Source organism: Streptomyces sp. NBC_00576, from assembly GCF_036345175.1.
Lineage (GTDB): Bacteria > Actinomycetota > Actinomycetes > Streptomycetales > Streptomycetaceae > Streptomyces.
The window spans coordinates 7,353,755-7,469,097 of record NZ_CP107780.1 but is presented as its reverse complement, the minus strand read 5'-3'; the positions used below and the strand labels follow the sequence as shown (position 1 = coordinate 7,469,097).

The 115,343-nt window shown below is 70.0% G+C and carries 86 protein-coding genes, 3 tRNA genes and 1 pseudogene (2 of these 90 running past the window's edge); 42 read left to right on the top strand and 48 right to left on the bottom strand.

Annotated features, from left to right (window positions below):
* Positions 1-1,025: the 5' portion of a hypothetical protein gene (locus OG734_RS32550; RefSeq protein WP_330291005.1), read on the bottom strand. 190 nt of this gene lie to the left of the window's left edge; 1,025 of the gene's 1,215 nt are visible here — the first part of the coding sequence; its start codon is at positions 1,023-1,025; the stop codon falls past the left edge of the window.
* Between the two features lie 178 nt (positions 1,026-1,203).
* On the opposite strand from OG734_RS32550, the gene OG734_RS32545 reads away from it, so the two are divergent.
* Together OG734_RS32545 and OG734_RS32540 are read left to right on the top strand one after the other, a co-directional pair.
* Positions 1,204-2,595, top strand: a complete 1,392-nt coding sequence (locus tag OG734_RS32545; RefSeq protein WP_330291004.1) for a serine hydrolase domain-containing protein — start codon at positions 1,204-1,206, stop codon at positions 2,593-2,595.
* Between the two features lie 63 nt (positions 2,596-2,658).
* Positions 2,659-3,435 (top strand): methyltransferase domain-containing protein, encoded by a 777-nt coding sequence (locus OG734_RS32540; RefSeq protein WP_330291003.1) that lies wholly within the window; start codon positions 2,659-2,661, stop codon positions 3,433-3,435.
* On the opposite strand, the gene OG734_RS32535 is transcribed toward OG734_RS32540, so the two are convergent.
* On the bottom strand, positions 3,390-4,544 hold the full coding sequence (locus OG734_RS32535) for a glycosyltransferase (protein WP_330291002.1): 1,155 nt from the start codon (positions 4,542-4,544) through the stop codon (positions 3,390-3,392). The two genes, OG734_RS32540 and OG734_RS32535, sit on opposite strands and share 46 nt — an antisense overlap.
* Before the next feature lie 210 nt (positions 4,545-4,754).
* Between OG734_RS32535 and OG734_RS32530 the strand changes: the two genes are divergently transcribed.
* Positions 4,755-5,684 carry a hypothetical protein gene (locus OG734_RS32530; protein WP_330291001.1) on the top strand — a complete coding sequence of 310 codons (930 nt, stop codon included), beginning with the start codon at positions 4,755-4,757 and terminating at the stop codon, positions 5,682-5,684.
* 65 nt (positions 5,685-5,749) lie between these two features.
* Here OG734_RS32530 and OG734_RS32525 read toward each other — a convergent pair whose 3' ends face one another.
* From OG734_RS32525 to OG734_RS32475, 11 genes are all read right to left on the bottom strand, one after another.
* Positions 5,750-7,699, bottom strand: a complete 1,950-nt coding sequence (locus tag OG734_RS32525) for a TIGR03960 family B12-binding radical SAM protein (protein ID WP_330291000.1) — start codon at positions 7,697-7,699, stop codon at positions 5,750-5,752.
* A 98-nt stretch (positions 7,700-7,797) separates the two neighbouring features.
* Positions 7,798-9,300: a CYTH and CHAD domain-containing protein gene (locus OG734_RS32520; protein WP_330290999.1), complete on the bottom strand. Its 1,503-nt coding sequence runs from the start codon at positions 9,298-9,300 to the stop codon at positions 7,798-7,800.
* 110 nt (positions 9,301-9,410) lie between these two features.
* Entirely contained in the window at positions 9,411-10,610 is a 1,200-nt protein-coding gene (gene rodA / locus OG734_RS32515) for a rod shape-determining protein RodA (RefSeq protein ID WP_330290998.1), read from the bottom strand.
* A complete protein-coding gene (gene mrdA, locus OG734_RS32510) occupies positions 10,607-12,865 on the bottom strand; it encodes a penicillin-binding protein 2 (protein WP_330290997.1) in 2,259 nt (752 codons plus the stop codon). The genes rodA and mrdA overlap by 4 nt, the downstream gene beginning before the upstream one ends.
* Before the next feature lie 131 nt (positions 12,866-12,996).
* Positions 12,997-13,668 carry a rod shape-determining protein MreD gene (gene mreD, locus OG734_RS32505; protein WP_330290996.1) on the bottom strand — a complete coding sequence of 224 codons (672 nt, stop codon included), beginning with the start codon at positions 13,666-13,668 and terminating at the stop codon, positions 12,997-12,999.
* 15 nt (positions 13,669-13,683) lie between these two features.
* On the bottom strand, positions 13,684-14,628 hold the full coding sequence (mreC, locus tag OG734_RS32500) for a rod shape-determining protein MreC (RefSeq protein ID WP_330290995.1): 945 nt from the start codon (positions 14,626-14,628) through the stop codon (positions 13,684-13,686).
* A 148-nt stretch (positions 14,629-14,776) separates the two neighbouring features.
* Positions 14,777-15,796, bottom strand: a complete 1,020-nt coding sequence (locus tag OG734_RS32495) for a rod shape-determining protein (RefSeq protein ID WP_327694884.1) — start codon at positions 15,794-15,796, stop codon at positions 14,777-14,779.
* A gap of 315 nt (positions 15,797-16,111) precedes the next feature.
* A complete protein-coding gene (gene ndk, locus OG734_RS32490) occupies positions 16,112-16,525 on the bottom strand; it encodes a nucleoside-diphosphate kinase (RefSeq protein ID WP_330290994.1) in 414 nt (137 codons plus the stop codon).
* A 67-nt stretch (positions 16,526-16,592) separates the two neighbouring features.
* Positions 16,593-16,949 carry a DUF4233 domain-containing protein gene (locus tag OG734_RS32485; protein ID WP_330290993.1) on the bottom strand — a complete coding sequence of 119 codons (357 nt, stop codon included), beginning with the start codon at positions 16,947-16,949 and terminating at the stop codon, positions 16,593-16,595.
* A gap of 6 nt (positions 16,950-16,955) precedes the next feature.
* The gene (gene folC, locus OG734_RS32480) at positions 16,956-18,440 is read right to left on the bottom strand and encodes a bifunctional tetrahydrofolate synthase/dihydrofolate synthase (protein WP_330290992.1); all 1,485 of its coding nucleotides are present in this window, start codon (positions 18,438-18,440) and stop codon (positions 16,956-16,958) included.
* A gap of 173 nt (positions 18,441-18,613) precedes the next feature.
* Positions 18,614-21,238 (bottom strand): valine--tRNA ligase, encoded by a 2,625-nt coding sequence (locus OG734_RS32475; RefSeq protein WP_330290991.1) that lies wholly within the window; start codon positions 21,236-21,238, stop codon positions 18,614-18,616.
* Positions 21,239-21,374: 136 nt separating this feature from the next.
* On the opposite strand from OG734_RS32475, the gene OG734_RS32470 reads away from it, so the two are divergent.
* Positions 21,375-22,358 (top strand): hypothetical protein, encoded by a 984-nt coding sequence (locus OG734_RS32470; RefSeq protein WP_330290990.1) that lies wholly within the window; start codon positions 21,375-21,377, stop codon positions 22,356-22,358.
* A 73-nt stretch (positions 22,359-22,431) separates the two neighbouring features.
* On the opposite strand, the gene clpX is transcribed toward OG734_RS32470, so the two are convergent.
* From clpX to OG734_RS32445, 5 genes are all read right to left on the bottom strand, one after another.
* Positions 22,432-23,718, bottom strand: coding sequence for an ATP-dependent Clp protease ATP-binding subunit ClpX (gene clpX, locus OG734_RS32465; RefSeq protein WP_330290989.1), 1,287 nt, complete (start codon positions 23,716-23,718; stop codon positions 22,432-22,434).
* Between the two features lie 183 nt (positions 23,719-23,901).
* The gene (locus OG734_RS32460) at positions 23,902-24,600 is read right to left on the bottom strand and encodes an ATP-dependent Clp protease proteolytic subunit (RefSeq protein ID WP_330290988.1); all 699 of its coding nucleotides are present in this window, start codon (positions 24,598-24,600) and stop codon (positions 23,902-23,904) included.
* A 50-nt stretch (positions 24,601-24,650) separates the two neighbouring features.
* Positions 24,651-25,268: an ATP-dependent Clp protease proteolytic subunit gene (locus OG734_RS32455; RefSeq protein ID WP_330293871.1), complete on the bottom strand. Its 618-nt coding sequence runs from the start codon at positions 25,266-25,268 to the stop codon at positions 24,651-24,653.
* A 433-nt stretch (positions 25,269-25,701) separates the two neighbouring features.
* Positions 25,702-27,096, bottom strand: coding sequence for a trigger factor (tig, locus tag OG734_RS32450; protein WP_330290987.1), 1,395 nt, complete (start codon positions 27,094-27,096; stop codon positions 25,702-25,704).
* A gap of 201 nt (positions 27,097-27,297) precedes the next feature.
* Positions 27,298-27,371 (bottom strand) — tRNA-Pro (locus tag OG734_RS32445).
* Between the two features lie 197 nt (positions 27,372-27,568).
* Between OG734_RS32445 and OG734_RS32440 the strand changes: the two genes are divergently transcribed.
* A tRNA-Gly gene (locus OG734_RS32440) sits at positions 27,569-27,639 on the top strand.
* Between the two features lie 97 nt (positions 27,640-27,736).
* On the opposite strand, the gene OG734_RS32435 is transcribed toward OG734_RS32440, so the two are convergent.
* From OG734_RS32435 to OG734_RS32425, 3 genes are all read right to left on the bottom strand, one after another.
* Positions 27,737-27,931 carry a hypothetical protein gene (locus OG734_RS32435; protein WP_006383514.1) on the bottom strand — a complete coding sequence of 65 codons (195 nt, stop codon included), beginning with the start codon at positions 27,929-27,931 and terminating at the stop codon, positions 27,737-27,739.
* A 196-nt stretch (positions 27,932-28,127) separates the two neighbouring features.
* A complete protein-coding gene (locus tag OG734_RS32430) occupies positions 28,128-28,628 on the bottom strand; it encodes an HD domain-containing protein (RefSeq protein WP_330290986.1) in 501 nt (166 codons plus the stop codon).
* 249 nt (positions 28,629-28,877) lie between these two features.
* Positions 28,878-30,056, bottom strand: coding sequence for a PP2C family protein-serine/threonine phosphatase (locus OG734_RS32425; protein ID WP_330290985.1), 1,179 nt, complete (start codon positions 30,054-30,056; stop codon positions 28,878-28,880).
* 162 nt (positions 30,057-30,218) lie between these two features.
* Here OG734_RS32425 and OG734_RS32420 point away from each other — a divergent pair, with 162 nt between their 5' ends.
* On the top strand, positions 30,219-31,469 hold the full coding sequence (locus OG734_RS32420; RefSeq protein WP_330290984.1) for a GNAT family N-acetyltransferase: 1,251 nt from the start codon (positions 30,219-30,221) through the stop codon (positions 31,467-31,469).
* Between the two features lie 19 nt (positions 31,470-31,488).
* Here OG734_RS32420 and OG734_RS32415 read toward each other — a convergent pair whose 3' ends face one another.
* Positions 31,489-32,298 carry an Fpg/Nei family DNA glycosylase gene (locus OG734_RS32415; RefSeq protein WP_330290983.1) on the bottom strand — a complete coding sequence of 270 codons (810 nt, stop codon included), beginning with the start codon at positions 32,296-32,298 and terminating at the stop codon, positions 31,489-31,491.
* A gap of 196 nt (positions 32,299-32,494) precedes the next feature.
* Entirely contained in the window at positions 32,495-32,980 is a 486-nt protein-coding gene (locus OG734_RS32410; protein ID WP_330290982.1) for a ribose-5-phosphate isomerase, read from the bottom strand.
* A gap of 212 nt (positions 32,981-33,192) precedes the next feature.
* On the opposite strand from OG734_RS32410, the gene OG734_RS32405 reads away from it, so the two are divergent.
* Complete coding sequence (locus tag OG734_RS32405) at positions 33,193-34,647, top strand: amino acid permease (RefSeq protein WP_330290981.1); 1,455 nt, start codon at positions 33,193-33,195, stop codon at positions 34,645-34,647.
* A 47-nt stretch (positions 34,648-34,694) separates the two neighbouring features.
* Here the strand turns inward: OG734_RS32405 and OG734_RS32400 are convergent, their stop codons facing one another.
* On the bottom strand, positions 34,695-36,635 hold the full coding sequence (locus tag OG734_RS32400) for a protein kinase domain-containing protein (protein WP_443065113.1): 1,941 nt from the start codon (positions 36,633-36,635) through the stop codon (positions 34,695-34,697).
* A 230-nt stretch (positions 36,636-36,865) separates the two neighbouring features.
* Between OG734_RS32400 and OG734_RS32395 the strand changes: the two genes are divergently transcribed.
* Complete coding sequence (locus OG734_RS32395) at positions 36,866-37,591, top strand: hypothetical protein (protein ID WP_330290980.1); 726 nt, start codon at positions 36,866-36,868, stop codon at positions 37,589-37,591.
* 85 nt (positions 37,592-37,676) lie between these two features.
* Here OG734_RS32395 and OG734_RS32390 read toward each other — a convergent pair whose 3' ends face one another.
* Positions 37,677-38,252, bottom strand: a complete 576-nt coding sequence (locus tag OG734_RS32390) for a biotin transporter BioY (protein ID WP_330290979.1) — start codon at positions 38,250-38,252, stop codon at positions 37,677-37,679.
* A gap of 553 nt (positions 38,253-38,805) precedes the next feature.
* On the opposite strand from OG734_RS32390, the gene OG734_RS32385 reads away from it, so the two are divergent.
* The 7 genes from OG734_RS32385 (at position 38,806) to OG734_RS32355 (ending at position 46,195) form a co-directional block, all read left to right on the top strand.
* Entirely contained in the window at positions 38,806-40,092 is a 1,287-nt protein-coding gene (locus OG734_RS32385; protein WP_330290978.1) for an ROK family transcriptional regulator, read from the top strand.
* A gap of 287 nt (positions 40,093-40,379) precedes the next feature.
* On the top strand, positions 40,380-41,447 hold the full coding sequence (locus OG734_RS32380; protein ID WP_330290977.1) for an ABC transporter substrate-binding protein: 1,068 nt from the start codon (positions 40,380-40,382) through the stop codon (positions 41,445-41,447).
* A complete protein-coding gene (locus tag OG734_RS32375) occupies positions 41,444-42,319 on the top strand; it encodes an ABC transporter permease (protein ID WP_443064958.1) in 876 nt (291 codons plus the stop codon). Before OG734_RS32380 ends, OG734_RS32375 begins: the two co-directional genes overlap by 4 nt.
* On the top strand, positions 42,295-43,011 hold the full coding sequence (locus OG734_RS32370) for an ABC transporter ATP-binding protein (RefSeq protein ID WP_330290976.1): 717 nt from the start codon (positions 42,295-42,297) through the stop codon (positions 43,009-43,011). Before OG734_RS32375 ends, OG734_RS32370 begins: the two co-directional genes overlap by 25 nt.
* A 308-nt stretch (positions 43,012-43,319) precedes the next feature.
* Entirely contained in the window at positions 43,320-44,678 is a 1,359-nt protein-coding gene (locus OG734_RS32365; protein WP_330290975.1) for an LLM class flavin-dependent oxidoreductase, read from the top strand.
* Positions 44,679-44,700: 22 nt separating this feature from the next.
* Positions 44,701-45,597, top strand: coding sequence for a TauD/TfdA dioxygenase family protein (locus OG734_RS32360; RefSeq protein WP_330290974.1), 897 nt, complete (start codon positions 44,701-44,703; stop codon positions 45,595-45,597).
* Between the two features lie 349 nt (positions 45,598-45,946).
* The gene (locus OG734_RS32355) at positions 45,947-46,195 is read left to right on the top strand and encodes a hypothetical protein (protein ID WP_330290973.1); all 249 of its coding nucleotides are present in this window, start codon (positions 45,947-45,949) and stop codon (positions 46,193-46,195) included.
* Between the two features lie 27 nt (positions 46,196-46,222).
* On the opposite strand, the gene OG734_RS32350 is transcribed toward OG734_RS32355, so the two are convergent.
* On the bottom strand, positions 46,223-46,879 hold the full coding sequence (locus OG734_RS32350; RefSeq protein ID WP_330290972.1) for a DsbA family protein: 657 nt from the start codon (positions 46,877-46,879) through the stop codon (positions 46,223-46,225).
* Between the two features lie 137 nt (positions 46,880-47,016).
* Between OG734_RS32350 and pepN (OG734_RS32345) the strand changes: the two genes are divergently transcribed.
* The 3 genes from pepN (OG734_RS32345) (at position 47,017) to OG734_RS32335 (ending at position 51,925) form a co-directional block, all read left to right on the top strand.
* Positions 47,017-49,614 (top strand): aminopeptidase N, encoded by a 2,598-nt coding sequence (gene pepN, locus OG734_RS32345; RefSeq protein WP_330290971.1) that lies wholly within the window; start codon positions 47,017-47,019, stop codon positions 49,612-49,614.
* A gap of 142 nt (positions 49,615-49,756) precedes the next feature.
* A complete protein-coding gene (locus tag OG734_RS32340) occupies positions 49,757-50,731 on the top strand; it encodes a hypothetical protein (protein ID WP_330290970.1) in 975 nt (324 codons plus the stop codon).
* Positions 50,732-50,854: 123 nt separating this feature from the next.
* Complete coding sequence (locus OG734_RS32335) at positions 50,855-51,925, top strand: hypothetical protein (protein WP_330290969.1); 1,071 nt, start codon at positions 50,855-50,857, stop codon at positions 51,923-51,925.
* Between the two features lie 106 nt (positions 51,926-52,031).
* Here the strand turns inward: OG734_RS32335 and OG734_RS32330 are convergent, their stop codons facing one another.
* Positions 52,032-53,213 carry a serine hydrolase domain-containing protein gene (locus tag OG734_RS32330; RefSeq protein ID WP_330290968.1) on the bottom strand — a complete coding sequence of 394 codons (1,182 nt, stop codon included), beginning with the start codon at positions 53,211-53,213 and terminating at the stop codon, positions 52,032-52,034.
* 204 nt (positions 53,214-53,417) lie between these two features.
* Between OG734_RS32330 and OG734_RS32325 the strand changes: the two are divergent.
* A pseudogene (locus OG734_RS32325) lies at positions 53,418-53,522 on the top strand (DUF397 domain-containing protein); the annotation flags it as partial.
* 99 nt (positions 53,523-53,621) lie between these two features.
* Here the strand turns inward: OG734_RS32325 and OG734_RS32320 are convergent.
* Both OG734_RS32320 and OG734_RS32315 read right to left on the bottom strand, forming a co-directional pair.
* Complete coding sequence (locus OG734_RS32320) at positions 53,622-55,391, bottom strand: TIGR03767 family metallophosphoesterase (RefSeq protein ID WP_330290967.1); 1,770 nt, start codon at positions 55,389-55,391, stop codon at positions 53,622-53,624.
* Between the two features lie 231 nt (positions 55,392-55,622).
* Positions 55,623-56,081 carry an NUDIX hydrolase gene (locus OG734_RS32315; protein WP_330290966.1) on the bottom strand — a complete coding sequence of 153 codons (459 nt, stop codon included), beginning with the start codon at positions 56,079-56,081 and terminating at the stop codon, positions 55,623-55,625.
* A 286-nt stretch (positions 56,082-56,367) separates the two neighbouring features.
* Between OG734_RS32315 and OG734_RS32310 the strand changes: the two genes are divergently transcribed.
* Complete coding sequence (locus tag OG734_RS32310) at positions 56,368-59,676, top strand: S8 family serine peptidase (protein WP_330290965.1); 3,309 nt, start codon at positions 56,368-56,370, stop codon at positions 59,674-59,676.
* A gap of 72 nt (positions 59,677-59,748) precedes the next feature.
* On the opposite strand, the gene OG734_RS32305 is transcribed toward OG734_RS32310, so the two are convergent.
* A complete protein-coding gene (locus OG734_RS32305; protein WP_330290964.1) occupies positions 59,749-60,546 on the bottom strand; it encodes a hypothetical protein in 798 nt (265 codons plus the stop codon).
* A gap of 1 nt (position 60,547) precedes the next feature.
* Positions 60,548-61,084, bottom strand: coding sequence for a sigma-70 family RNA polymerase sigma factor (locus OG734_RS32300; RefSeq protein WP_330290963.1), 537 nt, complete (start codon positions 61,082-61,084; stop codon positions 60,548-60,550).
* A 343-nt stretch (positions 61,085-61,427) separates the two neighbouring features.
* Here OG734_RS32300 and OG734_RS32295 point away from each other — a divergent pair, with 343 nt between their 5' ends.
* Entirely contained in the window at positions 61,428-62,447 is a 1,020-nt protein-coding gene (locus tag OG734_RS32295; RefSeq protein ID WP_330290962.1) for an aspartate-semialdehyde dehydrogenase, read from the top strand.
* Between the two features lie 95 nt (positions 62,448-62,542).
* On the opposite strand, the gene OG734_RS32290 is transcribed toward OG734_RS32295, so the two are convergent.
* Positions 62,543-62,647, bottom strand: a complete 105-nt coding sequence (locus OG734_RS32290; RefSeq protein WP_330293868.1) for a hypothetical protein — start codon at positions 62,645-62,647, stop codon at positions 62,543-62,545.
* 334 nt (positions 62,648-62,981) lie between these two features.
* Between OG734_RS32290 and pepN (OG734_RS32280) the strand changes: the two genes are divergently transcribed.
* The gene (gene pepN / locus OG734_RS32280; RefSeq protein ID WP_330290960.1) at positions 62,982-65,564 is read left to right on the top strand and encodes an aminopeptidase N; all 2,583 of its coding nucleotides are present in this window, start codon (positions 62,982-62,984) and stop codon (positions 65,562-65,564) included.
* 363 nt (positions 65,565-65,927) lie between these two features.
* Here pepN (OG734_RS32280) and OG734_RS32275 read toward each other — a convergent pair whose 3' ends face one another.
* Positions 65,928-66,866 (bottom strand): EamA family transporter, encoded by a 939-nt coding sequence (locus tag OG734_RS32275; RefSeq protein WP_330290959.1) that lies wholly within the window; start codon positions 66,864-66,866, stop codon positions 65,928-65,930.
* A 146-nt stretch (positions 66,867-67,012) separates the two neighbouring features.
* Here OG734_RS32275 and OG734_RS32270 point away from each other — a divergent pair, with 146 nt between their 5' ends.
* Positions 67,013-67,522 (top strand): MarR family winged helix-turn-helix transcriptional regulator, encoded by a 510-nt coding sequence (locus tag OG734_RS32270; protein WP_330290958.1) that lies wholly within the window; start codon positions 67,013-67,015, stop codon positions 67,520-67,522.
* Positions 67,523-67,590: 68 nt separating this feature from the next.
* Here OG734_RS32270 and OG734_RS32265 read toward each other — a convergent pair whose 3' ends face one another.
* From OG734_RS32265 to OG734_RS32255, 3 genes are all read right to left on the bottom strand, one after another.
* A complete protein-coding gene (locus OG734_RS32265; RefSeq protein ID WP_330290957.1) occupies positions 67,591-67,851 on the bottom strand; it encodes a hypothetical protein in 261 nt (86 codons plus the stop codon).
* Positions 67,852-67,927: 76 nt separating this feature from the next.
* Positions 67,928-70,096 carry a 4-alpha-glucanotransferase gene (malQ, locus tag OG734_RS32260; RefSeq protein ID WP_330290956.1) on the bottom strand — a complete coding sequence of 723 codons (2,169 nt, stop codon included), beginning with the start codon at positions 70,094-70,096 and terminating at the stop codon, positions 67,928-67,930.
* Positions 70,097-70,393 (bottom strand): hypothetical protein, encoded by a 297-nt coding sequence (locus OG734_RS32255; RefSeq protein WP_443065112.1) that lies wholly within the window; start codon positions 70,391-70,393, stop codon positions 70,097-70,099.
* Positions 70,394-70,556: 163 nt separating this feature from the next.
* On the opposite strand from OG734_RS32255, the gene OG734_RS32250 reads away from it, so the two are divergent.
* Genes OG734_RS32250 through OG734_RS32240 form a run of 3 tightly spaced genes read left to right on the top strand, consistent with a single transcriptional unit; the run spans position 70,557 to position 73,191 of the window.
* Complete coding sequence (locus OG734_RS32250; RefSeq protein ID WP_330290955.1) at positions 70,557-71,090, top strand: PadR family transcriptional regulator; 534 nt, start codon at positions 70,557-70,559, stop codon at positions 71,088-71,090.
* On the top strand, positions 71,087-71,818 hold the full coding sequence (locus OG734_RS32245; RefSeq protein ID WP_330290954.1) for an ABC transporter ATP-binding protein: 732 nt from the start codon (positions 71,087-71,089) through the stop codon (positions 71,816-71,818). Before OG734_RS32250 ends, OG734_RS32245 begins: the two co-directional genes overlap by 4 nt.
* The gene (locus OG734_RS32240; RefSeq protein WP_330290953.1) at positions 71,815-73,191 is read left to right on the top strand and encodes an ABC transporter permease; all 1,377 of its coding nucleotides are present in this window, start codon (positions 71,815-71,817) and stop codon (positions 73,189-73,191) included. Before OG734_RS32245 ends, OG734_RS32240 begins: the two co-directional genes overlap by 4 nt.
* Positions 73,192-73,333: 142 nt before the next feature.
* Here the strand turns inward: OG734_RS32240 and OG734_RS32235 are convergent, their stop codons facing one another.
* Complete coding sequence (locus OG734_RS32235) at positions 73,334-73,870, bottom strand: HNH endonuclease (RefSeq protein ID WP_189148973.1); 537 nt, start codon at positions 73,868-73,870, stop codon at positions 73,334-73,336.
* Positions 73,871-74,205: 335 nt separating this feature from the next.
* Here OG734_RS32235 and OG734_RS32230 point away from each other — a divergent pair, with 335 nt between their 5' ends.
* The 14 genes from OG734_RS32230 (at position 74,206) to OG734_RS32165 (ending at position 93,231) form a co-directional block, all read left to right on the top strand.
* On the top strand, positions 74,206-75,300 hold the full coding sequence (locus OG734_RS32230) for a mechanosensitive ion channel family protein (protein ID WP_330290952.1): 1,095 nt from the start codon (positions 74,206-74,208) through the stop codon (positions 75,298-75,300).
* Between the two features lie 212 nt (positions 75,301-75,512).
* Positions 75,513-76,724, top strand: a complete 1,212-nt coding sequence (locus OG734_RS32225; RefSeq protein WP_330290951.1) for an ROK family transcriptional regulator — start codon at positions 75,513-75,515, stop codon at positions 76,722-76,724.
* Between the two features lie 71 nt (positions 76,725-76,795).
* Complete coding sequence (locus tag OG734_RS32220) at positions 76,796-78,133, top strand: ABC transporter substrate-binding protein (RefSeq protein WP_330290950.1); 1,338 nt, start codon at positions 76,796-76,798, stop codon at positions 78,131-78,133.
* Positions 78,134-78,135: 2 nt separating this feature from the next.
* Positions 78,136-79,080 (top strand): carbohydrate ABC transporter permease, encoded by a 945-nt coding sequence (locus tag OG734_RS32215; protein ID WP_330290949.1) that lies wholly within the window; start codon positions 78,136-78,138, stop codon positions 79,078-79,080.
* A 13-nt stretch (positions 79,081-79,093) separates the two neighbouring features.
* A complete protein-coding gene (locus OG734_RS32210) occupies positions 79,094-79,993 on the top strand; it encodes a carbohydrate ABC transporter permease (RefSeq protein WP_330293866.1) in 900 nt (299 codons plus the stop codon).
* 7 nt (positions 79,994-80,000) lie between these two features.
* A complete protein-coding gene (locus OG734_RS32205) occupies positions 80,001-81,266 on the top strand; it encodes a 6-phospho-beta-glucosidase (protein ID WP_330290948.1) in 1,266 nt (421 codons plus the stop codon).
* Entirely contained in the window at positions 81,257-82,228 is a 972-nt protein-coding gene (locus OG734_RS32200; protein ID WP_330290947.1) for an N-acetylglucosamine kinase, read from the top strand. Before OG734_RS32205 ends, OG734_RS32200 begins: the two co-directional genes overlap by 10 nt.
* Before the next feature lie 216 nt (positions 82,229-82,444).
* The gene (locus tag OG734_RS32195) at positions 82,445-83,935 is read left to right on the top strand and encodes a CHASE3 domain-containing protein (RefSeq protein ID WP_330290946.1); all 1,491 of its coding nucleotides are present in this window, start codon (positions 82,445-82,447) and stop codon (positions 83,933-83,935) included.
* A gap of 97 nt (positions 83,936-84,032) precedes the next feature.
* On the top strand, positions 84,033-85,112 hold the full coding sequence (locus tag OG734_RS32190) for a glutamate ABC transporter substrate-binding protein (RefSeq protein WP_330290945.1): 1,080 nt from the start codon (positions 84,033-84,035) through the stop codon (positions 85,110-85,112).
* Between the two features lie 63 nt (positions 85,113-85,175).
* Positions 85,176-86,501: a hypothetical protein gene (locus OG734_RS32185; protein ID WP_330290944.1), complete on the top strand. Its 1,326-nt coding sequence runs from the start codon at positions 85,176-85,178 to the stop codon at positions 86,499-86,501.
* The gene (locus tag OG734_RS32180; RefSeq protein ID WP_330290943.1) at positions 86,501-88,993 is read left to right on the top strand and encodes a serine/threonine-protein kinase; all 2,493 of its coding nucleotides are present in this window, start codon (positions 86,501-86,503) and stop codon (positions 88,991-88,993) included. Before OG734_RS32185 ends, OG734_RS32180 begins: the two co-directional genes overlap by 1 nt.
* Positions 88,994-90,394: a PP2C family serine/threonine-protein phosphatase gene (locus OG734_RS32175; protein WP_443064956.1), complete on the top strand. Its 1,401-nt coding sequence runs from the start codon at positions 88,994-88,996 to the stop codon at positions 90,392-90,394.
* Between the two features lie 102 nt (positions 90,395-90,496).
* Positions 90,497-91,843, top strand: a complete 1,347-nt coding sequence (locus tag OG734_RS32170; RefSeq protein ID WP_330290941.1) for a vWA domain-containing protein — start codon at positions 90,497-90,499, stop codon at positions 91,841-91,843.
* Between the two features lie 41 nt (positions 91,844-91,884).
* On the top strand, positions 91,885-93,231 hold the full coding sequence (locus tag OG734_RS32165) for an FHA domain-containing protein (RefSeq protein WP_330290940.1): 1,347 nt from the start codon (positions 91,885-91,887) through the stop codon (positions 93,229-93,231).
* 9 nt (positions 93,232-93,240) lie between these two features.
* Here OG734_RS32165 and OG734_RS32160 read toward each other — a convergent pair whose 3' ends face one another.
* Positions 93,241-94,245, bottom strand: coding sequence for a methyltransferase domain-containing protein (locus OG734_RS32160; protein ID WP_330290939.1), 1,005 nt, complete (start codon positions 94,243-94,245; stop codon positions 93,241-93,243).
* Positions 94,246-94,394: 149 nt separating this feature from the next.
* Here OG734_RS32160 and OG734_RS32155 point away from each other — a divergent pair, with 149 nt between their 5' ends.
* Positions 94,395-94,799, top strand: coding sequence for a globin (locus OG734_RS32155; protein WP_330290938.1), 405 nt, complete (start codon positions 94,395-94,397; stop codon positions 94,797-94,799).
* A gap of 8 nt (positions 94,800-94,807) precedes the next feature.
* Here OG734_RS32155 and OG734_RS32150 read toward each other — a convergent pair whose 3' ends face one another.
* From OG734_RS32150 to OG734_RS32120, 7 genes are all read right to left on the bottom strand, one after another.
* On the bottom strand, positions 94,808-95,500 hold the full coding sequence (locus OG734_RS32150) for a hypothetical protein (RefSeq protein WP_330290937.1): 693 nt from the start codon (positions 95,498-95,500) through the stop codon (positions 94,808-94,810).
* A complete protein-coding gene (locus OG734_RS32145; protein WP_330290936.1) occupies positions 95,497-95,943 on the bottom strand; it encodes an acyl-CoA thioesterase in 447 nt (148 codons plus the stop codon). Before OG734_RS32145 ends, OG734_RS32150 begins: the two co-directional genes overlap by 4 nt.
* Before the next feature lie 2 nt (positions 95,944-95,945).
* The gene (gene ettA / locus OG734_RS32140) at positions 95,946-97,610 is read right to left on the bottom strand and encodes an energy-dependent translational throttle protein EttA (RefSeq protein WP_330290935.1); all 1,665 of its coding nucleotides are present in this window, start codon (positions 97,608-97,610) and stop codon (positions 95,946-95,948) included.
* Between the two features lie 191 nt (positions 97,611-97,801).
* Positions 97,802-99,223, bottom strand: coding sequence for a TQXA domain-containing protein (locus OG734_RS32135; RefSeq protein WP_330290934.1), 1,422 nt, complete (start codon positions 99,221-99,223; stop codon positions 97,802-97,804).
* 245 nt (positions 99,224-99,468) lie between these two features.
* On the bottom strand, positions 99,469-99,942 hold the full coding sequence (locus tag OG734_RS32130; protein WP_330290933.1) for a single-stranded DNA-binding protein: 474 nt from the start codon (positions 99,940-99,942) through the stop codon (positions 99,469-99,471).
* Between the two features lie 373 nt (positions 99,943-100,315).
* On the bottom strand, positions 100,316-102,448 hold the full coding sequence (locus tag OG734_RS32125; RefSeq protein ID WP_330290932.1) for a YfjP family GTPase: 2,133 nt from the start codon (positions 102,446-102,448) through the stop codon (positions 100,316-100,318).
* A gap of 5 nt (positions 102,449-102,453) precedes the next feature.
* Positions 102,454-104,073 (bottom strand): dynamin family protein, encoded by a 1,620-nt coding sequence (locus OG734_RS32120; protein ID WP_330290931.1) that lies wholly within the window; start codon positions 104,071-104,073, stop codon positions 102,454-102,456.
* A gap of 323 nt (positions 104,074-104,396) precedes the next feature.
* Between OG734_RS32120 and OG734_RS32115 the strand changes: the two genes are divergently transcribed.
* Positions 104,397-104,469, top strand: a tRNA-Arg gene (locus tag OG734_RS32115).
* Positions 104,470-104,671: 202 nt separating this feature from the next.
* Here OG734_RS32115 and OG734_RS32110 read toward each other — a convergent pair.
* The 3 genes in view from OG734_RS32110 to OG734_RS32100 are tightly spaced (at most 51 nt apart) and all read right to left on the bottom strand, a layout consistent with a single transcriptional unit that may run on beyond the window.
* Complete coding sequence (locus tag OG734_RS32110; RefSeq protein ID WP_330290930.1) at positions 104,672-105,646, bottom strand: hypothetical protein; 975 nt, start codon at positions 105,644-105,646, stop codon at positions 104,672-104,674.
* Between the two features lie 51 nt (positions 105,647-105,697).
* Positions 105,698-108,307 (bottom strand): right-handed parallel beta-helix repeat-containing protein, encoded by a 2,610-nt coding sequence (locus OG734_RS32105; RefSeq protein ID WP_330290929.1) that lies wholly within the window; start codon positions 108,305-108,307, stop codon positions 105,698-105,700.
* On the bottom strand, positions 108,304-115,343 hold the 3' portion of the coding sequence (locus OG734_RS32100; RefSeq protein WP_330290928.1) for a hypothetical protein. It continues 1,732 nt past the right edge of the window; the window shows 7,040 of its 8,772 coding nt (coding positions 1,733-8,772); its start codon lies off the right edge, out of view; its stop codon occupies positions 108,304-108,306. Before OG734_RS32100 ends, OG734_RS32105 begins: the two co-directional genes overlap by 4 nt.

The following is a 115,343-nucleotide window of genomic DNA, read 5'->3' as shown; positions in this document are numbered from 1 at the left end:
CCCACACTGCGCGCGGCCTCGGCGGCGGGCCGCAGAACGGCGTCCCGTACGACATGCCCGAGGGGCGTCAGCACGGCGCGGTACGCCCAGCGCACGGGCTCCACGAAGATCCACCGAAGGAGGGTCCCCAGGAACCGTCCGACAGCGAGCGAGATGTGCCCGGCGATGCGCCAGGCATGCCCGAGCGCGGCACCGACCTCGCGCCCGATGACGGCGAGGCCGCGCCCCAGGGGCGTCAGGACCCAGCGCCACAGCGCGAGCGCGGGCAGCACGAGAAGCAGACGCAGCACCCAGTAGAGAACGAACCCGATCCCGGTGATCACCCTGCTGACGAGCCACGCGACCCCCTGGACACACCAGGCGATCGCCCTCCCGACCGGCGTGAGGACCCACTCGTACAGCCACTGCGCGGGTACGACGACCAGGTACCGCACGAGCCACGCGGCAACGGCGTACACACCGAGCCCGACAGCGGCGATCCCTGCCCCGATCCCCCGGAACACCCACAGCACCCCGTGCCCCCCAGGCGTGAGCACGCGCGCGTAGATCCACCCGAGCCCGGCGCCGATCCCCCGGAACACCCACAGGACCCCGTGCCCCACAGGCGTCAGCACGCGCGCGTAGATCCACCCGAGCCCGGCGCCGATTGCCCGGAACACCCAGACGGTGCCCTGGCCGAGAGGCGTCAGCACATACCGGAAGAGCCACACCAGCGGTACGACGACGAGCACGTTCCCGAGCCAGCCGAGCGCCTTCCCCAGGGGCACGACGACGTACCGCCACAGCCCGACGAACGGCCAGACGAAGACGGCCCGCGCGACCCACGCCAGCACCCGCCCGAGGGGCCGCAGCACCGCGTCCGTAAGAAGGCGCCAGCCGACAACCAACCCGTCCCACACCATCCGCACCGGCACGACCAGCACGAGCACAACGATCCGCACAGGAATGCGAATCGCAACGACGAGACAACCTTCGGGCTGCCGCTCGGGCTGCCGTGCCTCGGCGGCCGGTTTCTCCAGATCCATACCGACAAGGACGCGCCAACCCCCTGTCCGGATGCGGTGTATCCGAAAAGTGACCAGGACGAGGGACATCGTCCGTAAACGTACGACTTTCCGGCGCCGCACCTCGGCCGCTCTCCGGGGCACCCTGGGAGGCACCGTGACGGCAGGGCCGCAGGCACCCTCCTGCCAGAATGCGTGCATGCCGAACGCGATGAACGGGCTGAACGGGCTGAACGGGCTGGCCGAGTACTGCACTTCGACCCTCGATGAGCACAACTGCCCATCGGTCTCCGTGGCCGTCGTCGAACACGGCGAAGTGATCCTGGCCGAGGCATACGGCCTCGCGGACGTCAGCGCGGCCCGCCCGGCCACCCCCGAAACGGCCTACGCCCTGGCCTCGATCACCAAACCCATGACGGCGACGGCCATCTGCGTCGCGGCCGACGAGGGCCTGCTCGACCTGGACGCCCCCGTACCGGTGCCCATGCCCGCATCGGCCCGGGGCGACCAGCGATGGCCGGCCCCGACCGTCCGCCAGCTCCTCCAGCACCGGGGCGGCTTCGGCGCCCACTACGACTTCCACTACGCCGGCCCCGGGAACGGCGAACGCGTCGACGCGACCCCGTACGCGTTCCTTCACCGCCCCCCGGGTACCGCCTTCGAGTACGCCAACCTCGGCTACCGAGCCCTGGGCCACCTGCTGGAAGCGGCGACCGGCCAAGGGCTCGCAGACTTCGTACGGGAGCGCGTGTTCGAGCCCCTGGGTCTCACCGCCCTCCACCTGGGCCCCGCCTACCCCGGCCCGGCACCCCGGGCGACGCGCTACACGACCGACGGCCGCGCCTATCCGCCGTACTGCGACACCAGCCACCCGGGCGCGACCCTGGGCTGGGCCCCCGCCGCCCAACTGGCGCTCTTCGCCCAGTCGTACGACCGTCTGCTGAAACCGGAGACGGTCACAACCGTCCGGGAGGCGAGCCCGGTCAACCCCAGCCTCGGATACGGGCTCGGCTGGTGCCTGTCGAGTGGCGCCGGTCCCCTGGTGCAGAGCCACGGCGGCGGGATGGGCGGAGTGGCGGCGATCGTCGTGACCGTGCCCGAGCAACACTTGTCGGTGTCGGTACTGACCAACAGCACCGACAAGACAGCTCGCGACAAGATCACCCAGCACATCGTGACCGCACTCGTCCCCGGCTTCTCCCCCGAGTCGATCAACCCTTTCGCAGTCGACCCCGTACGCCCCCTGCACCTCCCGGCAACCGACTGGCAAGGCACGATCAGCACCCCCGAGGGAGACATCCCGATGTCACTGACTCTCTCCCCACAGGACAACCGGGCTCTCCTGCAGCTGAACGGCGAGACCGCGGAAGCCCAGGCGAGCGCATCGCAAGCCTGGGCGCTCCAGGCGACCTTCCCCCTGCAGCTCCCCACCGCGGACGCCCGGATCAACAGCCCGGCCCTGTCACTCCACCTCCGCCGAGACGACGGCGGCCGCAACCTCAGCGGCGTGGCACGGGCCCACAGACCCGGTGACTCGGAGGGCCTGCTGGGCAACCTCCTTACGCACATCTGCCAACTACAGCCCCACTGAACCCACTTGGCGCCGCGCACACCTATGCGACTGCCGCCCTGGCACCCTGGCACCCTGGCACCCATGTCGAAGACTCTCGGTGCACCCAGGCCCGACCAGGCGTCCTACATGCTGCGCGCCGCGTCCGAGGAAGCCGGCCGGGCGTACAAGCAGCGGCTGCTCGACCTGCTGGACCTCCACCCGGGCCACACCGTCCTGGACGTGGGCTGTGGACCCGGCACCGATCTCCCGGCCCTCGCCGAACGCGTCGGCGCGGGCGGTCGGGTGATCGGGGTGGACCAGGATCCCGCGATGCTGGCGACGGCCCGCCGGCGCACCGCCGACGTGAGCACGGTGGAGATCCGGGAGGCGGACGCGCATGCCCTTCCCGTCGGCCCCGGAACAGTGGACCGGGCCAAGATCGACCGGGTTCTGATGCATGTGCGGTCCCCCGCGGACGTACTGACCCAACTGCACACCGCCACCCGCCCCGGCGCCCTCGTCGGTCTGGTGGAACCCGACTGGGACACCCTGGCGGTGGACGCGGAGGACCTGGAGACGAGCCGCGCGTTCACCCGCTACACCGCCGAGAAAGTAGTCCGCCATGCCACTGTCGGGCGCCGCCTCGGCCGCCTGGCGGTCACGGCGGGTTTCCGCGTCGAGACGACGATCGCCACCACCCCGGTCTTCACCGACTTCGAGCACGGCGACCACACCCTCGGCCTCGGCCGCAACATGCAACAGGCCATCGCCGAGGGCCATATCGACCGGGCGCGGGGCGAGGCCTGGTTCGCCGGCCTCGCCCACGGACCCTTCTACGCCTCGTTCACCCTCGTCACCGTGGTCTGCTCCCGCCCATGACTGCCACTGGACGGCCCGGCCACCGCGGCGACGGTCTGACCGACCGCGAACTCGCGGTTGAGCAGGGTCTGGCGGCGGATCGGCTCCGGCAGGTCCGGCAGGTTCAGCAGCGTGTCGCAGGCCTCGATCGAGGCCGCGTAGTCGCCCACCCAGTAGGCGGTGATGGAGAACTCGAAAAGCAGACCCCACTCGTACACCCAGGACTTCGTGAACAGCAGGTCGTCCGGTTCCGGGGCCTCGACGACCCTGCCGAGCAGGGCGTGCGCGGTGCGGTAGCGGCCCTTCAGGCGCAGGCGTGAGGCCAGCTCGTAGCACGCTTCGAGCCGCGCGGGGCGGGCGTCCCAGGCGCGGGAGAACGCGTCCATCGCGCCCGGCCAGTCGTCGGCCCGCTCCGCCCTGAGGAGGCCGGCCTCCAGCAGAGAGCAGTAGACCTCCTCCTGCCAGCCGCCCATCGTCGCCCGCCGCTCGTACAGGGCGATCGCCTCCTGGACATGGCCCAGGTCGCGTTCGGTGTTGGCGAGGTAGAAGACGGTGCGGGTATTGGTGGGATCGCGCTCGAGTTCGCCGCGCAGGAGCCGCGCGTCGCGCTCGAACTTGTCGCTGCGGCAGCCGCCGTCGGCGTGGTCCTCGATGACGAGCGCGTCCAGGTTCTTCTGGATGTCGGGCCCGGCCGATTGGTCCGTGCACGGGTACTCGTGGGTGACACCGACGTAGCGCCACGCCCGGTCGCCGCGCATGAGGTGCTTGAAGCGGTGCTGGGTGCCGGGGGTGTCGTACCGCAGCATGTAGGACGTCGCCGTCAGCCGGGGAAGCGGGGCGTCCTGGCGCATGACGTGGTCGGCGTCGAGGGTGAGGAGGTAGTCGGCCTTGCCACGGGCGAGCTGGATGTTGCTGGTCCGGTTGTGCCCGAAGTCGGTCCAGGGTTCCTCGTGGAGTTCGCCAGGGATGCCGTCGAGCGTTTTACGAATCAGGTCCTGCGTGCCGTCCGTGGAGCCGGTGTCGCAGATGACCCAGTAGTCGATGAGGTGCCGTACGGAGCGCAGGCACCGTTCGATCACCTGGGACTCGTTCTTGACGATCATGCAGAGGCAGAGAGTCTGCTTTTTCACGGCGCCAATGTGGCACGAGCCGGATGCGTCGCTGCTCGTACACGCGGAAGGCGTCGCACGGGCGTAACCCATCTGAATGCATCGATTAATCCCATACGTTGATAAATGTGCGACTTTCGGATCATATTGCGACTCTATGCATCACGCTCAGGTAAAGCTCCCGAGGCAAGTCAAGGCAAGTCAAGGCAAGTCGATGCAAGGAGCACACCGATGAGTCCTGAGTACAGGACGCGTTCACTTCTCGGGCCGCTGGCGCGGGACAGGTTCAAGAAGGCCGGAATGATGGCCTCGCTCGCACTTGTCCTGGCCGCGAGCGTGGTCAGTCCGGCGGCGGCCGCGGCGCGCAGCGTGGGCAACCACACTGCCGGAGCGAACCACTACAGCGGCGGCAAGGACAAGTGCAGGAAGCAGGGATCGAAGCACCGCGTAGCCGAATCGACCGCCCAGGGCGGTAGGGACAACTGCCAGGGCCCGACGGGTCCGACCGGCCCGACGGGCGCCACCGGAGCCACGGGTGCCACGGGCGCGACCGGCGCCACGGGTGCGACCGGCGCGACAGGCACCGGCGTGACGGGCGCCACCGGAGCCACAGGTGCGACCGGCGCGACGGGCCCCGGCGCCGGAGCCACCGGAGCCACTGGAGCCACGGGCGAGACAGGTCCCACCGGCCCGACGGGCCCCACCGGAGCCACCGGCACCGGAGCGACGGGTCCCACCGGCGCGACCGGAGCGTGCGCCGAGATCGACGGCTACCAGGACCAGCAGGTCTACGAGGTCCGTGCCGCGGTGAGCGGCACCAGCACGTTCGCGGGCATCCGTGACGTCCGCCCCAATCGCGACCACACCCTGCGGTGGACCGACCTCAGCAACAGAACCGGCTACCCGAACGGTGGCCAGGCGGGCTTCGCCTGCGGTGTCTCGATCAACGAACACAGCCAGGGCGAACAGGACCTGGCGGGCATCAAGATCGACATCCTGACCACCACGGGTCAGGTCTTCGAGATCATCTGCACCGAGAGCCACGCCGGCAGCAGCCTGGCCACCCTGACCTGCCCCAACCCCGCACTCCCGACCCTGGCCTGGCAGCCACTGAACTCCCCTGACGTTGGCAACGACAACAACCGCCGCTTCATGCGCTGACCGCGACACCGCCACGCGCACAGCACTGAGCCCCCTTCCACTCGGAAGGGGGCTCAGCAACGGACTCAGTGCGTGTGCCCGGTGACCGCCGGCTGCTTCACGGTCAGCGGCAGCAACTTCTTGCCCGTGGGACCGATCTGAATGCTCGTGTCGAGCTGCGGACACACCCCACAGTCAAAGCACGGCGTCCACCGGCAGTCCTCGACCTCTGTCTCGTCGAGGGAGTCCTGCCAGTCCTCCCACAGCCAGTCCTTGTCGAGGCCCGAGTCCAGGTGGTCCCACGGAAGGACCTCCTCGTACGTGCGTTCACGCGTCGTGTACCAGTCGACGTCGACCCCGAATGCGGGCAGCGTCTTCTCCGCGCAGGCCATCCAGCGGTCGTACGAGAAGTACTCGCGCCAGCCGTCGAAGCGGCCGCCGTCCTCGTACACCGCGCGGATCACCGCACCGATACGCCGGTCGCCGCGCGACAGCAGGCCCTCGACGATGCCGGGCTTGCCGTCGTGGTAGCGGAAGCCGATCGAGCGGCCGTACTTCTTGTCGCCGCGGATCTTGTCCCGGAGCTTCTCCAGGCGCGCGTCCGTCTCCGTCGCCGAGAGCTGCGGGGCCCACTGGAACGGGGTGTGCGGCTTGGGCACGAAGCCGCCGATCGAGACCGTGCAGCGGATGTCGTTCTGGCCGGAGACCCTGCGGCCCTCGGCGATCACGTTCATCGCCATGTCGGCGATCTGGAGGACGTCCTCGTCGGTCTCCGTCGGCAGACCGCACATGAAGTACAGCTTCACCTGGCGCCAGCCGTTGCCGTACGCCGTGGAGACGGTCCGGATGAGGTCCTCCTCGGACACCATCTTGTTGATGACCTTGCGCAGGCGCTCACTGCCGCCCTCGGGCGCGAACGTCAGACCGGACCTGCGCCCGTTCCTGGTCAGCTCGTTGGCGAGGTCCACGTTGAAGGCGTCCACACGGGTCGACGGGAGCGACAGCCCGATCTTGTCCTCCGTGTAGCGGTCCGCCAGCCCCTTCGCGATGTCGCCGATCTCCGAGTGGTCGGCCGACGACAGGGAGAGGAGGCCCACCTCCTCGAAGCCGGTCGCCTTCAGGCCCTTCTCCACCATCTCGCCGATGCCAGTGATCGACCGCTCTCGCACCGGGCGCGTGATCATGCCGGCCTGGCAGAAGCGGCAGCCGCGCGTGCAGCCGCGGAAGATCTCGACCGACATCCGCTCGTGGACGGTCTCCGCGAGCGGGACCAGGGGCTGCTTGGGGTAGGGCCACTCGTCCAGGTCCATGACCGTGTGCTTGCTGACCCGCCACGGGACACCGGACTTGTTCGGTACGACGCGAGCGATCCGGCCGTCCGCCAGGTACTCCACGTCGTAGAACGCCGGGACGTAGACGCCGCCGGTCTTCGCGAGGCGGAACAGGACCTCCTCGCGACCGCCCGGGCGGCCCTCCGCCTTCCAGGCGCGGATGATCTCCGTCATGTCGAGGACGGCCTGCTCGCCGTCGCCGATGATCGCGGCGTCGATGAACTCCGCGATCGGCTCCGGGTTGAAGGCTGCGTGGCCGCCGGCCAGCACGATCGGGTCGTCCAGGCCACGGTCCTTGGACTCCAGCGGGATGCCCGCCAGGTCCAGCGCCGTCAGCATGTTCGTGTAGCCCAGCTCGGTGGAGAAGGACAGCCCGAACACGTCGAAGGCTCGCACGGGCCGGTGACCGTCCACCGTGAACTGCGGGACGCCGTGCTCCCGCATCAGCGCCTCGAGGTCCGGCCAGACGCTGTACGTACGCTCGGCGAGGACGCCTTCGCGCTCGTTCAGTACCTCATAAAGGATCATGACGCCCTGGTTGGGCAGCCCGACCTCGTACGCGTCGGGGTACATGAGCGCCCAGCGGACGTCGCAGTCCTCCCAGGGCTTGACCGTGGAGTTGAGCTCGCCGCCCACGTACTGGATCGGCTTCTGCACATGAGGCAGCAGGGCTTCGAGCTGCGGGAAAACCGACTCGGCAGACATCGCGGCGTTACCTTCGTGAGCTGACGGGGGATGACCACCAAGCGTAACCCGCCCGGAGGACTCCCCCGCCCGCGGAGAAACCGGGGCTGAACCGGGTACTAAACCTCCATTGAACCCTGAATCGTCCCCCATTCCTCGGGCAGCGAGTCCTCCACCTCCGTGGCCCGCCGCTCCTCGCGCCCGTACAGCAGCCCGTACGTGAAGGTGTTCTCGCCCGCCGCGTGTGCCACGGCGGACAGCTCGCCCAGTGTGGTGCGGACCATGACGCTGTCCTGGTGGTCGCCGAGCAGGCTCTGGAGGGACTTCATCGACTTGGTCAGGGCCTTGGCCGGGCTGCCGAGGGCGGGGCCCGCCGCCTCGGCCGCGTAACGGGTGCGCTTGGCCTTCTTGCGCGCCTCGTGCAGCCCGAGGTCGCGGTCGGCGCCGGGCGGCTGCTCCATGGCCTCCTCGACCAGCGCGGACACCTTCGCGAAGTCCTTGCGTACGGCCTTGGCGAGCACCTTGGCCGGTTTCTTCGCCGCCGCCTTGAGCACCGGCGGGTCGGCGACCACGGCGTCCAGGGTGTCGAGGAGGGTCAGATAGCGCGGGGAGTCCAGCACACCGAGGAGTCTGCGGCGCGCTCCTCCGTACTCGGCCTTGGACCAGGCGCCCAGCCGGTCCCGGATCGGGCCGTGGAGGAGGGTGGGGGCCAGGTCGTCGAGAACCGTGCCCAGGCGTTCGGCCAGCACCTCGTGGTCGCGGCCGACGCCCAGCTCGGCGGCGAGCCACTTCAGGTCGGCGCCGATGGGGTCGGTGACCTTCCGGTCGAGGACCTTGGAGAAGGACTTGAACGTGCTGCGCAGTCGGCGCGTGGCGACCCTCATGTCATGCACGGACTCCTCGGCGTCCTGGCGCACGGCCGGGTCCAGGTCGACGATGGCGTCCCGCTGGGCGCGGATGTAGGCGAGGACGTGGTCGCCGGCGGTGACGGGCTCGGCGGGTTGGTCCTTCGGCCGCGGGTGTCCGCCCTTGGTCTCCGCCAGCGCCCGGGCCAGCTTCGACGCGGACTTCGAGGGCCGTACGCCCGCCTTGCGAAGGCGTTTCTCCACCTTGTCCAGGAAGGCCGGGTTCCCGCCGTCGGCGAGCTCCACCTCGATCTCGGTCCACTGGGCGGTGCCCTCGCCGCCGAACAGCCGCTCCGCCCGTACGGTGTCCACGCCGACCTCGGCGAGTTGGCGGCCGTCGGCGCCGACGAGGTCGCGAAGGTCCCGTGTGGAGCGCAGCCGCACCACCGGCACGAGCTGGCCCTCGCGGATCCGGGCGCGCACCAGGCTCGCCAGTTCGTCGGGGACGGTGTCGGAGAGCGGTACCTGGATCTCGTCCCGGACGCCCGGGCCGACCGGGAGTTTCAGGTGCCAGCCGGCGTCGGAGCCGCCGGTGCGGCGGCGCAGGGTGATCGAGGCCGCGGCCAGCCGCAGGTCCGAGGTGTCGTAGTAGGTCGCGTTCAGTTCGGCGGTGCCCTTGTCGAGGACGTCCGCGACTGCGGCGACACCGGTCAGGTCGGGCAGCCCACTGTCATCGGATTCGTACTTTCGCTCGATTTCCCGCTTTGTGTCCGCCATGAATCGAATCTAGTCACGATTCCGTTTCGATGGCAGTACCCAAAAGGTGTTTATTGGCCATCCGGGACACCTCCACCGTTTCCCCGGACTACACCCACTGGCCACCTCGGTCAGGCCGACATGGGCCGTTGCACCCTGATCGACTGCAACAGCCCCACCGCCACCCACACGGCGAACATCGACGATCCTCCGTACGACACGAAGGGCAGTGGCAGACCGGCGACCGGCATGATCCCCAGGGTCATCCCGATGTTCTCGAACGCCTGGAAGGCGAACCACGCGATGATCCCGGCGGCGACGATCGTGCCGTACAGCTCGGTCGTCTCGCGGGCGATACGGCAGGCGCGCCACAGCACCACACCCAGGAGCACGATGATCAGGCCGGCGCCGACGAAGCCGAGCTCCTCTCCCGCGACCGTGAACACGAAGTCGGTCTGTTGTTCGGGGACGAACTGGCCCGTGGTCTGCGAGCCGTGGAACAGGCCGGTGCCGGTGAGGCCGCCGGAACCGATCGCGATCCGCGCCTGGTTGGTGTTGTAACCGACCCCGGCCGGGTCCAGCTCGGGGTTGGCGAAGGCGGCGAAGCGGTTGATCTGGTACTCGTCCAGGATCCCGAGCTGCCAGATCAGCACCGCGCCGAGGGCGCCCGTACCGAGCAGGCCGAAGACCCAGCGGTTGGAGGCACCTGAGGCGAGCAGCACACCGAGCACGATGATGACCATGACCATGACCGACCCGAGGTCGGGCATCAGCATGACGATCATCATCGGTACGGCGGCCAGACCCAGCGCCTGGAGCACCGTGCGGTGGTCGGGGTAGGCCTTGTCGCCCGCGTCGACCCGCGCGGCCAGGAGCATGGCCATGCCCAGGATGATCGTGATCTTCACGAACTCCGAGGGCTGGAGGGAGAAGCCGCCGCCGAGCACGATCCACGCGTGGGCGCCGTTGACGGTCGCGCCGAGCGGGGTCAGCACCATGAGGATCAGGAAGACCGAGAGGCCGTACAGGACCGGGACCGCGGTGCGCAGGTTGCGGTGGCCGAGCCAGACCGTGCCGATCATCAGGCAGAACCCGATGCCGGTGTTCATGAGGTGCCGGATCAGGAAGTAGTACTGGTCGCCCTGGTTGATCTCGGTGCGGTTGCGGGTCGCCGAGTAGACCAGGATCGCGCCCATGAAGGACAGCGCGAGCGCGGACAGCAGTATCGGCCAGTCCAGCCTGCGGGCCAGCGAGTCGCGGGCCATCAGGCGGGACAGGGACGAGCGTTCGGGGCCGTAGCCGGAGACGGAGAAGGTGTTCGCGCCAGTCATGAGATCGTCCTCCGCCTACTCTGCGGCCTGCGCGTACTCCGCCTGCGCCTGCGACGGGCCCGGTTGGTGCCCGTCCGTTCGGACGCCACCGTGGCCGGCGGGAGCTGTCCGCCCGCGAGGGCGAGCGTCTCCTCGGTGGCCTCCTTCGGCGGCACGTACGGCTTGATCTTCGGGGCGTCGATCGAGCCGTCCGACTCGATCTTCGGCAGGCTCTTCTGCGGGGTGGGCAGCAGCGCCTTCCGGTTGTCGATCGTGCCGTCCTTGGAGACGCCGTACAGAGCCTCGTATATGTGGCGGACGGCCGGGCCGGAGGCTCCGGAACCCGTACCACCCTGGGAGATCGTCATGACGATCGTGTAGTCCTTGGTGTACGTCGCGAACCACGAGGTGGTCTGCCTGCCGTAGACCTCGGCCGTACCCGTCTTGGCGTGCATCTGGATCTTGTCCTGCGGCCAGCCGATGAACCGCCAGGCCGCCGAACCGCGGGTGACGACCCCTTCCAGGGCACCGTTTATGTCCTTCAGGGTCGCCTGGGTGATCGGCAGCTTGCCGTGCGACTTGGGCGCGATCGCCTGGACGCCCTTGCCGTCGGCGCTGATGACCGCCTTGCCGACGGTCGGGTCGTACAGGGTGCCACCGTTGGAGATCGCCGAGTAGATGGTCGCCATCTGTATCGGCGTGACGAGGATGTCGCCCTGTCCGATCGAGTAGTTGACGGAGTCACCGGCGCGCATCAGATTGCCTTCGAGGCAGTTCTCGTACGCGATCTGCTCGGCGTACGAGCCGCCCTTCTTGCCGTACTTGCACCAGGAGGCCTTGTTGGCCTTCCAGTAGTCCTGCTTCCACTTGCGGTCGGGGACGCGGCCGGTGACCTCGTTGGGCAGGTCGATGCCGGTCTCGGCGCCGAGGCCGAACTGGTGGGCGGTCTTGTAGAACCAGTTGCCGGCGCTCTTCTTCGGCTTCAGGCCGCCGTCCTTCGCCCACTGGTCGTGGGCGATGCGGTAGAAGACGGTGTCGCAGGAGACCTCGATGGCGCGGCCGAGACTGATCGGGCCGTACCCCTTGGACTCGTAGTTCTTGAAGACCTGGCCGCCGATCGAGTACGAGCTGGAGCAGTCGTAGTTCCCGTCGAAGGGGTAGCCCGCGTTGACGGCGGCCGAGGTGGAGATGACCTTGAAGATCGAGCCGGGGGCCGCCTGGCCCTGGATCGCCCGGTTGAGCAGCGGGTAGTTGGAGTTCTTGCCGGTCAGCTTGCCGTAGTCCTTGGCGGAGATGCCGCCCACCCAGGCGTTCGGGTCGTACGTCGGGTTGGACGCCATGGCGACGACCCGGCCCGTCTTGGCCTCCATGACGACGACCGCGCCCGCGTCGGCCTTGTAGTTCTCGCCGGTGTTGTCGTCGAAACCCTTGCGGGCTTCCTTCATCGCGAAGTTCAGCTCGTACTCGGCGACCCGCTGGACACGGGCGTCGATGCTGGTGACGAGGTTGGAGCCGGACTGGGCGGGGTCCGCCTCGGCGGTGCCGATGACGCGGCCGAGGTTGTCGACCTCGTAGCGGGTGACGCCGGCCTTGCCGCGCAGCTCCTTGTCGTACTCCCGCTCGAGACCGGACCGGCCGACCTGGTCGGAGCGCAGGTAGGGCGATTCGGTGTCCTTCGCCTTGGTGATCTCCTCGTCGGTGACCGGGGAGAGGTAGCCGAGGACCTGGGCGGTGTTGGACCCGCCGGGGCCCGCGTAGCGTCGCACGGCCTCGGGCTCGGCGGTGATGCCGGGGAAGTCCTCGGAGCGCTCGCGGATCTGGAGGGCCTGGCGAGGGGTGGCCTCGTCGGTGATGGGGATCGGCTGGTACGGCGACCCGTTCCAGCAGGGCTGCGGCGTCTTGGCGTCGCACAGCCGGACCTTGTCCTTGACGTCCTTGGCCTTCATGCCCAGGACCCCGGCGAGCTTGGTGAGGACGGCGTCACCGTCGTCCTTCATCTTCAGCAGCTCGGTCCGGGAGGCGGAGACGACCAGGCGGGTCTCGTTGTCCGCGATCGGCACCCCGCGCGCGTCGAGGATCGACCCGCGTACGGCGGGCTGCACGACCTGCTGCACATGGTTGCCGGACGCCTCCTTGGCGTAGGCGTCCCCCTCGCGGATCTGGAGGTACCACAGGCGGCCCCCGAGGGTGCCGAGGAGGGAGAGGACGAGGATCTGGATGACGACGAGACGGATCTGGACGCGTGGCGTCCGGCCGGTCTCGGGAATGTTGGTCACTGGTGCTGCCTCCGCCTCTCAGTGCGCGTGCAGGACACGTACGTACGAGGCATACGAGTACACGGTCGAGCTGTGAACATGGGCATGAGTGTCGGCATCGGCGTCGGCATCGGTGTTCGACCGGCGGGCGGTCACAGGCGCTTGACCCCCTTGATGCGGCCGGCGCGGGCGGCCTTCGAGCGGGCCGCCTTGACCTTCAGGCCGCCGCGCTGGCTGCCGATGCGCAGGCCGGTGCCGGAGGAGAGCCAGCCCGAGGAGATGTCGGACTTCTTGGCCGCGGAGTTGGTCTCCGCCAGCGGATCGTTCTCCGCTCTGCGGGCCAGGAACATGATGCCGGGGACCACGAAGGGCGCGAGCAGCAGGTCGTACAGCGCGGCCGTGAACAGCAGGCTGCTGAGGCCGACATGGCGGGCGGCGGTGTCGCCGACGAGGGCGCCGACACCGGCGTACAGCAGGGTCGTGCCGACGGCGGCGGCGACCACGACGGCCATCGGGCCGGTGGCCGACTTGAGCCGGCCGGTCTCGGGTTTCACCAGACCCGCCAGATAGCCGACGAAGCACAGCACGAGGGCGTAGCGGCCGGCCGCGTGGTCGGCGGGCGGGGCGAGGTCGGCGAGAAGTCCGGCGCCGAAACCGACGAGTGCGCCGCCGACATGGCCGTACACCAGGGCGAGGCCGAGGACGGTCAGCAGCAGCAGGTCGGGGACGGCGCCCGGGAGGTGGAGGCGGGCGAGGACGCTCACCTGGATCACCATGGCGACGACCACCAGGGTGGTGGAGAGGAGCATCCGGTTGAAACGCATGGGAGAGTTCAGCTCCTACTGCTCTTGCTGGTACTGGCCGTCGGCCGCCGACGCGGACGGTGTCACCGTCACGGTGACCGTGGGCGTGGGCGTCGGCCTCGGCTTGGCCGGGAGGACGGTGTCGCGCGGGTCGGTGCGCGGGGCCTCGACGACGACACCGACGATGTCGAGCTTGGTGAAGCCGACGAACGGCGTGACGTAGATCGTGCGCGTCAGGTCGCCGCCCGAAGGATCGACCCGGGACACGAAACCGACGGGTACGCCGGGCACGAACGGCTTGTCGGCCTGCGAGCCGAAGGTGACGAGCCGGTCGCCCTTTCTCACCTTGGCCTTGCCGTTGAGGAGCTGGACGCGCAGCGGCCGGTCGCCCTGCCCGGAGGCGAAGCCCAGTTCGTCGCTGCCCTCCATCCGCGTACCGACGGTGAAGTCCGGGTCGTTGGCGAGCAGCACGGTCGAGGTGCCTGGGCCGACGGTGGTGACGCGGCCGACGAGTCCGTCGCCGTTCAGGACGGTCATGTCGCGCTTGATGCCGTCGTTGGCGCCGACGTCGATGGTGACCGTCCAGGAGAAGCCCTGGGCTGCTCCTATGGCGATGACCTCGGCGCCCTTGATGCCGTACTGCCCGGCGCCGGCCGACTTGAGCATCTTGTCGAGCTGGCCCAGGCGGCTGCGATTGCGATCGCCGCTGCCGAGACGGGCCTTGAGCCCCGCGTTCTCCTTCTCCAGCGTGGCGAGTCGGTCGTGCCGGTCACCGGAGTCGCGTACGGCGGCGACGGCATCGCCGACCGGGTCGACCACGGTGGCCACCCCGTCCTCGACCGGGCCGAAGACGGCTGCCGCGGCCTGCCGGGCACCGTCGACCGGTGAGTCCTCCCCGCCTCGGATGTCCACCGTGATCAGCGCGAACGCGATGGCGATCAGCAGCACCAGGAGCAGCCGGCTCTCTCGTGTGTCCCTCACGTGCGGCGGCCGTGCCTTCCTCAATAGAGTTTTTTTGGGGCAACAGAGTTTTGGGGGCAACAGGGTTCTTTGGGGAGCTTATGCCTCTATACCAACGATCCGCCGTACGAGAGGAGATCATCTCGTACGGCGGAATCGAAGAGTTGCGTCATCTGCGCGGCTGGGCGTCCAGCACCTGCTGGAGCGCCTCGAACTCCTCCACGCACTTGCCGGAACCGAGCACCACGCTGTCCAGCGGGTCCTCGGCGATGTGGATGGGCATGCCGGTCTCACGGCGCAGCCGTTCGTCGAGCCCGCGGAGCAGGGCTCCGCCGCCGGTCAGAACGATTCCGCGGTCCATGATGTCGCCGGACAGCTCGGGCGGGCACTTGTCGAGGGTGGTCTTCACGGCGTCGACGATCGCGTTGACCGGTTCCTCGATCGCCTTGCGTACTTCGGCCGCGGAGATCACGACGGTCTTGGGCAGCCCGGAGACAAGGTCCCGGCCGCGGATTTCGGTGTGTTCGTCGTTGTCGAGGTCGTACGCCGAACCGATCGTGATCTTGATCTGTTCGGCAGTCCGCTCACCCAGCAGAAGGGAGTACTCCTTCTTGATGTGCTGGATGATCGAGCTGTCCAGTTCGTCACCCGCGACGCGGATGGACTGCGCGGTGACGATGCCGCCGAGGGAGATGACCGCGACCTCCGTGGTGCCGCCGCCGATGTCCACCACCATGTTGCCCGTGGCCTCGTGGACCGGCAGGCCGGAGCCGATGGCCGCGGCCATGGGCTCCTCGATGATGTGCACCTGGCGCGCGCCGGCCTGGGACGAGGCCTCGATGACGGCGCGGCGCTCGACGCCCGTGATGCCCGAGGGCACACAGACGACGACACGGGGACGGGCGAGGTACCGCCGCTTGTGAATCTTCAGAATGAAGTAGCGGAGCATCCGCTCGGTGATCTCGAAGTCGGCGATGACGCCGTCCCTGAGCGGGCGCACGGCAACGATGTTGCCGGGCGTCCGACCGATCATCTTCTTCGCTTCCGATCCGACCGCGAGAATGCCACCGGTGTTGGTGTTGATCGCGACGACGGACGGCTCGTTGAGTACGATCCCGCGACCCCTGACGTACACCAGCGTGTTGGCGGTCCCGAGGTCGACAGCCATGTCACGGCCGATGAACGACATTGAGTTCCCCATCAGGATTCGTCTGGCCTTCCCAAGTGAAGCGTGTGAGGGCTTTGGTTTGGGGCGGCGAAGTGGGTGCGGTGGCGTACAGGCTTGCCAGGCTTACATCGTAGTCGCGCCTGTACGAACACCACGCGAGGGTCTTCGCCATTGTCAGCATGCGATGTGCCGTCTCGCTTCTGGAGACGAGCGTTCGGGGGTAGGCGTTCCCCCGATCGGCGCGCATATGCCGCAGGACGGCCGGTTTTCGCCGACCGTCCCAGGTCAGCATCGGAGTGAGATGACGATCCCTCAGCCGACGGCTCGGACGACCATTCAGCCGCGGCCGGGGAAGAAGATCTTCAGCTCACGCTCGGCGGACTCCTCGGAGTCGGAGGCGTGGATGAGGTTCTCGCGCACGATCACACCGTAGTCACCGCGGATGGAACCGGGGGCGGCGGCGATGGGGTCGGTGGGCCCGGCGAGCGCGCGCACCCCCTCGATGACCCGCTCACCCTCGACGACGAGCGCGACGACCGGGCCGGAGGCCATGAACTCGACGAGCGGCTCGTAGAAGACCTTGCCCTTGTGCTCGCCGTAGTGCTGCTCCAGCGTGTCCTGGTCCAGCGTGCGCAGCTCCAGCGCGGTGATACGCCAGCCGGCCTTGCGCTCGATCCGGCCGATGATCTCGCCGGTCAGGCCGCGACGGACGGCGTCGGGCTTGAGCAGGACGAGGGTGCGCTGAGTCACGGGGGTGGCTCCATTCGGGTCACGTGTGTGCGGTTGTCAGAGGCTACAGGGCCGGTTCGAGCGGGCGTTACGCAGCGTCAGGGCTGGTCCCCTGGGCCTGCGCCGCGAAGCGGGCCTTCGCCTCGTCGATCTTCCGTCCGTAGTGCACGGACGCCCACCACAGCGCGGCGAACATCGCGCCCATGAAGAACATGGTCGGGACGATGAAGCCGGACGCGATGAGCGCGATCTGCAGCGCCCAGCCGAGCTGCACCCCGCCCGGCCGGGTGATCACACCGCAGAGCAGCACGCACAGCAGCATGGCGATGCCGCTGACCGTCCACACGGTCGACATGGACAGGTCGGGGTCTTTCATGGCGACGAGACCGGCGAAGCCGATCAGGAAGACCTCGCCGATCAGGGTCGAAGCACAGAGCGTACGCACGGAAGGTCAGCCCCTCCCCAGGAGCAGTCGGGCCTCGCCGACGGTGATGACGGAGCCGGTGACGAGCACACCGCCGCCCGAGAACTCCCCGTCCTCCTCGGCGAGGGTGATGGCGGCCTCCAGCGCGTCGTCGAGGCGCGGCTCGACCTGGACCCGGTCGTCGCCGAAGATCTCGACGGCGATGGCGGCCAACTCGTCGGCGTCCATCGCGCGATGGCTGGAATTCTGTGAGATCACGACCTCGGCGAAGATCGGCTCGAAGGCTTCGAGCACCCCTCGTACGTTCTTGTCCCCACTCGCCCCGACCACGCCGATGAGCCGGCTGAAGTCGAAGGCCTCGCCGACGGCCTCGGCGGTGGCCCGTGCGCCCGCCGGATTGTGCGCGGCGTCGAGCACGACGGTGGGAGAGCGCCGTACGACCTCCAGCCGCCCCGGGGAGGTCACCGCGGCGAACGCCTTGCGCACGGTGTCCACGTCGAGAGGCTCGGGCCGCTGGGTGCCGACGCCGAAGAACGCCTCGACGGCGGCGAGGGCGACGGCCGCGTTGTGGGCCTGGTAGCCGCCGTGCAGCGGCAGGAAGATCCCCTCGTACTCCCCGCCGAGCCCGCGCAGCGTCAGCATCTGCCCGCCGACGGCGACCTGCCGGCCGGTGACCCCGAACTCCAGCCCTTCCCTGGCCACCGTGGCATCCACCTCGACGGCCTTCTTCAGCAGCACCTGGGCCGCGTCGACCGGCTGCTGGGCGAGGATGACGGTCGCGTCCTGCTTGATGACGCCGCCCTTCTCGACGGCGATCTCACCGGGCGTCTCGCCGAGCCGGTCCGTGTGGTCGAGATCGATGGGCGTCACGACGGCCACATCGGCGTCGATCACGTTGGTGGCGTCCCAGGTGCCCCCCATCCCGACCTCGACGACGGCCACATCGACCGGAGCGTCGGCGAAGGCGGCGTACGCCATGCCGGTCAGCACCTCGAAGAAGGAGAGCCGGAACTCCTGCTGGGCGTCGACCATCTCGACGTACGCCTTGATGTCGTCGTACGTCTCGACGAACCGCTCGGCGGAGATCGGCGCGCCGTCGAGAGTGATCCGCTCGGTGACCGACTGGACGTGCGGGGAGGTGTACCGCCCGGTGCGCAGGTCGAAGGCGCCGAGGAGGGCCTCGATCATACGGGCGGTGGAGGTCTTGCCGTTGGTGCCGGTGATGTGGATCGAGGGGTACGCGCGCTGCGGCTCCCCCAGCACGTCCATCAGCGCGGCGATACGGCTGACGGACGGCTCCAGCTTGGTCTCGCCCCAGCGCGTGGCGAGATCCGCCTCGACCGCGCGCAGCGCCTTGTCGACCTCGGGGTCCTGGGGCCGAGTCGGCACGTCCGCGGTTGCGGCTCCGCCTTGGGTGCGCAGGGTGCGGCTGCCGGCCTCGATGACCGCGAGGTCGGGGTCACGGTCGGTCTCGGCGTCGATGATCTCGTCGAAGGGGTCGGTGTCGCTCACGGGGTCAGTCTACGGACGGCCACTGACAGGGTGCCTACGCAGTGGGGTGGATGAGCTTGAGGGGCGGGTGCGGGTGGGGTTGTGGCTGGTCGCGCAGTTCCCCGCGCCCCTAAAGGGCGCGACGGGCCCCCGGAACCTCATGGTTCCGGGGGCCCGTCGCGCCCTACGAACTCCTACGCCTGCGGCAGGCTCTCCAGCTGGGCCTGGATGCGGGTGATGTCCTCGTCCGCCTTGGTCAGGCGGCCTCGGATCTTGTCCACGACATTGTCCGGGGCCTTCGCCAGGAACGCCTCGTTGCCGAGCTTGGCCTCGGCCTGCTGCCGCTCCTTCTGCGCCGCCGCCAGGTCCTTCGCGAGGCGCTTGCGCTCCGCCGCGACGTCGATCGTGCCGGAGAGGTCGAGGGCGACCGTGGCGCCGGCGACCGGAAGGGTCGCGGTGGCGCTGAAGCCGTCCTCCTCGGGCTGGAGTCGGAGCAACTGGCGGATGGCCGCCTCGTGCGCGGCCAGCGCGGTGCCGTCGAGGGTGAGTCGGGCGGGAACCCTCTGGCCGTCCTGCAGGCCCTGCTCCTTACGGAAGCGGCGAACCTCGGTGACGACGGCCTGGACGGTGCCGATCTCGGCCTCGGCCGCCTCGTCGCGGAAGCCACTGTCCTTGGGCCACTCGGCGATGACGAGGGACTCACGGCCGGTCAGCGTCGTCCACAGCGTCTCGGTGACGAAGGGGACGACCGGGTGGAGCAGCCGCAGCATGACGTCGATGACCTCACCGAGGACGCGGCCGGAGACCTTGGCCTGCTCGCCGCCCGCGAAGAAGGTCGTCTTCGACAGCTCCACGTACCAGTCGAAGACCTCGTCCCACGCGAAGTGGTAGAGCGCATCGCTGAGCTTCGCGAACTGGAAGTCGTCGTAGTACGCGTCGACCTGAACGACCGTCTTGTTCAGGCGGGAGAGGATCCAGCGGTCGGTCGCGGTCAGCTGCTCCGCGGCCGGGAGCTCGCCCTCGATGGTGGCGCCGTTCATCAGCGCGAAGCGCGTGGCGTTCCAGATCTTGTTGGCGAACTTGCTGGACGCCTGGACCCAGTCCTCGCCGATCGGGACGTCGGTGCCGGGGTTGGCACCCTTGGCCAGGGTGAAGCGGACGGCGTCGGAGCCGTACTTGTCCATCCAGTCCAGCGGGTCGACGACGTTGCCGAAGGACTTCGACATCTTCTTGCCGCGCTCGTCGCGGACCAGGCCGGTCAGCGCGATGGTCTTGAACGGGGCCTCGCCGTCCATGGCGTACAGGCCGAACATCATCATCCGGGCGACCCAGAAGAAGATGATGTCGTGGCCGGTGAGAAGGACATCGGTCGAGTAGAACTTCTCGAGGTCCGGGGTCTGTTCCGGCCAGCCGAGGGTGGAGAACGGCCACAGGCCGGAGGAGAACCAGGTGTCGAGGACGTCGGTGTCCTGGGTCCAGCCCTCGCCGGTCGGTGTCTCGTCGTCGGGTCCGACACAGACGACCTCGCCGTCCGGGCCGTACCAGACCGGGATGCGGTGGCCCCACCACAACTGGCGCGAGATGCACCAGTCGTTGAGGTTGTCGACCCAGTCGAAGTAGCGCTTGGACATCTCCTCGGGGTGGATCGAGACCCGGCCGTCACGGACCGCGTCGCCGGCGGCCTTGGCCAGCGTCTCGACCTTGACCCACCACTGGAGGGACAGGCGCGGCTCGACGGTGGTGGAGCAGCGCGAGCAGTGCCCGACGGAGTGCGCGTACGGGCGCTTCTCGGCGACGATCCGGCCCTGTTCGCGCAGCGAACCGACGACGGCGGAACGGGCCTCGAAGCGGTCCAGGCCGAGGAAGGGACCGTGGACGGTGATGACACCGTGCTCGTCCATGATCGTCATGTTGGGCAGGTTGTGGCGCTGCCCGATGGCGAAGTCGTTCGGGTCGTGGGCCGGGGTGACCTTGACGGCACCGGTGCCGAACTCCGGGTCGACATGCGTGTCGGCGACGACCGGGATGGAACGGTCCGTCAGCGGCAGCTTGATCTGCTTGCCGACGAGGTGCTTGTAGCGCTCGTCGTCGGGGTGGACGGCGACGGCGGTGTCACCGAGCATCGTCTCGGCTCGGGTGGTGGCGACGACCAGGCTGTCCGCGCCCTCGCCGTACCTGATCGAAACGAGCTCGCCCGGGTCCTCCTGGTACTCCACCTCGATGTCCGAGATGGCCGTCAGACAGCGCGGACACCAGTTGATGATGCGCTCGGCGCGGTAGATGAGGCCGTCGTCGTAGAGGCGCTTGAAGATCGTCTGGACGGCCTTGGAGAGGCCTTCGTCCATGGTGAAGCGCTCACGGGACCAGTCGACGCCGTCGCCGAGGCGCCGCATCTGCCCCAGGATCCGGCCGCCGTACTCCTCCTTCCACTGCCAGACCCGCTCGACGAACTCCTCGCGCCCCAGGTCGTGCCGCGACTTGCCCTCCTCGGCAAGCTGCTGCTCGACCTTGTTCTGGGTGGCGATACCGGCGTGGTCCATGCCCGGGAGCCAGAGCGACTCGAAGCCCTGCATGCGCTTGCGGCGGGTCAGGGCGTCCATGAGCGTGTGCTGGAAGGCGTGGCCCAGGTGGAGGGAGCCGGTGACGTTCGGCGGCGGGATGACGATGGTGTACGGCGGCTTCTCGCTCTTCGCGTCGGCGGCGAAGTAACCCCGTTCCACCCAGCGCTCGTACAGCTTCCCCTCTACCTCGGCCGGCGCGTACTGGGTCGGCAGTTCGGTGATGGGCGCTGTTGGCTGCTGCTGAGCGTTCTCGGTCACCCGGTCAGTTTAGAGGCGTCACCGCCGTGTCCCGAAACACGTTTCTTTCGTAACGGTGGCGCACCCGCCGCAAGTCTCGCCCCTGGCCTGCGCGAGGATGTCAGGAACACATAAGCATCTGGAGGGGAACCCAGAGATGAGCCACAACCAGCCGGGCCCGTACGGCGAGCCGCCGCAGCAGCCCGGACCGTACGGTCAGCCGGCCCAGCCGGGTCCGTACGGTCAGCCGCCCCAGGCACCTCAGGGCCCTCCGACGGCTCCCCAGCCCGGCTACGGCTACCCCCAGCAGGCTCCTCCCGCACAACCCGGGTACGGCTATCCGCAGCAGGCTCCCCCGCAGCCGGGTTACGGCTATCCGCAGCAGCCCGACGCGTACGGCCAGCAGCCGCCCGCCTATGGTCAGCAGCCTCCCTACGGCCAGGCCCCGTACGGGGTTCCGCAGCCGCCGGAGCCGAGCGGGGGCAAGAAGAAGACGGCGATCGTCCTCGGGGCGGTGGCTGTCGTGGCCGCCATCGCCGTGAGTGCGTGGTTCGTGCTGGGCAGCGGCTCGGGCGGCAGTTCGGACATCGCCGACGACGGCGCGCACAAGCTGACCGCGCCGGCGACCGTGCTCGACGGCACGTACAAGAAGAGCGGCGGCTCCGACACCAGCGGGATGACCGCGTCCGAGATCAAGGACGCCGAGTCCTGGGGGGTGCAGAACCCCAAGGACGTCAGCGCCATGTACGCCTCGGGCGAGGGCCTCACCGTCAAGAACATGATCTTCTCCGGCGTGTACGGCTCCATCGACGACCCGGAGAAGGTCGTCGACGCCATGTTCGCCAAGATGAAGACCGAGTCGGCGAAGAGTTCGTCCGCCGACGACGGCAAACTCGTCGGCAGCCCGCAGGAGTTCACGCCGGCAGGCTTCGACAACGGCATCATGAAGTGCCAGGAGATCGAGACCACCCAGTCCGGCACGACGACGAAGATGCCGTTCTGCATCTGGGGCGACCACAGCACGCTCAGCTACGTCCTGACGTACGACCTCGCCGCCATGACCGCGGGCAAGTCCTCCACGATGGAGGAAGCGGCCGAACTCGCCGCCAAGTTCCGCCAGGACGTGCGCGTCAAGGCCTGACACACCTCAATTGCCGAGGGGCCCCGGTCTGTTGACCGGGGCCCCTCGGCAATTCTGTTGTCCTGCCCTGCCGTTACGCAGTCTTCTGCTCGCCCGGGCCGCGCCCGCGCGCGTCCCTCGGGATCAGGGTCGGGTTGACGTTCGACAGGACGACGTCCGCCGTGATGACGACTCGGGCCACGTCCTTGCGGGACGGGACCTCGTACATCACCGCCTGGAGGACTTCCTCCATGATGGCGCGCAGGCCGCGGGCGCCGGTCTGGCGCAGGATCGCCTGGTCGGCGATGGCCTCCAGGGCCTCGCGCTCGAAGTCCAGCTCCACGCCGTCGAGTTCGAAGAGGCGCTGGTACTGCTTGACGAGGGCGTTGCGCGGCTCCACCAGGATCTGGAGCAGGGCCTCGCGGTCGAGGTTGTGGACCGACGTGATGACCGGGAGGCGGCCGATGAACTCGGGGATCATGCCGAACTTCACCAGGTCCTCGGGCATGACGTCCTCGAACCGGTCCTTCGCCGCGAGCTCCTTCTTGGAGCGGATCGTGGCGCCGAAGCCGATGCCCTTGGCACCCGCGCGGGACTCGACGAGCTTCTCCAGGCCCGCGAAGGCGCCGCCCACGATGAACAGGACGTTCGTCGTGTCGATCTGGATGAACTCCTGGTGCGGGTGCTTGCGTCCGCCCTGCGGCGGGACGGAGGCCGTCGTGCCTTCGAGGATCTTCAGCAGGGCCTGCTGGACGCCCTCGCCGGACACGTCGCGCGTGATCGACGGGTTTTCACTCTTCCGCGCGACCTTGTCGATCTCGTCGATGTAGATGATTCCGGTTTCGGCCTTCTTGACGTCGTAGTCCGCCGCCTGGATCAGCTTCAACAGGATGTTCTCGACGTCCTCGCCGACATACCCCGCCTCCGTGAGCGCCGTCGCGTCTGCGATGGCGAACGGGACGTTCAGCATGCGCGCCAGGGTCTGCGCGAGGAGTGTCTTGCCGGAGCCCGTGGGGCCCAGCAGGAGGATGTTCGACTTCGCCAACTCGATGGCGTCCTCACGGTTTTGACCGGCACTGTTCTCACCGGCCTGGACCCGCTTGTAGTGGTTGTACACCGCGACGGACAGGGCCTTCTTGGCCGACTCCTGACCGACTACGTACCCCTCGAGGAACTCGTAGATCTCGCGAGGCTTGGGGAGTTCCTCCCACCTGACCTCACTCGTCTCCGCGAGTTCTTCCTCGATGATCTCGTTGCAGAGATCGATGCACTCGTCGCAGATGTACACACCGGGGCCTGCGATGAGCTTCTTGACCTGCTTCTGGCTCTTGCCACAGAACGAGCACTTGAGCAGATCGCCGCCGTCACCGATGCGTGCCACGGTGTGCTTCCCCTTCGCCTGGGAGACGCCTAGGTCCAGCGGCTCCTGGTGCTGCCTTATGTCCGACGGTACCTTGCCGGGCCCCCCGTTCGGGCCCCCCTTGGCGCGGTTCACTTTGACGTGCTCCGAGTCAAACCGTGCCAAGGGGCGGCAGACGCTACAGCTTCTGCGTCTACCAGTACGTCAGCGGACGCTGGCGTTGTTCATCTTCCGGGTGGAAATGATCTGGTCGATCAGGCCGTACGACAGCGCGTCCTCGGCCGTGAGGATCTTGTCGCGCTCGATGTCCTCGCGGATCTTCTCGATCGGCGTGGTGGAGTGCCTGGCCAGCATGTCCTCCAGCTGGGCACGCATCCGGAGGATCTCGTTGGCCGCGATCTCCAGGTCGGAGACCTGCCCGCGGCCGGTCTCGCTGTACGGCTGGTGGATCAGCACGCGCGCGTTGGGCAGCGCCATGCGCTTGCCCGGCGTACCGGCCGCCAGGAGGATCGCGGCGGCGGATGCCGCCTGGCCCATGCAGACCGTCTGGACGTCCGGCTTCACGAACTGCATCGTGTCGTAAATCGCAGTGAGCGCCGTGAAGGAGCCACCGGGGCTGTTGATGTAGACCGAGATGTCCCGGTCGGGGTCCATCGACTCCAGGCACAGGAGCTGCGCCATGACGTCGTTGGCGGAGGCGTCGTCGATCTGCACGCCGAGGAAGATCACGCGCTCCTCGAAGAGCTTCGCGTACGGGTCGTACTCACGCACGCCCTGCGAGGTGCGCTCGACGAAGCGCGGGATGACGTAGCGGGATTCGGCGCGGGGGCCGGTGTACTCCGCCTGGGCGGCCTGAGCCGCCCTCGTACGGTCGTAGAGGCCGCTACCGGGGAAGTCGTTCACGATGTCTCCTGAAAGGGGCTGAGGCAGGGGCTGGAGGGCGGTGAGGGCGCTTACGAGCCCGCACCCCCGGTGCCGCCGCCGCCCGGGATGCCTGCGGCCGTGGCGATGACGTCGTCGATGAGGCCGTACGCCTTGGCCTCCTCGGGGTCGAACCAGCGGTCGCGGTCCGAGTCCCGGGTGACCTGCTCGACGGTCTGGCCGGTGTGCTGCGAGGTGAGCTCGGCCATGCGCTTCTTGGTGTGCAGCAGCCGCTCGGCGTGGATCTTGATGTCCGACGCCGAACCGGCGAGGCCGGCGGAGGGCTGGTGGATCAGGATCTCGGCGTTCGGCAGCGCGAAGCGCTTGCCGGGCGTACCCGCGCTGAGCAGGAACTGACCCATGGAAGCGGCGAGGCCCATGGCGATGGTCATCACGTCGTTCTTGATGAACTGCATGGTGTCGTAGATCGCCATGCCGGCCGTGATCGAACCGCCCGGGCTGTTGATGTAGAGGTTGATGTCCTTGTCCGGGTCAGCGGCGGCAAGGAGCAGCAGCTGCGCGGTGATCTTGTTCGCGATGTCGTCGTCGACCGGCTGGCCGAGGAAGATGATCCGCTCGTTGAGCAGCCGGTTGTAGACCTGGTCGCCGAGGCCACCGCCGATGGAAGGCTCGCCGGCGGCGGAAGGCATCAGATTCGTCACGTCGTATCCACCTGCTCGTATTACGACGGCGCCGGGCCGTCTCACGTGTTCTGCCGGGGCGTGGGGCCGTCCGGCGGTTTCCGGGGACTCCCCTTGCCCTCGTTCATGGACCCTAACGCGCGGGTCCCTCCGGAGAATCCCGGGAAAGGAACTGTTCGCTGTGAGCGCATGCGCTCCGCTGGGTTGAGCAGGGTTTCCGGCGGGGGTCGGCTGTGTCGTGGCCGGGGTTCGGGTGGGCGTCGCGGGGCTGTGCCCCGGGCCCCTGCTGCTTCTCGCCGTAGCTCCGCCGGGAGTGGTCAGGTGCAGGCCGTGGGGGCTTGTCGCGCAGTTCCCCGCGCCCCTTCGGGGACGCGGACAGGCCCCCGGGGACCGAAGTCCCCGGGGGCCTGTCGTCGTGCGTGTTTCAGAGGTGCCGTGGTTTTCAGGCCTCGGGCTTCTCCTCGGAGGACTCGGCCTCGGCGGCCGGGGTCTCCTCGGAGGTGGCCTCCGTGGTCTCGTCCTCTTCCTCGTCGTCGAGGTCGATGATCTCGCCGTTGGTGTCCTTGACCGTGGCCGCCTCGACGACGACCGCGAGGGCCTTGCCGCGGGCGACCTCGCCGACCAGCATCGGGACCTGGTTGCCCTCGACGACCGCCTGGGCGAACTGGTCGGGGGACATGCCGGAGGAGGCCGCGCGCCGCATGAGGTGCTCGGTGAGCTCCTCCTGGTTGACGTTCAGCTTCTCCTTGTTGACCAGCTCGTCGAGGACGAACTGGGTCTTGATGCCCTTGACCGCGGCTTCCTTGGTCTCGGTGTCGAACTCCTCGGCCGTCTTGCCCTGGATCTCGAGGTACTTCTCGAGGTCGAGACCCATCTGGCCGAGCTGGTGGTGCTCCAGGTTGTGCTTACGGGTGTTGATCTCTTCCTCGAGAAGCTTCTCGGGGACGGGCACCTCGACGAGCTCCAGCAGCTTCTCCAGGACGCGCTCCTGGGCCTGCGTGGCCTGGTCGTACTGCTTCATGTTCTCGAGGCGCTTGCGGCTGTCCGCGCGCAGCTCCTCCAGGGTGTCGAACTCCGAGGCGAGCTGGGCGAACTCGTCGTCCAGGGCCGGGAGTTCACGGGCGGCGACCTGGGTGACCTTGACGGTGACCTCGGCCTCCTTGCCGGCCGCGGTGCCACCCTTGAGCTCGGAGGTGAAGGTGGCCTCGCCACCGGCCTCCACGCCCTTCACGGCGTCGTCGACGCCGTCCAGCAGCTCACCGGAGCCGATGGTGTAGGACACGCCGCTCGCGACGCCGTCCTCCAGCACCTCTCCGTCGACCTTGGCCTCCAGGTCCAGCGTCACGACGTCGCCGTCCTCGGCGGCACGCTCGACCGGGGAGGTGGCGGCGAAGCGCTCACGGAGCTGCTCCACCGACTTGTCGATGTCCTCCTCGGTGACCTCGATCGCGTCGACCTCGACCTCGATGCCGGAGTAGTCCGGGATCTCGATGGTCGGGCGGACGTCGACCTCGGCGGTGAAGTTCAGCGTTTCGCCGTCCTTCAGCTCCGTGATGTCGACCTCGGGCTGGCCCAGGACGTTGAGCTCGGCCTCGTTGACCGCGTCGGTGTAGAACTTCGGGAGCGCGTCGTTGACCGCTTCCTCCAGGACCGCACCGCGGCCGAACCGCTGGTCGATGACGCGCGCCGGGATCTTGCCCTTCCGGAAGCCCTTCACCGTGACCTGCTGGTTGATCTTCTTGTACGCCGCGTCGAGGCTGTCCTTGAGCTCCTCGAAGGGCACCTCAATGCTGAGCCGAACCCGGGTCGGGTTCAGGGTCTCCACGGCGCTCTTCACGGTTCGGTCTCCTTGGGGGCTGACTTCTCTGGGTTCTGCTGAGGGTTCTGCCGATTGCCCTCTGCCGGACACGGCGGAGCCTCAGCGGATTCGCGGCCCTTGAGGGACGTAACAACGCAGACACACGGGCGCGCAACTTGCATAGTAGCCGCAGGCGGTACGCGCCCCAAAAGGTGATCTCGCCGGTGGTCCGGCAGGTAGTCGGGGTGGCGGGATTTGAACCCACGGCCTTCCGCTCCCAAAGCGGACGCGCTACCAAGCTGCGCCACACCCCGTCTGGTGCGACACGTAGGGTACATGGCCGCAGGCAGTGAGGTTGCCGCATTTCAGGACTGAGGGTGGAGTGCGGGTGGAGCGGGGGCCCGCGAGGGGTGCTGCGCGGTCGCGTTCTGGAAACGAAGTGTGCGTCGAGGGGCCTCGAACCGCTACGATGCCTTCTGTGCCGCGGTCACCTGACCTGCGGCGCGCGTGTGCGGGCGTAGCTCAATGGTAGAGCACTAGTCTTCCAAACTAGCTACGCGGGTTCGATTCCCGTCGCCCGCTCTCTTCCGCCTCCGGCCCGGTTCTCTGAACCGGGCCGGTCGCTTTTTCAGCGGGTCTCGCTGCTCTCCCATGGTTCTCGACCGGTTCTCGACGGCGGTCAGAACTGGATCTCGTTGATCGTGTCGGCTATCGAGTTCAGGAAGCGTTGGATGTCGTCGGCCATGCCCGTCGAGGCGAGGAAGAAGCCGAAGAGTATGGCGACGACTGCCGGGCCCGCCTTGATCGTGCCTCCGCGAATCAGCACCACCAGGATGATTCCCAACATCAGCACCACTGACAACGAAATGGCCACACTGATCACACCCCTATGGTCGGTCCGCTCTACCGGCCCAGGGATGCGCCCTCGCACCCCCGCCAGATCCATCGTGCCACCAACGAGGCCGCCGTATGCGGCCGGTGACGCATCATCGGCCCCACCGGATCGATTTATCAGCACAGAGAAACCCAGGACACAGGAATATGTTCTTTAGCGGTAATTAGGATGATATTTATGCTTCTTGCAGCCCAAGAAGCGCGCGCATTCCGGCGTACTTCTCGGTCAGACGGGTGCGGGTCGGGGCATCCAGTGCCGCCAGGCGGGCCGGGTCCGCGTTGTGCGCCAGGTCCGCCACCTTGACCAGGAGCGCGCCCGGGGTCTCGAGGATGCGCCGGGCGTACGCCTCGGGGGCCTCCCCCGCGCGCTTGGTGACGGCCAGCACGATGTCCTTCGTACGAGGGGACAGTGCGGCCTCTTCCAGCCAACGCGCGGACAGCGCGCCGTCTTCCACGGCGTCGTGCAGCCAGGCCGCCGCGATCTGTTCCTCGTCACCTCCACGCGCGCGTACGCCCTTCGCGACGGCCTGGAGGTGCTCCACGTACGGGCGGCCGGCCTTGTCCGTCTGCGTCGCGTGGGCGGCCCGGGCCGTGGCTTCCACTTCGGCCAGAGTCAGGGGCGTCACGGGTGTTGGGGGCGTTGGGGACGTCGGGGGTACTGGTGGGGTTTTTGCCATCTGGTCAGTGTGGGGTTCGGGCGGCTCCGGTGAGTTTCCGGAATTATTTGGTAAAGTAAATATTGACGATTCCTTGACGTTATCTTGACCTAGAGGCAGGCCCCGGGTCGCGCTGAACGCGCTCGTCCTCGAACTCCCCCAGAGGGGGGACCCCCAGACGGGCTGGGGGGTGGGTGGGAAAAGCGGCCTGGGGCTTCGGCCTCGCCTGTCGAACGCCGGACGAGCTGAGTTGCCTGGGCCTGGGCTCCGTCAGATCGTTGCCTGGGCTGTGGGGCCCTCTCGGCAGATCAGGAGGAGGGCCCTGTCGTCGTTCACGTCCTTGGCTACCGCTTCGATGAGGTGCCAGGCCGCGCCGTGGAAGCCGCCGGCCACATAGCGGTCGGCCTCGCCGGTCAGGCGGTCGATGCCCTCGACGATGTCCCGTTCGGACGTCTCCACCAGGCCGTCCGTGAACAGCATCAGGACGTCGCCCGAGCGCAGCGATCCCTTCACGGGGTCGAACTGGGCTCCGTCGTACACGCCCAACAGCGGTCCCTCCGCTGCCTTTTCCTCCCAGCGGCCGGTGCCCGCACTGAGCTGGAGGCCCGGTGGGTGACCGGCCGAGAAGAGTTCGTAGTCGCCCGAGTCGAGGTCCAGGACGAGGTGGATCGAGGTCGCGAAGCCCTCGTCCCAGTCCTGGCGGAGGAGGTAGCCGTTCGCCGCCGGGAGGAAGGCGTGGGGCGGCAGTGAGCCCAGCAGGCCTCCGAAGGCGCCGGACAACAACAGGGCTCGGGAGCCTGCGTCCATGCCCTTGCCCGAGACGTCCGTCAGGACGACCTCCATCGTGCGGCCCCCGTTCGTACGGGCCGCCACCACGAAGTCGCCCGAGAACGACTGGCCGCCCGCCGGGCGCAGCGCCATCTCCCGGTGCCAGCCCTGCGGCAGCTGCGGCAACTTGCTCTGGACGCGGATGCGTTCGCGCAAGTCGAACAGCATCGTGCCGCCACGTCGCCAGGGGACGCCTACGCGGCTGCGGAACTGGGCGATCAGCAGGCCGAAGAAACCGCAGGCCGCCACGACGAGGACCACGCCCGGGGTGACCCGGCTCGGGCCCTCCGTGTACGGGCCCAGCTTCACCGACTCCACGATCAGCGCCGTCGCCGCCGCCGCGTACAGGCCCAGCAGGCTGGCCGGGCGCAGCAGGAGGCCGCCGGCGACGATCGGGAGGACGAGCAGGGCCGGTGAGCACCACACCGAGTTGGCGAGGGTCATGACCGCGATGATCGGGATCGTGAGGAGCAGACCGGCGAGCGCGATCCAGTCCGAACCGTCGCCCCGGAAGTAGTCCACGGCGGATCTGCGCAGGCCGGTGCGGACCCGGTGAGCCTGCTTCTTCAACCGGGCCGTGAACGTCTCGGCTTCAGCGCGCCGCTCTCGTCCTGCTGCCATTAGTTCGGGACCCTATCCATCGGACCAGCTGCTTGGCACGGGAGGTCCCACTTGTCCCCCGTCCGAGGTTCAACTTCACAGTGAAACCCACCGAGGCCCGATCCGAGGCCCCGAGGGGAAAATTCCCTCGCTCGTCCCGCATTGCCCTGGTACTCATGGTCCATGACGACCTCCAGGACCCCCGGCGCGACCGACCTGCGGGTGCTTCGCCCCGACGACTGGGATCAGTGGTACGCCAACCTGGTCCGTGCCTTCGGCGGAATGCCGGAGTCCGCCGAGGAACGGGAGTTGTGGAAATCACTCACGGAGTACGACCGTTTCGTGGGCGCCTGGGACGGTGACACGTGTGTGGGCAGTGCGGGCGCCTTCACTTTCCGGGTAACCGTACCGGGTGGTGCCTCCGTTCCGGCAGCGGGCGTCACGATGGTCGGTGTGGCCGGCACGCATCGTAGGCGCGGGGTGCTCACGTCGATGATGCGGCGGCAGTTGGACGACGTACGGAGCTGGGGCGAGCCGCTGGCCGTGCTCACGGCCTCCGAGCCCGCCATCTACGGGCGGTTCGGGTACGGGGCCGCCACCAACTCGCTGACCTTCGAGATCGACACGACGCGGGTACGGCTGGACGCGCCGGACGGGGCCGATGACGTACGGCTGCGGTATGCCGTACCGGCCGAAGCCCTTGACGTCTGCGAGGCGGTGTACGCGCGGCGGGTGCCCGAGCGGCCCGGGATGCTGGCGCGGATGCCCGGCTGGGATCGGGTCATGGTGCTCGATCCGGAGGGCGAGCGGGACGGGGCTTCGCCGTTGCAGTGCGTGGTCGCCGAGCGGGGCACGGAGGTTGTGGGGTTCGCCCGGTTCCGGGTCAAGCCCGACTGGGATGTCACCGGGTCCAACAGCGCGGTTGTCGTCGAGGATGTCGAGGGGCTCGATGCCGCCTCCCAGGGCGCGTTGTGGCGGTTCCTGTTCGGCATCGACCTGACGTCGAAGATCGTCGGGCGGGGGCGGCCGGTCGACGAGGCCTGGCATCACATGGTGTCCGACATCCGGCGGTGCGGGCTGCGCAGGCGGGACGCGCTGTACGTACGGCTGGTGGACGTGGGGGCCGCGTTGGAGGCGCGGACCTATCAGGCGCCTGTGGATGTCGTACTTGATGTCGAGGACGTGTTCTGTCCGTGGAACTCCGGGCGGTGGCGGCTGACCGGCGATGCCAAGGGGGCCGTGTGCCGGCGTACGGAGGATGCGGCTGATCTCGCGCTGTCCGTACGGGAGTTGGGGGCCGCCTATCTGGGGGGTGTGTCGTTGGCCGGGCTGGCGGCTGCTGGGCGGGTGCGTGAGGTTCGGCAGGGGGCGTTGGCCGAGGCCTCGGTGGCGTTCGGGTCGGTTGTGGTGCCCTGGCTGTCCCACGGGTTCTGATGCCCGGACCGGTGATCTGTCAGGTGCGTTGACAGGCGGGGCACCAGAAGAGGTTGCGGGCGGCGAGGTCGGCGGTGCGGATCTCGCCGCCACAGAGGTGGCAGGGCAGGTTTGCCCGGCGGTAGACGTAGACCTCGCCGCCGTGGTCGTCGACGCGCGGCGGGCGGCCCATCGCCTCCGGGGTGTGTTCCGGGCGGACGGTGTCGATGCGGTTGTTGCGTACGCCCTCGCGCATGAGGGCGACCAGATCGCTCCAGAGCGCGTCCCACTCGGCGGGGGTGATGTCCTTGCCGGGGCGGTACGGGTCGATGCCGTGCCGGAAGAGGACCTCGGCGCGGTAGACGTTGCCCACGCCCGCGATGACCTTCTGGTCCATGAGGAGGGCGGCGATCGTCGTACGACTGCGGCTGACGCGGGCGTAGGCCACTTGGTGCTCGGCGTCCGGGCGGAGGGGGTCCGGCCCCAGGCGGTCGTGTATCGCCTGCTTCTCGGTGTCCGTGATGAGGGCGCAGGTGGTGGGGCCCCGGAGGTCCACGTACGAGGTGCTGTTCGCGAGTCGGAGGCGGACCGTGTCCGTGGGTGGCGGGGCGGGAGCGTCGCCGAAGTTGACCTTGCCGAAGAGGCCGAGGTGGATATGGATCCAGTCGGCTTCACGGAAGCGGAGGAAGAGGTGTTTGCCGTGGGCGTCGGCGGTGGTGAGGGCGGCGCGGTCGAGTAGGGCGGCTGAGGCGGCGAACTTGCCCTGGGGGCTGGTTACGTGCGTGGGGCTGCCCGCGAAGTGGGCGGCGTAGTCCTGGGCGAGGCGGTGGATCGTGTGCCCTTCCGGCACGGTGCGGGGTCCTTTCGTGGTTTTTTGCCCACCCACCCGCCCGTCTCGGCCTGTTGAGGAGGCGCCCTCGTCCCGGGGGCTGTGCCCCCGGCCCCCCCTTCGGCCTGGACGGCCTCGTCCTCAAACGCCGGACGGGCTGGGGGTGCCGACCGGCGTGGCGAAGTCGAGGCGGGCGGGTGGGAAAGCCGGGTTGAGGCTAGCTCTGTGGGTGGTGCGCCGGGATTTCCGGGAGGTCGCCCGTCGTTTCGTACGCCGTCAGCATGTCGATGCGGCGGATGTGGCGGGGGTCCTCCGAGAACGGGGTCGCCAGGAAGGTCTCCACGAACTTCGTCGCCTCGTCCTGCGTGTGCATACGGGCGCCCACCGCGACGACGTTCGCGTTGTTGTGCTGGCGGCCCAGCGACGCGGTCTCCTCGCTCCAGGCCAGCGCCGCGCGCACGCCCTTCACCTTGTTCGCCGCGATCTGCTCGCCGTTGCCGGAGCCGCCGATCACGATGCCGAGGGCGTCCGGGTCGGCCGCCGTGCGCTCTGCGGCGCGGAGGCAGAAGGGCGGGTAGTCGTCGAGGGCGTCGTAGATGTGGGGGCCGCAGTCCACGGGGTCGTGGCCGGCCTCCTTGAGCCACTCGACGAGGTGGTTCTTGAGTTCGAAGCCCGCATGGTCCGAGCCGAGATACACGCGCATGGTCCGAGTGTGACATGTGTGTTTCGGGGCAGCAGCCTCGGGGGCTGATCGCGAAAAGCAGCAGCAACACTGAGAAACCTCAAGAAAACCTCAAGTAACGATCTGGATTCAAAGGTTCAAGAATCCCTTTGCCTCCGATTCACTGGACCGACTGTTTACGCCGTCCCCACCGGCGCGCTTACCCCGTTCACCCGGCGCAAAGGAATTCCCCCATGGCCTCGCAGCCGACCACCGGTCTTCAGGCCGGACTCAAAAACCGGCATCTCTCGATGATCGCCATCGGCGGTGTCATCGGGGCCGGGCTCTTCGTCGGGTCCAGCTCCGGTATCGCCACCGCAGGACCCGGCATCCTCCTGTCGTACGCACTCGTCGGCACGCTCGTGGTGCTGGTGATGCGGATGCTCGGCGAGATGTCGGTGGCCAATCCGACCACCGGATCCTTCTCCGCGCACGCCGACCGGGCGCTCGGGCGCTGGGCCGGGTTCTCCATCGGCTGGCTGTACTGGTTCTTCTGGGTCGTCGTGCTGGCCGTCGAGGCGACCGCGGGGGCCACCATCCTCGAAGGGTGGATTCCCGCCGTACCGCAGTGGGCCTGGGCGCTCATTGTGATGGTGGTGCTGACCGCCACCAACCTCATCTCCGTCGGCTCCTACGGCGAGTTCGAGTTCTGGTTCGCCGGAATCAAGGTCGTCGCCATCAGCGCCTTCGTCATCATCGGCGGGCTCGCCGTGTTCGGCGTACTGCCCGGTGTCGACAGCGACAAGGCCGGGCTGGGCAATCTGACCGACCACGGGGGCTTCCTGCCCAACGGGCCCGGCGCCATCCTCACCGGCGTACTGCTCGTCGTCTTCTCCTTCATGGGGAGCGAGATCGCCACGCTGGCCGCCGGTGAGTCCGAGGACCCGCAGCGGGCCGTCACCAAGTCCACCAACAGCATCATCTGGCGTGTCGGCGTCTTCTACCTCGGGTCGATCTTCGTCGTCGTCACCCTGCTGCCGTGGAACGATCCCTCGATCAAGAAGGACGGCTCGTACGTCGCCGCCCTCGACTCCCTCGGTATCGCGCACGCCGGCCAGATCATGAACTTCATCGTGCTGACCTCGGTGCTTTCCTGCCTCAACTCCGGGCTCTACACGGCCTCCCGCATGGCCTTCTCCCTCGGGCAGCGCCGTGACGCGCCCAAGGCCTTCGCTCGGACGACGTCCCGTGGTGTGCCGCTCACGGCGATCGTCGCCTCGGTCGTCTTCGGCTTCGTCGCGGTCTTCTTCAACTACAAGTTCCCCGACTCGGTCTTCCTCTTCCTCGTCAACTCCTCAGGTGCCGTCGCCCTGTTCGTCTGGCTGGTCATCTGCTTCTCCCAGCTGCGCATGCGGAAGATCATCGAGCGCGAGTCCCCGGAGAAGCTCGTCGTACGGATGTGGCTGTACCCCTATCTGACCTGGGCGACCGCCGCTCTCATCGTGTTCGTCCTCGGCTACATGCTCACCGACACCGAGCACGACGGGCGCGAGACCGTGCTGCTTTCACTGCTGGTCGCGGCCGTGGTGGTCGTCATCGCCGTCGTCCGGCAGAGGACCGGGCGCGGATCTGTGGTCATCAGCGGTAACCGGGGCACGGGCGCCGTCGATGACGGCGACGACGTGAATGACGTCGTCAAGGTCAGCTAGTTCGGCGGTAGCTGGTTCAGCGGTAGCGGTGGGTGGTTGGGAGTCGTTCACAGGACCGTGAACGACTCCCTCACCCGTTCATAGGTCCGCACCGCCCCGTCCTCGATCTCCTGGTGGTACCAGGTGCTGATCTGGTACGACTTCCCCTCCACGTCGAAGCCGAGCAGCCTGGCGTGCCAGTGGGTGCCGTCCAGGGTGAAGGTGTACTCCCAGACGACCGCCGGATGATCCTGGTACGTCGTCTCCGCCAGGGTGATCTTCGTGTAGTCCTGGCCCTGGCGGGCGTTGCGCTCCGACTCCTCCCAGGTCTCCAGCAACTCGCCGCGTGCCAGGGAGGACTTGGCCAGGAGTTCCTGTGTGCCGTCGGGTGATGTGTAGTGCACCTCGGCGCCCGTCTTCACGTCCCGGCGCCAGTCCTTGGGCGTCGCCCACGCGTATCCGCCCGCCTCCTCGTGCGCGCCGGGCGGCAGGCTGCGCGGCCGGAAGGTGCCCTCGACAGTGGGGTCGACGGTGGGTTCGGGGGCGGTCGGGGTGGCGGACTGTGGGATCGGGGGCTCGTACGACGTCGAGGTCGGGGTCGGGGTCTCGGGTGATGGTCCCGGAGTCGCGGTGTTCTTGTCGCCGGGTGATCCTGCCGTCGCTGCCAGGACGATCCCCACCACCGCCCCCACGGTGACCACACCGGCGGCCACCATGCCCATACGGCGGCGACCGCGGCGTGGGCCTCGACCTCCACGGGGGTCGGGCGGGGCCGCGGGGTCCGGTCGCAACGCCCGGTGCTGCAGGTGCTGTTGCTGTTCCGCCGGGCGCTTTTCCGTCACCGCCTGTGCCTGTACTTGTGCCTGTGCCTGCGTGTGTCCTCGGAGCAGGGAGATGCCGGCGCTACGGGAAGGGATCGCCGAGCCGACCTCGGACCGTATCTCGGAGGGGACTTCGGTGGAGGCGTTGGAGGCCTCGGGGGAGGGCGTTCCCAGGACCGGGGTGGCGGCCGTACGTGCGGCGGGTACCGCGTCCGTCGGCGACGGAGGCTCGGGCTCCTGCTGGTCCCTCTCCGGTTCCTCCGGTGGCTGTTCCCGCGGCTGTCGCGCGGCCCGTACGAGCGACGCGTCCAGGTATGCGGGCGTCGGTGTGTCCTCGTGCGCCGCTACGGAGGTCGGGGGCGCCGTCTCCGGCCGCCCGTTCCGTATCTCCGGCGCCTCGTGGGACTTGGGCTCCGGGTCCGGCTCTGGGTCCGGGTCCGGAAACGCCACCGGCCTCAGTGCCTGCTCCACGTCCTCCAGTGCGGGCCTGGCCGACGGTTCCTTCTCCAGGAGGGCGGCCAGGATGTCACGCAACGGGCCTGCGGTGGCCGGGAGTTCGGGGTCCTCGTACAGGACCGCGTGCAGAGTCGCCAGGGTCGTTTCGCGGGAGAACGGGGAGCGGCCTCCCAGCGCCGCGCAGAGGGTCGCGCCGAGTGACCACACGTCGGACGGCGGGCCCTGGTGCCGGCCCGAGACGCGCTCCGGGGCCATGTAGTCGGGGGAGCCCACAAGCATTCCGACCATCGTGAGGGCCTTCGCGTCCTGGATGGCGGCGATGCCGAAGTCGGTGAGGACGACCCGCCGATCGCGTCGTTCCACCAGGACGTTGCCCGGTTTGATGTCGCGGTGCAGTACGCCCCCCGCGTGCACCTGGCGCAGCGCGGAGACGAGGCCGAGGCCGAGGCGGGCGGTGTCGCCCGGGTCCAACGGGCCGTCCTCGACGAGGAGTTGTTCGAGGGAGCGGCCGGCGACCAACTCCATGACGATCCACAGGCGTTCGCCCTCGTCCACGACGTCGTACACGCGCACGACGTTCGGGTGGTCGATCCGGGCCGTCGCCCTGGCTTCGCGGAGTGTGCGTTCGCGGCGGGTTCGGGTGTCCTCAGCGTCGAGTCCGTCGATCCGCATTTCCTTGACGGCCACCGGCCGGTCGAGCATTTCGTCGACGGCCCGCCACACCCGCCCCATTCCCCCCTGACCGATACTTTCGACCAGCCGATATCGGCCCGTCACCACCAGACCTGGAACACCGCCGCCCATATTCCCCGGCAATCCCCTGCACCCCCTCAACGCACGCCCCACCAGAACCACAATGGTCACACTTCGTGCCGTACCAGCATAGTGGCGGGAAATCTTGTGGTACCTCTTCATGGACTGCGAATTCAGGCGCAGTCCAGGGGGATCCAAGGGGGACGAACATGAGTTCTGGTCGCACGACGGTCATCGCGGGATCGCTGCTCACGGCATCTTTCTCGGCCGTGATGATCCTTTCCTTCACCGCCAGCGCGGATGACCAGGGGCCTGGAAGCGGCAAGGGGGGAAAGGCCGTTGACGCGGCGCCGACAGGCGTCAAGTTGACCACACAGTTGCCCGAGAGCATCTCGGTCGACAACAGTTCGAAAGAAACAGCACTTACCGCCACGGTAAAGAACGAGGGAAACAAGGGAAGCGGCGACATCAGGCTTTTGGTCGTCGGATTCGACGGCCTGACGGTCAAGAACGTTCAGGGCTGCTCGGAGATTGCCGAAGGAGATCTGCCGGAGGGTTCGAACAGCGGTTTCAGTTGCGCTGTCGGCAATCTCGCGGCCGGTAAGTCGAAGTCGTACGACGTCGACGCGACGTTCGATCTGGGCAAGACCGGCAAGATCTGTCTGCCCGTCCAGACCGCCGACGGTTCGAAGACGTTCTGGCAGCAGGGCCCGGTCCCGTTCGGTACGAACAACCCGTCACCGAACGCCCCGGCCACCCCGTTGCTGCTCGGCACGGACAACAAGCCGGTGGCACCCGGCGGTGACGAGCTGCCGAGGACCGGCCCCGCGCGCGACCTGCTCCCGCTCGGCGCGGTCGGCGCGGCGCTGCTGTCCGCCGGGGCGGCGGGCATGTGGTGGTCGCAGCGGCGGCCCCGGCAGCAGGCGCAGGGCTGAGCCAGGAAGGAACGAACGCAGAAGATCCGGGATGCCGTGTGCGGCATCCCGGATCTCGTCAACAGCCGTACCATCCGTGCGGAGTTCAGCGGTTGAGGAACTTCCAGGCCGTCGGCAGTACGCCCATCGCCAGGGCCGCCTTCAGGGCGTCGCCGAGCAGGAACGGCGTGAGGCCGGCGGCGATCGCCGCGCTCGCGCTCATGTCGGCGGCCAGGGCGAGGTACGGGACGCCGATCGCGTAGATGATCGCCTCGCCGATCAGCATCGTGCCCGCCATGCGCAGCATCGAGCGGTCGGCGCCGCGCCGGGCCAGTGCGCCCACGGCGGCGGACGCGAGCAGCATGCCGAGGATGTAGCCGAAGGCCACCGACGTGCCCGAGCCGCCCTCCGCGAACCACGGCACACCCGCCAGACCGGCCAGGGCGTAGACGACGAGGGCGGCGAGGCCGCGGCCGGCGCCGAGCGCGGTGCCCACGAGGAGCGCGGCGAAGGTCTGCCCGGTCACCGGCACGGGCGAGCCGGGCACAGGGACGGCGATCTGGGCGGCGATCCCGACGAGCCCGGCACCGCCGAGCACGAGCGCGGTGTCCCGGACGCGGGAGGCGGGGAGCAGGTCGGCGAGGACCAGGCCGGGGCGGGCGGGGGCGACGGCGGTTGCCATGGGGACTCCGCGGGGATGTGGGCGGCAAGGGACATCGCGACGCTATCCCAGCGCCCTCGGGCCGATCACCGTCAGCGCTCGACAAAGGGGGCGACGGAGGGTTGGTGGGCTTCGGACAAACGGTGGGGGTTACACCCGGTTCGGCGTGATGCCGGTCACTGAGGTGAGGTGGTTTGGGCTACGGAGGTAGGGAGGGCGGGCTCTGTAGGGTTCCGCCAATCCGGCCATCGGTCGCACTTCGTCCCACACGTCGTCCCGCACCTCGTCCGAACACGGCTCTGTCCCCTGCCCGGACAGGTGCCGTCTCGCCCGTCGGTCGCCGTCTGTGCAGGGTCGGCCCGTTTTGCTAGCTTCGAGCGCATGGTCGCCCAGTCCCGGTACTTCTCGTCGCGTCGCTATGTCGACCTGCGACGCGTGGGCACGGCCACCTGTCGCCGCCCCGGGTGAGGCGGCTCCGGCGCGCCTCGCTCCACAGGACTCTCCGAGCTTTCCTGGCTCCCCGAGTCCTTACGAGACGGCGCAGTGTCGGACCCGTTCCCCGAGGATGATCGCCATGCCCCGTGCCGCGGCACCCACCCTTGTCTCTCCCTCCTCTCCCTCCTCTCCTTCCTCTCCCTCCCCTCCCATCTCTTCCGTCTCTCCCTCCCTCTCGTCCCGTACCTCCTCCGCTTCCCGCGTACCTCGCGCCGCCGATTCCGACCGGCGCAGGACGAGCGCGAGTGTCGTTCTGCGGTCCGTGCTGGAGCAGGGGCCGGTGGCGCGCAGCACCATCGCCCGGCTGACCGGGCTGTCACCGGCGTCGGTGACGGACTACTGCGCCCGGTTCACGGAACTCGGCCTGATCCGTGAGGAGTCCGTGCCCCGGCGGTCGAACGGGGTGGGGCGTCCGCATGTCCCCGTCGATCTGGACGCCTCGCGGTTCGTGGTCGCCGGGGTGCATGTGGCCGTGCCGTACACGACGGTCGCGCTGCTTGATCTGCGCGGCCGGGTGGTGGCCCGGCGCGAGTTGAAGCACGAGCGCACCGATCCGGGGTGGGTGCTGGCGCGGGCCGCGGAGGGGTTGCGGGCGCTGCTGGACGGCGTCCCCGGCTGCCGGGCCCTCGGTGTCGGTGTGGCCGTGGGCGGCTGGGTGGACCGGGAGTCCGGGACCGTCGTCGAGCACCCGATGCTGGGCTGGCGGGACGTGGCGGTGCGGGAGGTGCTCGGCGCCCGCACCGGGCTGCCGGTCCATGTGGACGGGCACGCGCGGGCGTTGGTCAACGCGGAGCGGTTGTTCGGGTCGGCGCGGGGCGGCGGGAGCGTGCTGCATCTGTTCGTCGGCAATGTGGTCGACGCGGCGTTCGCGACCAACGACGAGGTGCACCACGGGCCGCGCTCCCAGTCGGGCGCCATCGCCCATCTGCCGGTGCCGGGCGGGACGGAGGTGTGCGACTGCGGGCGTACGGGCTGCCTGCAGGCCGAGTTGAGCGAGCAGACGCTGTGCCGGCGGGCGCGGGAGGCGGGCGTCGTCGCGGGCACGAATCCCATGCAGGTGGTCGCGGCGGCGGCCGGGGGCGACCCCGATGCCGTAGAGCTGCTGGTGCAGCGGGCAGGTGCCGTGGGGCGGGCGGCGCGGCTGCTGCTCGACGTGCTGAATCCGGAGACGGTGGTCGTGACCGAGGTCGGGGTCATTCACCGCGAGGACTGCCTCGCCGCGTTGCGTGAAGAGGTCGGCGCCGAACGCTCGGCGTCTGTCGTGCCGACGAGCTTCCCGGATTCGGTACTCGCGGTGGCGGGCGGTTCGGTGGCACTCGACGTGCTGTACCGGGATCCGCTGGCCGCCTCACCTGAGGCTATTTAATTCAGAAACTCCGAATGTTGACAGGGACCACGCATGACCTGGAACATCGTGTTCATGAGCCCTTTCGTGAGCTGTCGCACCCTCTGTTGCTGACACGTCGCCACTGTTGCTGACACGTTGCCACGTGTGAAGCGCTCATTTCTTCTGAGCTTCCTGAGCTTTCTGCGCTCGTTGCTCTCTCGCTGCGCTTGCTGCTCTCTGAACTTCTGCGTGAATTCTCTTTCCGGGTTCTGTCGTGCCCCGAATTCCGCATGCGTTCCAGTCTTCTGAACTCACGGAGTCCTCCCATGCCTTCCTCTCCCGTGCCGGGTGTCGACCGACGGCTCTTCCTCACCTCCCTGCTCGGCGCCGCGGCCGGCGTCGCCGGGTTGAGCGGCTGCGCCAACAGCAGCGCCGCCGCCGACACCAAGGGCGCCTCGACCGCCCCGCTCGCCGACAGGATCCCGGCCGGTACGAGCCTGAAGATCTCCTCATATTCGGGCACCCAGCAACTCCAGTTCAAGCTCGGCAAGTTGGGCGATCCGCCTTTCAAGGTGTCGAGCTGGGAGAACATTTCCGCCGGCCCCGATGTCATCAACGCCTTCCGCGCGGGTTCCCTCGACCTCGCCAACAACGCGGGCATTCCGCCGATCCAGGCGCATTTCCAGGGCTTCGACGCGAAAATCGTCGCGATCAACGTCACCCGCAAACCGAACTATCTCTTCGCCACCAAGCCCGGCAGTGACATCCGGTCGGTCGCGGATTTCAAGGGCAAGAAGCTCGCCTTCTCGCAGGGGCAGGCCCAGGGCGTCGTACTCCTGCGGGCGTTGGAGAAGGCAGGACTCGCGTACGACGAGGTCAAGCTCGTCCCGCTGACGAGCAACCAGTTCTTCACCGCCCTGCAGTCGGGCCAGGTGGACATCGCGCCGCTGGCCATCAGCCAGGCGCCCGCGTATTTCCAGCAGTACGGCGCCAAGGGCGCCCGCAGCATCCCGACGGACGTGGTCGACCTGCTCAACCTGCTGTGGGCGCCGGTCTCCGTGCTGAACGACCCCGCGAAGGCCGCCGCGATCGCCGCGTACATCCCGTACTGGGCCAAGGGCCAGGTGTGGACGTACGAGAACCCCGACCTCTGGAACGAGGAGTTCTACGTGAAGACGCAGAACCTGACGCTCCCCCAGGCGCAGGCGATCACCAAGCTCGCCAACAAGCCGCTGTTCCCGCCGAGTTGGGCCGAGGCGATCAAGTGGGAGCAGGAGACCGCCGATCTGCTCGCGGAGGGTGGCTTCGTGAAGAAGTTCGACGTGGGCTCGCTCTTCGACCACCGCTTCGAAGGCATCGCGGCGAAGTCCGTGGCTGCGGAGTACCGGAGGTGACCGCCGTGACCACGAGCGCCTCCATCGCTGCCGGGGCCACCGTGTCCGTTGCGGCCGTCGCGGCTGCCGAGGAGACCGGCTCCCAGGTCCGCAGGCGCCGCCGGCTCTCCCCCGGCAAGCGGCTGCCCGCCGCTCCGCTCATCGGCCCGGCCCTCGTCATCGCCCTGTGGGCCACCGCCTCCGCCGCCGGACAGCTCGACCCGGCCGCGATCCCCGCGCCCTGGACCGTGCTCAGGACCGGCGGCCGTCTGTGGACCGACGGAACCCTGCCTGCCGACATCCTGACGTCGGTGCAGCGGGCCGCCTCCGGCTTCGCGATCGGGCTGGTCGGCGGTGTCCTCCTCGCCCTGGCCGCCGGGCTCAGCCGGGTCGGCGAGGCACTGATCGACGGGACGGTCCAGCTCAACCGGGCGATCCCGGCCCTCGGTCTGATCCCGCTGTTCATCCTCTGGCTGGGCATCGGCGAGACGTTCAAGATCGCGATCATCGCCATCGTCGTCTACATCCCGATCTACCTCAACACGCATGCCGCGCTGTCCGGCATCGACAGCCGCTTCGTCGAACTCGCCGAGGTGCAGGGCCTGTCGAGGTTCCAGTTCGTCCGGCAGATCGTCGTTCCCGGCGCGCTGCCCGGATTCTTCGTGGGGCTCCGGCTCGGCGTGACCGGCTCCTGGCTGGGGCTGGTCGTCCTGGAGCAGATCAACGCCACCAGCGGACTCGGCTACATGATGTTCCAGGCCCAGAACTACGGCCAGAGCGACGTCATCCTCGTCGGCCTGGTCATCTACGGCATCTTCGGTCTGGTGTCCGACAGTGCGGTCCGTCTCATCGAACGGAGGGTGCTGTCATGGCGACGCACACTGAGCAACTGACCCGGTCCGCCGTCCGACTTCGGGGCCTGACACGGTCGTTCGGCGGGCGCAAGGTCCTCGACGGTATCGACCTCGACATTCCGGCCGGGCAGTTCACGGCCCTGCTCGGGCACAGCGGTTCCGGCAAGAGCACGTTGCTGCGGGCCGTCGCGGGCCTCGACCACGAGGTCGAGGGCAGCGGTCAACTCACCGCCCCTGAACGGGTGTCGGTGGTCTTCCAGGACTCGCGGCTGCTGCCGTGGCGGCGCGTGCTGGACAACGTACTGCTGGGGACGGAAGGCAAGGAGGCTGCCGCGAAGGGCCGGGAGGCTCTCGCGGAGGTGGGCCTGAAGGGGCGTGAACGGGCCTGGCCCAGCGAGTTGTCCGGCGGCGAGGCGCAGCGGGCCGCGTTGGCACGGTCGTTGGTCCGGGAGCCCGAACTGCTCCTTGCCGATGAGCCGTTCGGGGCGTTGGACGCGCTCACGCGGATCAGGATGCACGGTCTGCTGCGGGAGCTGTGGGAGCGGCACCGGCCGTCCGTTCTCCTCGTCACGCATGACGTGGACGAGGCGGTCGCGCTGGCGGAGCGGGTGCTTGTGCTGGAGGAGGGGCGGATCGGGCTCGATCTGGCGATCGACCGTGAGGCGGCTGCGCGTGGCGAGTACAGAGGGTTGTTGCTCGCGGCTCTGGGCGTGACGTCGGACGTCCGGTGAGCGTCGGTTGCGGTGACCCTCTGCTGGGGGCTGCCGCCCCCAGGCCCCCGCTTCGGCCCTGAAGGGGCCTCGTCCTCAAACGCCGGACGGGCTGAGATTGCCCGGGCCTGCGTCGAAAAGGCACCGGACGGACTGACAGTCCATAGCCGCCGCCCAGAAATAGCCGGCACAGCTGACAGTCCGAAACCGCAGCCCGAAAGAGGCCGGACGGGCTGGATTCAGCTGCCCGGCGCTCGTAAGCACTCCCCGCATCTGTAGCCCTCCCCCACTCCTGTCCGACCCGCACCCGTTCAAAGCAAGGGACGCCCATGACCCGCCAGCTCCACCTCAACGCCTTCCTCATGACCACCGGCCACCACGAGGCCTCGTGGCGGCTCCCCGAGAGTGACCCGTACGCGCATGTCGAGCTGGACCACTATGTGCGGCTCGCCCGGATCGCGGAACGCGGGACCTTCGACTCCCTCTTCCTGGCCGACAGCCCTCAGCTGTGGGGGAGCGTCGCGCAGCGTCCCGCGGGCGCCCTGGAGCCGCTCACCCTGCTGACGGCCCTGGTGACGGCGACCACGCACATCGGTCTGATCGCCACCGCTTCCTCCTCCTACAACTCTCCCTACAACCTGGCGCGCAAGTTCGCCTCGCTCGACCTCATCAGCGGGGGCCGGGCGGGCTGGAACATCGTCACCACGGCCGGTGCCGAGGCCGCCCGGAACTTCGGTCTCGACGCGGAGCCCGCCCACGCCCAGCGGTACGCCCGGGCCGCCGAGTTCCTCGACGTCGCCCTCAAGCTCTGGGACAGCTGGGAGGACGACGCGATCATCGGCGACAAGGCCTCCGGCGTCTGGGGCGACGACGCGAAGGTCCATCCGCCCCGGCACAAGGGGACGTACTTCAGCGTCGAGGGCGCCCTCAACGTGCCGCGTTCGCCCCAGGGTTACCCACTGCTGGTGCAGGCGGGGTCCAGCGAGGACGGCAAGGCGTTCGCGGCCCGGTACGCGGAGGCCGTGTTCACCGCCCAGCAGACCATCGAGGACGCGCAGGCCTTCTACGCCGACCTCAAGTCCCGTACGGCGGCGGGCGGTCGCGACCCCGACCACATCAAGGTGCTGCCCGGCATCGTCCCGGTGCTCGGCTCGACGGAGGCCGAGGCGCTGGCGAACGAGCAGGTCCTGGAGGACCACATCGTGTACAGGCACGGCGTGGGCAACCTGGAGGGCCTGCTCAAACTACCCGCCGGGACACTGGCGTTGGACGCACAGCTGCCGGCGGATCTGCCGCCCGAGAGTGCGATCGAGGGTGCCAAGAGCCGCTACACGCTCGTCGTCGAGCTGGCCCGGCGCGAGCGCCTCACCGTACGGCAGCTCATCGGGCGGCTCGGCGGCGGGCGCGGGCACCTCACCTTCGCCGGGACGCCCGAGCAGGTCGCCGACGAGATCGAGACCTGGTTCACGCGGGGCGCCGCCGACGGCTTCAACATCATGCCCGCGGTCCTGCCCTCCGGTCTCGACGCCTTCGTCGACCACGTCGTCCCGATCCTGCGCACCCGCGGTCTGCTCCGCGAGGAGTACGGGCCGCGCCAGACCCTGCGGGAGCGCTACGGCCTCCCGCGTCCCGCGAACCAGTACGTCAGCTCCGCATCCGCATCTGCATCCGCCCCCGCCCTCGTCTGACGAACTCTGAAAGGACCAGCACATGTCCGGTATCGAAATCCAGAAGGTCACCGCCAACATCGGCGCCCGCGTTTTTGGCGTGGACATCTCCAAGCCCCTGGACGAGGAGCAGGTCGCCGCTCTCCGCGAGGCCCTCAACGTCCACAAGGCCCTGGTCTTCGACGACGTGAACCTCGACGACGAGGGCCAGCAGGCCTTCGTCCGCCACTTCGGCGAGCTCACCGCAGCCCACCCGACGGTGCCGTCCGTCGAGGGCGCGCCGAACATCCTCCCCGTCGACAGTGAGCGGGGGCGCGCCGCCAACCACTGGCACACGGACGTCACCTTCGTCCTCAACCCGCCGCAGGCCAGCACCCTGCGCAGCATCACGGTCCCGCCGTACGGCGGCGAGACCCTGATCGCCAGTTCGGCGGCCGCCTACCGCGATCTGCCGGAACCGCTGCGGCAACTGGCCGACAACCTGTGGGCCGAGCACACCAACGACTACGACTACGCGGTGCCGGACGAGGCGCTCGACGAGGAACAGGCCGCCCAGCGCGCCCAGTTCACGTCCATCACGTTCCGCACGGCCCACCCGGTCGTCCGCGTCCACCCGCTGACCGGCGAACGCGGGCTGTTCATCGGCGGGTTCGCGCAGCGGATCGTCGGTCTGTCGGTCACCGAGTCCCGCAAGATCCTGGACCTGCTCCAGGCCTACGTCACCCGCCCGGAGAACATCCTGCGCCACCGCTGGTCGCCGAACCAGCTCGTCCTCTTCGACAACCGCATCACCCAGCACTACGCCATCGACAACTACAACGGCCTCCCGCGCCGCCTGCACCGGGTGACCATCGCCGGTGACATCCCGGTAGGCATAGAGGGCAAGGAGAGCTACTCGATCGCGGGGGACGCCTCGCACTACACGTCCATCGCCGAGTAGCCGAGCAGTCGCATCCGCGGCCGGCCTCTTCCGGAAAAGACCCTCGTGTGACGCACACGGGGGTCTTTTTGTTGCTAGCGTGCAGTTGCAAGTAATGTGCAATAAGAGGTCGAGGGGACCCCGCATGCCCGTCTACACGCTCCCTGAGCGGACTGCGCCTACAGCGCCGACAGCCGTGAAGCGTCCTGCCTCGTGATCGTCTTCTCACCGAACGCGACGGCAGGCGGAATGACGGGAGGCCCCCGCGAGGACACGACTCGCGGGGGCCTCCCCATATGCCGTGCCCCGGACCTACTCTCGTGGGGCCGGGGCATCAGGCCACCGGGGCTCGACACACCGGGGGGATCACATGGTGTCCATGCGGTGCGTGAACTGCGCAGGCACGGTTCAGGACTTCCGCGGGCTCACCGACGCGGAGAAGACGTACGTCCGTCAGCAGAAGCCGAAACACACCCGCCTTGGCGCCTACTACCGCTGCGCCCGCGACGGCTGCCTGCGCTACCAGCGGCTGGGGAACCAGAAGGACGGCGGCTCGTTCCCCGAACCGGAAGCCAAGGACCAGACCAAGGACCAGACCAAGGACCAGGCCAAGGACTGAAGGACCGGACGTCTTACAGGTTGTCTCTTACAGGTTGCTGAAGTCCGGGCCCGCCGTCCGCGAACGCTTGATCTCGTAGAAGCCGGGGACCGAGGCGACCAGGAGGGTGCCGTCCCACAGCTTGGCGGCCTCCTCGCCCTTCGGGGCCGGGGTGACGACCGGGCCGAAGAAGGCGATCTGCTCGCCGTCGGCGCCGGGGACCGCGATCACCGGGGTGCCGACGTCCTGGCCGACCTTGGTGATGCCCTCCTTGTGGGAGGCGCGCAGCTCGGCGTCGAACTCGAAGTTCTCCTGCTCGGCGTAGTCGATCAGGTCGGCGGGCAGGCCGACGTCGGCCAGGGCGCCGGCTATCGCTTCGAGGGTCGGGCCGTCGCCGTTGTTGTGGATGCGCGTGCCCAGGGCCGTGTAGAGGGGGCCGAGGATGTCGGCGCCGTGCTTCTGCCAGGCCGCCGTGACGACCTTCACCGGCTGCCAGGCCTGCACCGCGAGCATCTCGCGGTACTCCTCCGGCAGCTCGTCGAGCTTGTCCTCGTTGAGCACCGCCAGGCTCATGATGTGCCAGTGGACCTCGATGTCACGGACCTTCTCCACCTCCAGGATCCACCGGGAGGTCATCCAGGCCCAGGGGCAGAGCGGGTCGAACCAGAAGTCGACAGGGGTCTTGGTCGAGGTCGTCTCGGACATGGGTCTCCTAAAGAAAGGCACGCTTTCAAGAGGGAACGTATCTCCGCCACCGTTGCATTCCCGGGTGCCCGGTGCCGATGGTGCGTGGCAGGATCGGTGCTGGTCGGCCGTACTGATGACAATCGAGGGAGTGCTCCGTGCCCGGTGAGAATCTGTCCCGCGACGAGGCCCAGGAGCGGGCCGCGCTGCTGTCCGTCGACGGGTACGAGGTGTTCCTCGACGTGCGGTCCGCCTTGGGCGACACGGAGAGCGGGAGCGGGAGCGGTGGGGGCGGAGCCCGGACCTTTCGGTCCGTGACCACCATCCGGTTCCGGTGTGTCGAGCCCGGTGCCGCCAGTTTCGCGGATCTCATCGCGCCCAGCGTGACCGCCGTCTCCCTCAACGGCCGGGATCTCGACCCGGGCGCCGTCTTCGACGGCACGCGCATCCTGCTGGAGGATCTCGCTGCGGACAACGAGCTGGTCGTCGACGCCCAGTGCGCCTACTCCCGCACCGGCGAGGGCCTGCACCGCTTCGTCGACCCCGAGGACGGCGAGATCTACCTGTACACGCAGTACGAGCCCGCCGACTCCCGCCGCGTCTTCGCCAACTTCGAGCAGCCCGACCTGAAGGCCCCCTTCCGGTTCGAGGTGCGGGCGCCGGAGGAGTGGGTCGCGTGGAGCAACGGGGTCGGGGAACTCGTCGATGGTGTGTGGCGGTTCGCCGAGACCAAGCCGATCTCCACCTACATCACCACCATCCTCGCGGGGCCGTATCACTACGTCACCGATTCGTACTCCCGTACGTTCGACGACGGTACGACCCTCGACATCCCCCTCGGCGCCATGTGCCGCAAGGGTCTCGCCCCCTACTTCGACTCCGACGACGTCTTCCTCGTCACCAAGCAGGGGCTGGACTTCTTCCACGACCACTTCGACTACCCGTACCCCTTCGGGAAGTACGACCAGGCGTTCGTGCCCGAGTACAACCTCGGCGCGATGGAGAACCCAGGGCTGGTCACCTTCCGCGAGGAGTTCATCTTCCGGGGGAAGGTGACGCAGGCGGCGTACGAGCGGCGGGCGAACGTCGTCCTGCACGAGATGGCCCACATGTGGTTCGGCGACCTCGTCACCATGGAGTGGTGGGACGACCTGTGGCTCAAGGAGTCCTTCGCCGACTTCATGGGCGCCTTCTCGCTCGTCGAGGCAACCCGTTTCACCAGCGGCTGGGTCACCTTCGCCAACAACCGCAAGGCCTGGGCCTACCGCGCCGACCAGCTGCCCTCCACCCACCCGGTCACGGCCGACATCCGCGACCTGGAGGACGCCAAACTCAACTTCGACGGCATCACCTACGCCAAGGGTGCCTCCGTACTCAAGCAACTCGTCGCCTACGTGGGGCCGGACGCGTTCCTCGAGGGCGCGCGGCGGTACTTCAAGCGGCACGCGTACGGCAACACGCGCCTCGGTGATCTGCTGTCCGTGCTGGAGGAGACCAGCGGGCGGGACATGGCGTCCTGGTCGCGGGCGTGGCTGCAGACGGCCGGCGTCAACTCCCTCACCCCGGCGGTGCTGTTGAGCGCGGACGGCCTGATCACCGAGCTGGCCGTGATCCAGGAGGCCGCCGAGTCACACCCCGAGCTGCGCCCGCACCGGGTGGCTGTCGGCCTCTACCGGCGTTCCGTGGACGGGGTGTTGGAGCGGTACGCGCGCGCCGAGGCCGATGTCGACGGGCCGCGCACCGTGGTCGGTGAGCTGGTCGGGAGCGAGGCCCCCGACCTGGTTCTCGTCAACGACGACGACCTGACGTACTGCAAGATCCGGTTCGACGAAGGCTCGTTGGCGACGCTGCGGGCGCACCTCGGTGAGATCACCGACCCGCTCGCCCGCGCCCTGTGCTGGTCCGCGCTGTGGAACCTCACGCGGGACGCTCTGATGCCGGCCCGGGACTTCGTCGACCTGGTACTGCGGTTCGCGGGCCGCGAGTCGGACATCGGGGTACTGCAGATGCTCCACGCCTGGGCGGGCTCCGCGCTCACCCACTACGCGGCCCCCGACTGGCGGGCGGCCGGTGAACGCGCGCTTGCCGAGGGCGCGTTGAAGGAACTCCGGCTCGCCGAACCGGGCAGCCAGCACCAGCTGACGTGGGCCCGCTTCCTCGCGGCCGTGGCGTCGAGCGAGGCCGATCTCCAGCTGCTCCAGGGGCTGTTGGAGGGCACGGCGAAGATCGACGGCCTCGACGTCGACCAGGAGCTGCGGTGGGCGTTCCTGGAACCGCTGACCGCGCACGGCGTCGCCGACGAGAAGACGCTCCGTGCCGAACTCGCCCGCGACGACACGGCGTCCGGCAAGCGCCACCAGGTCCGCTGCCTCGCCGCCCGCCCCTCGGCCGCCGTCAAGGCACAGGCGTGGGCCCAGGTCGTCGAGTCGGACGCGCTGTCCAACGCCCTCGTCGAGGCCACCATCGCGGGCTTCGTCCAGGAATCGCAGCGGGACCTTCTCGCGCCGTACGCACAGAAGTACTTCGCGGTGCTGGAGCGGACGTGGGCCGACCGCTCGATCCAGATCGGCATGGATGTCGTACGGGGTCTGTTCCCGTCCCTCCAGGACTCGCCGGAGACCCTGGCGGCGACGGACGCGTGGCTGGCGGACCACGCGGACGCCGCACCGGCCCTGCGGCGCCTGGTCCTGGAGGCACGGGACGACCTGGCGCGGGCGCTGCGGGCGCAGGCGTGCGATGTGGCGGCGGGGCGGTGACAGGCCGGTAACGGTCTGTTATGTGATTCCTGTCGGGTAATTCGTGGGTTTGAGATCGCACCCCTGGAGCAGGTGTGCCCCGGGGGTGCGGGGGACGGTGATGTTGAGAAAGAAGTGAAGGACCTGCAAGGGGGGAAGTCGAGTGATCGAGTCCGAAGTCGACGCGCGCGTGGACGAGTTGGTGCGCGGACTGCGGCGTATCACAGGGGCCTTACTGGTGATGGCCTCCGCTCATCCGGACAACGCCAGGGCCCGTGAACTCGCCCTGGCGGCAAGCGTCTTGAACACGGACGTACTGCCACGGCTGGACGGGGACCCCAGCGAGGCGGTGCCGGTACCGGGCGCAGCACCGCCCTCCCGAATACTCCCTCCCCCCTCGCGCGCCACCAACGGTTCGACGGCGATCGGCACGCTCGTCGAGCGCTATCCGCCGGACGAGGCGCGCCACCCGGCCCAACCCGTCCTGCTGGACCCGGAGTTACCGTACGAGAAATGGCGGCACCTGCACCGTCTCACCTACCGGCGCCCCGCCGCCTTCGACTCCGCGCCCTCCTGGAACGATCCCACGCCCCACCTCGGCAGACCCATCCGCTGGGGAGTCGCCTCCAGCGCCACAGTCGTGCGGAGCATGCGCCATCACTACGTGACCATGCATGACCTCAACAGTCTTGCCGGCCAGTTGGTCCAGCGGACCCTCTATGCCTCCCGGGCGATCCTCGAATCCCGTGCGGTGCGGGGCGACCTGTTCAGCGGTGGACAGCTGCCCGACCGGCACGAACTGGAACGGAAGCTGGAGCGTGCGCAGTGGAACGCCGCCGTGCTGGCCGCCGGACGCGGTGACGCGGCGTTGCCGCAGCTCGAAACGATCCTGCGCGACTTCGAGATACTGGCCCGCGCCATCCTGGAACTCGACGACCTGTATCGCACCAGACCGGCCCACCCGGCCGCCGAAGGCCGTCTCGCCGAGGCATTGCACGGCACCGGAGCCCTGATCCGCCACTGGCCACCCGGCACGGCACCGGCAGACGGCAGAGCGGCGGACACGGAGCCAGGCCCCACCGGGCCCACCAGGCCCGCCGATCCCGCCGTTACCGAACCTGGTCACTCACCCCCGTAACCCCCGGATGGCCAGCGTCTTTCGGCACTCGAACGCTTGCACTTTAGGGCGAGCTTGTCCGGAATTGTCAACGGGCGTGTAACAGCGGTTAGGGGACGGATCGGACACGGGAAAGTCGGAGTCATGACCCACAACACCCCGCTCTCCCCGAGCACCCGCCCCCTCCGTCACCTGTCGCACGTAAAGCGCCGGGTACTGACCGCCGCGCAACTGCGGGCGCACGGCATCCCGGCCGCCGAGGCCAACGAGCAGTGCCGGCCCGACGGACCGTGGCAGCAGATCCTGCCGGGTGTGTTTCTGCTGCACCCGGGCCCGCCCACCAGCGAGGAGCGACTGCACGCGGTACTGCTGTACACGGCGAAGGAGCGGACGACGACGGGAATTCCGGCCCAGCCCGACTCCGAGGAGCCGTACCGGGAGCGCGGCCGTCCGGTCTATGCCGAGGCCATGATCACCGGCCTGGCCGCGCTCGCCCTGTACGGCTTCTCGTCCGCGCCGCCGCTGCTGTCCCTCGACACCTTCGACGTCCTGGTCCCCCGGCTGCGCCGACTGCGCTCGACGGGCTGCGTCCGCATCGTCCGCTCCTCTGCGTTGCCCACACCCGAGCTGGTCGACGGTCTGCCGGTCGCACCGGTGGCGCGCGCCCTCGCCGACGCGGTGGCCGGACTCACGGACGCGGGCGCCGTACGCCGGCTGCTGACCGACGCGGTGCGCGGCGGCCACTGCGAACCGGCGGCGGTGGTACGGGAGTTGAACCAGGGCCGACTGCTCGGTCGCCCGCATGTCGTGGACGCCGTCGACTCCCTCCTCGCCGAGGGCCGGGCCATCGCGGAGGACCGTCTCTACCGGATGGTGCACGAGTACGGCCTCCCGGACCCGGTCTGGAACGTCGATCTGCGCCTGCCCGGCGGCCCGCACCTCGGCGGCCTCGACGCCTACTGGCCCGACCAGGCGGTGGCGGTGGAGCTGGACACGCGCGCCCCGATTCCGGGCCACCGACAGGAGGACAACGCGCTCTGGTCGGAGTACGCCCGTAAGCGCGAGCACCTGGAGCGGCTGGGCATCACGGTCGTCCACATCACGCCGCGCAAACTGCGCGACGCGATCGACCAGCAGGCAACCGTCGTACGTACGGCTCTGATGGCGTCGGGCGACCGCGAGCCGGCGGCGTACGTCGTGGTCCTGCCCCGGTAGCGACGGACCGGGCAGGACCAGGAGGAACCCAGGAGGAGAGTGGAGGGGCCGCCGGGAAACCGGGACCCCTCCACATTTGCTCAGTGTTCGCTGGGCTCCCTGTGCGTCACTTCTCGGTCCCGCAGTACTCCGCCTCGACGACCTTCACCGGGTCGCCGCTCCAGTCGCCGTTGAAGTTGAAGGCGAGGGAGTGTTTGCCGTCGGCCGTGGTGACCGCCACCGAGCTGGAACCGTGGATGCCGCCGCTGTGGCCCCAGACGGTGACCCCGCAGCTCAGCTCGTTCTCGATCAGCCCGAGCCCGTACCGGCCGTCCACGGCCCCGGCGGCGACGGTCGTCTTCATCTCGGCGAGCTGCTTGGCGGGCAGTACCTTGCCGCGCAGGAGGGCCGAGTAGAAGCGGTTCAGGTCACCGGAGTTGGAGATGATCTCGCCGGCGGAGTTTGCCACCGAAGGGTTGAGCTCGGTGACGTCGTAGATCTTGCCGGTGGTGTTCTCGCCGAGCTGTGAGTAGGCGCGACTGCTGGGCTGGGGGACGGTGGCGTTCGTACCGGGCATGTACGTCCCGTGCAGCCCGAGCGGCTTGATGACGCGCCGACGGACCTCGTCGCCGTACGAGTTGCCGGTCACCTTCTTGATGACCATGCCGGCGAGCGTGTAGTTGGTGTTGGAGTAGCTCCAACTCGCACCCGGGGCGAACTCGGGCTTGTGACCCATGGCGATCTTGACGATCTCGTTCGGGGTCCAGGTGCGGTACCGGTTCTTGAAGAAGCCCTCCGGGAGGAAGATCGCGCTCTGGAGGGACTCGTCCTCGGTGTAGTTGAAGATGCCGCTGGTGTGGTTGAGGAGCTGGCGGAGGGTGATCTTCCGTCCGTCGTGGCCGTGGCCGCGTACGACTCCGGGCAGCCACTTGTCGACGGTGTCGTCGAGCGACACCCGTCCCTCGGCCTCCAGTTGGAGCAGGACGGTCGCGATGAAGGTCTTCGTGATGCTGCCGGCCCGGAAGTTGTCGTGGGCGCTGCGCGGCTGCTTGGTCCTGAGGTTGCCGAGGCCTGCGGTCGCTTTCCAGACGCCGTGGCGGTCCTTGGCCTGAAGGGCCACACCGGGTACGCCGTCCTTCACGGCGGCGTTGACGGCCTTGCGGGTGGCGTCATGACTGCCGCCCCGTTCGGCCGGTGCGGCCACCGCGGGCGCCGCGAACGCGCCTGCCGCGACGGCGATCGCCGCGGCCATCCCGACGAGCCTCTTGTTGCCCTGCCTCTTGTTGCCCTGGCTCTTGTTGACTGACATGGCGTTCCCCCTTGTTCACGACCGTCGGCGCGTCCTCGCCGAGGGGCGGTCGGGGGGAGGGACACGGTGGGTTCGCCGAAGGTTGATCAGAGGCGGGGTGGTTGGGCGTCTTTCAGCCTTTGAGTGCGTTGAGCCGGACACGTTCATCCGCCGACTTGCCCCGCCGCCGCACCCGAACTCGCCCCGGAAGAAGCCTGGTTCAAGTCGTCCTACCGCGATGGCACGGGCCAGAACTGCGTCGAGGCCGGCCGCCTCGCGCCTCCTACCGGCATAGCCGTCCGCGACTCCAAGAACCCCACGGGCCCCGCCCTCCACCTCGCCGCGCCCACTCCCGTGATACGTACGCCGAACCTCGGCCGATCAGGGGCTGGGCACTTCCAGGGACAGGACCGCGCTGTCGATCTCCGGTCAGCCCTTCTTCAGCACCAGCTCCACGTTCCGGTCCCCCGCGCCCCCCGACAGATCCACCCGCGCCCCCGGCGCGTTGAACGACAACTCCCGGTACAGGGCCGCCAGTCCCGTCTGGGACAGGTCCGAGTAGTCCGTCCGGTGTGGGGCCGCCGATTCCACCAGGGTCGTGAACAGGGAGAGCGTGCCGTCGTTGTTGTCCACCAGCTCTATGACGCGGGCCAGTTGGGGAAAGTCGATGTGCGACGCCGTGGAGATCTCCCAGAACGAGCGGTCGTCCGGAGCCGGGTGTGCGGTGATGACGTTGCGGTGGATGTGGCCGTTCACCCAGGCCAGGACGTTGCGGTGGCTGGCGAGGAGAGCCACGACGTCCGCGCCGTCGTAGCGCCGTTCGTCCGGGTGGGCCGGGTCGCGGTGGGTGTTGGTCATCGACTCGCTGGTGTGGTGGCTGAAGACGATGGCGTACGAGCCCGCTTTCGCGTGCTCCCGCAACGTCCGGTCCAGCCAGCGCACTTGGGCCGCGCCGATCGAGCCCTGGTAGTGGCCGCCCGGGTCGGTGGTGTCGATGCTGATGCCGACGACGTCGTCCGAGATGCGGAAGGTGTAGTACTGGGTGCCGGAGTCGAGGTTGGCTGTCGAGTAGCCGTGGCCCACCGGTCCCACGCCCGCGTACGCCGGATCCAGGTGCGCCTTCAGATAGTCGGCCCGGGTGAACGGGGCCCTGTTCTCGTCCGGGGTGACCGAGCGCAGGTCGCGGGTGTGGGCCTGGATCAGTTCGCGGAACCGGATGCCCCTTGGGTCGTCGGAGCTCCTGATCTGGTCCTGGAGTGCCTTGCTGCGCGCGGTCGGCAGATCCATCAGCTTCTTGCCGCCGACCGCGAAGTCGGTGAGGAAGGGGTCTGCGTGGGAGGCGTAGCACCCGAGGGGGAGGGAGTCGTGGTTGCCGACCGTCGAGTACCAGGGCAGGTTCAGGCCGGGGCTGCGCACCTCCCGTATCGCTGCCGCGAGGAAGCCCTCGATGTGCGGGAAGCCGTGCTGCTTGTCGGAGTCGCGGGTGGCGGAGTCCGGCTGCCAGTAGAGCGGGAGGCCGCTGTTCTGGACGCCCTCGTAATGGCGCGGGTCACCGGTGTTCGGCGTCATCCGGCCGCCGCTCATCACCTTCATGAACCACTCCAGCTCGGAGTGCGCGTTGTTGTCCGTGTTGTCGCCGGTGGTCATCACGAACTGGAGCGGGGAGCCGGTGACCGGGGCTCCGCGCAGTGCGTTGATCCGCTCGACCAGCGAGGTCGCTCCCTGCACCGACAGTGCCTCGTGCGGGCGCCAGGCGTGCCGGTCGGCCGAGCGCATGTACTCCAGGCGCAGCGGGTGCTGTACGTCGGTCAGGTGAAGGTCCGTGAACTGGACGAAGGCCGCCATCGTGGTCCGGCGGGCGGCACGGGCCGAGTTCGGCGACGCCAGTTCCGTACGCACCACCCGTCCCCACGCCGGGCCCTCGCCGAGGCGCCGGTAGCCGCCCGTGCCGACGGGTGCGGAGACCGTGTGGAGCGTGGTGCCCCGGATGGACGGGGCGAGCGCGGCCGGCACCGCCTGACGGGACACGGCCACCGGAGCCTCGGCGGCTGCGGCCTCGGCCATCGTGGCGGCCTGGCTGTCACTGGGCCGCAGCGCGTAGCCGACGCCCGCCGAGACGGACACCGCCCCGGCCGCGGCGAGTACGGTACGTCGGTTGACCCCCGGAGTGGGGCTGGCGACAGAGCGTGTGCGCGACATGGCGCGGTCTCCCCGAGTGCGAACGCGTCGGAAGTGGTCACGGGCGATCGCAGTCGCGAACGTCCCGCTCACACTGGATGCTTGGCACCGGGGATGACCTGCGCGTGAACGAGGCAGCAACGCGCGACGCCGATCTCCGTACGTGGATCTTGGGCCACCTCGCCCGTTCACGACCGCACGGCGAACGGCCCGGAGTCGGTCACTCCACGTTCATTTTCCGGGGTACTGAACCTACTTCTCGGCCTTCACGACCCGCCCCGCCGCCGGCCGTTCCAGCCACAGCTCCAGCCCGACGTCCACCATCCGCACCTTCCGCAGTCCCGCCACCGCGCCCAGGTCGTGCCAGGCGGCCAGGTCCGTGGAACCGTTCGTCTCCGGGCGGAGTTCACCGCCGGTGATCAGGCCCTCGTAGACCAGTCGTAGGCCTTGGTGGTCCGCCGGTCGCCGCCAGCGGTGGGTGAACGTGTGGCGGACGGAGTCGATGCCCAGCAGGCCCGTCACGTCGACGCGGTAGCCCGTCTCCTCCATGAGCTCGCGGCGGACGGTGTCGTAGGGATCCTCGCCGTGTTCCATGCCGCCGCCCGGCAGCACCCACTCGTGACCGCCCCCGTCGGCGGGGCTGCGGGCGAGCAGGATCTGTCCGTTCCGGACGACAACGGCGTACGCGGCTACCCGCAGCGTCTTGCGCATATGGGGACGTTAGCGTGCGGGGCGGGTACGTTCAGGTGGATTGTGCCCGAACGATGCCGGGTACGACGTAGACGCCGGGTACGAAGTACCGTGATTCAGACTCCATCCGTGCAAAGCGCATCGCGGGTTTTCCCCACTCGTTCATATAGTTTCCGCCAACCATCCACAAACATCCGCCCCTTAGGTAAAGCTGTGTGATCGTCCGGCGTCGTAATCCGGACGCTCTTGGCCAAGGCCGATCAACTCGGCCGCTCAAAGCACGCTCCTTTACCTACAAGGGATGCCGATGACCCTCACCCCTCAGCGCGCGCCGATCTCGGGCGCGAGACGTGTGGCGCGCATTGCCGCAGCCGCCGGACTGGTGGCCGCTCTCTCCGCGGCCGGGCCCATACCGATGGCCTTCTCCGCGGACACGGCGACGGACGCGGCCCCGGCCGACGGTTCCGTCAAGTCGGCACACGACAAGCTCGGTTCCGACGACGCTGAACTCCTCTCCGAGGCCAAGGCCGACGGCGACAAGACCGTCACGATGATGATCGCCACCACGCCGGGCCAGACCGAGCAGGTCGCCGCGCAGCTGGACGCGGTCCAGGGCGGCCTCGTCGGCCGGACCTTCGACAAGGTCGGCTACGTCCGCGCCACCGTCCCGACCGCGAAGGCGGACTCGGCCATCGCCGCCGCCGCCAAGCTCTCCTCCGTAAACGCGATCGACCTGCGCCAGGACATCCCGCTGGACGACCCGACGCCGAGTGCCGACACCGCCTCCGCCCCCCAGGCGAGTGCCGCCACCACTTACGCGGCGCCGGACAAGAAGACCCCCGCCGAGAACCCGTACAACCCGTCGTTCGAGACGGGCGCCGTCGACTTCGTGAAGAAGAACCCGAAGGCGGACGGCCGCGGTATCACCATCGGCATCCTCGACTCCGGTGTGGACCTGGCGCACCCCGCGCTGCAGAAGACCACCACCGGCGAGCGCAAGATCGTCGACTGGGTGACGTCCACCGACCCGGTCAACGACGGTGACGGCAGCTGGCTGCGGATGACGAAGGCGGTCTCCGGTCCGGCCTTCGCCATCACCACGGCCACCCAGGGCACCGAGAACTTCACGGCGCCGGTCGGCGACTACAAGTTCAACTACTTCGCCGAGTCCGCCACCGCCGGTGGCGACCAGGCCGGTGACGTCAACCGCGACGGCGACAAGACCGACGTCTGGGGCGTGCTGTACGACGCCGCCGCCGGCACGGTCACCGTCGACGTGAACGACAACCACGACTTCACCGACGACAAGCCGATGAAGGCGTACAAGGACGGCTACCAGGTCGGCTACTTCGGGACGGACAACCCGGCGACCGATGTCGCCGAGCGCATCCCGTTCGTCGTCGAGACCCGCAAGGACGTCGTCTACAACGCGGCCGGCGCGAAGGCCGACTACGCGAACATCGGCATGATCTCGTCCGAGCACGGCACCCACGTCGCCGGTATCACCGCGGCGAACAGCCTGTTCGGCGGCAAGATGAACGGTGCCGCTCCCGGCGCCAAGATCGTGTCCTCGCGCGCCTGTGTCTTCGGCCCGAGCTGCACCAACGTCGCGCTCACCGAGGGCATGCTCGACCTCGTCGTCAACCGTGGCGTCGACATCGTCAACATGTCGATCGGCGGCCTCCCGGCGCTGAACGACGGCAGCAACGCGCGCGCCGCGCTGTACACGCGTCTGATCGACACGTACGGCGTACAGCTCGTGATCTCGGCCGGCAACTCCGGCCCGGGCGCCAACACGATCGGCGACCCCGGTCTGGCGGACAAGGTCATCTCGGTCGGCGCGTCCATCTCCAAGGAGACCTGGGCGTCCAACTACGGCTCCGCCGTGTCGAAGAAGTACGCGATGATGCCGTTCTCGTCGCGCGGCCCGCGTGAGGACGGCGGCTTCACGCCGACGATCACCGCGCCCGGCGCCTCGATCAACACCACGCAGACCTGGCTGCCCGGCTCCCCGGTCGCCCAGGCGGGCTACACCCTCCCGGCCGGCTACTCGATGCTCCAGGGCACCTCGATGGCGTCCCCGCAGGCCGCCGGCGCCTCGGCGCTGCTGCTGTCGGCCGCCAAGGAGAAGGGCATCACCCTCTCCCCGGCCGACCTCCGCACGGCCCTCGTCTCGAACGCCGACCACATCAAGGGTGTGCAGGCTTACGAGGAGGGCGCGGGCCTCATCAACATCGTGGACGCGTGGAAGGCCATCAAGGACGGCGCCACCGCCCACGAGTACACGGTCAAGGCCCCGGTCGACACCGCGATCGACTTCGCGCTGAAGACCCCGGGCTTCGGCACCGGCCTCTACGACCGTGAGGGCGGCCTCAAGGCCGGCGTCAAGAAGTCGTACGAGATCACCGTGACGCGTACGTCCGGTCCCGCCAAGGCGATCCGGCACGAGCTGCACTTCGAGAACAACGCCGCTGACACCTTCAAGATCGTCGGCTCCGACGAGGTCAAGCTGGAGCTGAACAAGCCGGTCACCGTCAAGGTCGCCGCGAAGTCCGAGACGGCCGGCATCAAGAGCGCCATCCTTGAGGTCGACGACCCGAAGACCGAGGGCATCGACAAGCAGATCCTGACCACGGTCGTGGTCTCGACGCCGGTCAAGTACACGTTCTCCGCGTCGGGTTCGGTGCAGCGCAACAGCACCCAGTCCTACTTCCTGACCGTGCCCGAGGGCGCCAAGACCCTTGAGGTCGCGATCAGCGGACTGGCGGCCACCAGCCAGACCCGGTTCATCTCGATCCACCCGTACGGTGTCCCGGTCGAGGACACGGGCACGCCGTACTGCTACAGCAACTACCCGAACACCAACGGCTGTGCGCCCGACGTGCGTTCGTACCCGAACCCGCAGGCCGGTGTCTGGGAGGTCGAGGTCGAGTCGCGCCGTACGTCGCCGCTGCTCGACAACCCGTACAAGCTGGACGCCACCGTCCTGGGCGCGACCTTCGACCCGGATGTCGTGACCGTTCCCGAGGCCAAGGTCGGCACCCCGATCGCCGCCTCCTGGAAGCTGACGAACAACCTCGCCCCGGTCGACGGCAAGCTGGCCGGCGGTCCGCTCGGCTCCTCGCTGAACGCCCGTCCGACCATCGCCAACGGCGAGACCCAGACGACCACGGTCGAGGTGCCCGCGGGCGCCGCGTCCCTGGACGTCGCCATCGGCAACGTCTCGGACACGGCCGCCGACCTCGACCTGTTCGTGTACGACGCGGCCGGCAACGAGGTCGCCAACTCCGCCGACGGCGACTCGGAGGAGGCGGTCTCCATCGCCTCGCCCGCCGCCGGAACGTACAGCGTCCAGGTCATCGGCTACGCGATCCCGGCCGGTACGACCGCGTACGACTACCAGGACGTCTTCTACTCGGCCGCCCTGGGCTCCATCCAGGTCGCCGGCACCCCGGTGAAGCTCGGCACGGGCGCCTCGGCGACCGTCTCCGGCAACATCGTCGCCTCGGCGCCCGCGCCGGCGGGCCGTGAGTTCTTCGGCCAGGTGTCCCTGGTGAACGCGCACGGCACGGTCGCCGGTGTCGGCAACGTGAAGATCGAGAAGGTCACACCGTAGCGGTAGGTACGACCAGTACGACCACGGGGGCGGGCGTCCGGTACCTGGTACCGGACGCCCGCCCCTTTCGGTTCACCCGCACGAAAGAGTGCGCGATTCCGGCAGCGCGGCCGTGATCCCGGCCCGTCCGGCGGCGATCTCCTTGTCGCCGAGGGCCCAGGTGTCGGGGGACGCAGCGCCCGTCACGATGCCGATCAGGGTGTGGTCGCCCACGGCCAGCCTGGGGTCGACCTCCTGGTCCATCACGAACGTCACCTCGGCCGGGCCCTTGTCCGGCTTGTAGTAACGGGTCACGTCCAGGGTGATCCGGTCCTGGCCGGGGACGGGTCCCCTCTCCACGACGGCGACCGTCCCCTCGACGACCAGGCGGGCGCAGGCGAGGTATCCGGGGCGGGTCAGCGCACCCGAGCCGCCCCCGTCCTTGGCGCCCTCGTCGCCGTCGCTCTGCGGGGCGCGCGAGTAGGCCGGCCCGGAGTCGGCCGTCGAGGACGCCCCGGAGTCCTCGACCCCGTTCCCGGCCTGCGAGAGGAGCCACACCGACCCCGCGGACAGGGTCCCCGCGGCGGCCACGGCGGCGACACCGAGGGCGAGGGTGCGCAGCGGACGCCAGTACCGCCGTTCCCGTACCGGAACCCGGGCCGCCTTTCGCACCGCCCTTCGCACCCTCTCCGATTCTGCCTCCGCCTCCGTGCGTTCCTGAGACGCCAGCGCGCCCCCGATGAGCCCCAACTGCTCGCGCAGCAGCGCCACATCGGCCGCCGCCGACCAGTGCTCGGCCATGAAGTCGGCGTCCGTGAGGGCCCCTTCGGGCAGCGGATCGTCCGTCAGCGCGGCCATCAGCGCGTCCACACCGTCGTGTTCGGCGGCCATGTCACACCACCTCGTCCTCGTGCAGGCGGGCGCGCAGTGCCCGTACCGCCGTGTGCAGCCTGCTCTTGACCGTGCCCTCCGGGATGCCCAGTTCCTCGGCGATCCCGCGCACCGGCAGGTCGGCGTAGAAACGCAGGACCAGTACCTGACGCTGAGGGTCGGGCAGGTCGTCCAGCCCTCGGGCGACGGCGAGGGAGAGCAGGCTCGTCTCCTCGCCGGAAGGCTGCGCCGCCGGCTGGCGCAGGGAGGCGAGCCGCTCCCCCAGCCGTTCCTGGCGGCGCTTGGCGCGATGCCAGTCCATGGCGAGGTTGGAGGCGACGACCGCCGCCCACGCCGAGACGTCACGCGGCGCCTCATGTCCGTTCGCGGTGCGTTCCAGCAGCCGCAGGCGGACCTGCTGTACCCCGTCCAGCAGGTCCGCCTGCGGCACGCCTCCGAGCGCGAGCACCGCCCGGACCCTGCGCTCCTGCGCCGCGTCCAGCGGGTCGCCGTGGTCGTCCTCCTGGACGCGTCGGGCCTTTCTGCGCAGCACAAGCACCCTCCCCCTCGCCGCGTTTCTCCTACGACGCCGAGTGCGCCCAAAACGTTCGGCCTCTGCGGAGACGTACGTCACACCGTTACCGAAGCGAGACCCCGGCCTCGCCCGTCCCCGGTCGGCCCAGGCCCGTACAGCTTGCGCCAGACGATCCCTGCCGGGCGGGTTTCTCCAGCTCAGGAGGGGTGCGGCCGGACGATCGCAACCGTGCGCCGCCCGTGTTCCGTCCCAGTCCTCGGGCATGCTCGGCAAAGGATTGGACATGTTGCCCCGGGTGGGACGCATGATGGAAATGCGCCGGTCGCGCATCGGTCACGCAATACAGCGCCATACAGAAGGAGTCGTCGTGAGGGTCGGAATCGTCGGAGCCACCGGTCAGGTCGGCACGGTCATGCGCAGGATCCTCGTCGAGCGCGAGTTCCCGGTCAGCGAGCTGCGGCTGTTCGCGTCGGCGCGGTCCGCGGGGTCGGTCCTCGACGGTGTGACGGTGGAGGACGCGGCGACGGCCGACTACACCGGCCTCGACATCGTGCTGTTCTCGGCGGGCGGCGCGACCTCGAAGGCACTGGCGGAGAAGGTCGCCGCGCAGGGTGCGGTCGTGATCGACAACTCGTCGGCGTGGCGCCGGGACCCGGACGTACCCCTGGTCGTCTCCGAGGTGAACCCGCACGCGATCGTCGACCGCCCCAAGGGCATCATCGCCAACCCGAACTGCACGACGATGGCCGCGATGCCGGTTCTCCAGCCGCTGCACGCGGAGGCGGGCCTCGATGCGCTGGTCGTCGCGACGTACCAGGCGGTGTCCGGTTCGGGCGTGGCGGGTGTGGCGGAACTGCACGGGCAGGCGCAGAAGGTGGTCGCCGACGCGGACAAGCTGACGCACGACGGTTCGGCGGTCGACTTCCCCGAACCGCAGGTCTACAAGCGGCCGATCGCGTTCAACGTGCTGCCGCTGGCGGGCAATCTGGTGGACGACGGTTCGTTCGAGACGGACGAGGAGCAGAAGCTCCGCAACGAGTCCCGCAAGATCCTGGAGATCCCGGAGCTGAAGGTGTCCGGTACGTGTGTCCGCGTCCCGGTGTTCTCGGGGCACTCCCTGCAGGTGAACGCACGGTTCGCGCGCCCGCTGTCGGTGGAGCGGGCGACGGAGCTGCTGGCCGCCGCCCCGGGTGTCGTCCTCTCCGAGATCCCGACCCCCCTTGAGGCAGCCGGCCAGGACGCGTCGTTCGTGGGCCGGATCCGCGTGGACGAGACGTCGGAGAACGGGCTCGCGTTCTTCGTCTCCAACGACAACCTGCGGAAGGGCGCCGCGTTGAACGCGGTGCAGATCGCGGAGCTGGTGGCGGTGGAGTTGCGCGGGAAGTAACCGCCCCGCTGGTAGGAGTATCGAAGCCACCAGCGGTATGACTCTGGGGTGCCCACCGGCGACGGCGACCGGTGAGCACCCCCTTTTGTCGCACCTCAGAGCGTCTGTTGCTGCCGAAGCGCCCGGTCGATCTCCTTGAGTACTTGCGGCGGCACCGTGCCGATGCGGTGCCCGATCCTGGAGAAGGCGAGGGCTCGGATCTGTTCGCACTGTGCCTTGGAGTCAACCCTCAGGCCGCACTCGGCTGCGGGATCGCCGGGCGCGTCTTGTCCGGCTCGCTACCCACAGCAGGGTCGAGGTCCACCAAGGAGATTTCACCGCGATTCATGCCAATAGCATTACCGTTCGCCTATTCATCCCCACCTCCCCCGGGGAGCGGAACCATCCAGCCCCCCGGAACGTCAGCAGAACGCACCCTCTCAGGGATCAGTGGACCACCGGTCCACCCGCGCTCACCGGCGGGTTAAGGACATCGCGTCAGCCGCGGATCCCATGGAAGGATGGCGCAACCCACACATACGAGGAGATGACCGCGTGCCTGGCACAAACCTGACCCGCGAAGAGGCGCAAGCGCGGGCGAAGCTGCTCACCGTTGACTCGTACGAGATCGATCTCGATCTCTCCGGCGCACAGGAGGGCGGCACCTACAGGTCCGTGACCACGGTGCGCTTCGACTCCGCCGAAACCGGCGCGGAGTCCTTCATTGACCTGGTGGCCCCGGCCGTCCACGAGGTCACGCTCAACGGGGACGCGCTCGACCCCGACGAGGTCTTCAAGGACTCCCGGATCGCGCTGCCAGGACTGCTGGTGGGCCGCAACGTGCTGCGTGTCGTCGCCGACTGCGCGTACACCAACACCGGTGAGGGCCTGCACCGCTTCGTCGACCCCGTCGACCAGCAGGCGTATCTCTACACCCAGTTCGAGGTGCCGGACGCGCGGCGCGTGTTCGCGTCGTTCGAGCAGCCTGATCTCAAGGCGACCTTCCAGTTCACGGTGACAGCGCCGTCCGGCTGGACCGTCATCTCCAACTCGCCGATGCCCGAGCCCAAGGACGACGTCTGGCGCTTCGAGCCGACGCCCCGTATCTCCACGTACATCACCGCGCTCATCGTCGGGCCGTACCACTCGGTCCACAGCGTGTACGAGGCGGACGGGCAGACCGTTCCGCTCGGTATCTACTGCCGGCCCTCGCTCGCCGAGTTCCTCGACTCCGACGCCATCTTCGCGGTGACCCGGCAGGGCTTCGAGTGGTTCCAGGAGAAGTTCGACTACGCGTACCCCTTCAAGAAGTACGACCAGTTGTTCGTTCCCGAGTTCAACGCCGGTGCCATGGAGAACGCGGGCGCGGTCACCATCCGCGACCAGTACGTGTTCCGCTCCAAGGTCACCGACGCCGCGTACGAGACGCGCGCCGAGACGATCCTGCACGAGCTGGCGCACATGTGGTTCGGCGACCTCGTCACCATGGAGTGGTGGAACGACCTGTGGCTGAACGAGTCGTTCGCCACCTACACCTCCATCGCGTGCCAGGCGTACGCCCCCGGCTCGCGCTGGCCGCACTCCTGGACCAGCTTCGCCAACTCCATGAAGACGTGGGCGTACCGCCAGGACCAACTGCCGTCCACCCACCCGATCATGGCGGAGATCCGCGACCTCGACGACGTCCTCGTCAACTTCGACGGCATCACGTACGCCAAGGGCGCCTCCGTACTGAAGCAGCTCGTCGCGTACGTCGGCATGGACGCGTTCTTCGCGGGCGTGCAGGCCTACTTCAAGCAGCACGCGTACGGCAACACGCGGCTCAGCGACCTGCTGGGCGCCCTGGAGGAGACCTCCGGGCGTGATCTGAAGGCGTGGTCGAAGTCCTGGCTGGAGACGGCCGGTATCAACATCCTGCGTCCCGAGATCGAGACGGACGCGAACGGTGTCATCACCGCGTTCGCCATCCGCCAGGAGGCCCCGGCCCTGCCCGCCGGTGCCAAGGGTGAGCCGACGCTCCGGCCGCACCGGATCGCCGTCGGCCTGTACGACCTCGACGACGAGAGCGGGAAGCTGCTCCGCGACGACGAGAACGGGCGCATCGAGCTGGACGTCGACGGCGAGCTGACGGCCGTACCGCAGCTGGTCGGCAGGCGTCGTCCGGCCGTGATCCTGCTCAACGACGACGACCTGTCGTACTCCAAGGTCCGGCTCGACGACGAGTCCCTCGCCTTCGTCACCGCGCACCTGGGCGACTTCGAGGCCTCTCTCCCGCGCGCGCTGTGCTGGGCCTCCGCCTGGGACATGACCCGTGACGCCGAACTGGCCACCCACGACTACCTCTCCCTCGTCCTGTCGGGCATCGGCAAGGAGTCGGACATCGGTGTCGTGCAGTCGCTCCAGCGGCAGGTGAAGCTGGCGATCGACCTGTACGCCGACCCGACCGCCCGCGAGGCCCTGCTGACCCGCTGGACGGACGCCACGCTCGCCCACCTCCGGGCGGCCGAGGCGGGCTCCGACCACCAGCTGGCCTGGGCCCGCGCGTTCGCGGCGACGGCCCGTACGCCGGAGCAGCTGGACCTTCTGGACGCCCTGCTCGAAGGCACGCAGACCATCGAGGGCCTCGCCGTCGACACCGAGCTGCGCTGGTCGTTCGTCCAGCGGCTGGCGGCCGTCGGGCGCTTCGACGAGGAGGAGATCGCGGGCGAGTACGAGCGCGACAAGACGGCGGCCGGCGAACGTCACGCCGCCACCGCCCGGGCCGCCCGTCCGACCCCGGAGGCCAAGGCGGAGGCCTGGGCGTCGGTCATCGAGTCCGACAAGCTGCCGAACGCCGTCCAGGAGGCGGTGATCGGGGGCTTCGTCCAGACCGACCAGCGCGAGCTGCTTGAGCCGTACACCGACAAGTACTTCGCGGTGGTCAAGGAGGCCTGGGACTCGCGCTCGCACGAGATCGCCCAGCAGATCGCGGTCGGCCTCTACCCGGCGGTCCAGGTGTCCCAGGAGACCCTGGCGAAGACGGACGCCTGGCTGAAGGCCGCCGAGCCGAACGCCGCCCTGCGACGGCTCGTCTCGGAGTCCCGTTCCGGTGTCGAGCGCGCGCTCAGGGCACAGGCGGCGGACGCGGCGGCCTCGTAACTCCTGAGTCGTCGACTCGCGCTGAGCACTCGCATCGAACGGCGCGTCCCGGTCTACCGGGGCGCGCCGTTCGGCGTACCAGGGGAAACGTGGTCCACCGCGATCCCGTCAGCCGACCGGCGCCGGTCGTCGGCGGCAACCGACTGCCCGGCACGGTGTACACAGCCACGCCGTCGATCCGCGCCGAGGTCGCCGCCCTGCCCGCCCGACCCGCCCAGCCGTCCGATCACCGGCCCCGAAGCAGGCCTACGCACCCGCGCCTGCCCCACCACCGTCGCCCCGATCGAGCGGCGGAGCGTCCCGGTCTGCCAGGGAGCGCCGTTCGGCGTACCAGGGGGAACGTGGTCCGGTCCGACCGCTCGATCAGCGCCGCGCCGCCAGAACGGGAACTCGCGCCTCCCCCTCCCCGGAACCGGACACCGGCCCCGAAGCAGGCCTGCGCACCCGCACCTGCCCCACCACCGTCGCCCCGAACGCCAGCCCCATGCCCGCCAGTTGGACCGGGGTCAGGGCCTGGCCGAGGGCTGCCCAGCCGACGATCGCGGCGGTCAGCGGGGAGAGCGGGCCGAGGAAGGTGACCTGGGTCGCGGTGAGGCGGCCGATGCCACGGAACCAGAGCCAGTACGCCACCGCCGTGTTCGCCAGCGCGAGGTAGAGGTACCCGGCGGTCGCACGGCCGTCCAGCGCGGGCGGGGCGCCCTCGACGAGCAGGGCGAGGGGCGCGATGAGCAGGCCGCCGGCGGTCAGCTGCCAGCCGGTGAGGGCGAGCGGGCCCACGCCGTCCGGGCGGCCCCAGCGCTTCGTCAGTACGGTGCCCGTCGACATCGACGCGGTGGAGGCGAGGGCGGCCAGCACGCCCACGGCGTCCAGCGCCCCGGCCGCCTTCAGGACGACCAGGCTGACGCCGAGCGCCGCCGCGACTCCGGTGAGCAGGGTGCGTATGGCCGGCCGCTCACCCAGAAGCATCGCCGCGAGCCCGGCGACGAACAGCGGGCCCACCGACCCGACGACCGCCGCCATACCGCCCGGCAGTCGGTACGCGGACAGGAACAGCAGCGGGAAGAAGGCGCCGATGTTGAGCGCGCCCAGGACCGTCGCCTTCCACCACCAGGCGCCGCGCGGCAGCACCCGGGTCAGCGCGAGCAGGACGAGACCGGCGGGCAGGGCGCGCAGCAGGCCGGTGAAGAGGGGGCGGTCGGGCGGGAGGAACTCCGTCGCGACGGCATACGTGGTGCCCCAGGAGATGGGCGCCAGGGCGGTGAGGGCGATGACGGGGACGAGGGCGGAGCGGTTCGCGGGCATGCGGCGCACCCTTCGGAGTAGGTCGGCAATAAGTAGCTTAGCGCTAAGCTACTTAGCGTCAAGCCAGTGTCGAGCTACTACTGAGCTACTGCCGAGCTACTTGCTTGCGAGTGACTGTTCACCCGGCCCTCGGCGATACTCGGCGCATGAGTGCACAGCCGCCGCAGCGCAGGGACCCCGTCGACGCGATCATCGACCAGTGGGCGATGGTGCGGCCCGATCTCGACACCGCCGCGATGGAGGTGTTCGGCCGCGTCTACCGGCTCGCGCGCGCCATGGGCGACCGGACGGAGAAGGCGTACGCGCGGTTCGGGATCGCGCGCGGCGAGTTCGATGTCCTCGCGACCCTGCGACGGGCGGGCGAGCCGTACACGCTCTCGCCGCGTCAGCTGTCGTCGACGCTGATGCTCACCACCGGCGGGATGACCGGCCGTCTCGACAAACTGGAGCGGGCCGGGCTGGTTCGCCGCTCCCCCGACCCCCATGACCGGCGCGGCCTCCAGGTCACTCTCACGGAGGAGGGGCTGAGCCGCGTCGACGAGGCGGTGGGCGTCGGTGTCGCCGCCCAGACGGAGGCGCTGGCCGCCCTGGACGCCGAGCAGGCCGGCCAACTGGCCGACCTGCTACGGGAACTACTGGCGGCGGCAGAGGGCTGAAAACACGCCGAGGGCGCCGTTCTCACCCATACCGGACGGGATGAGAACGGCGCCCTCGGAACGAAAGGTCAGGCCTTCGCCTTGGCGGGCTTGGTCTTCGGGGCGCGGTCCGTGGAACCGTCCAGGACCATCACCAGGCCCGCGATGACCGCGAACAGGGCGATCGGGGCGGCGACGTAGAGGCCCAGCGTATCGATGACGCTCAGGCCATGGCCGGGGTCGTCACCGTCGTCGCGGGTGACCGCGAGCGCGGGAGACGTCATGAGCAGCATCATCAGCGCCGTACCGGCGACCAGGGCACCGGCGCGCAGGCCGTTCTTGTTGTCCACGGTGCAAAAGTAGCGAACGCCCGGCGGGGCCGCGCGCCCGGGGTGCCGTATGAGGGCCCGGGGCGCCCACCACCGCTCAGCCGGCCGCCTTCTCGGCCCCCTCCCGCAACACCTCCACCAGCGCCCACAGCCGCGACGACCCCGCCAGCTCCTCCAGCGTCACCGGCCTGCCCTCCGCGTCGGCGATGGGCAGCCGCCAGTTCGGGTACTGGTTCCACGTACCCGGCAGGTTCTGCGGGCGGCGGTCGCCGACGCCGTCCGGGAGCCAGACGCCGATCATGCGGGCGGGCGTGCGGAGCAGATAGCGGTGGACGGCCTGGATCTCGGCCTCCTCCGACGTCTCCGAGCGACCGCCGCTGCCCCCCTTCAGCAGGCCGAGGCGGGAGAGCAGGGTCAGCCACTCGTTCGTGTCGGCGGCAGCGGCGGCCCGTTCCTCGGCCAGGGGGTTGGTCAACAGGCCCAGCCGGTCGCGGAGTTCGACGTGGTCGCCGGTGAGGCGGGCGGCCGTGGGCGGCAGGTCGTGGGTGGTGACGGTGGCGAGACAGTCGGCGCGCCAGTGGTCGGGGGGCAGGGGGCGCCCGTCGCCGTCCCAGTCCCGTTCGAACCACAGCACGGACGTGCCGAGCACCCCGCGTTCGTGCAGCGTCTCCCGCACCCCCGGCTCCACGGTCCCCAGGTCCTCGCCGATCACGACCGCCCCGGCCCGCGAGGCCTCCAGCGCGAGGACGGCGAGCATGGCCTCGGCGTCGTAACGGACGTACGCCCCCTCCGTCGGCGCCAGCCCCTGGGGCACCCACCAGAGCCGGAAGAGGCCCATGACGTGGTCGATGCGCAGAGCACCCGCGTAGCCGAAGAGGGACCGCAGCAGCTGGCGGTAGGGGGCGTAGCCGGACTCGGCCAGGCGGTCCGGCCGCCAGGGCGGCAGGCCCCAGTCCTGGCCGCGCGCGTTGAAGGCGTCCGGGGGCGCGCCGACCGACATGCCGGCCGCGAAGTACTCCTGCTGCGCCCAGGCGTCAGCACCCCCGGGATGCACTCCGACGGCGAGGTCGTGCACGATCCCGACCGGCATGCCCGCGTCGCGTGCCGTCCGCTGGGCGTCGGCGAGTTGGGTGTCGGTGAGCCAGGCGAGGCGGGAGTGGAAGTCGACGCGGTCCATCAACTCGCCCCGGGCGCGGGCGGTTTCGGCCGAGCGGGGGTCCTGGAGACCGGCCGGCCAGCGTGACCAGTCCGAGCCGTGCACCTCGGCCAGCGCACACCAGGTGGCGTGGTCCTCCAGTGCCTCACCGGCCCGGGCGAGGAAGTCGGCGTAGGCGGCCTGCCGCCCTGGCCCGAGCGGTACGGCGCACACCGACTCCAGTGCCTCGCGCTTGAGTTCCCACACGGCGTCCCGGTCGATCAGCGCGCCCTCGTGCAGCACCGACTCCCGCAGCCGCCCGGCCCGCTCCAGCAGCCCGCGCACCCGCTCACGGCGTACGGCCTCCTCGATGTACGCGAACTCGGGGATGTCCTCGACCCGCAGATGCACGGGATCGGGGAAGCGGCGGGAGGACGGCCGGTACGGGGACGGGTCGGTCGGCGCTCCGGGAACGGCCGCGTGCAAGGGGTTGACCTGCACGAATCCGGCGCCGAGTGCCCGCCCGGCCCAGGCGCTCAGCTCACCGAGATCACCCAGGTCGCCCATGCCCCAGGAGCGCTGGGAGAGCAGGGAGTAGAGCTGGACGAGGAGGCCGTACGAGCGTCCGGTGGGCGTGGGCAGCCGGGCCGGGGCGACGACGAGGTGGGCGTGGGCGATGCGGCCGTCGGGTGCCACGGCATCCAACTCATGGACTCCCGGCGGGAGTTGGTCGACGGAGTCGCAGATGTCGCCCTGCTCGGTGCGGATGCGCAGGCGGGTGCCCTCCGGCAGTGCGGCCAGCGCGGTCGCCGTACCGTCGGCGCCGCACACCACCGTCGGGGGCAGCAGCCGCGCCCCCAGTTCCCGTTCCCGGGCGGCGAGGGCGGCCCGGACGGCGTCCGGGGTCACCGCGTCGACGCCGAGCGCGGCCAGCACGGCGACGAGCGCGGCGTCGGAGGCGGCGACCGTACGGTCCGGGGAGGGGCGGAAGGAGGGGGCCACGCCGTGCAGCTCGGCGAGGCGGGCGAGCGCGAGCCGTTCCTCGGACCGACCCTCCCCGCCCTCCCTGCTCTCGTGGAACTCGTCGCTCTCATGGCTCTCGGCGGGGTCGGCCGGCGTGTGTACGGACATCTACAGCCCCGTGAGTTCCGACAGTGCCGGAACCGGGCCCTCGTACAGCCCCGTGGGGTCAGCTTCGGCGTCGGCGTGCTCGCTCGTCATCGCCTCCGCGTCGGCGAGCGGGGGCTCGCTGGTGAGGGGCTCGGCGGCGGGCAGCGGCGGCTCGCTGGTGAGCGGCGCCTCGGCGGCGGCGCTCTCGGCGCTGAAGATGTATGCCGGTACGGCCACGGAGGCCTCCTTGTCGCGTACGACGGCTGACGGCGGTTGGCGGGTTTCTTTCGCAGGCCTACCCAGTGGGCGCGACCGCAGACGTAGGTGAACGGACGAACCACGGTACCGCCGGTCACATTCCGCGATTCTTCCGCCGCCCTCCGGACGAAATCCCCCACCTTCCCGTCACGCCCGCTTCTCCCTCCAGTTTCCCGCCAGCCACTATTCACTCAGTACATGTAGCGGGTGCATAATGGTCCGCATGAGCACCCGCCACATCCTGCTCGGGCTGCTCGCCGGAGGGCCGAGCCATGGCTACGACCTCAAGCGACGGCACGATGAACGCTTCCCGCAGGCCCGGCCGTTGGCCTACGGGCAGGTCTACACGACCCTGCAGCGCCTGGTGCGCGACGGGCTCGCGGAGGTCGACGGCACCGACGCGGACGGCGGCCCGGAACGGACCAAGTACCGGACGACCGGCGACGGAGAGCATGAACTCGCCGACTGGGTACGGCAGATCAGCGCCCCCGCGCCGCACGTCGTCAACGAGATCTTCGCCAAGGTCGTCGTCGCGATCCTGGCCGGCGGGGACCCGGCCGCGTATCTGCTGGACCAGCGCGCCGCGCACATGAGGCGGATGCGGGAACTGACCGCGGTCAAGACCGCGCCGGGCTCGGACCTCTCGACGGTGCTCTCGGCGGACTACGCCCTCAACCACCTTGACGCCGACCTCCGTTGGATGACCTCCACGGCGGCCCGGCTCACCACACTGACCGCGGAGGTCGACACGGCATGACCACCACCAACGGGGAACTGTCCGACGGGCAACTATCCACCGGGGACGCCGCACCACCCCTGCTCACGGCCCGCCGCCTGTCCAAGGCGCACGGCAGGACACCGGCGCTGCGCGGCGCCTCGGTCGAGCTGCGGGCCGGCGAGATCCTGGCCGTCACGGGGGCCAGCGGCAGCGGGAAGTCGACGCTGCTGCACTGTCTGGCGGGGATCGTCCGGCCGGACGCGGGCACTGTCGAGTACGGCGGTGAGCGGCTCGACACGCTGCCCGAGCGGCGGCTGAGCGAGCTGCGGCGCACCGAGTTCGGCGTCGTCTTCCAGTTCGGGCAGCTGATTCCCGAACTGACCGTGCTCGACAACGTGGCGCTGCCGCTGCTGCTCGCCGGGACCACGCGCGCGGCGGCACACGAGCGGGCGGGCGAGTGGCTGGAGCGGTTCGGGGTGCTCGGGCAGCAGGTGCTGCGGCCGGGCGAGCTGAGCGGCGGCCAGGCGCAGCGCGTCTCGCTGGCCCGGGCCCTGGTCACCGGCCCGAAGGTGGTCTTCGCCGACGAGCCGACCGGCGCGCTGGACTCCCTCGCGGGCGAACAGGTGATGGCGGCACTGACACACACGGCCCGTGAGTCCGGCACGGCGGTCCTGCTGATCACGCACGACGCCCAGGTGGCGGCGTACGCGGACCGCGAACTCAGGCTGAGCGACGGCGCCGTGGCCGCGGCGGAGGTGACGTCGTGACACCGAAAGTTTCCCGGAGCAGCTCCCTGCGTACCGATCTGCGGCTCGCCTGGCTGCTCACCCGGGGTTCCGACCGGCGGGAGTGGTGGCGGGTCGCGCTCACGGGGATCGGGGCGGTACTCGCGACCGGGTTCGCGCTGGCCGCTGTGGCCGTCGCCTCGATACGCGGTTACCGCCAGGTGCCATTCGGCAACGGGCTGCTGGACCGGCCCGGCGAGCGCTCCGGCGTGGTCCTCGCCCTCGTGCTGCTGCTCGTGCCCGTGCTCGGGTTCCTCGGGCAGTGTGCGCGGGTCGGGGCCGTGCACCGGGACCGGCGACTGGCCGCGCTGCGGCTGGCGGGGGCCGGCGCGGCGCAGGTTCGGCGGATCGCGGCACTGGAGACGGGGCTTGCCTGTCTGCTCGGCTCGGCGCTCGCCACCGTGTTCTCCGTGCTGCTCCTGCTGGGCGAGTGGCCGCAGCCGCCGGTGCTCCTCTGGTTCGGGATCGCGCTGGTCGCGGCGGCCGTGCCGGTGGTGGGCGCGCTGGTGAGCGTACTGGCGCTGCGCCGCGTGGTCGCCTCGCCGCTGGGCCGGGTACGGCGGGTGCCTCCGCGCGAGGGGCGTGGTCCGGGGATGCCGATCCCGATGGCGGCCCTGGGTCTGCTGTTCGTGGGGCTGCTGCTGGCGCCGAACACGTTCGGCGGGTACGAGACCGCGCCGGTGCTGGTGTTCGCCGTGGTGATGATCACCGGTGTGGGCGCCCTGTGGCTGACCGGCGCCACCGCCCGGTTCACAGGGCGGATCCTCGCGGCCCGTACCGCCGATCCGGCGACGCTGATCGCGGCGGAACGGCTGCGCGACGACCCGTGGGCCGCCGCCCGCACCCATGCGGCGGTGCTGCTGGTGACCATCGTGGGCACCGGGTTCGTCGGCATCCGGGAGGTGCTGCTGACCTCGCTCCGCGACCGCGGGGAACACATGCTGGCCTCGCCCATGTCCTTCTACACCACCGGCGTCGATCTGACCGGCGCCGCCGTCCTGGTCGCCCTGGTGATCACGCTGTGCGGGCTCGGCGTCGGCACCGCCGAGTCGGTGGCGACCCGCCGCCGGGGCCTGGCCGCCCAGGCCGCCGCCGGAGTCCCGCGCGCGGTGCTCGGCCGGGCGCTGCTCCTGGAGACGGCCCTGCCACTGGCGCCGGCGCTGCTCCTTGCGGGCACCGGGGGCCTGCTGATCGGCGGCTGGTTCGCGACGATCGCCCAGGACGGCAGCCGCTCGGTGCCGTACACGGCGCTGCTGGTCCCGCCGGCGGTGTACGTGTCCTGCCTGCTCGCCGCGGCCACCTCGCTGCCGTTGCTGCGCCGCTCGGTGCATCCGGCGGAGCTGCGGTACGTGTGAGCGGCCGGGCATGAGCGATCCGGCCCTGGGGAACGGGGGTTCCCGGGGCCGGATCTCATCCGTACCGTACGAAAAACCCGTACACGCGTGCGGGTACTGGTTCTCGATATTCAGGATATTCAGGTATACGAAAGCCCGGACGTCAGGCTGAGATGCCGTCGATCCGGGCCATCGCGTCATCCGCGCCGTACGGCTGCAGGTATGGCAGCCAGCGCGGGTCCCGGTGCCCGGTGCCGATGATGCGCCAGGCGAGGCCGGTGGGCGGGGCGGGTTTGTGGCGCAGCCGCCAGCCGATCTCGAAGAGATGGCGGTCCGCCTTGGTGTGGTTGCAGCGACGGCACGACGCCACCACGTTGTCCCAGCGGTGCTGGCCGCCTCGGGAACGTGGGATGACGTGGTCGACGCTGGTCGCGGCGGCGCCGCAGTACATGCACCGGCCGCCATCGCGGGCGAACAGTGCCCTACGGGTCAGTGGAACGGGCCCCCGGTAAGGAACCCGGACGAACCTCTTCAGCCGGACCACGCTGGGTGCGGGGACAGTAACGGTCGCGCTGTGCATGAAGGCGCCCGATTCCTCCAGGGAGACTGCCTTGTTCTCCAGGACGAGGACGAGCGCGCGGCGGAGCGGTACGACGCCGAGTGGCTCGTACGACGCGTTGAGTACCAGGACATGCGGCACGGATGCCTCCTTGGGCGTCGGCGGCGCGTGGCTCGCGCCGGGACGATCTGTAGTCAGTCTCCCCTCTCGCCTGGCGGCAGCGCCACCACGTCCCGGTAACGGGCTGGGAGTGTTTTCGACCACACCTTGTGTCATGCCCCGGGACCACACCCTCTTCATCCCCAGGTGGGCACGGTCTCTCCCTCGAACATGGCGCCGATCCCCACACGCTCCCCCGTTAGTGTGGTGGTTCTGCCCTTCCGGTGACCTTTCCGTGACCTGAACCACAAGCTCGACGTCGAGCTGACCGACGTAGCCATCCGTACCGGGGGCAGGCCGCTCTGGAGGTTCCCGCCGTGTCCTTGCCCGTCGTCCTACTGGCCGCCGGTTCCACCCCGTCACCGACTCCCTCGGAGTCACCGACCGCGCTGGTCCCGTCGCTCCAGGACGCCCAGGAGCGCGCGACCAACGCCGCGAGCTGGGTCGAGCAGAACTGGTCGACCTGGCTGTCGATCGGACTGCGGGTCCTGCTGATCGTGGTGATCGCGGCGGTGCTGAGAATGACGTTGCGGCGGGCGATCACCAAGCTCATAGATCGCATGAACCGCACCGCGCAGGCGGTGGACGGCACGGCGTTCAGCGGTCTGCTGGTGAACGTGGAGCGGCGTCGCCAGCGTTCGCAGGCGATCGGCTCGGTGCTGAAGTCGGTGGCGAGTTTCCTGATCATGGGCACGGCCGCCCTGATGGTCCTCGGCACGTTCGAGATCAACCTCGCCCCGCTGCTCGCCTCCGCCGGTGTCGCGGGCGTGGCGATCGGTTTCGGCGCCCGCAACCTGGTGACGGACTTCCTGTCCGGCGTGTTCATGATCCTTGAGGACCAGTACGGCGTCGGGGACACGATCGACGCGGGGGTCGCCTCGGGCGAGGTGATCGAGGTGGGCCTGCGGGTGACGAAGCTGCGCGGCGACCAGGGCGAGATCTGGTACGTGCGAAACGGCGAGGTCAAGCGCATCGGCAACCTCTCGCAGGGCTGGGCGACGGCCGGCGTCGACGTGACCGTGAGCGCGGACGTGGACCTGGACCGACTGAAGGCGACGCTCGCCGAGGTCGGCGAGAAGATGAGCCGGGAAGAGCCCTGGAACGAGCTGCTGTGGGGCCCGATCGAGAGCCTGGGCCTGGACAGCGTGCTGCTGGACTCGATGGTCGTCCGGCTCTCGGCGAAGACGATGCCGGGCAAGTCCCTGACGGTGGAGCGCGAACTGCGCTGGCGCGCCAAGCGGGCCCTGGACGCGGCGGGCATCCGCATCGTGGGCGGCACCACGGTCATCCCGGAGGAGGATCCGACCGTGGACCCGGCGGCGGCGGTCGCGGCCCCCTCGGTGTACTCGAACACCGCCTCCCCCCAGGCGGAGGCGGCGACCCCGATCGCACCGGCCCGGCCCGTCCGGTAGGCGGTACACGACCCGAAGCAGCCTGTACGAGAGAGGCGGCGTCCCCGATTCGGGGGCGCCGCCTCTCTTCATTGCCCATTGCCCCTTGACGTCCCCCTTGGTCCGGTTCTATCTTCTCGCCATCCGATAGGAAACCTTCCTAACAGTCATCGTGGAAAAACCACTACCGGTGACCGTGGAAAACTGGGCGACGGAAAGGCAGGTGCAGACCCATGGCAGGAACCGCAGGCACGCCAGGCACTCCCCGCGTCCTGCGCGCCATGAACGACCGGGCCGCCCTGGACCTCCTCCTGGAGCACGGCCCTCTGTCCCGCACCCGGATCGGCAAGCTCACCGGCCTCTCCAAGCCGACCGCCTCACAGCTCCTCGCCCGCCTGGAAGCGGCGGGACTCGTGCTGGCGACCGGCACCAGCGAGGGCCGACCCGGCCCCAACGCCCAGCTGTACGAGGTCAACCCGACCGCCGCGTACGCCGCCGGACTCGACGTCACCCCCGAACGCGTCCTCGCCGCCGTCGCCGACATCACCGGCCGGACCGTGGGCGAGTTCGAACTGCTCACCCCCGGCAAACGCCCGGCGCGGCCCGTCGTCCAACAGGTCACCGACGCCCTGGACGGTGCCGTCAAGGCGGCGGGACTGGCCCGGGGCGACCTGCGGCGGCTCGTCATCGGAACGCCCGGCGCGTTCGACCCGGGCACCGGCCGGCTGCGCTACGCCGCCCACCTCCCGGGCTGGCACTCCCCCGCCCTCCTCGACGAACTCGCCGCCGCGCTCCCGATGCCGGTGGAGTACGAGAACGACGTGAACCTCGTCGCCATCGCCGAACAACAACTCGGTGCGGCCAGAGGACACGACGACTTCGTCCTCCTGTGGAACGAGGGCGGACTCGGCGCCGCGCTCGTCCTCGGCGGCCGGCTGCACCGCGGCTGGACCGGCGGCGCCGGCGAGGTCGGCTTCCTGCCCGTGCCGGGCACACCCCTCGTCCGGCAGGTCAGCAGAACCGGCAGCGGCGGCTACCAGGAGCTCGCCGGTTCGCAGGTCATTCCCCGGCTCGCCCGCGAGCTGGACATCAGCCCCGTCCCGAACGGCCCGTACGCCGAGGTCGCAGCCGCCCTCGTCGCCCAGGCCGCCGACATCAACGCGGGCCCGCACCGGCGGCTCCTCGAAACGTACGCGACCGGCCTGGCCACCGGTCTGGCCTCGCTCGTCTCCGTCCTCGACCCCGAACTCGTCGTCCTCAGCGGCGCCTCCCTGACCGCGGGCGGCGAACCCCTGCGCGGTCTGGTCCAGGCCGAGCTGGAGGAACTGGCCGCGGCCCGGCCCCGGCTGGTCGTGGGCGACGTACGCGAACACCCCGTGCTGCGGGGCGCGCTGGAGAGCGCCCTCGCGACCACCCGCGACGAGGTCTTCGACACCTCCCGCTGAGCACCCGCACTTCCTGTTCCGCCCCTCACCAGTCCCCTGCCCTGCCACGCCCTTCCCTGGGAGACCTCGCCATGCCCGGAATATCAAGAAAAGTCGCCGCCGCACTCGCCGTTTCCGCCTCGACAGCCCTCCTCGCCACGGCCTGTACGGGCCAGTCGTCATCGGGCGCGGAGGACGACGCCTCCAAGGACACGACCATCACCTTCTGGCACGCCTGGAGCGCGCCGAACGAGGTGGCGGGCGTGAAAGCGCTGATCGCCGGCTTCGAGAAGGCCCACCCCAACATCCATGTGAATGTCGTCGGCAACATGACCGACGACAAGATGAACCAGGCGCTGCGCGCGGGCGGCAGCAAGGCACCCGACGTGATCTCGTCGTTCACCACCAACGGCGTCGGCAAGTTCTGCTCGTCGGGCGCGCTGGTCGACCTGAACCCGCTCTTCGAGAAGGCCGGCATCGACCCGGCGACGACCTTCCCGAAGGCGATGAGCGAGTACACCCAGTACGACGGCAACCGCTGCGCCGTCCCGCTCCTTGGCGACGCGTACGGCCTCTACTACAACAAGACCGCCTTCCAGAAGGCCGGGATCACCAGCCCGCCGAAGACCTGGTCCGAGTTCGAGGCCGACGCCAAGAAGCTGACGGTTCCCCAGGGCGACACGTACAAGCAGCTCGGTTTCATGCCGGACTACCACGGCTGGGAGACGACCACCGACCACTACATGGGCCAGTTCGGGCCGACGTACTTCGACGCGTCCGGGAAGTCGACGATCGCCACCGACCCGGCCGTGGCCGGTGCCTTCGCCGTGCAGAAGAAGCTCGTCGACGACCTCGGCGGCTTCAAGAAGCTGGAGAAGTTCCGCTCGGGACTCGGTGACGAGTGGGGCCCCAAGCACCCCTTCCAGACCGGCCAGGTGGCCATGCAGATGGACGGCGAGTGGCGCCTGGGCATGGCGCTGGACGCGAAGCCCGACTTCGAGATCGGCGTCGCCCCGCTGCCCGTACCCGACGACCAGGCCGACCAGTACGGCAAGGGCTACATCACCGGGACCATCGCCGGTATCGCCGCCACCAGCAAGAAGCAGAACGCGGCCTGGGAACTGGTGAAGTACATCACCACGGACACGGACGCGGTGGTCGGCTTCTCCAACGCGATCCACAACGTGCCCTCCACGCTCGCGGCGCTGAAGTCCCCGAAGCTGAAGTACGACCCGCGCTTCAAGACCTTCCTCGACATCGCCGCGAACCCCGACTCGTCCACCTCGCCGGCCTCGATCAACGGTGGCGTCTACCTCACCACCATCCAGCAGCTCGGCTACGACTACGAGAGCGGCAAGGTCACCGACCTGCAGGCGGGCCTGAAGAAGGCGGCGGCGCAGATCGACACGGACATCGCGCAGGCGAAGTAGCCATGGCCGCCACCTACACCCTGCGGGCGAAGCACCGGCGTTCGAGGCTGCGCACCCTCGCCTTCCTCTCGCCCTGGCTGATCGGCTTCACGGTCTTCTTCGCGTACCCGATGATCTCGACGGTCTACTTCTCGTTCATGCACTACGACGGCTTCAAGCCGCCGACCTGGGTCGGGACGAAGAACTGGAAGTACGTCTTCGAGTCCTACCCCTTCTTCTGGCCCGCCCTGCGCAACACCCTGTGGCTGGTCGTGATCATGGTGACCCTCCGCGTCCTGTTCGGGCTGGGGATCGGCATGCTCATCACGAAGATCAAGACGGGTACGGGCGTCTTCCGCACCCTCTTCTACCTGCCCTACCTCGCCCCGCCGGTCGCCGCGACCATGGCGTTCGCGTTCCTCCTCAACCCCGGTACGGGACCGGTCAACTCCATGCTGGAGAGCATCGGCATCCCGGCGCCGGGCTGGTTCAACGACCCCAGTTGGTCGAAGCCGGCGCTCACCCTGATGTTCCTGTGGGGCGTCGGCGACCTGATGGTCATCTTCATGGCCGCGCTGCTCGACGTTCCGAAGGAGCAGTACGAGGCGGCGCAACTGGACGGCGCGTCGGCCTGGCAGCGGTTCCGGTTCGTCACGCTGCCCAACATCTCGCCGATCATCATGTTCGCGGTCGTCACGGGCGTGATCGCGGCGATGCAGTGCTACACCCAGCCACTCGTGGCCGGAAAGGTCGCCTCGGGCGTGATCCAGGGCGCGGGCACCAGTTTCCAACCCGGCTACCCCGAGTACTCCACCCTCACCCTCCCCCAACTCGTCTACAACCTCGGCTTCCAGCGCTTCGACTACGGCTCCGCCTGTGTCGTCGCCCTGGTCCTGTTCGCCCTGTCGATGGCGTTCACCGCGCTGTTGATGCGACGCCGCGGCGGTCTCATCCAGGCAGGTGACTGACATGGCCCAGGACATGGCTCAAGTACTGGAACGGCCCGTGGAGTTGAAAACCCCGGTCTCCCCCTCGCCCGCCGAGCGCACGGCCCGCCGAAAGGCGTTCCTGGAATGGATCGCCGTCCACTCCCTCGGCGTCGCGGCGGCCCTCTTCTTCACCCTGCCCTTCGTGTTCGTGTTCCTGACCTCGCTGATGAGCGACTCGCAGGCACTCAGCCGGGACCTGATCCCGCACACCTGGGAATGGTCCAACTACCGCAAGGTCTTCGACACCCCCGGCTTCCTCACCTGGTGGAAGAACACCCTGATCTACGCCGGACTGGGCACCGTCCTGGTCGTCGTCTCGTCCGTCCCCGTGGCGTACGCGCTCGCCAAGTTCCGCTTCCGGGGCCGGAATCTGACACTCATGCTGGTGATCTCGATGATGATGCTGCCTCCCCAGGTGGTCGTCATCCCGATGTACCTGTTCTGGGCGAAGCAGCTCGACCTGTCCGGCACGCTGTGGCCGATGATCATCCCGCTGGCGTTCGGCGACGCGTTCTCGATCTTCCTGCTGCGCCAGTTCCTGATGACCATCCCCAACGAGTACCTGGACGCGGCGAAGGTGGACGGCTGCGGCGATCTGCGCACCCTGCTGAAGGTCATCCTGCCGATGGCGAAACCCGGCATCGCGGCCATCGCCCTCTTCCAGTTCTTCAACGCCTGGAACGACTACTTCGGCCCCCAGATCTACGCCTCCGAGAACCCGGGCGCGTGGACCCTGTCCTACGGCCTGGAGTCCTTCAAGGGCGCCCACCACACCGACTGGAACCTCACCATGGCGGCCACCGTGCTGGTCCTGGCCCCCGTGCTCCTCGTGTTCTTCTTCGCCCAGAAGGCGTTCGTCGAAGGCGTCACTCTGACCGGCGTGAAGGGTTGATCCTGATATGAAACTCACCGTGGTCGGCGGCGGTTCGACCTACACCCCCGAACTCATCGACGGTTTCGCGCGATTGCGGGACACCCTGCCCATAGAGGAACTGGTGCTCGTCGACCCGGCCGCCGACCGCCTGGAGCTGGTCGGCGGGCTCGCCCGGCGCATCTTCGCCAAGCAGGGGCACCCCGGGCGGATCGTCACGACCGACGACCTCGACAAGGGCGTCGAGGGCGCCGACGCCGTCCTGCTCCAACTGCGCGTCGGCGGCCAGGCCGCACGGCAGCAGGACGAGACCTGGCCGCTGGAGTGCGGCTGCGTCGGCCAGGAGACGACCGGCGCGGGCGGTCTCGCCAAGGCGCTGCGCACGGTGCCGGTCGTCCTGGACATCGCCGAGCGCGTCCGCCGCACCAACCCGGACGCCTGGATCATCGACTTCACCAACCCGGTGGGCATCGTCACCCGCGCCCTCCTCCAGGCCGGCCACAAGGCGGTCGGCCTGTGCAACGTGGCGATCGGCTTCCAGCGGAAGTTCGCCGCCCTGCTGGGGGTGACCCCGGCCGACATCCACCTGGACCACGTGGGCCTCAACCACCTCACCTGGGAGACGGGCGTCCGCCTGGGCGGCCCCGAGGGCGAGGACGTCCTCCCCCGGCTCCTCGCCGAACACGGCGACCGGATCGCCGACGACCTCCACCTTCCGCGTCCCGTCCTCGACAGTCTGGAGACGGTGCCCTCCTACTACCTGCGCTACTACTACGCCCACGACAACGTCGTACGGGAGCTACGCACCAAACCCTCCCGGGCGGCCGAGGTGGCGGCGATGGAGAAGGAACTGCTGCAGATGTACGGCGATCCGGCCCTGGACGAGAAGCCGGAGCTGCTGGCCAAGCGCGGCGGCGCCTTCTACTCGGAGGCGGCGGTGGATCTGGCCGCGTCGCTGCTGGGCGGGGGCGGCAGTCCCTACCAGGTGGTGAACACGTACAACAAGGGAACACTGCCGTTCCTGCCGGACGACGCGGTGATCGAGACGCAGGCCGCAGTGGGCCGGCAGGGGGCGATTCCCCTGGCCGTCGAGCCTGTCGACCCCCTGTACGCGGGGCTGATCGCCAATGTCACCGCCTACGAGGAACTGGCCCTGGAGGCCGCGCTGCACGGCGGGCGGAACCGGGTCTTCCGGGCACTGCTCGCGCATCCGCTCGTCGGCCAGTACGACTACGCGGACACCCTGACCGACACCCTGATCGCGCACAACCGGGAGCATCTCGCGTGGGCATGACCGCACACGTCCTCGCCGTCGACGCCGGCAACAGCAAGACCGACGTGGCGGTGGTCGCCGCCGACGGGGAGGTGCTGGCCACGGCACGGGGAGGGGGGTTCCGGCCGCCGGCCGACGGGCTGGACGTGGCGGTCTCCGGCCTGTCCGACGCCGTCGCCGAGGCCTTCACCGCCGCCGGGGTCTCATCCGTCGACCGGGTATCGGCCTGTCTGGCGAACGCCGACTTCCCCGTGGAGGAACGGCAGTTCACCGCCGCGCTGCACGCACGCGCGTGGGGCGCCAGTGTCGACGTACGCAACGACACCTTCGCGATCCTGCGGGCCGGGATCACCGAGCCGCGCGGGGTGGCCGTCGTCTGCGGCGCCGGCATCAACTGCGTCGGGATGACTCCGGACGGCCGCACCGCCCGGTTCCCCGCGCTGGGGCGCATCTCCGGTGACTGGGGCGGCGGTTGGGGCCTGGCGGAGGAGGCCATGTGGCATGCGGCGCGGGCGGAGGACGGGCGGGGCGGGCCGACGGCGCTGGCCTGCGCCCTGCCCGCCCACTTCGGGCTCACCTCCATGTACGCGCTGATCGAGGCCCTGCATCTGGGGGACGTCGACAACGCCCGGCGCCATGAGCTGACGCCGGTGCTGTTCGCCACGGCGGCGGACGGTGACCCGGTGGCGGGTGCGCTGGTGGACCGACTGGCCGACGAGGTGGTGGCCATGGCCGCGGTCGCGCTCGGCCGCCTCGGTCTCCTCGAAGAGGAGACCCCGGTTCTGCTGGGCGGGGGTGTACTGGCCGCCCAGCACGCCCGGTTGACGGACCGCATCACCGAACTGCTGGCCGCCCGGGCACCCAAGGCCGTCGCCCGGGTGGTGACGGCACGGCCTGTGCTGGGGGCGGCGCTGCTGGGCCTGGACCACACGAACGCCCCGGCGGAGGTGCACGCGCGCGTACGCCGCTTCTACGAGGTCTGACCGGCTTCGTACGGGAACCGAACAGATTCCTCCAGCGTATTCATGGGCAGAGGGGTGGTGCGGGGAGCGCTCGTGTGTCCGACTGCACGGCAGCGCACCCCGACACAACACCACCCACTGCGACACAACGCGGCCGCACTGCGATCCGATCAAGATCCAGTCAAGGCCGGTGCGGATTGTCAGTGCCGGGGGCGATACTGGCGGTGACGGATGACCATGGGGGAGGTCACAGTGACATCTACGAGCAGTGCGGCACCACCGACGCCGGGCTCGCCGGACGGCCCCGGCCAGTCCGGTGCGTCCGGTCTGTCCGCCGCCTCGGGCCTGCCCGCCATCCCGTCGCAGGCAGGCAGGGGTTCCGCTCCCGGCGTTCCCCAGCCCCCGCGCCGCACCGCGTTCGCCGAGGGCGTCGACCAGTTGCGCGCCGCCGCGACCACCGAGCCCGGGCGTCTGCGGATCATCGGCGCCCTGCTCGCGGTGCTCGTGGTCGCGTTCGGTGCCGTCACCGCCTGGCAGATGACCGACCGTTCGTCGGCCGCGGACGACGTGCTGCACAACAGCCAGCCCCTCAGCTCCGCCGCCGCGGACATCTACAGCTCCCTCGCGGACGCCAACACCGCCGCCTCCAGCGGTTTCCTGGCCGGCGGTGACGAGACGGCGACCTCCCGCGACCGCTACCAGCAGGACATCCGCAACGCCGCCGGCAAGCTGTCCGACGCCGCGACCAACTCCGAGCCGGGCTCCCCGTCCGCCGCGAGGATCGCCGAGCTCAACAAGCTGCTGTCGGAGTACACGGGCTACATCGAGCGGGCCCGCGCCAACAACCGGCTGGGCTTCCCGGTCGGCGGCTCGTATCTGCGGCTGGCGAACGACACGATGCAGAAGCAGATGCTCCCGCAGGCGGAGAAGCTGTACGCCAGGGAGAACGAGCGGCTGGCCTCCGACTACGCGGACGCGACCTCGTACCCGTGGGCGGCGATCGGGCTCGGCGTCGCCGTGCTCGGCGCCCTGGTCTGGGCCCAGCGGCGCAACTACCAGCGTACGAACCGGGTGCTGAACCACGGTCTGGTCGCGGCGACGGCCACCGCGACGATCGTCCTGCTGTGGCTGGTCGCCGGGCAGAGCTTCGCCCGCTCGGGCCTCAACGACTCCTACGACCACGGCATCCTCTCGCTGAACGTGCTGCACGACGCCCGGATCGCCTCCCTCAAGGCGCGCGGCAACGAGAACCTGACGCTGGTGGCGCGCGGCGCGGAGACGACCAAACTGGCCGACGGCGAGGTCGTCGACACGTACGACAACAGCTTCCAGGTGGACATGACCGCCCTCGGCAAGGGACTGACCGAGGCCGAGCGGATCGCCGACGACCGGACGGGCAAGGAGCCGGTCACGACGGCCGTCAGCGGCATGGAGGAGTGGGAGAAGCGCCACAAGGAGGCGCAGGCGGCGTACGAAAAGGGTGACTTCCAGCAGGCGCTCGCCCGCGTCATAGGCGACAAGAGCGACAAGCCGACCGGCGAGTGCTTCGACAGCGTCGACAAGGCGCTGAAGACGGCGATCGTGCATGAGCAGACGGAGTTCCAGCAGGCGGCCGGCGACGGCCGGGACGCGATGACCGGCCTCCCGGTGGGCGCCGCGGCCCTCGCCGTGCTGGGGGCGGCGGGCGCGGTCCTCGGCATCGGGCGCAGGCTGTCGGAGTACCGCTGATGCGGTACGAAGAGTCGCGAGCAGTACAGACGCGGTACGAAGCGGTACAAGGGAGTTCGGCGGCAAGGGAGTTCGGGCGATGAGAGGGGGCGTGACGATGAACGCACAACGGCTTCCGCGGAGTCTGCGCACCGGTCTCCAGGTCCTGCGGGCCGGTCTTCGGACCCTGCGGGCCGGACTGCGGGGCTGGGGCGGTGTGGGGGCGATGGCAGCCGTCTGCGCCCTCGCGGTGGCCTTCGCGCTGCTGCTGCCGCGGACGCAGTCGCACGGCGCCGGCGGTACGGAGACGGGCGGGCAGGGTGTCGCCGAGGGCATTCAGGCGACGGCCGCGGCGGAGTGCAGGAACCCGCAGGACCAGAGCCCGTTCCCATCCTCGTCGGACGGGAAGACGATCGAGGCGATCAAGGCCCGTAAGGACCCGCGGCTGATCGTCGGCGTCGACCAGAACAGCTACCGCTGGGGCTACCGCGATCCGAACGGTGGCAGGTCGGCGGAGCTGGAGGGCTTCGACATCGATCTGGTCCACCGGATCGCGAAGGACATCCTCGGCGACGAGGACGCGGTCCAGTTCAAGGCCATCCCGACCAACCAGCGCATCCCGGCCATCAAGGACGGCCGCGTCGACATGATCGTCCGCACGATGACGATCAACTGTGACCGTCTGAAGGAAGTGGCGTTCTCCGCCCCGTACTTCCTCACCGGCCAGCAGGTCCTCGCCCCCAAGAGCTCCACGATCAAGGGGTACGACAAGACGCTCGACGACAAGCGGATCTGCTCGGCGGCGGGCTCCACGGCGCTCGAGAAGCTGAAGGCGGACCAGGCCGCGAAGAAGGCCGGGATCGCCTCCGCCGACATCGAGACGGTCGTCCCCAGCCAGCTCGACTGCCTCGTCCGCCTCCAACTCGGCCAGGTGGACGCCGTGGTGACCGACGGCGCGCTCGCCGCGAGCCAGGCGGCACAGGACCCGACGGTGGAACTGAAGGGCGACACGTTCACCACCGACTACTACGGCGTGGCGGTGAAGAAGGGTGCGAACGACCTGGCGGCACGGGTCAATCGCATACTGGAGCAGTACCGCCAGGACGGCGGCTGGCAGAAGTCGTACGACAAGTGGCTGTCGCCGACACTCGGCAGCGACTCGGAGTCGGCGAAGCCGCCGGTGCCCCACTACAAGTGACGTTCACCTACCAACCCACGAGCCGACCGAACGAGCCAACCACACGAGTAGTCGAGGTGATCGATGGGCGTCACGGGAGCCCCCGGGCCGGTGATGGACCGGGACGAGGTGGACCGTGCGCTGGCGCGGCTCGGCGCGGAGCACGAGGCGATCGAGACCTCACTCCTCGCCCTCCAGGACCACGCGGGCCGCAGACTCCTCGAAGGCGCCGAGCTCACCGGCACGACCAAGGAGCGCTGGGTGTCCGCGGAGGCGTCGATCACGCTGCTGTGGGCGTACTTCGACGCGTACTCGGACACCTACCGCTCCGCCCGTGACATCCGTTCACGCCGCCGCTGGTCCAGCCGCGAGGACCTGGTGGAGCTGACGGAACTGCTGCGCGGCGAGTGCGTCACAGTCTCGGGCAGTGCCACGGCGACGGCCAACGCGCCCACCCTGCACGGCACCGGGAAGCTCAGCCAGCAGTACTCGCTGGCCGCCCTGGTGGACCGGATGAACGAGCTGTACGCGACCTCGCTGGACATGGTCGTCACCGCCGACGCGGTCTGGTCGGCCCTGCCCGCGCGGATAGATTTACTGGCCGCCGAGCTGCAGCGCACCCGCCAGCTGGCGCACTCCGTGGGCGTACGCCCCGGCGAACACCCGGCCGGCGACGACCTGGAGCGCATCACGCGCACCCTGACAGCCCTGCGCGAGCGGGTGATCTACGACCCGCTGGCGTTCTGGCTGCCCGCACAGGGCAGTTCGGCGCCCGGCGGCGGCCGTCCGGACACCACGGTGTACGACCGTGAGGCGCGCGCCCTGGAGGACGTACGCCGGGAGATCGACGCCGTGCTGACGGTCCGCCAGGACGCCGAGGCGCGCCTCGTGAAGCTGCGCGACCTGCTGTCCCGCGCGGACCGCACCCTCGCCGAGGCGCGCAGCGCGCGCGGTGAGGTGCTGGCGAAGATCGCCGCGTCGGAGGTGCCTGCCGTCAGTGGCCCGCCCACGGCGTTGCAGGAGCAGCTGGCGGTGGCCGCCGACTACCGCCGACACGCCCAGTGGCACCGTCTCTCGCCGCTCCTGGAGTCGCTGGAGGCGAAGGCGGAGGACGAACTGATGCGCGCCCGCGAGTCGTTGACGGCGGTCACCCAGCCGCTGGCGGTCCGCGCGGAGCTGCGCGGCCGGCTCGACGCGTACAAGGCGAAGGTCGCCCGGCACGGGCTCGCGGAGGACCCGCTGCTGATCGAGCGGTACGACGCGGCGCGCCGCATGCTGTGGAGCGCGCCCTGCGACTTGCGGGTCGCGGAGCAGGCCGTGCTGCGCTACCAGCAGGCCGCCGCCGAGTTCTTCGGCGGCCCGCGGGTTCCCGGCCAGGCCGGACCCAGTGACCGGAGGGGGGACTACTGATGACCGAGACCGAACAGCAGAAGTGCCAGCGTCCCGACTGCGAGGGCAGTTACGAGGACATGGGCGGCGGCGAACTGTACTGCGACATGTGCGGACTCGCGCCGGTCGTGTCGACCGGCGGCATGGCCGGTGCGTCCTCGTCGAGTTCCCGCGCGTCCGCCCTTTCCGCCCGTACCTCGCGCACGTCCCGTTCCTCGCAGTCCCGCCGCTCGGTCTCCGGCCGGCTGTCGCGGTCCCTGTCGGGGAAGTCGACGGGCCGTTCGGTGTCGGTGCGCAGTTCGGGTTCGGCCGCCGGGTCCACCGGGCGCGGCCGGCTCGGCGCGGGCCTGGTCGAGGTGCCGGGCGTGCCGCGGCCCGACCCGCGCGCGATGGTGCTGGAGAACCCGGAGGTGCCCGAGCGCAAGCGGTACTGCTCGCGCTCCGACTGCGGGGCGCCCGTGGGGCGGGCGCGCGGCGAGGGCCGGCCGGGGCGTACGGAGGGGTTCTGCACGAAGTGCGGCCACCCGTACTCGTTCGTGCCGAAGCTGCACACCGGTGACATCGTGCGCGGCCAGTACGAGGTGGTGGGCTGTCTGGCGCACGGCGGCCTCGGCTGGGTCTACCTCGCCGTGGACCGGGCCGTCTCCGACCGTTGGGTGGTCCTCAAGGGCCTGCTGGACACCGGGGACCAGGACGCGATGGCCGCCGCGATCTCCGAGCGGCGCTTCCTCGCGGAGATCGAGCACTCCAACATCGTGCGGATCTACAACTTCGTGGAGCACCTCGACCAGCGCACAGGCTCCCTCGACGGCTACATCGTCATGGAGTACGTCGGTGGCAAGTCGCTGAAGGAGATCGCCAACGACCGCCGCACCCCGACCGGCAAGCGGGACCCGCTGCCGGTCGAGCAGGCGTGCGCGTACGGCATCGAGGCGCTCGAAGCCCTCGGTCATCTGCACAGCCGCAACCTCCTGTACTGCGACTTCAAGGTCGACAACGCGATCCAGACCGAGGACCAGCTGAAGCTGATCGACATGGGCGCGGTCCGCAGAATGGACGACGACGAGTCGGCCATCTACGGCACGGTCGGCTACCAGGCGCCGGAGGTCGCGGAGGTCGGCCCGTCGGTGGCGTCCGACCTGTACACGGTCGCGCGCACGCTCGCCGTCATGACGTTCGACTTCCAGGGCTACACGAACGTGTTCGTGGACTCCCTGCCCGACCCCGACCACATCGAGGTCTTCCGCCAGTACGAGTCGTTCTACCGGCTCCTGGTCCGCGCCACCGACCCCGACCCGGCCCGCCGGTTCGCGTCCGCGCAGGAGATGTCCGAGCAGCTGACGGGCGTGCTGCGCGAGGTCGTGTCGCTCCAGACGGGGCGGGCCCGGCCCGCGCTGTCCACGCTGTTCGGGCCGGAAGTGAAGGTCACGGACTCGGAGTTGTTCGGCGTGCTGGACGGTGAGGTGTCGCGGCTGGGGGCACGCGTGGCGACGCCCCGGAAGAAGTCCGCGGCGTCGGCCGCTCTTGCCCCCGGTGGCCCCACCAGAGCGCTCCCCGGCGCCCCGCGCCTCGTCAAGGCCATCGACGCCGGTGCCGCCGCCCTCGCGCTGCCCGTGCCCCGCGTCGACCCGACCGACCCCAACGCGGGCTTCCTGGCGGGGCTGTTGGCGTCGGCGGCCGGGGAGCTGATCGCCGCCCTCGCGGTGGTGCCGGCCCAGTCGACGGAGACACGGCTGCGGGAGGTGCGGGCCCGGTTGGAGAACGGGGACGCCGCGACCGCCCAGGAGTCGCTGGTCAGGCTGGAGGAGGAGCGGCCCGACGACTGGCGGGTGGTCTGGTACCGGGGCGTGGCAGCGCTGGTGACGGGCGATCACGAGGGCGCCGCGCTGTCGTTCGACGCGATCTACGACGCTTTCCCCGGCGAGAGTCCGCCCAAGCTGGCCCTCGGGCTGTGCGCGGAGGTCCTCGGGCAGCTCGACAACGCCGCCGAGTACTACCGGCTGGTGTGGACGACCGACCCGAGCTATGTGAGCGCCGCGTTCGGCCTGGCCCGCGTCCAGTTGGCGGCGGGCGACCGCCGTAGCGCCGTGAAGACACTGGAGTCGGTCCCGGAGGCGTCCATCCACTACACGGCTGCCCGTGTGGCCGCCGTACGGGCGCGACTGCGGCACCGGACGGCCGTGGCCGTCGACGCGCCGTTCCTGGACGATCTGATCGCTTCCGCCGGGCAGGTGGAGGCGCTCGCCGGATACGGCCTGGACGCGGTCCGGCGGGAGCAGCTGTCGGCGGAAGTTCTCGGCTGCGCGCTGGACTGGATACTCTCCCAGAGCCAGGGTTCCGCCCCTCCTGCCGTCGGGGGGCGGGTGCTGCTCGGCAGTGACCTGGACGAGCGTGGTCTGCGCTTCGGGCTTGAGCGCTCGTACCGGACGCTGGCCAGGCTCGCGCAGGGCGGCGAGGAGAGGATCGACCTGGTGGAACGCGCCAACCGTTACCGCCCCCGGACGTGGGTGTAGTTGATGTCCCAGATGCCCCAGCCACCCCAGCCGCCCCAGCCGACGGCCCTGTCCCGGTGCCCGAGCTGCGAGGAGCCGCTCGATTCGGGCGACCGGTTCTGCGGCGCGTGCGGGTACGACCTGTCGGCCGTGCCCCCACGCCCCGGTGACTCCCCCACGCTCACTCTGAGCGGCGCCCTCGCAGCCGCGCCGCACCCGCCTCCGGAGGCCGCTTCCGTGGACTGGCCCCTAGCGCCCGAGACCAGCAGCTCCGGCACCCCGGCGCCGGTGCACCTGGCGACCGATCTCCACGGCACCGACTCGGGCGAGACCCCGCTGGTGCCGGCTCCCGGCCTGCCGCCGGTGTCCGAGCCGCCGCTCACGGGCTCGCCGGTCTCCCCGGCCACCGGCGTGCGGTTCGACCGGGCCGCGGGCGGTGAGCCCGACGAGTACCCGCTGCAGGCGCCCGCCCCGCGCCCGGCCGAGACCTCTACGCCCCCGGCCGGCACCAAGGTGTGCGTGGCCTGCCGGGCGGGCCGGGTCGACCACGACGGCTACTGCGAGAACTGCGGGCACGCCCAGCCGCGCGAGCGCGACCACATGGAGGACGAGGTCGGCCCGCTCGCCGCGGTCACCGACCGGGGCCTGCGCCACCACCGCAACGAGGACGCGTACGCGATCTCCCACACCACACTGCCCAACCGCACACCCGCGCTGGTCGCGATCGTCTGCGACGGCGTCTCCTCGGCGACCCGCCCCGACGAGGCCTCGCTCGCCGCGTCCCGGGCCGCCGGCGACTCGCTGATGGCGGCCCTGCCCCAGGGCACCCACCCCCAGCAGGCGATGCACGACGCGATCCTCGCCGCCTCGCACGCCGTGAACGCGCTGGCGGACGAGCCCGCCGGCGCCCGCGAGCACGCCCCGCACCAGAACTCCCCGGCCTGCACCCTGGTCGGCTCCATCGTCACCCCGACCCTGCTTGTCGTCGGCTGGGTCGGCGACAGCCGCGTCTACTGGGTCCCGCTGGACCGCTCAACCGCCCCGGCCCGCCTCACCGAGGACGACTCGTGGGCCGCGCAGATGGTCGCCGCGGGCCTGATGAACGAGGCGGAGGCGTACGCCGACGAGCGCGCCCACGCCATCACGGGCTGGCTCGGCGCGGACGCGTACGAACTGGAGCCGCACACCGCTTCCTTCAAACCGGACCGGCCAGGTGTGGTGGTGGTGTGCACGGACGGGCTGTGGAACTACGCGGAGGCGGCGGACGAACTCGCCGAGGTTCTCCCGCCGGACGCCGCGTCGCGCCCGCTGCACGCCGCCCGGGTCCTGGTGGGCCACGCCCTGGACGGCGGGGGCCACGACAACGTAACAGTGGCCGTCGTGCCGTTCCCCGCCCCGTCGCAGGGGGCAGGATCGGCCTGAGGGCACTGACACGGGGGTGCCCGCAGAAGGACCGGAGGGGACTGGTCCGCATACAGTCACTGCTCCACTCATGTGGGGTTTTCGAGGGGGAACGAAGCACACATGGCCAATTTCTCGAAGTCGAACGTGCCGCAGTTCTCGGTCGACGTCTACCAGAACGAGTACCTGCCCGACGGCGGCCGCGAGGTCAGCGCGATCGTGACGGTCACCGCCACCGGCGGCGGCACGGTCGGCACGTCCGTCGCATCACCCCACCTCTACTCACCGGGCCAGGGTCCGGACGCGGCCGTGGCGATCATGGTCGACTGCTCCGGCTCGATGGACTACCCGCCGACCAAGATGCGGGGCGCCCGGGAGGCGACGGCCGCCGCGATCGACGCCGTGCGCGACGGTGTGCACTTCACGGTGATCGGCGGCACGCACGTCGCCAAGGAGGTCTATCCGGGCGGCGGGCGGCTCGCGGTCGCCGACGCGACCACCCGCGAGCAGGCCAAACAGGCGCTGCGCCGGCTGAGCGCGGGCGGCGGCACGGCCATCGGCACCTGGCTGCGGCTCGCCGACCGGCTGCTGTCCTCGTCCGAGGTCGCCATCCGGCACGGCATCCTGCTCACCGACGGCCGCAACGAGCACGAGTCGCCGGAGGACCTGAAGGCCGCACTGGACTCCTGCGCCGGCCGCTTCACCTGCGACGCACGAGGTGTGGGCACCGACTGGGAGGTCAAGGAGGTCACCGCGATCGCCTCCGCGCTGCTGGGCACCGCCGACATCGTCGCCGACCCGGCCGGCCTCGCCGCCGACTTCACGCAGATGATGGAGACGGCCATGGGCAAGGAGGTCGCGGACGTCGCCCTCAGGCTGTGGACCCCGGTCGGCACGGAGATCAAGTTCGTCAAGCAGGTGGCGCCCACCGTCGCGGAGTTGACCGACCGCCGCACGGAGGCAGGCCCGCGCGCCGGCGACTACCCCACCGGTTCCTGGGGGGACGAGTCGCGTGACTACCACGTGTGCGTCGAGGTGCCCTCCGCCGGCCTGGGCCAGGAGATGCTTGCCGCCCGCGTCTCCCTGGTGATCCCGCAGCCCGACGGCAGCGCCCAGAACCTCGGCGCGCAGGGCCTCGTACGGGCCGTGTGGACCGACGACATGGCGGCCTCGACGTCGATCAACCCACAGGTCGCGCACTACACAGGTCAGGCCGAACTGGCACAGGTCATCCAGCAGGGTCTCGATGCCCGCAAAGCGGGTGATGTCGACGGGGCAACGGCCAAGCTGGGACGGGCCGTTCAGCTCGCCAGCGCCTCCGGAAACGCGGATACTGCGAAACTGCTTGCGAAGGTGGTGGACGTGGTCGACGCCGCGGCAGGTACTGTGCGACTGAAGGCGAAGGTCGAAGAGGCCGACGAGATGACACTCGAAACACGGTCCACAAAGACTGTTCGTGTAAAGAAGTAACCGAACAAAACGTAGCGAAGAGGAGAGGGGGAAGCGCCGACATGCCGACCTGCCCGAACGGACACCAGTCGGGTTCCGACGACTGGTGCGAGGTCTGCGGTCACCGCATGGCCGGTGCCGTGCCCCCGCCCCCGCCGCCACCCCCGGCGCCCGGTTACGGCTATCCGCCGCCCGGTTCCGCCACCGGAGCGCCCGGCGGCCGCTCGCATCTGTCCGCCGTGCCGGACGCCGCACAGGAGCTGTGCCCGCAGTGCCGCACCCCGCGTGAGGGGGGCGCTCCGTTCTGTGAGGAGTGCCGGTGGAACTTCCTGACGAACACGGCGACCTCGTACACCCCGGCCGCCCCGCGCCCGCAGGCGCCGGGACCGGGCCAGGGATACGGCGCGGGACCCGGTGGCCAGGGCCCCGGCCAGCGCTTCCAGCCTCCGCCGCCCGGCCCGTCCTACGGCGGCGGTGACGGTTACGACTATCAGAGCTCGCGCCCGTCGCAGATGAACCGCCCCGCCGAGCCGATCCCGCCCTTCGGCGGCGACCCGTCGCGCCCGGTCCCCCCGCCGCCGGGTCCCACCCCCGGTATGCCCGGCGGTCCCGGCGGTACGTCCGCCGGCGGGCCGCAGGGTTACCCGCCCGGCGGGCCCGGCGGATCGCAGGGTTACCCGCCGCCCGGTCCCCCCGTCACCTCCGGCGGGCCCCAGGGGTACCAGCCGCCAGGAGACCCTGGAGGGCCCGGTGGCGCACCGCAGACGTACCAGCCGTCCGGTTCGCCCTTCCCGCCCGCGTTCCCGCAGGAGACGGGCCGGCACGGTGGCTCGCAGCCCGGCGGCGGCTTCGGCGGCGCTGACGACGACTGGGTGATCTCCCCGCCGGCCGGCGGCCCGAGCGGACCGTCGGCCCCACAGCAGGGCGGCGGCTACGGCTATCCGCAGCCCGGCATGACGCAGGCCCCGCCCGCACACGGCGGCGGCTACGGCCAGCAGCAGCCGCTGACCTGGTCCGCGACGATCGGCCCGGACCGTGAGTACTTCATGGCGATGATGCAGCGCTCCGGCCCCGAGGCCGCGGGCCTGAACCTGCCCGCGTACTCACCGGAGCAGCAGCGCGCCCTCACCGGCAACCAGATCACGATCGGGCGCCGCCGCCACTCCACGGGCGAGTCCCCCGACATCGACCTGGCGGTCCCGCCGGAGGACCCGGGCGTCTCGCACCAGCACGCCGTGCTGGTCCAGCAGCCCGACGGCAGCTGGGCGGTCGTCGACCAGAACTCGACGAACGGTACGACGGTCAACAACTCCGAGGAGCCCATCCAGCCCTTCGTCCCCGTACCGCTCCAGGACGGCGACCGGGTGCACGTGGGCGCGTGGACGACGATCACGATCCGCCGGGGATAAGGGCTTCCGTCAGGTCGTGGGGAGGGGCCAGGCATACGGACCCGTGGGTTCGTCGAGCCAGGCCCACTCCCGGTCGCCGCTGACGGTGATCCCGTACCGCTCCCGCACCGGCCGGCCCTCCCGCTCCCACAGCGCGTACGCCTCCTGCGGGTCCAGGCTGCCCTGGGTCAGGGCCAGCAGGAACCTGAGCAGCTCGTGCTCTCGAGTCCGGGCCGGGAGCGCGCCCAGGTGCGGGATCTCCGGCTCCGGCCTGCTCTCCCCCCGCAACGGCACGAAGTAGGCGGACGCGTGCAGGAAGCGGCCCTCGGCGTGCTCGGCGTCGCGGACCGTGAGGGCGGCCAGGCCGGTGGCGAACGGCGTCAGGATGCGGGCTCCGGGGCGGCACTGGGCGATCCAGGCGCGCGGCACCGAGCTGAGCGTGCAGGTCGCGATGATCCGGTCGAAGGGGCCGCGTTCGGGCACCCCGCGGGCGCCGTCGCCGGTGACGACGACCGGACGGTGTCCGGCGGCGGCCAGGTGCCGGCGGGCCGACTCGGTGATCTCCGGGTCCAGATCCACCGTCGTGACGAGGGCGTCGCCGAGACGGTGCGCGAGCAGCGCCGCGTTGTACCCCGTACCGGCGCCGATCTCCAGGACGTTGTGCCCGTCCTCGACCGCCAGCTCGGCGAGCATCATGGCCATGAGGGAGGGCTGACTGCTGGAGGAGACCAGCTCGCCGTCGCGCACCCGGGTCGCGAGCGGCACGTCCGCGTACACGCCGCGCAACCAGCGCTCACGCGTGAGCCGGTCGGGACTCTCACCCCACAGCCGCTGCCGACCGCTCACGGCACCGGCGTAGTAGTACGGCACGAACAGATGCCGGGGCACCGCCTCGAACGCCTCCCGCCAGACCGGGTCGCCGCCCCAGGCCCCACTGGCCTCGATCACACGCACGAGCTCGGCCCGCGCCGAGAGGGCGAGGTCGTCGAGGTCGCCGAGGTCGTCCCTGCCCTCGTGGACAGCGCGCGCGCTCATACGTCCACTGTCCTGCGCCCGGCGCCGCAACGCGAGCGCCCATACCGGCCGAAGCGGAATCGACGGTTCAGTGCGGCCCGGACGGGGCGCCCGGACGGGGTGGTCCTAGGCCTTGAGTCCTCGGTCTCCCTGTCTGAGACCATGGTGAGGTGAAAGAGATTCCGCGCGGCACGCTTCAGGAGCAGACCTTCTACGAGCAGGTCGGCGGCGAGGAGACCTTCCGGCGCCTCGTGCACCGGTTCTACGAGGGTGTCGCCGAGGACCCGCTGCTGCGGCCCATGTATCCGGAGGAGGACCTGGGCCCGGCCGAGGAGCGGTTCACGCTGTTCCTGATCCAGTACTGGGGCGGCCCCACGACGTACAGCGAGAACCGCGGCCACCCCCGGCTGCGGATGCGCCACGCCCCCTTCGCCGTCGACCGGGCCGCGCACGACGCGTGGCTGAAGCACATGCACGTCGCCGTCGAGAAGCTCGGCCTCTCCGAGGAGCACGAGCGGACGCTGTGGAACTACCTGACGTACGCGGCGGCCTCGATGGTGAACACGGAGGGCTGACCAGGCCCTCAGCGGACGCTGACGTCCAGCGCCCCGAGTCCCGCCCTGCGTACGGCGATCGATCCGTACGGGGTGCGCAGCCGCAGCCAGGCTCCCGACGAGACCAGCGCGAGCGGCGCCTCACCGGACGCCTGTGTGCCCTGGGCAGGCCGCAGGAAGCCCAGGGACTGCGCCGCGTGCACTGCCCGTACCGGCAGGCGGGTGTCCCCCACCGTCCGGGTCCAGATCTCCCGCCCGATCCGGTCGAGCTCGGCACGAGTACGCGACTCGGGCGCCAACTCCTGCGTACGGGACCGGAATTCGGCGACCGCTGCGGCGACCATCGTGCGCAGCGCGTCCGGGGCGGGCAGGCCGGGCTCGGGTCGCCAGCCGCCGCGCGGAGGCAGTACCCCGGCCCAGGGCGGCCCGGTCACGGCCCCGGGGACGGTGAGGGTGGCGGCGGGCTCGTCCACCGTCTCCAGGAGTTCACCGGCCGACACGGTGACGTCGAGGGCGACGTCCAGCCCGTTCTCGTACGGCTTGGCGAGCCGGGCCGCGCGGATCGCGAGGACCTCGAAGGACGGGGGCCGCCCGAACACGGCAAGCGCCGTGCCGGCCGCCTGGAGACGCACCGCTGCTCCACGGTCGTAGTGGATCAGCCGGGCGAGGAAGGCGGCGAGATCGGCCGCCTCCCCTTCGTCTGCGAGGTGCAGGACCGTCATGCGGCGACGGCCCCGCCCTCTTCGTCGGCGTCCTCGTCCTCAGCCGCGTCCGCGTCTGCGTCCATGTATTCCTCCAGGAACTCCCGTTCCTCGGAGGTGATGCGGCGCGGACGCTGCGTCGCGAAGTCGAACGGCACGACGACCGTCGAGGCATGGACGTACACCTGGTCCGCGTCCTTGACCTCGTAGGTGAGCGTGAAGGACGCCGCTCTGATCCGCGTTACCCACAACTCGATGTCCACGGGCGCGTGCCGGTGGACCAACTGCCTCTTGTAGTCGATCTCATGGCGTGCCACCACGGACCCCTGCTGGAAATCCTTGTCCGGGCGGAACAGGAAGTCGATACGGGCTTCCTCCAGATAGCGGAGGAAGACCACGTTGTTGACGTGGCCGTACGCGTCCATGTCCGCCCAGCGCAGCGGGCAGCGGTAGATGTGCCGCAAGATCAGTCCCGGGTCAGCTTCTTGTAGGTGGCGCGATGCGGGCGGGCGGCGTCGGCGCCGAGCCGCTCGATCTTGTTCTTCTCGTAGGACTCGAAGTTGCCCTCGAACCAGAACCACTTGGACTCGCCCTCGTAAGCGAGGATGTGCGTCGCCACTCGGTCGAGGAACCACCGGTCGTGGGAGACGACCACCGCGGCACCCGGGAACTCGAGGAGCGCGTTCTCGAGCGAGGACAGGGTCTCCACGTCGAGGTCGTTGGTCGGTTCGTCGAGGAGCAGCAGGTTGCCGCCCTGCTTGAGGGTGAGCGCGAGGTTCAGACGGTTGCGCTCACCGCCGGAGAGGACGCCGGCCGGCTTCTGCTGGTCCGGGCCCTTGAAGCCGAAGGCGGAGACGTACGCGCGGGACGGCATCTCGACCTGGCCGACGTTGATGTAGTCCAGCTCGTCCGAGACGACGGCCCACAGCGACTTCTTCGGGTCGATGTTCTCGCGGCTCTGGTCGACGTACGAGATCTTGACGGTGTCGCCGACCTTGATCGAACCGGAGTCCGGTGTCTCCAGACCCTGGATCATCTTGAAGAGGGTCGTCTTGCCGGCACCGTTGGGGCCGATGACGCCGACGATGCCGTTGCGCGGCAGCGTGAAGGACAGGTCGTCGATGAGGAGCTTCTCGCCGAAGCCCTTGGAGAGGTTGTTGACCTCGACGACGATCGAGCCCAGCCGCGGGCCCGGCGGGATCTGGATCTCGTCGAAGTCCAGCTTCCGCATCTTGTCCGCCTCGGCGGCCATCTCCTCGTAACGGGCGAGACGGGCCTTGGACTTGACCTGACGCCCCTTGGCGTTGGACCGCACCCAGTCGAGTTCTTCCTTGAGCCGCTTGGCGCGCTTGGCGTCCTTCTGGCCCTCGACCTTGAGCCGGGAGGCCTTGCTCTCCAGGTACGTCGAGTAGTTGCCCTCGTAGCCGATGGCGCGACCGCGGTCGAGCTCCAGGATCCAGCCGGCGACGTTGTCCAGGAAGTACCTGTCGTGGGTCACGGCGACGACGGTGCCGGGGTACTTGGCGAGGTGCTGCTCCAGCCACTGCACGGACTCGGCGTCCAGGTGGTTGGTGGGCTCGTCGAGGAGCAGCAGGTCGGGGGCTTCCAGGAGCAGTTTGCACAGCGCCACGCGGCGACGCTCACCGCCGGAGAGGTTGGTGACGGGCCAGTCGCCGGGCGGGCAGCCCAGGGCGTCCATGGCCTGCTCCAACTGGGTGTCCAGGTCCCACGCGTTGGCGTGGTCCAGGTCCTCCTGGAGCTTGCCCATCTCGTCGAGGAGCGCGTCCGAGTAGTCCGTCGCCATGAGTTCGGCGACCTCGTTGAAGCGCCGGAGCTTGCCCATGATCTCGGCGGCGCCGTCCTGGACGTTCTCCAGCACGGTCTTGGACTCGTCGAGGGGCGGCTCCTGAAGGAGCATGCCGACCGTGTAGCCGGGCGACAGGAAGGCGTCTCCGTTGGACGGCTGCTCAAGGCCCGCCATGATCTTGAGAACGGTGGACTTACCGGCACCGTTCGGGCCGACCACACCGATCTTCGCGCCGGGCAGGAAGCTCAGCGTCACGTCGTCAAGGATGACCTTGTCGCCGTGCGCCTTGCGCGTCTTGCGCATGGTGTAAATGTACTCAGCCAAGAGAAACCGTCCGGCAGCTTGAAATCTGGCAGTGGTGGGATACACCCCATCTTGCCTGACCGCCACCCCCGCAGGGAAACGAGTACGTCAGCGGCCCCGGGCGCCTGGCAGGCGGGCAGGGGCCGACTGGTTCAGTGGGTCACCGCGCGGTCACACACTGTTGCGTTGTCAAGGTGCGATGTCGCTCACACTCACTTGCGGGGGCCTGCCCCGCGCGGCTCCTTCTTGCCGACCAGGAGCACCACGCCGCCGCCGATCACCAGCAGGACGATCGCGATGCCCGCGATCATCGGTGTCGCACTGGAGCTGCCGGTCTCGGCCAGGTTGACGCCCCCGGCGGGGGTGCCGCCCGCCAGGGCCGGGCTCGGCTCGCTGAGCGTCTGGACCGCGTCGCCGCTCGCGCTGCCCTGGGTCTCGCAGTCGAGGACACCCGTGAACCGCTGCTCGAAGCGGTTCGGCCCCAGAATCGTGAGGTCGTACGGCTGGTCCTCCTGCAAGGGGATTGTCACTGTCCGCGACGCCCCGGCCTCGATGGTGTGCTCGAAGCCCATCAGCTGGAAGGTGAACGCCTCGTCGCCCTTGTTGGCGGCCGTGATGTCCACGCCGTCCTTTGCACAGTTCTTCTGCGCCGACAACGCGGGGACGGGACCCGTGGCCGCCCAGTTCGCGGTCGCCGTCGCCGAGACCGTGGACTCGCTGGAGCCGGCGAGGATCTGGGTCTGGCTTCTGCTGTCGGAGGTGAAGGCGCGGCCGACCGGCACGCTGGTCGAGGCCTGGACGCTCAGGGCGGCCGAACCGTCCAGCGCGTCCTCGGGCACCTCGAAGAACACCTGGCCGCCGTCGACCACGGACGTGACGGCCTTGCCATCCTGGTCGACGACCCGTACCCCGCTCGTCGCGGCGTCGGCGGGCGGTATCACCGTGACGCTGTCCGCGCCGGTGTGCACTGTGACCGGTCCGAGCCGCTCACCGGGGTGGCCGGAGACCGCGGGCGGGTCAAGGGTCAGCGAGGCCTCGGGCTCCGCGACACTCCGCGCGTTCTTCTCCAGATAGTCCGCGAGCTTCTCGGCCCGCGGGTCCACGGCGTCCACGTCCGCACCGTCCGAGTAGCGCCAGATGGCCACCTGGGTGCCCGCCGCCGCGTCCTGCTCGGTGAGGCCGGCCGCACCCGCCCGGCCGGCCAGCGCCGCGAGGTCGTTCACCTGCGGATAGGAGTTCTGCAGGATCCAGCGAATCCTGCCCGCATCCTTGTCGGCACCCAGGGAGGTGCCGCTCCAGGAGGTCTCCTGGTACTTGGCGTCCTTCTGCGTCGGGTTGTACAGGTCGACGCCGTACGTCTGCAGCATGCCGCCGTTGTCGACGGACATCTCGAACAGGCCCGCGGAGACCTGCTCGTCCCCGTCGGCCCCGTGGACGACGGCCGCGCCGTACGTCTTCAGCCCGCCTATGGTGGCGGTCGCCCCGCCCTGCTGCTGCGGAGTCCCGTCAGCGACGGCGTTACCGGCGGTGACCAGCGCGCCGGTGACCGCGAGACCCGACACCATCGTCGCGGCGGCGAGCCGGGCCGCCGCCGCTCGCCCGCGCCCGGACAGCGCGGAGAACGAAGAAAACACAGAATTCCCCTTCGAGCAGGACTCATTGACGTGGGGGGTGCGGTCCCACCAGCAGCATCAGAAGCCCCGTGAGCTATCCGGGCATCCTAGGGATGTGGCGCACCGCACTTCCCAGTCCTGTCATCGGATAACCGATCCGACTCGGAATTGTTATCGCCAAGATCATCCGTATGGCGGTCAGTTCACCGATAAGCCTCAGTTCGGTCAGTGCCCGCGCCCGCCGTGATCTGACGTCCCGTCCGATGTCATGTCACCGCCGCCGGCTCCCGCCGATGTTGGGCTCCCGCCCCGCCCTCGTCGGCCACCGGGGTCTCCCAACTGGGTTCGGGGCGGGCCGGTGCCGCGGCCTCGCCCTTGAGTGGGCCGGCGGAGCGCCGGAAGGCAGACGTGCCCCGCGCGAGGTCGTGGCCGATCGCCACGGCGTCGATCTCCGCCGATGTCCAGCTCTGCCCGTCGCGCATCTCGGTGCGCACCTTCAACCGGCCCTGCACGATGACCTGTTCGCCCACCGACAGGGATGCCCCGACGTTCGTCGCGAGGGCTCGGTTCGCCCACACCGTGAAGAAGTTGGTGTGTCCGTCCGTCCACGCGTTCTTCTCGCGGTCCCAATAGCGCGAGGTCACCGCGAGCCGGAACCTCGACGACGCCCCCGACGCTAGATCGCGGTACACCGGATGCGTCGCCACGTTGCCCACCGCGCACACCATCGTCTCGTTCACGCGAACCACCCCTCCCGGCTCCGGCGCACTCGCGCCGGGCGGATACCCGTACGGGCCCGTCCCGTACGCCTGTTGTCCGGCACGGCGACCGTGAACTTCTCCGGTCACCGCTTCGCGTCGACCGCGTCCGTCGTGATCGCCGCGAAGCCAGAATGCATCCGCCGGGCCGAGCCCGCTGAGCCCTGTGGACTACCGGCCGGTTGTGGAAAACTCCGTCACCCGACCGAGGGACCCACGTCTCCTTCTCACGTCACCCCTCCGGGGTCCGACCCCTGTGACCTGCCGATCTCTCCACCCTCCGACCGAACGCACATACGCACATGCGTCCGCGCAGGCACGAACCCGCGGGCCCCCGACCGCGGTTCCCCCGCGCTCACCCCACCCCCGCCCGGGCCCCCGTGACCCGCGCGTACTGCTCCCGTACCTCGCGATACCGCAGCAGTTCCGCCGCCACCGGATCCAGCACCCGGGCCCGGCCGCAGCCTGCCGCCGCTTCCCGCAGCCGCCGTTCCGCTTCCAGGCCGTACCGGCGGGCCGGTCCGCGAGCCGCCAGCCCGCAGCTCCACTCCACGCCCGGACCGCCGACGATGCCCACCGACATCAACAGCACCGGCACCCCCAGGTTCGGCGCCATGGCCCCGACGATCTGGGCCATCAGCCACAGCCCGCCGACGACCTGAAGGAGCGTCATGGACGCCTGCGCCAGCACGGCGACCGGCCACCAGCCCGGCCGTGGCGGCCGGGGCGGCCGACCCGAGGGCGTCCCGGCCCGCGCCGCCAGCTCGTCCAGCGCCTCGGGCAGGCCCTGTGCTCCCCGTACGGCCGCCTCGCGCACCGCCAGCGCCCACGGCGCGGGCAGTCCGGCGGACGCCCGTTCCGCGACCGTACGCACCGCCTGTTCGACACGCTGGCGGGCCGTGGCCTCCTCGTCCGGTTGCTCGCGTACGGGGAAGCGGCCGGTGAAGGGTTCACGCCGGTCCTGGCACCAGCGCAACAGCCGCAGCCACGGGGTGCCGCAGGCGCGGTTGGCGTTGCGCAGCCAGACTCGTTCGGCGGCCTGGCCGGCGGCGGTGGCGCCCACCGCGTCGGCGAGCCGGTCGGAGAACTCGTCCCGGGCCCGTTCACTCAGCCCGGCGCGGCGGCCGGTGGCGTACACGGACCGCATCTGCCACGCTGCGGCGTCGAGGTCGGCCGAGATCCGGCGTGCCGCGGCCCCGCGCTCGCCCACGAACTGCCCGAGCGCCTCGCGCAGTTCGCCGATGCCGTCCCCGGTTAGCGCGGACAGCGCCAGTACGGTGGCGCCCGGTTCGCCGTACTCCCCCAGGGCGATGCCGTCCTCGTCGAGCAGTCGCCGCAGGTCGTCGAGGACCTGATGGGCGGCCTCACCGGGGAGCCGGTCCACCTGGTTGAGGACGACGAACATGACCTCGGCGTGCCCGGCCATGGGCCGCAGATAGCGCTCGTGGAGCACGGCATCCGCGTACTTCTCCGGATCGACGACCCAGATGACCGCGTCGACCAGTGCCAGTACGCGGTCCACCTGTTCGCGGTGCTGGACGGCCGCCGAGTCGTGGTCGGGCAGGTCGATCAGCACCAGGCCGCGCAGTTGCGCCTCCGCCTCCGCGCTCTGCAGGGGGCGCCGGCGCAGACGTCCCGGGATGCCGAGCCGGTCGATGAGGGTCGCGGCGCCGTCGCTCCAACTGCACGCGATGGGTGCGGCGGTGGTCGGCCGGCGTACGCCGGTCTCCGAAATGGCGACTCCGGCGAGGGCGTTGAACAGCTGGGACTTGCCACTGCCGGTGGCGCCCGCGATGGCGACGACGGTGTGCTCCCCAGAGAGCCTGCGCCGGGCCACCGCCTCGTCGAGGACCCGGCCGGCCTCGGCGAGCGTTCTGCTGTCGAGCCGGGTACGGGACAGCCCCACGAGCTCGCGGAGCGCATCGAGTCGGGAGCGCAGCGGCCCGTCGTAGGCGAGCGGCATCACGGGCTGGGGGACGCTGCTGGAGACCCTGGTCTCGACGACCGTCTCGCGCACGGGAGGGTCCGTCTCGGACACGCGGCGGGCGATGAGTCCGTCGTCCCAGGCGCCGGAGGACTCGGATTCCGGACGGGGGTCTGGACGGGGATCTGTATGGGCGTCCTCGGGGGGGCCCTCGTGGCTGGAGCGGGCGCCGGAGTCGGAATCGCCCGCCACGCGCACGTGTCCGTCTCCATCGACATCGCTATCGACACCGCCATCGCCATCGGCATCGGCATCGGCATCGGCATCGGCGGAAGACGCCTTCCCGGGGGCGCCGCCCTCGCTGCCCTTCTTCTCCCCGTCTTTCTTCTTCTCTCTACCCTTCTTGTCGCCCTCCTTCTGCTCTTCGTTCTCCCCCTTCTCCGTCTGATCCTTGTCCTCGGCCTTGTCCTCGGCCTTGGCCTTGTCGCCGTCGGAAAGGCCCTCCCGTGGAGGCGCGTTTTCGGCCGAGGCGTCGTGGTGGTCGTGGTCAGTGACGGCGGTCACCGCGGTCACCTCTCCTTCTGCAGTACGGACAGCGCGGCGATGAGTTCGGCCTGGGGCTCCGGATGGACGTCGAGGGCGTCGAGCGGGGCGAGGCGGCGCTCGCGTTCGGTGTGCATGACCCGGTCCAGGTGGTCGGTGAGCAGCCGTCCGCCGCGGTCGCGCAGCCGCAGGGCGCCGTGGGCTCCGATGCGCTCGGCGAGCCCCTCGCCCGCGGACCGGGCCCGCCGGCCGCCCAGCAGCGCGGTGGCGACGAGCGCGGCGACCGCCTCGACGTCCGGGGCGGCACTCCGGTCGAGGACGCGCAGCTCGTCTTCGGCGTATTCCTCCAGCTCGCGCCGCCACCTCCGTACGGCCATCCCGATGCGGTGTTCGGCGCTCTCCTGGGACGGGTCACGGCCCGTCAGTCCCGGGGCGTCCGCAGCGGGTTCACGGCGCCAGGCGTCGTCGATGCGTTCGTCGGCGGCTGTGACGGAGCAGAGCAGGAGGGCGCAAAGGCTCTCCACGAGGGCGTCGAGGAGTTCGCCCGCGGAGCAGTCGAGCGGAAAGGCGCGCCACCTCTTCAACGCGTCCCCGGCGAGGACGGCGCCGGCCTGCAAACGCCCCCGTACGCGCGCGTGCTCGCTGTCGTAGGCCCCGTCGACGGCCGCGGTGAGGCGCAGCGACGCCGAGTACTGTGCGGCGGCGGCGCCGGCCAGCTCGGGCAGGCGGGACTTGAGGGAGTCGAGGACGCCGTACGCCGTACGGGCCATGGCCTGTTGGCGGCTGGCCGGATCCTGCGCCTGCTGGGTGAGCCAGGCGCGCAACGGCGCCACCGCGGTGGCCGGAAGGAGCCCACCGCCACAGGCGGACTCGGGCAGTTCGGGCACGGTGAAGCGCGGTACGTCGCCGAGGCCTGCCTTGGTGAGGAGGGCGCCGTACTGCCGGGACACCTCGGCCACCACCTGGTGGGGCACCCGGTCGAGGACGGTGACGAGGGAGGCCCGGTATTCCTTGGCGGTGCGCAGGAGATGCCAGGGGACGGCGTCGGCGTACCGGGCCGCCGTGGTGACCATGATCCAGATGTCGGCGGCGCAGATCAGTTCGGCGGCGAGGACGCGGTTGTCGGCAACGAGGGAATCGACGTCGGGGGCGTCGAGGAGGGCGAGCCCGCGCGGCAGGCTCTCGGCGGTCTCGACACGCAGCACGCGCGACCCGTCCTCGCCGGGGAGCAGCAGATTGTCGCCGGGGTCCTGTCCCGGCTCCTGTTGGGGCACCCACACGCGTGTGAGGTCGGGCAGCACCCGCATCCCGCTGAACCAGTGATGGTCCTCGGGATGGCAGACCAGCACCGGCGTCCGGGTCGTGGGCCGCAGTACGCCGGCCTCGCTGACCCGGCGTCCCACAAGGGAGTTGACGAGGGTCGACTTGCCGGCCCCGGTGGACCCGCCCACAACGGCGAGCAAGGGCGCTTCAGGTTCTCTCAGGCGGGGCACCAAGTAGTCGTCGAGTTGCGCGAGCAGTTCGTCGCGGTTGGCACGCGCGCGTGGAGCCCCCGCCAGGGGCAGCGGGAAGCGTGCGGCGGCGACACGGTCGCGCAGGGCGGAGAGTGCGTCGAGCAGCTGAGGCCGTACGTCCAAGGTCACCACATGTGAAGAATGCCCAATTTTAGGGGAATTCTGAAGCATATAGGCATGTCTGCGCGCCGATAGGACACAAGGGATGGAAGGGACGACTGGGACGTAGGCGCAGTCCAGGCATAACGAGTGCACAACACCCGATGCGCGAGACGGCAAAAGCGGTGCACGATTCGTACCTGCCTGCGATTATCAGGACCGCTTCACTGAACCTCCACATTGAGCCACGGAGGCGAAGGAACCAGGACAAGGACCCGGGAGCCCTATCCTTGTCTGCGGCAACGTCAAGGACCGACCCACACCCGGGTCCACCACGACCGAGGCCACCACATCCGGCCCCCGTAGCTCAGTGGATAGAGCAGGCGCCTTCTAAGCGCTTGGCCGCAGGTTCGAGTCCTGCCGGGGGCGCAAGTCTCAGCTCTCCTTCGGGAGGGCCTTTTTGCTGGTCAGACCGGGTTTTCACTCGCACGCCACAGCCCCGGACACTCCCCCGACGATCAAGGGGCAGGTTCCGGGGCTGTCCGGCTGTCACCGGGTTTTCGCGGGTGGCGGTTGCCGAGCAGACGAGTTCTCCCCGGGGGCAATTCGGCTCTTGCCCGCCGAGGTCACCTCACACGGTGAACTTGACGGCTTCGAGCCACAGGTCGTTGCTGAGGGTCCCGCCGAAGATCAGGTTCTCCCCGCCGGGTTCGTCGCAGAGCATGCCGTGCCAGCCCTCGTTGTGGACGTGCGAGGTCTGGCAGATGACGCTGTTGCTGTTGTCGACGTTGATGGCGAAGCCCAGCATGTCCGGGGCGCTGTTCTTGGCGCTGCCGATGTAGAGGTCGATGCCGTCGACCGCGCCCTTCCACGGCGCGTTGAAGTGGCCCTTGCCGTCGGTCGAGTTCGGGTTGTGGACGTAGGCGCTGGCAGCCGTGCCGTTGGTGCCGGACACCGCGACGTTGAGCGCCTTGACCGGCCTCTCCTGGCCCACCGTACCGGCGGTGGCGCCGTCGCACACCGCGGCCTGCCAGCCGAGGTTCTCCACATAGACCCGGTAGCAGACGTGCCGGCCCGGATCCCGGGTGGCCAGCGCCTGTACGGCGGTCGCCGCGGTCTTCACCTGCGGCTTGGTCACCTCTTTCTCTGTGCCGCCTCCGGATCCCGCACCGGCGGCCGGCGCCGACGTGACCGGTGCGGCGTACGGGGTCTCCGGTATGACGGCGGCCGGAGGGGGCTGAACCACTGCCGTGGGGGTGGGGGTGGACTCGGTCCGGGTGGGCGTGGGTGTGGGCGAAGGGGTGGGAGTGGGGCTGGGAGTGGGGCTGGGGGTGGGGGTGGGTGAGGGTGAGCCCGGGATGGCCTCGGCTGCTGTCACCTTGTCGCTGTCCCCCGAGGTGAGCGCGTCGCCGCCGATGAGCGGAACGCCGAGGGCGAGGACGACGACCGCGACCCCGCCCCAGCCCAGGCTGATCCAGACCCGCCGCCCGGGGACGAGACCGCGGGGCGAGCGGGCGGGCTTGCGGACGAACGCCTCCGAGAAGCCCTTCGGCTGCTTGTTCGACTGCTTCGGGGATTTCGAGGGCTTCGGTGACTGCGTGGGCATCGGGATTGCTCCGGTGAGTCGGGGTGGGGGCCGTTGGAGGGAGGGGGCCGGTCAGACGGGGGTGGCGGGCTGGGGCAGGTCCTGTTCGTCCAGCAGCACGAGTTGTGCCGCCTCGGGCGCGGTCAGCTCGGCGACCCGCATGGCCTGACGTTCCGTCATGCGCTGGAAGAGCTGACGGGCCGTGCGGCCGTTGCCGAACTGGGCGTTGCGCGGGATGAGTTCGACGTGCTCGGTCAGTGCCTTGCGGGCGGCCGTGCTGAGTTCGTACTGGTGGCGCTGGGCGTGGTGCTCGACGATGCTGACCAGTTCGGCCGTGGAATAGTCGGCGAAGACCAGACTGCGGGTGAAGCGGGAGGACAGGCCGGGGTTGGAGCCGATGAAGCGCTCCATGTCGTCCGGGTATCCGGCGGCGATGACGACGACCTCGTCCCGGTGGTCCTCCATCAGCTTGACCAGGGTGGCGATCGCCTCGACGCCGAAGTCGTTCGCGTTCCCGGCCGGGACCAGGGCGTACGCCTCGTCGATGAAGAGGACGCCACCCCGGGCGCGGTGGAAGGCCTCGGTGGTCTTCGGGCCGGTGTGGCCGACGTACTCGCCGACGAGAGCGCTGCGGTCGACCTCGACCAGATGGCCGCGGGCGAGCAGGCCAAGTGCCTTGAGGAGGCGGCCGTAGAGGCGGGCGACAGTCGTCTTGCCGGTGCCGGGGTTGCCGGCGAAGACCAGGTGGCGGCTGAGCGGCGGGGCGGGCAGGCCCGCCTGCTCGCGCAGCCGTACGGTCTGCATCAGTTTGGCCATGCCGCCGACGTCCCGTTTGACGCCGTCCAGGCCGACGAGTTCGTTCAGCTCGGCGAGCAGGTCCTCCAGGGTCTCCGGCTCGGGTTCGGGCTCGCCCTGCTGGGCCAGGCCGGGGGTGCCGGCCGCCGGCTCGGCGGGGGTGGTCGAGGTCCCCGCAGGTGTGCGGGGTACGGCCGGGGCCGTCGGCAGGTCCGAGAGCGCCGGGAGCAGGGCCGTGCCGACCCGGATCGCGGCGCAGTCCTCGAACACCGGCTCGGCGCCCTCGGCGAGTTGCGCGTCGTGGCCGCAGTCGAAGACCCGGCAGCCCCGGAACCGCGGGGTGGCGCCCCGGGCCATGTGCAGCGCGGGGAACGCCGTGGACGACACATCGCAATGGTCGAAGGTGCCGCCGGACTCCTCGCCGACGAGGATGCCGTTCTTGCCGGTGCCCTCGATCCGTGCGCCCCGCACCTCGGCCTGCGCCTTCCGCCCCAGGACCAGGCCGCCGGCCCCCGCCCCGGACACCCCGCCGCCCTCCATGACCAGCCGTGCCCCGGTGTCGACGGTCACGCCCGCGCCGCCCACCTCGGCGATGCGGGTGCCGCGCAGCACGGCGACCGCGTCGGCCGCCAGCTCGACACCGCCCCGCCGCTGACCGGTCACCGAGCAGTCCAGGAGCTGCGACTCCCGGCCGGAGCGCACCCGTACGCCCGTCTCGCCGCCCTCCACGCGTACGGCTGCCAGCATCACCTGTGCCTCGTCGTCCACCTGCGCTCCGCAGGCCCGTGCCCCGGCCAGTGTGGTCCGGGTGACGTCGGCCTGCGCGCTCCCGGCGGCCGCCAGCGCGTGCTCCCCGCTGCCGGTCACCCGGCAGCCGGTCACCACCGCGACCGCCCGCTCGTCCAGGTGCAGCGCTGAGCCGCCCGTGCGGGCGAACAGCGAGTCGGTCAGCGTCACCGTCGTGCCGCCGGCCGCCAGCAGCCCGTGGCCCGCCGGGTCCAGCACATGGCAGCCGCGTGCCGTGAGCCGGGCCGCGTCGCCTGCTTCCAGGCCGTGGCCGCCCGCCCCGGTGATCCGGCAGTCGGTCAGCTCGGCCCGTGCCTCGTGCGAGACGTGGACACCGGAGCGGGCCACGCCCTCGATCCGGCACTCCACCAGCAGCGCCTCGGCGGTGTCCTGGACGAGGACGCCGCTGCGTCCGGCTCCCACCAGGCGCGCGTCGCGCACCAGCAGTCGGGAGGCGCCGCGGGCCCGCAGCGCGGACCCGGAGTTCTCCTGGATCCGTAGCCGTTCGGCGAGCAGTACGGCCGTTCCGGACAGCACGGCGCCGATGCCCTCGACCGACTCGATCACCGTGTCCTCGACGCGGGCGCGGGCGTCTCCGGCGAGATGCAGCGCGGTGTGCTGGGCGCCGCTGAGGCGGGTCCTGCGCAGCACCAGTACGCCGCCGCCCAGCGGGTCCGCCAGTTCGGCGGCGAGATCGCTGTCGAGGTCCAGGGAGGCGTTGGCGACGGCTCCGGAGCCGTCCGGGGAGCCGAGCACCTCGACCCGGCCGTGGCTGAGCCGGCAGTCCTCCAGGCTGAGCCCGGCCGCGTCCTCGACCCGGATCAGCGCCTCCATGGGGTCGGCGCCGCGCAGTACCAAACCGGTCAGCAGGCACTCCGGGGCGGTGACGGTGAGGGCGGTCCCCGAGGGGGCCCGCAGGACGACCGAGCCGGGTCCGTACTCCGGCTCCAGCGTGACGCGCCGGTCGAGCCGCAGGATCTCCTCGTACTCGCCGGGCGCGACGGTGACGACCGCGCCGGCGGGCGCGGCGGCGAGCGCCGAGGCGATGCTGCGGTGGGCGCCCCGGCCCTTGGGCGCGACCCTGATGATCTGGTCCGTCATACTCCACCGCCGCCGTTCCAGCCGTTGCCCCCGACGACCGAGTCGCGGACCACCGTGCTCAAGTACATGTTGGAGAAGATCTTGTCGACCATCTTGCCCATCCCGGCCACCACGAAGATGTCGAAGAAGCCCTGCCGGTGGTACCAGCGTCCGGCGATGTTCTGGGTGATGATCGTCCGGGCGAGGCCGGTGGTGATGCCGCCGATCACACCGGCCGCCGCACCGGCCGCGCCCACCAGCAGCGCGTCGGTGCCGTAGAGGTGGACGGTGTTGCCGTCCTTGTCCTTCACGCCGAAGATCGCCGCGCTCGCGCTGCCGCCGATGAAGCCGGACAGGGCGCCGCCGAGCATGCCGACGCCGAAGTCGTACGTACCGGAGCGCCAGCGGGTGACCTTCTCGTTGCCGGCGAACTCGCCCTGCCAGCCGTCGTCGTTGGGGCGCCGGGGGTAGGGCTGGCCCATGTCCATCTGGCCAAGGCCGGTCTTCCAGGGGCCGCCCCTGAAGGTGGCGAGGTGTCCGGCCGAGATGGTGCCCTTGACGCCCGCGCTGATGGTCGCGCCGAAGGCCGCCTTGGCAACGTCGTTCCAGCCGAACTCGCCACCGGTGGCGGCCGCGACGATGCCGTAGACCACCAGGTTCATGCTGAAGTCGAGCAGCCACTCCTGGCCCATCTCGACGGCCAGCATCTGGGCGGCCTTCCCGGCGAACGGGGTGTACACGGCCTCGCCGCCGACGCTGCGGCCGAAGTCCCAGCGGTTGGGCTCGCGCCACATCCGGCTGAAGCCGCGGTACTCGCCCAGCGCGCCGATGTAGTTGGTCTCGCGGCCGATGAGCGAGGTCCGGCCGAAGGTGTCGGTGTTCCAGATGTATCCGGAGATGGCGCGCTGTTCGAGGAGTGTCGTGCCGGTCGGCCCGCCGTAGCGGCGCCACTGCTTGTGCCACTCCTCGCTCTCCAGGAAGGTGTTGTCGCCGAGGTCGGTCTTGCGGCGGATGTCGATGCCGTTGTCGAACTCCTTCCACACGTTGGAGTTGAAGGTGCCGCCAACGTCCGACACGTACTCGCGCACCCGGAACGGCGCGTCGGTGGCCCAGCTGTGGATCGCGCCGGTGGCCGGGCGGGCCGGGATCTCCTGCACGGTCATGTGGTTGATGGTGGCCGGGTTGTTCGGGTCCGGGGTCGCCACCTGGTCCTGCCAACGGGCGTCCTGCCGCCAGCCGGGGAGCACGGTGCCGTTGGAGTCGATCCAGTTGCGGACCCGGTTCGGGACGCCGCCGCCGAAGTCCATGACGTTGCCGTGCCGGTCGATCTTGTTCCACTGCCAGGTCTCGGCGCCGGTGTTCGGGTCCCGGCTGACGCGCCAGGCGTCGACGGTGGTGCCGTCCCCGAGGAGCCGGTGCTCGCGGATCAGCCGCTGCTCGCCGGCCAGCCCCCGTTCGAAGTCCTGGAACGACTCCTTGTCCCAGGCCCAGGTCTCCATGCCCCGCTTGTGCTCCGTCACCCGGGGACCGGTGGTGCCGTTCGGGCCCTCCCAAGTCAGGGTCTTCGCGCCCGCCGGGCCCGTGGCGGTGATCGTGATGGTGTTGTTGGCGCCCCCGGCGGCCGGGTCGGGCCAGGTGTCCTGGCGGCCGACGACCATGCCGTGCGGGTCGTACTTGGTCCAGTCGCCGTTGCCGGCGTGGAAGTTCTGCCGGAAGGCGATGTCCCCGTTGCCCGCCGCGCCGTCCGGGCGGACGGCGGGGGTGGGCCGGTACTCGATCACCGTGCCGTCCTTGAAGCCGGTCCGGGCGACCTCCCACTGCTTGTTCGCGTCGGCGTACCAGTTGCCGTCGGCCCGGTTGGTGGTGAAGCGGTCCTGGAAGAGGATGTTGTCGCGCTGATAGCCGTGCGGCACGGTGAAGTCGTTCGCCACGTACGTACGGTGGCCGTTGAGCTTGCCCGCGCCCTCCGACCAGGGCAGGTAGTTGTTGACCCGCGCGACCTGCGTGCCATCCGGCCTGGTCGGCAGCGGGACGTCGCCGACGGTGAGGTCGTTGCCGCTCGACACCTTGCCGGTCACCCGGACGACCTCGCCGTTCCTCGCGATGTCCGTCGTGACGCCGCTCATGCTGACGAACCGCACGCCCCGATCGGGGATTCCGCCGGCGGCGGGTGTCAGCTTCCACTCGTGGATCTGGTACCTGCCGTCGAACCGCAGCCAGCTCGCGTTGGCCAGGCTCGTGGCCCGGTAGTCCCCGCTCATCGCCCAGCGGGCGAAGAACGGCGGGCGCTGCTCGGCGAGACGTTGGGTCTCCAGGAAGTCGCCGTTGCTCAGCGTCGTGCCACGGCCGTTCTCCTTGCCGTGCGCCGAGTGGGACATCCAGTCCCGCTTGGGGATGCCGTCCGCGCCCATCTCCACCTGGAAGTAGCGGCGTACGTCGTGCGGGGTCGGGGTGAAGCGGCCGAACTTCTCGTGGACGACGGTCGACGCGTTCGTCTTCGGGTGGTTCATGGTGTCCTTCCAGCCCCGGCCGGGACCCCACTTCCTGGACCCTTCCGCCAGGTGGTTGTAGTCCGCGTCGAACCGGTGCCAGTCGCTGCGGCCCGCGCTCTGTGTCCAGACCGTGCGGTCCAGGTTCGCCAGCACATGGCCGCCGTCGGGGTTCTGCTGGAAGTGGTGGACGCGGGTGTCGACACCCCGGGCCGTGGTGACGTCGAAATAGCTGCGGCCGCTCTCGCCCCAGTGCCGGGTGCCGTGGCGGGTCGCCACGCCGGCCCCGTCGAACTCGGTCCACACACCGCGCTGGTTGAAGCGGCCGAAGGCACCGGCCCCGGCGGAGGAGTGGTACGCGTCGATCGAGTGGCCGTTGCCGAACGGCAGCGGGCGGCGCTCGAACACCTCGGCGCCGGAGTGGCCGAGCAGCCGGACCCGCCCGTGGTCGCTGCCCTTGGGGTCGACCGTCCCGCCGTCGTACCAGGGCCGGTCCCCGTTCCGGGGTGTCGGGTTGCCGGCCGCGTCCAGGTGAATCCGCTCCCAGGTCGGCTTGGCGCCGCCCGCGGCCGGGTTCGGGTAGGTCACCTCGATGCGCTGGTCGGGCTTGATCTGACCCTCGTGGATGACGTTGATCCGCTGGGAGGCGAGCCGCCCGTCGGCGTCGTACAGCTTGAACTCGCCCTGGTGCGGGGCGCCGGTGCCGGCGACCTTGAACTGGCCGTTCTCGCGGGTGACGGTGCCGGGCGTCGGGGTCAGGTTGCCGTCCAGGACCCTGAGCTGGTTGAGGTCCGTGCGCAGGAAGCGGGTGCCGATGCCGTCGCCGAGCTGGACGGTGTCGTAGAGGTGCGTGCCGGTCCCGTCGCTGACGCGGAAGACGTTGCCCTGGCCGGTGCCGACGACGGAGTGATCCGGCCTGCCGTTGTTGCCGTACAACTCGAAGTTGCCGTTCGCCTGTTCCACGCGGTGGCCGCCGCCGGGTCGCGCGGTGACCTTGACGTTCGGTATCTCGGCGAGGTTGTTGTCCAGCACCTCCATGGGCCGGCCGTCGTGGAGGCGGACGTTCTGGCCGATCGGCGCACCGGCCGCGTTCTGGAGCCGGACGGTGTCGATGTCGACCGTGCCGTCCGCCGCTCGGTGGACCCGGATGGAGCCCGGGTGCTCGACGAGGAAGCTGCCGTCGGCGCGGACCGTGAGGTTGGAGTTCGGGATGACGGTGCCGTCGGCCTGCCTGAGTACGGCAGGCCCGCCGGCCGGCGTGTGGACGAACTCGCCGTTCGCGTGCGGGGCGGTGCCGCCGGTCAGTACCCGGACGTTGGCGGTGTGGGCGCCGTCGACGCCCACGGCGACGTGGTCGTTGCCGCGGACGATGCGGAAGCCGTTGCCGTCGCCCGGCTGGGGGATGGCGGTCGCGGTCGTGTGACCGTCCAGGCGGGCCGTGCCGTCGGGGTTGATCTGGAGGCGCCCGCCGTTCAACGCGCCCCCGGTCAGCGGGAGTTCGTCGTAGGCGTGCGTGAACTGACCGTCGTAGACGACCGTTCTGTTGTGGGGGCCGGGGACGTGGTAATTGCCGCCGACCAGAGTGACACCGCTCCCCGTCTGGGGCACCGCCCCGGTGGCGTCGGTACGGATGATCACGGCCGGCTGGCCCGGTACCGGGGTGTGGACGAACTGCCCGCGCGCTGCACCGCCGTTGAGCATCCGGGCGTCGTGGGTGTGAACGCCGGCGTTGTCGATGACGGTGTGCGGCCGGGTGGCGCCGTTGTCGATCCGGAAGCTGCCATTGCCCGGCTGCGGGACGACGCGGGCACCGTCCACCGGGGTGCCGTCTGCGGCCAGGAGGTGGTGATCCGTACGGTTGGGCTCCGGGAAGCGGATCATGCCGCCGCCGTCACCCTGCAGTGGCAGCACCCGGTGGACATAGCCGCCGTCGGCCGTGTACACCCTCAGCGAGTTGCCGTTCGTCTCCGGCACGTGGAAGCCGCCGTCGTTCGGCAGGACGGTGACGTTCACACCGGGCTGACCGGTCGGGTGAACCGTGCCGTCGGAATTGATCTGGAGGCGCCCGCCGTTCAACGCGCCCCCGGTCAGCGGGAGTTCGTCGTAGGCGTGCGTGAACTGACCGTCGTAGACGACCGTTCTGTTGTGGGGGCCGGGGACGTGGTAATTGCCGCCGACCAGAGTGACACCGCTCCCCGTCTGGGGCACCGCCCCGGTGGCGTCGGTACGGATGAGCACGGCCGGCTGGCCCGGTACCGGGGTGTGGACGAACTGGCCGTGCGCCGTACCGCCGTTGAGCATCCGGGCGTCGTGGGTGTGAACGCCGGCGTTGTCGATGACGGTGTGCGGCCGGGTGGCGCCGTTGTCGATCCGGAAGCTGCCATTGCCCGGCTGCGGGACGACGCGGGCACCGTCCACCGGGGTGCCGTCTGCGGCCAGGAGGTGGTGATCCGTACGGTTGGGCTCCGGGAAGCGGATCATGCCGCCGCCGCCACCCTGCAGTGGCAGCACCCGGTGGACGTAACCGCCGTCGGCCGTGTACACCCTCAGCGAGTTGCTGTTCGCCTCCGGCACGTGGAAGCCGCCGTCGTTCGGCAGGATGGTGACGTTCACACCGGGCTGACCGGTCGGGTGGGCCGTGCCGTCGGGGTTGATCTGGAGGCGCCCGCCGTTCAACGCGCCCCCGGTCAGCGGGAGTTCGTCGTAGGCGTGCGTGAACTGACCGTCGTAGACGACCGTTCTGTTGTGGGGGCCGCCGGGGACGTGGTAATTGCCGCCGACCCGAGTGACACCGCCCGGCTGGGGCACGCCGTTCGCGTTGAAGTGCCGTAGGCCGCCGGTGTCGCCGGCCAGGACGTCGATTCTGACCGTCGTAGCCCCGAAGTGGCCGCCCTGCAGGGTGATCTGGCGCTCGTCGCCGACCAGTCGGGTGCCGTTCTTGTCCACGTCGAAGTCCCAGTGGCGGGTCTCGCCCCCGTTGACGTGCTCGATGCGGACGATGTCCCCCTGGCCTGTTCGTTCCGCGCGCAGCCCCTGGATGCCGTTCGGGTTGACGATGTTCGGGAGGGACCCGGGAGTGATGTCCACGCGGACGCCGTCCAGGCCGGGCACATTGACCGAGTGGGCGGGCGCGTTGCTGGATCCGGAGGATCCGGCCATGGAGGTGCTCGGCGGCGGGGCCTGGTTCGTGAGGGGCCGGAGTTCGATGCCCTCGACGACCCTGGTGCCGATCTGCTGGTGGTTGCGGGCGGCGTTCAGGTAATAGTCCGTCTGCTGGACCGAGCCGTTCCCGAGGTCGTGCTCCACCCGGAGGAACTGGTCGCCGCCGCCCTGCGGGGTCTGGTACGTCGCCTGGACCCCCGGGGTGGCCGGGACGACCCGCGGCCCGTTGGCCGTCGGGGTGACCTCGACCCGCACGTTGGGCAGCCCGGGGATGTTCGTGAAGGTGTGCTGGAAGTCGAGGGACGGCTCGCCCTGCTGCATGAAGACCCGGATGTTGCGGTGCTGGTCGCGGAAGGCCGTCAGGTCGACGCGGCCGAGCTTCGGCAGGTCGACGATGAGGCTGTCGTTGCCCGGCAGGCCCGGGGTGCCGTTCCTGGCCGGTCCCCCGGTGCCGGGCGGCGGGACGTGCGTGGCCGGGCTGCCGTCGAGCCCGCCCGTGGCGGTGTGCTGGACGCCGCCCGGTGCCGGGGTCCCCCCCAGCGCGTTCGCCGGCGCCGGGTTCACCGCGGGCGTGCCGCTGACGGGCACGTCCACCCGGCCGGCGGCCGCGACGGGCGGTACCTCCACGTGGGCGGCCCCGGCCGGGACGTCCGACACGATTGCCCCCGGCCCGTTCACGTTTCCGGTGGCCGGGATGTCGAAGCGGCCGACGGACGGCAGGTTCACGCCGCCGCCGGCCGGGATGTCCAGGCGGCCGACGGACGGCGCGTTCATGCTGCCGGTGGCCGGGATATCGACGCGGCCGGCCGTGGACATGTTCAGGTTCACGGTTCCGGTGGCCGGGATGTCGATGCGGTTGACGGACGGCACGTTCACGCTGCCGACCGAGGGGACGTCGACGCGGCCGACGGACGGCACGTTCACGATTCCGGAGGCCGGGACGTCCACCCTGCCCGCCGTCGACATGTTCAGGTTCACGGTTCCGGTGGCCGGGACGTCGACGCGGCCGACGGACGGCACGTTCACGCTGCCGACCGACGGGACGTCGACGCGCCCCAGGGTCGAGCCGATGCCGTTCACCGAGGAAATGTCGGTCAGCCGCGCGGACATCGCCGGGGCGTCCACCCGTACGGTCGTCGGGCCGGTCGACAGCGCACCCAGGCTCGGCGTGCCGACCTGGTGCACGCCCACCGCGGGGACGTCCGGCACGCCTCCCATGTTCACCGCGGGCACGTTGACCTGCCCGAGGCCCACCGTGCCCACGTTGACCTGGGAGACGGCCGGGACGTCGAAATGGCCGACGGACGGCGTCGACACAGACCCGAGGCCGTTCACCGACGGGATGTCGGTCACCCGCGCGTCCATCGACGGCATGTCCACCCGCACCGCGGTCGGCCCGGACGCCA

Coding starts and splice junctions, on each gene's coding strand:
- OG734_RS32545 (WP_330291004.1), top strand. CDS start 1,204: ATGCCGAACGCGATGAACGGGCTGAACGGGCTGAACGGGCTGGCCGAG.
- OG734_RS32540 (WP_330291003.1), top strand. CDS start 2,659: ATGTCGAAGACTCTCGGTGCACCCAGGCCCGACCAGGCGTCCTACATG.
- OG734_RS32530 (WP_330291001.1), top strand. CDS start 4,755: ATGAGTCCTGAGTACAGGACGCGTTCACTTCTCGGGCCGCTGGCGCGG.
- OG734_RS32525 (WP_330291000.1), bottom strand. CDS start 7,699: ATGTCTGCCGAGTCGGTTTTCCCGCAGCTCGAAGCCCTGCTGCCTCAT.
- OG734_RS32520 (WP_330290999.1), bottom strand. CDS start 9,300: ATGGCGGACACAAAGCGGGAAATCGAGCGAAAGTACGAATCCGATGAC.
- rodA (WP_330290998.1), bottom strand. CDS start 10,610: ATGACTGGCGCGAACACCTTCTCCGTCTCCGGCTACGGCCCCGAACGC.
- mreD (WP_330290996.1), bottom strand. CDS start 13,668: ATGCGTTTCAACCGGATGCTCCTCTCCACCACCCTGGTGGTCGTCGCC.
- OG734_RS32495 (WP_327694884.1), bottom strand. CDS start 15,796: ATGTCGTTCATCGGCCGTGACATGGCTGTCGACCTCGGGACCGCCAAC.
- OG734_RS32470 (WP_330290990.1), top strand. CDS start 21,375: ATGAGCCACAACCAGCCGGGCCCGTACGGCGAGCCGCCGCAGCAGCCC.
- OG734_RS32455 (WP_330293871.1), bottom strand. CDS start 25,268: ATGCCTTCCGCCGCCGGCGAGCCTTCCATCGGCGGTGGCCTCGGCGAC.
- OG734_RS32430 (WP_330290986.1), bottom strand. CDS start 28,628: ATGGCAAAAACCCCACCAGTACCCCCGACGTCCCCAACGCCCCCAACA.
- OG734_RS32425 (WP_330290985.1), bottom strand. CDS start 30,056: ATGGCAGCAGGACGAGAGCGGCGCGCTGAAGCCGAGACGTTCACGGCC.
- OG734_RS32420 (WP_330290984.1), top strand. CDS start 30,219: ATGACGACCTCCAGGACCCCCGGCGCGACCGACCTGCGGGTGCTTCGC.
- OG734_RS32410 (WP_330290982.1), bottom strand. CDS start 32,980: ATGCGCGTGTATCTCGGCTCGGACCATGCGGGCTTCGAACTCAAGAAC.
- OG734_RS32405 (WP_330290981.1), top strand. CDS start 33,193: ATGGCCTCGCAGCCGACCACCGGTCTTCAGGCCGGACTCAAAAACCGG.
- OG734_RS32400 (WP_443065113.1), bottom strand. CDS start 36,635: ATGGGGCGGGTGTGGCGGGCCGTCGACGAAATGCTCGACCGGCCGGTG.
- OG734_RS32395 (WP_330290980.1), top strand. CDS start 36,866: ATGAGTTCTGGTCGCACGACGGTCATCGCGGGATCGCTGCTCACGGCA.
- OG734_RS32390 (WP_330290979.1), bottom strand. CDS start 38,252: ATGGCAACCGCCGTCGCCCCCGCCCGCCCCGGCCTGGTCCTCGCCGAC.
- OG734_RS32385 (WP_330290978.1), top strand. CDS start 38,806: ATGCCCCGTGCCGCGGCACCCACCCTTGTCTCTCCCTCCTCTCCCTCC.
- OG734_RS32380 (WP_330290977.1), top strand. CDS start 40,380: ATGCCTTCCTCTCCCGTGCCGGGTGTCGACCGACGGCTCTTCCTCACC.
- OG734_RS32370 (WP_330290976.1), top strand. CDS start 42,295: ATGGCGACGCACACTGAGCAACTGACCCGGTCCGCCGTCCGACTTCGG.
- OG734_RS32365 (WP_330290975.1), top strand. CDS start 43,320: ATGACCCGCCAGCTCCACCTCAACGCCTTCCTCATGACCACCGGCCAC.
- OG734_RS32360 (WP_330290974.1), top strand. CDS start 44,701: ATGTCCGGTATCGAAATCCAGAAGGTCACCGCCAACATCGGCGCCCGC.
- OG734_RS32355 (WP_330290973.1), top strand. CDS start 45,947: ATGGTGTCCATGCGGTGCGTGAACTGCGCAGGCACGGTTCAGGACTTC.
- OG734_RS32350 (WP_330290972.1), bottom strand. CDS start 46,879: ATGTCCGAGACGACCTCGACCAAGACCCCTGTCGACTTCTGGTTCGAC.
- OG734_RS32335 (WP_330290969.1), top strand. CDS start 50,855: ATGACCCACAACACCCCGCTCTCCCCGAGCACCCGCCCCCTCCGTCAC.
- OG734_RS32330 (WP_330290968.1), bottom strand. CDS start 53,213: ATGTCAGTCAACAAGAGCCAGGGCAACAAGAGGCAGGGCAACAAGAGG.
- OG734_RS32320 (WP_330290967.1), bottom strand. CDS start 55,391: ATGTCGCGCACACGCTCTGTCGCCAGCCCCACTCCGGGGGTCAACCGA.
- OG734_RS32315 (WP_330290966.1), bottom strand. CDS start 56,081: ATGCGCAAGACGCTGCGGGTAGCCGCGTACGCCGTTGTCGTCCGGAAC.
- OG734_RS32310 (WP_330290965.1), top strand. CDS start 56,368: ATGACCCTCACCCCTCAGCGCGCGCCGATCTCGGGCGCGAGACGTGTG.
- OG734_RS32305 (WP_330290964.1), bottom strand. CDS start 60,546: ATGGCCGCCGAACACGACGGTGTGGACGCGCTGATGGCCGCGCTGACG.
- OG734_RS32275 (WP_330290959.1), bottom strand. CDS start 66,866: ATGCCCGCGAACCGCTCCGCCCTCGTCCCCGTCATCGCCCTCACCGCC.
- OG734_RS32270 (WP_330290958.1), top strand. CDS start 67,013: ATGAGTGCACAGCCGCCGCAGCGCAGGGACCCCGTCGACGCGATCATC.
- malQ (WP_330290956.1), bottom strand. CDS start 70,096: ATGTCCGTACACACGCCGGCCGACCCCGCCGAGAGCCATGAGAGCGAC.
- OG734_RS32250 (WP_330290955.1), top strand. CDS start 70,557: ATGAGCACCCGCCACATCCTGCTCGGGCTGCTCGCCGGAGGGCCGAGC.
- OG734_RS32245 (WP_330290954.1), top strand. CDS start 71,087: ATGACCACCACCAACGGGGAACTGTCCGACGGGCAACTATCCACCGGG.
- OG734_RS32225 (WP_330290951.1), top strand. CDS start 75,513: ATGGCAGGAACCGCAGGCACGCCAGGCACTCCCCGCGTCCTGCGCGCC.
- OG734_RS32220 (WP_330290950.1), top strand. CDS start 76,796: ATGCCCGGAATATCAAGAAAAGTCGCCGCCGCACTCGCCGTTTCCGCC.
- OG734_RS32215 (WP_330290949.1), top strand. CDS start 78,136: ATGGCCGCCACCTACACCCTGCGGGCGAAGCACCGGCGTTCGAGGCTG.
- OG734_RS32210 (WP_330293866.1), top strand. CDS start 79,094: ATGGCTCAAGTACTGGAACGGCCCGTGGAGTTGAAAACCCCGGTCTCC.
- OG734_RS32205 (WP_330290948.1), top strand. CDS start 80,001: ATGAAACTCACCGTGGTCGGCGGCGGTTCGACCTACACCCCCGAACTC.
- OG734_RS32195 (WP_330290946.1), top strand. CDS start 82,445: ATGGGGGAGGTCACAGTGACATCTACGAGCAGTGCGGCACCACCGACG.
- OG734_RS32190 (WP_330290945.1), top strand. CDS start 84,033: ATGAACGCACAACGGCTTCCGCGGAGTCTGCGCACCGGTCTCCAGGTC.
- OG734_RS32185 (WP_330290944.1), top strand. CDS start 85,176: ATGGGCGTCACGGGAGCCCCCGGGCCGGTGATGGACCGGGACGAGGTG.
- OG734_RS32180 (WP_330290943.1), top strand. CDS start 86,501: ATGACCGAGACCGAACAGCAGAAGTGCCAGCGTCCCGACTGCGAGGGC.
- OG734_RS32170 (WP_330290941.1), top strand. CDS start 90,497: ATGGCCAATTTCTCGAAGTCGAACGTGCCGCAGTTCTCGGTCGACGTC.
- OG734_RS32165 (WP_330290940.1), top strand. CDS start 91,885: ATGCCGACCTGCCCGAACGGACACCAGTCGGGTTCCGACGACTGGTGC.
- OG734_RS32160 (WP_330290939.1), bottom strand. CDS start 94,245: ATGAGCGCGCGCGCTGTCCACGAGGGCAGGGACGACCTCGGCGACCTC.
- OG734_RS32150 (WP_330290937.1), bottom strand. CDS start 95,500: ATGACGGTCCTGCACCTCGCAGACGAAGGGGAGGCGGCCGATCTCGCC.
- OG734_RS32110 (WP_330290930.1), bottom strand. CDS start 105,646: ATGCCCACGCAGTCACCGAAGCCCTCGAAATCCCCGAAGCAGTCGAAC.
- OG734_RS32105 (WP_330290929.1), bottom strand. CDS start 108,307: ATGACGGACCAGATCATCAGGGTCGCGCCCAAGGGCCGGGGCGCCCAC.